Consider the following 111475-nt stretch of genomic DNA (forward strand, 5'->3'; position numbering starts at 1 on the left):
GGACCGGCTTCGCGCCCTCGGCGCCCGGAGCGGCCTTGAACGTCATCAGCGGCCGGACATAGTTGCGGACCAGGTTCCAGGACAGGCCGTAGTAGGTGTCACCGGGGTCTGTGGAGTCCCACAGCTCGGTGATCGCCATCCGCAGGGTGCCGCCCTTCTTGTCGCTCGGGCTGAACACCTTGTTGACAGCCGCGTTGGCCTCCGCGGTGGCGGCGCCTTCGCTGCTGGTCCCTCCTCCGGGCGTCGCCTTCGGTCCCCCGCAAGCCACCAGGCTCAAGGCGACGGCCGCACTGACGGCGGTTGCCGTCCTGATGCGATTCCATCTCATCTCTTGTTGCACCCCTTTTTTCGTGAGAGCTGTGACATCCGTGGGCTCCCTGGTTGGAGAGAAGTCCTATCGCGACCGCGGGTCCAGCGCGTCGCGCAATCCGTCGCCGAACAGGTTGAAGGCCAGCACCGTCAGGAAGATCGCCAGGCCGGGCGGGACCATGTACATCGGGTCGACCTGGTACCAGTTCGCGGCGATCGACAGCATGTCGCCCCAGCTGGCCGTCGGCGGGCGGATGCCGACACCCAGGTACGACAGGCCGGCCTCGAAGAGCACGTTGGTCGGGATCAGCAGCGTCGCGTACACCAGGATCGGGGCGATCAGGTTCGGCAGCAGCTCGGTGAACAGGATGTACGGACGCCGGGCACCGAGGCTCCGGGCGGCGTCGACGAACTCCCGCTCCCGCAGCGACAGTGTCTGCCCGCGGATGATCCGGCCGATGTAGGGCCAGCTGAAGAAGCCGATGATGAAGATGACCAGAGCCACCCGCAGCGCGTCGCCCTGGATGCCGAGCAGCTTGTCCGGGAGGGCACCGACCAGCGCGAGCGCGAACAGCAACAGCGGGAAGGCGAGGAAGATGTCCATCACCCGGCTGAGCAGCGAGTCGATCCAGCCGCCGAAGTACCCCGCGACGACGCCCACCACGACGCCGATCACGACCGACACCATCGTGGCCATGAACGCGATCAGCAATGAGATCCGGGCGCCGTAGACGATCCGGGCGAAGATGTCGCGGCCGTTCACCGGCTCGATCCCGAGCGGGTGGTCCGCGCTGATCCCGCCCCACTTGCCGATCGGAGTCTGCAGTGACGGGTCGACCAGGTCCTGGTGGAAGTCGTTCGGGGTGACGCCGACGAGCTTGCACAGCAGCGGGGCGAAGATCGCGACCAGGACCAGGAGGACCACGAAGGCGCCGCCGGCGAGCGCGACCTTGTCGCGCTTCAGCCGCATCCAGGAGATCTGCCACAGAGAGCGACCCTCGATCTTGCCGGCGCCCTTGAGGATGGCCTCAGGCTGCGCTGCCGATGCTCCCGGCTCGACCTCGAGTGGCGTGCTCACGCGATGGGTTCCCCTGCCTCGATGTTCGATGGAACCGGGACTGATCCGGTATGGCTGCCGCCTTAACCTGCCGCCATTACAGGCTGGAGTCAAACGCGGAAAGTGCTGCGTTGCCCGATCGTGACCGTCAGGAAATCGTCCCGTATCGTGGACATTCCGCAGTAAACCACGGCGCCGTACCCACGGTCGCCGGAGCCTCGCGAACCGTTACTGTCATGGCATCTTTGTGTCACGGGGCGGTGATTACTTGCGGAGACCGGACAGGTACAGGAACGACAGCGGATTGAGCGCCGCGGCCACGTTCTCGATGTCCTTGCCGGCCGCCACCGTGAACCGGCCCTGCCACGCCGGGACCGCCGGAACCTCCTGGGCCAGCACTCCCTGTAGCTGACCGATCAGGTCGTCGCGTTCCAGCCCGTTCTGTTCCGTCGTTTCCTGCTGCAGCAGCTTGGCCGCCGCCGAGGACCGGTAGCCGTTCTGGAACAGGCCACCGGCCCGGACGAACGGCGCGAGGTAGTCGTCGCCATCCGGGTACTCCGGGATCCAGCTCCCGTAGTAGACGTCGTACGCACCCGCGCGGGCCAGCGTCTGGTACTCCGGCCAGTCCGCGTTCCGCAACGTCACCCGGAACAGCCCGGACGCGTCGAGCTGGCGCTTCAGCTCGAGCACCTCCGCCTTCGCGCTCGTGCCGTACTGCACCGGTGTCCACCCCACTGTCAGCGGCACCGGTACGGCGATGCCGGCCTCCTTGAGGATCGCGGCCGCGGCGGTCTTGTTCGGCTGCTTGTACTCCGTCCTGAACGCATCCACCTGCCCGCCGAACCCGGGCGGCACCAGTGAGAACAGCGGCGCGACCTGGTCGCCGTACACCTTCTTCACCAGCGTCTGCCGGTCGAGCAGCTGCGCGAAGGCACGGCGTACGGCGAGCTTGCGCGACGTGAGCGACTTCATATGGAAGGCATAGAACTGGATCGCCGCGGAGTCGGACTCGACCAGCTGGACCCGGTCCGACGCCCGCAGCTTGTCCGTCAGGTTCGGCCCGAACCCATGGAAGGCCAGGTCCGTCTTGCCCGTCGTCACCGCCTGGTACAGCGCGGTCGAGTCCTTCACGAACGTGATCTCGGCGCCGTCGTTCTGCGGCCCGCGCGGTCCGCGGTACCCGTCGAAGCGGGCCAGCATGATCCGCTTCCCCGGCCGGTACGCCGTCAGCTGGTACGGCCCGCTGCCCATCGCCTTGGTGTCGAGCAACTTGTTCGCCGGGTAGTACTCCTCGTCCACGATCGACCCGGCCGTCGTGGTCAGCAGGTACGGCAGCCGCGCGTCCGGGCTCTTCAGATGGAACACCGCGGTGAGGTCGTCCGGCGTGCTGACCGAGCTCAGCGTGGAGAACAGCGGGGCCGGGCCGTTCGGGGTCTTCAGCTTCAGCATCCGCTCGAAGCTGAACTTCACGTCCGACGAGGTCAGTTCGTGCCCGTTCGGGAACTTCAGCCCTTCCTTCAGGCTGCAGGTGTACGTCGTCGGCGAGTCGAACTGGCAGTCGGCGGCGTCCGGAACCGGCGTCGGCTTGCCCGGCATGATCGTCAGCAGCGTCTGGTACAGGTTCGCCTGGACGGTCCGCGAGCCCACGCCGTACGGACCGGCCGGGTCCAGTGAGGTGACCTGGTCCGTGGTCGCGAGCCGGAGCACCATCGCCTTCGGTGTCGGCTCACCCGGATGCGGCGCGTTGTCGTCCGGCTCCCCACACGCCGCCAACGACACGCTCAGCACACCCACCGCGGCCGTCACCGCACCCCGGCGCCACCACTCGGTCAACATCTCACCCTTCCCCAGCCCGCTACCCGAACAACGCCCCCGAGGGCACCAAGTGACGGTAACCCGTCAACGGAGCAGGTCGCGCAGGGCCTCCGGTGTGAGCGGCTCGAGCGAACGCACCACCAGCCGTCGCGGCGCGTCCGGAATCGTCACCCACTGCGGTACGGCGACCACGTACGCGCCGGCCGCCGTACCGGACTCGGTCCCCGTGTTCGAGTCCTCGATCACCACGCACCGGGCCGGGTCGACGCCCAGCTTGCGGGCCGCGGTCAGGTACGGCTCGGGGTGCGGCTTGCCGTGCGTCACCTCGTCACCGGCCACGATCACGTCGAACGGGTCGGGCGGCAGATGGCCGAGCACCGCGTCGATCATCACCCGGTACGACGCCGACACCAGCCCGCACGGGATGTCCTCCTTGCGCAGTGCCTGGAGCAGCTCGACCGCGCCCGGCTGGAAGCTGACTTCCTTGCGGAGCTCGTCCACCACCCGGCCGAACATCTGCTCGGCCAGCTCGTCGGCGGTGATCACACCGGCCGGGACCCGCGCCATCCAGACCTTGACCGCGTCCCGCAGGTCGCTGCCGATGAGGGTCAGGCAGTCCTGCTCGGTCCAGGTCACCCCGAGCTCGGCGAGGAACCTGATCTGCACCTCGGCCCAGGTCTTCTCGGAGTCGACCAAGGTCCCGTCCATGTCCCAGAGCACCGCTTGGAGGGATTGTTCCGGGTGCAAGTGCAGCTCCTTCGTGAGGCCTGGCGCGATCGGTTCGCGGAACCATTTTCCTTGGTCCACCCGGACCGGCCGCCGCCGGGTCCGGCTCACGGACGGCGACACGTTCCGCTGGGCGTGAAACCCGGCACGCCCGTCGGCGCGACCACGTAGGCTGGCAGTCCGGATTCCGGCGACCCCGCCGGATGGCACACAGACGACAGGGGGCCTGCGAGTGGTTGACCTCGCGAACCTGAGGGACCCGGTCGTGATCGCCGCGTTCGAGGGCTGGAACGACGCGGCCGAGGCGGCCACCGGCGCGGTCGACCATCTGATCGACGAGTGGGACGCGGAGCTCGTCACCGCGATCGACCCCGAGGACTACTACGACTTCCAGGTGAACCGCCCGATGGTCGGCTTCGACGAGGACGGCGGGCGCCAGCTGACCTGGCCGACCACCCGGGTGTACGTCGCCCGGCCCGAGGACACCGACCGGGACGTGCTGCTGATCCGCGGCATCGAGCCGAACATGCGCTGGCGCGGCTTCTGCCAGGAGCTGCTCGAGGTCGTCGACGAGTCGAACGCCCAGCTCGTGGTGGTGCTCGGCGCACTGCTCGCGGACTCCCCGCACACCCGGCCGATCCCGGTCTCGGCGACGTCGTCCGACCCCGAGCTGTCCGCTTCGTGGAGCCTCGAGCCGTCGACGTACGAGGGCCCGACCGGGATCACCGGCGTCTTCGCCGACCTGTGCAGCACGCTCGGCGTGCCGTCGGTGTCGATCTGGTCCGCGATCCCCCACTACATCGCCAGTACGCCGTGCCCGAAGGCATCCCTGGCACTGCTGACCAAGATCGAGGCGCTGCTGGACCTGCAGATTCCGGAAGGCGATCTGCCCGAGCTGGCCCGCGCCTGGCAGCGCGGTGCCGACGAGCTCAGCGAGGAAGACCCGGAGGTCGCCGAGTACGTCCACTCGCTCGAGGAGCAGCGCGACACCGCGGACCTACCCGAGGCCACCGGTGACGCGATCGCCGCCGAGTTCGAGCGCTACCTACGACGACGGAACAAGAACCATCCGAGCGACTAGGCCGTGTCTGGTAATCCCGCGCCGTAGCGAGCAGGTGCTCGGTGCGGTGCATCGGCGTGCTGGAGCGAAGGTCTCGATGCGGAGCATCGTGGCCTTTGCGCCAGTGCGGCGAGGTGCCGTGCCGAGTGCCGCGCAGTAGGCGGGGGATTGCCAGACACGGCCTAGGTCGTCTACAGCTCCTGGGCGGCAGTCGTGATGACGTCGTCCAGGACTGCGCGGGACGTGGCCAGGTCGGCGATCATCCGGTCGATGCGGTCGCGTTCGGCGGTCAGGTCGGTGACGAGTTGCGGGGTGGCCCGTTCGTTCGGGCCGCCGTCCGGGTCGCGCATGCACGGGAGCAGCTGAGCGATCTTCTTGCTGTGCAGGCCGGCCGCGAACAGCTCCTGGATCAGGATCACCCGGTCGACGGCGCGCTCGGCGTACTCGCGCTGTCCGCCGGGACTCCGCTCCGACACCAGCAGGCCCTGCTGCTCGTAGTACCGCAGCGACCGCTCGCTCACCCCGGTCCGCCGGGCCAGCTCACCGATCCGCATCGCCGATCCTCCCGCGGGACTTGAACTTGACACTGATGTCAGATTTTACCCTGCCGGTATGACGCTCTTCGACTACAGCCCCATCACCGAACGCCCGCGGCTGACCTGGCCGGACGGCAAGCGGGTCGCCTTCTATGTCGGCCTCAACATCGAGCACTTCCTCCCCGGCGAATCGTCGACCAGCATCTGGCCGCTCGACCTGAAGCCCGACCCGCTGAACCACGGCTGGCGCGACTACGGCGCCCGGGTCGGCGTCTGGCGCACCATCGACATCCTCGACCGGCATGGCATCCGGGCCAGCGCGCTGGTGAACTCGATGGTTGCCGAGAGCAACCCGCAGATCATCAAGGCCGGTGTGGAACGCGACTGGGCCTGGCTCGCGCACGGCTCGACCAACTCGATCCTGCACACCGGCTACACACCGGACGAGGAGCGCAAGATCCTCGCCGACATCACCGGCACCATCGAGACCGCGACCGGCCGACGGCCGAAGGGCTGGATGGGCCCCGCCCTGACCGAGACCGACAACACCCCACAACTGCTGTCCGAGCTCGGCTACAGCTACGTACTCGACTGGACCAACGACGACCAGCCGTACCGGCTGAACGTCCCCGGCATGCTCAGCGTCCCGTACACCCTCGGGCTGAACGACCTCGGCCTGTACCTCCGCGGTACGTCCGGGCCCGAGTTCCTCCAGATGGTCAAGGACCAGTACGACGTACTCCAGGCCGAGTCCGCGGACAGCGGCCGGGTGATGGCGCTCGCGCTGCACCCGTTCGTGATCGGTCAGCCGTTCCTGGCGAAGTACCTCGACCTCGCGCTGGAGTACATTGCGGCGCAGAGCGACGTCTGGCTGACCACGAGTGACGAGATCGCGGCGCACTATGTGACAGCCTGACTGTGTCATCAAGACTGGCGTGATGGTCGGGATCGGCTTATCCTCGTCCGGGCCGAGGATCACGGGGAGCGGGTTATGGGCGAGGCGAAGGGCGGGAGCTCGGCTCCGGCCTTGGCTGTACTCGCCCTGCTCGGCATCGTCGCCGTGGTCGGGTTCACCAACGGCGACAAGCAGGAGACCGTCGATCTGACCACGCTCGCCGCGTCGACAACGGCAACCACGATCCCGACCGCACCACTCGATCCCCGGCCGTACGCCGGGACCGACGGACTGGTCGTGCACCCGCGGACCGAGACCGCGCTCTACAGTGCGCCGGACGCGGACGCGTTCGCCAAGATCGGGCCGACACAGTTCGGCCAGACCTGGCTACCGGTGGTCGAGCAGACCGACGGTTGGGTCCGGGTGCTGCTGCCGTCCAAGCCCAACCGTTCGACCGGCTGGTTGCCGGACGAGGACCTCGATCGCGCGTCCTCGTCGTACCTGATCAAGGTCCATACCGGCGCGCGCACGATCGAGCTGTTCCAGCGCGGCCGGCGGCTCGGTGTCTGGAAGGCCGGGGTCGGCGCGAAGAAGACGCCGACGCCGCCGGGCCGCACATTCCTGCTCGGCTCGATCATCGACGACAAGCGATCCGCGTCGCCGATCGTCCTGCCCCTGGGTGCGCACAGTCCCACTCTGGACACGTTCGGTGGCGGCCCTGGTACGGTCGCGATCCACGGCTGGCCGCGGCCGGACGTGTTCGGAGCCGCCATCAGCGCCGGTTGTGTCCGGGTGCCGAAGACCGCACTCGCCCACCTGCAGAAGGTGCCGCTCGGCACGCTCGTCCTGATCGACAGCAAATAGAAAGTTGAGGACACCGTGATGCGACCAGACCTCGCGCGGACCATCACCACGGTCGCGGCCGTCGGCGGCGTCGTGGCGTTCACCGTGGTCGCGAGCGCGCCCGAGGGCAACGCGACGGCCCGGCCGTCCTCGGCGTACGCGGTCAGCGCGGACGGACAGTTCCCGATCGCCAAGACGCCGTACGCCGAATCCCCCGACGGGAAGCGACGGACGACGTCCGCACTGGAGCTCCCGACGAACCCGCTGATCTCGGTCCGCGCCGGGAACGCGACGGCCGGGAACGACTCGGCCTCGGTCGAACTGTTCGACGTGGTCGTCGGCCCGGACATCCTCAGCCAGGTGAAGCTCCCGCCGGAGTTGAAGCAGAGCTGTGCCAACCTGCCTGCGCAGGGCGCCGACGACCTGCCGATCCCCGACCTCCCGTTGCCTGACCTCGGGCTGCCGCTGCCGAAGCTCAGCACGAAGGATCTTCCGGTCAAGAATCTGCCCGACCTGTGCAACCTGTTGCTCACGCCACCTAGTTCGCTGCTCGGCATCGACTCGGTCAGCGTCTGGTGCTCCGGCGACGAAGGCGGCGTCGACATCGGCGCCCTGACCCTGCTCGGTCAGCGCATCACGCTGCCGACCACCAAGCAGGGCGCGTCGATCCCGGCCGCGCCGCTGGCGACCATCACGGTGAACGAGCAGGCCAAGCGCACGGACGGCTCGTTCACGATCACCGGACTGACGATCGACCTCGGCGGCGGCACGCAGGTCATCCGGCTGGCCTCGGCGACCTGCTCCAAGCCGGCGCCACATCCCACGCCGAAGCCGACCCATCCGCCGACCACTGAGCCGCCGCAGCTCAACGAGCCGCCGGCAGCGACGCCCCCGACGCCGGTCAAGACCCACCAGCCGGTGACCGGCTGACCGCTACACCTACAGCTTGACGCCGAGCAAGGCGTCGATCGCCAGGGCCACCAGAGCGGGCGCCTCGGGATCGTCGCCGTTGGTCTCGGCCCAGGTGTCGATCGCGGACAGCGCGGCGACGCTGTCCAGGTCGTTCGTCAGCGCGGCCCGTACGGCGTCGACCGCGGCTGCACCGTCGGGACCCGAACCCCGGCTGACCGCACCGCGCCAGACGTCCAACCGCTCCTGTGCGTCGAGCAGCTCCGACTCGGTCCAGAACCATTCGGTTCGGTAGTGGTGGGCGAGCAGCGCCAGCCGGATAGCCATCGGGTCCGACCCGGCCCGCCGCTCGTTCGAGACCAGCACCAGGTTGCCCTTGGACTTCGACATCTTCTCGCCGTCCAGGCCGACCATCGCCTGGTGCACGTACGCGTGGGCGAACGGGTGCTCGCCGGTCGCGACCTGTGCGCCGCTGGCCGACATCTCGTGGTGCGGGAAGATCAGGTCGGTCCCGCCGCCCTGGACGTCGAACGACATCCCGAGGTACTCCAGCGCGATCGCCGAGCACTCGACGTGCCAGCCGGGCCGGCCGCGGCCGACCGGTGAGTCCCAGGCCGGCTCCCCCGGGCGCTCGTGACGCCACAGCAGACTGTCCAGCGGGTCCCGCTTGCCCTCACGCTCCGGGTCGCCGCCGCGCTCGGCGAACAGCTCCGTCATCGTCTGGCGGTCGTACCCGGATACGCCGCCGAAGGCCGCGTCCGCCTTCACCGCGAAGTACAGGTCGCCGTCGACCGAGTAGACCGCGCCGGCCCGGCGCAGCTCGTCGACCGCGTTCGCCACCAGGTCGACCGACTCGACCACGCCGATGTAGTGCTGCGGCGGGATCACCCGCAGCGAGGTCATGTCGTCGCGGAACAGCTGGATCTCGCGGTGCGCCAGGTCGGTCCAGTCGACCCCGGTCTCGGCGGCCCGCTCGAGCAGCGGGTCGTCGACGTCGGTGATGTTCTGCGTGTAGCGGACGTCGTACCCGGCGTCCCGCCACATCCGGTTGATCAGGTCGAACGTCACGTACGTCGCCGCATGGCCCATGTGCGTGGCGTCGTACGGCGTGATGCCGCACACATACATCCGGGCGGTGCCGCCGTCGGCCGGCGGTACCTCGACCAGTCCGCCCGAGGCGGTGTCGTGGAGCCGCAGCCGCCGGGCCGGACCCGGGACGACCGGGATGTCTGGAGTTGTCCACGCCTGCATGCCCTGGAGCTTATGCCAGCCCCGATTTCAGTGCCGCGACACGGTTCCACTCTCCGGTCGCCTCCCACCCGAAGATTCATCCGGGCCGGGTGACGTTGCACGGTCGTTCGGCGCACACGATGGGGTTTGCGACGACGCTCGCCGCGCGTTCCGGGCGCGCGTTCGGTTCGATCGACGGCAAATCGACGGCAAGGAGTGCACCATGACCGCCTTTACGGTGTGGAAGTTCGATGGTCCGGACGGCGCCGGGCACGCCGAATCCGTTCTCAAGGGCTGCGAGCGGGACGGACTGGTGAAGATCCTCGATCACGCGATCGTCTCGTGGCCGAAGGACGATGCGCATCCGACCACCAAGCAGGGGCACGAGGACACCTGGCGCGGGACCGGCTGGGGGGCTTTGTGGGGCGTCCTCCTCGGTGCCCTCTTCTTCGTGCCGCTGATCGGTGGCGTCGCCGGGGCCGCGATCGGCGCGATCAGCAAGTCGACCCAGGATGCCGGCATCACCAAGGAGCAGCTGCAGAAGATCCGCACCGAGGTCACGCCGGGAACCTCGGCCCTGTTCGTGGTCACCGAGCAGGGCGATCTCGACCGGGTGGGCGAACGGTTCCATGGCATGCACAGCAAGCTGATCGACACGAACCTCACCGATGCCGAGCGTCAGGTGCTGCTGGAGACCTTCGGCGGCCGCTGACGCCCGTACCTAGAACGCCGGCCAGGGGATGGCGGGCCAGTCCTCGCTGGGGTACGGGTAGATCCCGGTCTTCAGCAGCGACGCACACCGCTCGCGGGTCGCGGTCAGCTCGACCGCCGTGATCAGCTCGCACAGCTGCGTCCCGAGCCCGCCGGCGAGCCGGTCGGCCAGCCTCCGTACGTCGTCCAGCAGGTCGGCGGGGATCGGATCACCGGCCCAGCCCCACAACACGGTCCGCAGCTTGTCGTCGGCGTTGAAGGTGACCCCGTGGTCGACCCCGAACACGCGGCCGTCCCCCGGGTTCAGCACATGGCCGCCCTTGCGGTCGGCATTGTTGACCACGGCATCGAACACCGCCATCCGCTGCAGTGCCAGGTTGTCCGCGTGCACCAGCGTCACCGGGTTGTGCCGGCCGTCGAGCGCGTCGAAGACGCCGACCCACCCCTTCGGCACCCGGCCCTGCGGCACGATGTCGACCAGCTCGGTCTCCCCCGCCGGCAGCTCGACCTCGTCGATCCACAGCTGCACCATGCCCTCGCCGAGCGGCCCGTCCCGCAGCAGCGTCGGCGGCACGACCGACCAGCCCAGCGCCTCGGACACGACGTACGCCGCGTACTCGCGCTGGGCCAGCGTGCCGTCGGGGAAGTCCCACAGCGGCCGCTCGCCCTGGACCGGTTTGTAGACCACCGTCGCCGTACGGTCCTCGAGACTCACCGAGCCCTGGAACGTCCCGTTCGACGCGGCCACCAGGCGGCCGTGCAGGGACAGCTCCCCATGGGTGAGCAGGTCCTGGTCGATCATTCCGGCAGGTGCCTGCGGTAGCCGTTGGCGCGCGGGCAGATGTGCCCCTCCGGGTCGATCGGCCGGCCGCAGAACGGACAGCTCGGCCGCCCGGACGCGACCAGCGCGACGGCCCGCCGGGCGAACGCCCGGGCCTGTTCCTCGCTGATCCGGACGATGAACACCTCGGCGTCCTCGGAGTCCATCGCGGCCTGGACCGGGTCGGTCTCCTCCAGCTCGGCCTGCTCGCCGGGCACGACCGAGAAGACCTCGATCACCACGCGCTCGGCGTCGGCCTCCCAGGCCAGCGTCATGGTGCCGGCCCGGAACTCCTCCTCGATCGGCTGCTCCAGCGGGTCGGTGTCGTCGGATCCGGCCGGCGTGACCGGATCCCGGTCGAAGCGCCGGGCCACCTCGTCCAGCATCACGTCCAGCCGCTCCGCGAGCGCCATCACCTGCTCCTTCTCACAGGCCACCGACGTCAGCCGGGCACCGGCCCGGGCCTGCAGGAAGAAAGTCCTGGCACCGGGTTCCCCCACGGTGCCGGCGACGAACCGATCCGGATCGTCGTACGAATGAACAACGCGCGCCATATGCAGAAGCCTATTACCGTCCACCGACCACTGCGTCGGAAGACTGCTTCTTGGTGCGGCCCTTGGCCGGGGGTTTGGGGATCAGGGACTCCAGTTCGCTGCCTGAGTCGTTGAGTCGGACCAGGAAGGGACGGGTCGTGGTGTAGGTGATGATCGTCGTCGACGCCGTGTCGACCACGATCCGCTGGAACGTGTCCAGGTGCTGTCCCAGTGCGTCCGCCACGATCGCCTTGATCACATCTCCGTGCGACACCGCCACCCACAGAGCGCCGGGGCCATGGCTCTTCGCCAGCGCAGCGTCGTGCGCCCGGACCGCGTCGACCGCGCGCTGCTGCATCGCCCGCATCGACTCGCCACCCGGGAACGTCACCGCGGACGGGTGCTGCTGCACGACCGCCCACAGCGGGTCCTTCGCCAGCGTGGCGATCTTCTTCCCGGTCCAGTCGCCGTACCCGCACTCGGTCAGCCGCCGGTCCGTTGCCGGACGCAACCCTTCGTGGAGCTTCGCGATCGCGGCCGCGGTCTGCTTGCACCGCTCCAGCGGCGAGGTGACGATCGCGGCCAGCGGCAGCCCGGCCAGTCGCTGTGCCACCGCCTCGGCCTGGCGCACGCCGGTCTCGTCCAGCTTCACTCCGGGAGTGCGGCCGGCCAGCGTGCCGGAGGTGTTCGCGGCGCTGCGGCCGTGGCGGACCAGAATCACCGTGGGCATGACCTGCACGGTATCCGGTGTGCGCAAGTCGCGGTGCCATGATGGGGCTGTGATCGTGGACTGCGGGGTGTACGCCGACGGCGAACGGCAGGACCTGCCCAAGGACCCCGAGACCGTTGCCCAGGCCATCGACGACCACGGCGAGTGCTTCGGCTGGGTCGGCCTGCACGAGCCGTCGGACGCCGAGATGCGCCGCGTCCAGCGGCTGTTCGACCTGCACGAACTCGCCGTCGAGGACGCACTCAAGGCCCACCAGCGACCCAAGGTCGAGCGGTTCGGCGACGCCATCGTCGTCGTACTCCGCACCCTGTGGTACGTCGACGAGGGCGACGCCGTCGAGACCGGCCAGCTCAGCGTCTTCATCGGCCCGCGGTACGTCGTGACCGTCCGGCACGGCGAAGGCGGTGAGCTGGCAACGACCCGGCAGGATCTCGAGGAACGTGCCTCGATGCTCGGTCACGGCCCGGCCGCCGTGCTGTGGGCGATCTGCGACTCGGTCGTCGACGGGTACGAGACGGTCGCCGAGTCGGTCGAGGTCGACGTCGACGAGATCGAGTCGTCGGTCTTCTCCGCGGACCGGACCAGCGACGCGGAGCGGATCTACCGGCTCAAGCGCGAGGTGCTCGAGATGCGCCGCGCGGTCCTGCCGCTGCGCGAGCCGATGGAGCAGTTCGCGCACGGCGTCCCCGGCATCAACCCGAAGGCAGCGCCGTACTTCCGCGACGTCGCCGACCACGTCAGCCGAGTGGCCGACCAGACGGAGTCCATCGACACGCTGCTCAGTTCGGCGCTCGGCGCCCACCTGGCTCGCGTCTCGGTCCAGCAGAACGACGATATGCGCCGGATCTCGGCCTGGGTCGCGATCGCCGCGGTGCCGACCATGCTGGCCGGCATCTACGGGATGAACTTCGACAACATGCCCGAACTCACCTGGCACTACGGGTACTACGGCATCCTGCTCCTGATGGCCACCGTCTGCTTCACCATGTACCGCTTCTTCCGCAAGGTCGGCTGGCTCTAGGTCGTGTCTGCTGATCCCGCGCAGTAGGCGGGGGGCCAGCAGACACGACCTTAGGTTGCTGTGATCGTGCTGGTTGCGAGCAGGATTACGAGGACGATGCCGAGCAGGACGCGGTAGAACGCGAAGACCTCGATCGTGTGCTTGGCGACGAACCGCAGCAGCCACGCGACCGACGCGTACGCGACCACGAAGCTCACGACGGTCCCGACGATCAGCGGCACCGCACCGACGTCGCCGTTCAGGGCGTCCTTGAGTTCGTAGACGCCGGCGCCGACCAGCGCCGGGATGCCGAGCAGGAACGAGATCCGGGTGGCCGCGACGCGTTCGAGACCGCAGAACAACCCGGCCGAGATCGTCGCACCCGAACGGGAGATGCCAGGGATCAGCGCCAGGCACTGGACCAGACCCATCACGATCGCGTCGATCAGCGTGATCCGGGTCAGCGGCCGGGACTTGCTGCCCAGCCGCTCGGCCGCCACCATCACGACCGACCAGCCGATCAGGGCCGCGGCCACCCACCACAGGCTGCGGAGCGGGCCCGAGATGATGTCGCGGGCAAGGAATCCGACGATGACGATCGGCGTCGAGCCGACGATCACGTACCAGCCCATCCGGTGATCGAACTCGCCGCGGTGCTCGGGCTTGACCAGACCGCGCACCCAGGCGATCGCGATCCGCTGGATGTCCTTCCAGAAGAACAGCACGACCGCCGCGATCGCACCGATCTGGATCACCGCGGTGAAGCCCGTGATCGACGGGTCGTCGATCTGCAGGCCGAGCATCTTCGCCACGATGGTCAGATGGCCGGTGCTGGAGACCGGGAGGAATTCGGTCAGGCCCTCGACGATGCCGAGGATGATGGAGTCCCAGATCGTCATCAGTTGCCGACTCCGGCGAGTTCGAGCGCCTCGGCGACCGTGCGCAGATCGGCGATCCGCTGGTCCACGGTGGACGCGAACGGGGTGATCGCGACGGTCGTCGCCCCGGCCTCGGCGTACGCGGTCAGCTTCTCGGCCATCCGCTCCTTGCTGCCGAGCAGCGAGATCGAGTCGATGAACCCGTGCGGTACGGCGGCCATCGCCTCGCGGTGCTTCCTGTCCAGGTAGAGGTCCTGGATCTCCTTGGCCTCCTCGGCGTACCCCATCCGGATCGCCAGGGCGTTGTAGAAGTTCTTCTCCCGGCTGCCCATGCCGCCGATGTACAAGGCGGCGTACCCACGGATCGGGTCGGCCGCGGCGTGCAGGTCGTCGCCGGTCATCACCGGCACGGACGCGACGACGTCGAAGTCGTCGAGTCCTTGCTGACGGATCTCGCGACCCGACTTGATGTGCTTCAACTGCTCTCCCAGATAGGCGGGGTCGTTGAGGATACCGAGCCAGCCGTCGGCGATCTCGCCGGCCAGTTCGAGGTTCTTCGGGCCGACGGCGGCGAGGTAGACGGGTACATGGTCGCGGATCGGGTGCACGGTCAGCTTCAGCGCCTTGCCGGGGCCGTCGGGCAGCGGCAGCGTGAAGTACTTGCCTTCGAAGGCCACGGTCTCGCGGCGGAGGGCGGAGTTCACGATGGCAACGTACTCACGCGTCCTGAGTAGCGGCTGAGTGAACCGGACGCCGTGCCAGCCCTCGGACACCTGTGGGCCGGACACGCCGAGGCCGAGCCGGAACCGGCCGTTCGAGAGCCGGTCCAGGGTGGCGGCCGTCATCGCGGTCATCGCCGGCGTCCGGGCCGGGATCTGGAAGACCGCCGCGCCGACGTCGATGGTGGAGGTCTGGGCGGCGATCCAGCTCAGCAGCGTGGCCGCGTCCGAACCGTACGCCTCCGCGGCCCAGGTGACCGAGAAGCCGAGTCGCTCGGCCTCCTGCACCAGCCTCAGATGATCCAGATGATCGGTGCCACCGAAGACGAAGCCGATGTTGAGTCCGAGTCGCATGACAGGCGAGCCTAACGAGCCGTTGTCGGTGCTCCGCAATAGGCTCGGCACATGCAGCAGCGCTATCTCGGTCACAGTGGCCTGGCGGTGAGCCGGCTCGGCCTGGGCACCATGTCCTGGGGCCGCGACACCGATGAGCACGAGGCGCGCGAGCAGTTGGCCGCGTTCGTGGCCGCCGGCGGCACCCTGATCGACACTGCCGCGGCATACGGCGACGGCGACAGCGAGCGACTGATCGGATCGCTGCTGGGAGACGTGGTGGAGCGGGACGACCTGGTCATCGCGACCAAGGCCGGGTTCAGCGTCCGCCGCGGTGAGCGGATCACCGACACGTCCCGGGGCGCCCTGCTGCGCGACCTGGAGGGCTCGCTGCGGCGGCTGAACGTCGACCACATCGACCTGTGGCAGCTGCACACCTGGTCCGACGACGTACCGCTGGAGGAGACGCTGTCGGCGCTCGACCACGCGGTGAACTCGGGCAAGGTGCGGTATGTCGGCGTCTCGAACTACGCCGGCTGGAAGTCGGCCAGGGCGGTGACCTGGCAGCAGGCGTGGCCCGGGCGCGCGGTCCCGGTGTCGAACCAGGTGGAGTACTCGCTGCTCGCCCGGGATGCCGAGGCGGACGCGATCCGGGCGGCCGGCGGGCTGGGGATCGGCGTACTGGCGTGGTCGCCACTTGGGCGCGGTGTGTTGACTGGAAAGTACCGCACGGGCATCCCGGCGGACTCCCGGGCGGCGTCTCAGCATCTGTCCAGATTCGTCGACCCCTACCTCGACGGCCGCGGTTCGGGCATCGTGGAAGCGGTCGCGCGAGCCGCCGACGGGCTCGGCTGGACCCCGCTCGAGGTGGCACTCACCTGGGTGCGGGACCGGCCGGGGGTGTCGGCGGCGATCGTCGGGGCCCGGACGGCGATGCAACTGAAGTCCGTGCTCGGTGTGGAGGAACTCACTCTTCCGCCGGCCATCGTGGCGGCGCTGGAGGATGTGTCGTGAGGTAGATGTCGTTGGGCAGGTGGAGGTGCGGATGGCCGAATACGAACTGCAGCAGTTCGAGTTGTCCAGGACGGAGTCGCGCGGCGCGGTGCGCCGGTTGTTGACCGAGCACGCCGAGTACGGCGGCTGGGAACTGGCCCGGCTTCGTCGCTATCCGGACGGCACTCGCCGAGTCTGGCTCCGCCGCCGCATCATCCGCGTGATGCGGACCCTCTGAGTAGCGCGGTCACCAGCTCGCGGCGACTGCCGACACCGACCTTGTCGTACGCCGCCCGCACGTGTTCCTGCACTGTGTGTGGTGAGAGGCACAACCGCTCGACGATCTGCCGCGTGGAATACCCCCGCAACAACAGCTCCGTCACCCGCTGCTGGGCGGGCGTCAGTCCGTGCAGATCGAACAGCAGCGACCCGAGCTGCGCCCCAGTCACCGGCTCGATCACGACGACCATCTGCCCGGCATCGCCGAGCCTCGACGCATGCAGTGCGAGCCATCGACCAGCTCGTGTCCTGACCTTCAGCTGAGGCGCCGGCCCTTGTGTCAGCCTGGCCGCGACCGCTCTGACGGCGACCGGTAGCTCCGTCCGCCGATCCGGCTGCAACTCGGCCACCCAGTGCTCGCCTTCCGCGTTCGCCGCCAGTTGGTGCAGGCCGGCGTCGAGCACGATCACGCCTGGACCGACCTCACCGTCGTCGCCGGACCGGCTGAGTAGACCACGACGTAGTCCCTCGGCCACGTGCGGTCCAAGACGCCGTACCAGCTGGAGCTCCTGCTCCGAGAACCCGGTCGCCGCGTCCTCCCGGTGCAGGCAGATGACGCCCCAGCAGCGACCGTTCGACATCAGCGCGGCCCGGAGTTCGTCACCGAAGCCGATCGGCCGCATCACCTCGACGTACCGGCTGCTGCTCTGCCAGTCGCCCTTCGTCGCGTGGGTGAGCGAGCTGACCGGATCACGCGCGGCGGCGAGCGTGACGAACTTGTTGACGTCCGCCTGCCCGAACTCGTTCGCGAGGAACTGCTCGGTCACCTCGCCGAGCGGCGCGTCCGCGCTCGCCGAGGTGAACAGCAGGGTGGCCGGGTCGACGGTCGCGAAGAACGCGGCGTCGATCGTCATCAGCGTCCGCAGCCGGGTCAGCAGCTCGGACCGCAGCTCATCGGCGTCCAGCCCCACGTAACAGCGCTGGATCAGCACCTCCAGGCGATCCGCCGCCCCCATGATCGCGATGCTACGCCGGTACGACGCCGAGCTGCCGCAGGAAGCCGAGCTCGTCCAGACGGCCCCAGCGCTCGACGATCCGGCCGTCGCGCAGCCGGAAGATGTTGATCCCGGGCAGGTTGACCGTCTTCCCGGTCGGGCCGACGCCCATCACCTCGCCCTCGTGCGTCCCGGCGGCCGTGAAGCGCTCGACCACGATCTCGCCCTCGGCAACGAGCGCGTGCAACTCGCTGTGCCAGTCGGGGAACGCGGAGCGCATCAGGTCTCCGGCCGCCCGCATCCCCTCGCGGTCCGGCGTGACCCCGAACGGCGGGTCGTGGTTGATGAAGTCCTCGGCGAGATACACGTCGACCGCGCCCGGGTCCCCCTTGGTGAACAGCCCGTCGATGAAGTCCCTGACGACGGCTTTGTTGCTCTCTGTCGTACTCATGTCTTCGATGCTGCGGCGGTTCGCCGGGGCGTCGTACCCCGATTAGTTGGGGTTCGTCTCCGTGTCGCGGAAATATCTCTGCGACAGAGGTATCGTGGACGCGTGAACACCACCGACGCCCTCGCGGAGGAGTTGCTGGCCGCGATCGGGCTGGTCCGCCGGCACCTGCGCCGATCGGCCGGGAGACCCTCGCCGCTGTCGGCACTGACCAGCTCGCAGGCCGAGCTGGTGCGGACGGTGCGCCGCAACCCCGGCATCTCGGTCGCCGAGGCCGCCGCCGAACTGGGGCTGGTAGCGAACACGGTGTCGACCCTGGTCGGACAGCTCACCGAGCGTGGGCTGCTGCGGCGGGCACCGGACGAGACCGACCGCCGCGTCGCCCGGCTCACGTTGACCGAGCCTGCCCGCGAGCAGGTCGAGGCCTGGCGCGATCGCCGTACCGCGCTCGTCACTCAAGCCCTCGACGGCCTTGAGCAGGACGAACGTGCGGCACTGCGAGCCGCACTACCGGTCCTCGGCGTACTGGCGGAGCGACTGCATCCCGAGATCGAGCAGAGCAAGGAGCGCGTATGAGTGCGGAAGAGGCGATCGAGCCGGTGCCGGCCGTGCGGATCGACGGGTTGAGTCACCGGTTCGGCGACCATCTCGCCGTCGAGGACCTGGACCTGACCGTCTCGCCGGGCGAGTGCTTCGGTCTGCTCGGTCCGAACGGTGCCGGCAAGACCACCACACTCCGAGTGCTGAACACCCTCTACCCACCGCAGTCCGGCACGGTCCGGGTCTTCGGGCTGGACGTGCGTTCCGAGGCGATGGCCGTACGGCGGATGCTCGGCTACGTCCCGCAACAGCTGTCGATCGAGGGTGCGTTGACAGGGCGGGAGAACGTGGCCTGGTTCGCCCGCTTGTTCGACGTACCGCGTCGGGAACGGGCCGGTCGGGTCGCCGAGGTGCTGGAGATCGTTGACCTGACCGACGCCGCTGACCGGCTGGCGTCGACGTACTCCGGCGGAATGGTGCGCCGCCTGGAGCTGGCGCAGGCGCTGGTCAACCGACCCGCGCTGCTGGTGCTGGACGAGCCGACGGTCGGTCTCGACCCGGTCGCGCGGGATTCCGTCTGGGCGCGCGTTCAGGACATGCAGGAGAAGTACGGGATGACCGTGCTGCTGACCACGCACTACATGGAGGAGGCCGACATCCTGTGTGACCGGGTCGCCCTGATGCACCTCGGCCGACTGCGCGCTGTCGGGAGTCCGGCCGATCTCAAGACCGAGCTGGGACCCGACGCCAGCCTCGAGGACGTCTTCCGTCACCACACCGGCGAGAGCCTCGCCGCCGGCGAGAAGGGAGGTCTGCGCGATGTCCGTGGCACCCGCCGCACCGCCCAGCGCATGGGCTGAGACCCGGCTCCGGGCCACGACCCGGTTGTTCTCCCGGATCGCCACGTTCTGCCTGGTCGAACTGCAGAAGCTGAAGCACGACCGGACCGAGCTGATCACCCGGGCGATCCAGCCGATCCTGTGGCTGGTCATCTTCGGCCAGACCTTCAGCCGGATCCGCGCGATCCCGACCGGGGACGTGCCGTACCTGGACTATCTCGCGCCAGGCATCATCGCGCAGTCCGCCTTGTTCGTCGCGATCTTCTACGGCATCCAGATCATCTGGGAGCGCGATGCGGGCATCCTCACCAAGCTCCTGGTCACGCCCAGCCCGCGGTCCGCACTGGTGGCGGGCAAGGCGTTCGCGGCCGGCGTACGAACGATCTCCCAGGCGATCGTCGTCATCATCGTCGCCGCGCTGCTCGGCGTCAGCCTGACCTGGAATCCGCTGAAGCTGCTGGCGGTTCTCGTGGTGGTCGTTCTCGGTGCGGCGTTCTTCTCGTGCCTGTCGATGACCATCGCGGGTCTGGTACTGCGGCGCGATCGGCTGATGGGTATCGGGCAGGCGATCACGATGCCGCTGTTCTTCGCGTCCAGCGCGCTGTACCCGATCTCGATCATGCCCGGCTGGCTGAAGGTCCTCAGCCATGCCAATCCGCTCACGTACGAGGTCAGCGCTTTGCGCGGGTTGCTGATCGGCCAACCCACCAACTACTGGCTGGACTTCGGCGTACTCATCGTGGCCGCGTTGGCCGGCATCTGCGCGGCCTCCTCACTGCTCCACCGGCTTGCTCGCTGAGGCTTAGAGGTCGTGGCGGATCCACACGTTGGGCTCGACGTACACCGCGTGATCGTGCTCGACGTCGACGTGCACCGGCACGAGCGCCTTCGGCACGATCACGTCCCCGGTCTCGTCGAACGGCAGGCCGGTCCACTCGCGCCACTCGGCCAGGCTGCCTGCGATGACCATCGACCGTGGAGCGACCTGCACGATCGCCCCGCCGGCCTTCACATGCACGCGCAGCCATGGATCCGTGGGGAGACCGTCCTCCCTCACCTGCTTGATGTACTCCGTCATCGGTAGCCGGGCGTCCGTCTTCCCGTTCGGACGGACCGGTGCGAACAGGGCGGTGTGGCCCTTGGCCTTCACCGCAGCGCGCATGGCCTGGAGCATCTCGTGCGACAGGCCGCGGCCCAGGTGCGTGGGCCGGATGAGGATCTCCAAGGCGCTCGAGACGTTCGGCTCGCGTCCGTTGCGCAGGTCCGTGAAGCCCCAGTGCAGGACCCGGTCCCAGCCGCCGGTCGGCAGTTCGGTGCGGTGCTCGTCCGGGAACACGAACGGGATGCTCCGGCCGTGCGCGATCAGTTCACCGTCCTCGGTGGCGACCACGCACTGGTCCGGGAAGTGGCGCGGTACCTGACCCATGAAGGCGTTGCCGATCGGGTCGTTGTGCATGAACGCCGGCCAGGCATCGGCGAACTCGTACATCCGCTCGAGGTATTCAGGCCGCGCGGCGAGGGTGGTGATCACGATCTCCGGCATGCTCGGCAGTCTGACAGCGCACCAGGACGGCTGTCGCGACAATTGCCGTCAGCAGCCCGGCACCGACGAGCGTGCTCTCGGCTCCGGCGACCGCGATGATCGGCCCGCCGATTAGCATCCCGGCAGAACTCCCCGCGTTCACCACGACCGTCTGGCCGGACAACAGCGTTCTGCGCTCGGCGCCCGTCGACGACCGGGTGATGAGGATCGAGATCGCCGCGATGCCCAGTACGACGGCGACACCCGCGAGCGCCCCCAGCACCGCGATCACCGGTGGGGTGCTCCACAGGCCCATGCCGATCCAGCACAGGCCCAACCAGATCCATGCGAAGGCCGCGAGCCGTACCGGCGGGACACGACGTACGACGGCGAGCGAGATGGCGGTGCCGATGACGGAGCCGACGCCGTACCCGGTCATCCCGGCGGCCAGGTAGATGCCCGGCCGGTCCCTCTCGGCACCGATGACCGACAGGCCGAGGGTGAACGCGAACCACGTCACGCAGCCGGTTCCTCGGGTGATCCATCCGTAGAGCACGTCGCGGCGACCTTTAAGGCTGGCGCGGATCGAGGGCGGCTCGCTGGTGGTTGGCGTGCGCTCGGCCTTCACCGTGCAGGCCAGGAGGCCCGACCCGAGCACCGCCATCGCTTCGGTCCACAGGAGGCCGTTGGTCACGCCGGCGGACACCGCGAACGCTGCGATCACCGGGCCGATCGTCATCCCGATCCTGCGGAGGCCGTCCTGCCAGGTGAGGAGTACGACGGCTCTGTCCTTGGCCCAGCGGTCTCCGGTGTCGGCCAGGAGCGCCGAGCGGCCCGGGCCGGCGAGCGCCTCACCACAACCGAGCAGCAGGCCGCTGACGATCAGGATCCCTGGGGTGAGCAGGTCGAGAGCCGCGACCGCGGGCACCATTGCCAAGGCGAGGGCCTGAACGACCGCGATGACCGCCAGCCGGGTGCCGGAGTCGACCCATTGGCGCGCTCTGCGGGCCCACCACGGCGAGAGCAGCACTGGCAGGCCGGCGGCACCACCGACCAGACCGGTCGCGGCGACCGAGCCGGTCTCGTGCAGGATGACCAGCGGCAACGCGACCTGCGTGAACCGGAGCGCGAGGTCCGCCATTCCCCCGCCGGCCAGCAACGCCAGCGCCTCGGTCCGCGCTCTCATACCCTTGATTCTTTGACGTATCAGCTGCCCTCGGTAGGTATCCGATGCTTGGTGCTTGCCATAGGCTGACGCTATGGCCTCATTGCCATCGGTCGAAGACCTCCGGCTGGTGCAGGCGATCGTGCGAACCGGCGCGGTCGGCACCGCCGCGCGCGAACTGCGCGTCTCGCAACCGTCCGCGTCCCAGCGACTGGCCCGCCTCGAACGCATGTGCGGCACCAAGCTGTTCGAGCGCGACACCCGCGGCGCCCGGCCGACCTCAGCCGGCGCCGAGCTCAGCCGCCGGGCCGATCACATCCTCAGCCACCTCGAGGAGGTGTACGACGCCACCCGGGCGGCCGCGACCGGTCAGCGGCTGGTGGTCGGAACGTTCGCCAGCATCGCGGCCGTCCTGTTCCCGATCCTGGACGCCGACCTGCCGGACCTGGACATCGAGCAGCAGGTCGACCACGGCCATTTCCTGGTCGAACGTGTTGCCGAGGGCACCATGGACGCCGCCTTCATCGCGATCGCCGACCAGATGACACTCCCCCGCGGCGCCGTCGCCCGCCGCGTCGGCCGAGACGAACTCGTCCTGTTCGTCCCACCCGGCGCCCGCCCGCCGGGCCGGGGAAAGCATCCGCTGAAGGACCGCCACATCCCGTTCTCCACCTACGACCGGGGCGCCGAGGACATCCACACCCGTCTGGTCGCGCTCGGCGCGCTCCCCCGCCGCGGCGTCACCCTCAACACCACCGTCGCGATGGCTCGCCGCCGTTCCCAACTCGCCCTCGTCCCCCGCAGCGCCTTGGCCACCGAGCTCCGCCCCGGCGAACACCTCACCGCCGCGCCCTTCCGCTACCGCCTCACGCTCTCGCTGATCACGACCCCGACCCCGCCCAGGCCGCTCATCCGCCACCTCCCCCATCTCCGGGCCACGTTGAACTTGTCGTGAACTCCGGCCGCGAAAGGCTTGGAGTGCGGAAGACTCGGGGGCATGAACCTGGGGCGGTTGGCGCGCGGGCGACGGCTGTTGACGGCGTTCTGGGGTACGACGGTCGTGCAGGTGGCGGCCGTTGCCTTCGACGTCAAGATCCTCAAGCAGGCGAGCAAGGCGTCACTGATGCCGCTGCTGTGGTCGTGGTCCCGGAGTCAGGACGCTCCCCCGCTGCTGCAGGCGGCGCTACTGGCGTCCGCGGCCGGGGATCTGCTGCTCGAGACCGACCTCCAGTTGGCCGGCATGGCCGCGTTCGCCGCGGCGCACGCCTGCTATCTGGCTGTCTTCCTCGCCAATCCCGGACAACGGTCCGTGCGCGTTGTCGCGGCGTACGCAGCACTCTGGGCCGCCCTCGTCGCGGTGCTCGCGCCGAGCCTGGGCAACCAGCGCGTCCCGGTCGCGGCGTACGCCTTGTTGCTCACAGCAACCGCCATCGCGTCCCGCTGGCACAACCCACGCAGCGGCCTGGGCGGCACGTTCTTCCTCATCTCGGACGCCCTGATCGCTCTCCGGCTGGCCGGACGCGACTTCCCCGGCCGCGGCGCGCTGTGCATGTCGACGTACGCCGTCGGCCAGTACCTGCTGACCTCAGGCCTCGTCGAGAAAGCGGTCCAGCACCCTGGAGCCGAACTCTAGAGACGAGGTCGGAACCCGCTCGTCGATGCCGTGGAACATGCCCATGAAGTCCAGCTCCGGCGGCAGCTGCAGCGGCACGAACCCGAAGCAGCGCACACCCAGGCGGCTCCACGACTTCGCATCGGTACCGCCCGACATCAGCAGCGGTGCGAACCGGCTCTGCGGGTCCTCGGCCGTGACGCACGCCTTCATCGCCTCGACCAGCCCGCCGCTGAACTCCGTCTCCAGGGCAATGTCCGTCACCACGGTCTCGCGCTGCACCTTGTCGCCGATCAGCTCGTCGAGCGTCGCGTAGAACTCGTCCTCGTAGCCCGGCAGGAAGCGCCCGTCGATGTGTGCCTCGGCGTCACCCGGGATCACGTTCACCTTGTAGCCGGCGCTCAGCATCGTCGGGTTCGTGGTGTTGCGGATGGTCGCGCCGAACATCCGGCTGAACGTGCCGAGCTTCGCCAGCGTCGAGGTCATGTCGTCGGGGTCAAGCTCGATCCCGAGCACGTCCTCGAGCGTCTTCAGGAACTCCCGCACGGTCGGCGTCACCCGCAGCGGCCACTCGTGGTTGCCGATCCGGGTGACGGCCTCGACCAGGTTGGTGACCGCGTTGTCGGTGTTCACCATCGACCCGTGACCCGCCGTACCGCGGGCCTTGAGCCGCATCCAGTTCATGCCCTTCTCGGCGGTCTCGATCAGGTACAGCCGCAGGTCGTCCTTCACCGTGACCGAGAAGCCACCGACCTCGCCGATGGCCTCGGTGCAGTCCGCGATCGTGTCCGGGTGGTTGTTGATCAGCCACTGCGCGCCGTACACGCCGCCGGCCTCCTCGTCGGCGGTGAAGACCAGCCGGACCGGACGCCGCGGCTTCACCCCGGCCCGCTGCCGGGCCCGGACCACGGACAGCACCATCGCGTCGAAGTCCTTCATGTCGACCGCGCCGCGGCCCCAGACGCAGCCGTCGAAGATCTCACCGGCGAACGGGTCGACCTTCCAGTCCTTCGGATCGGCCGGTACGACGTCCAGGTGGCCGTGCACGAGCAGCGGGTCGGCCGACTGGTCCTCGCCCTCCCAGTGCGCCACCAGCGTCGCCCGGCCCGGCTCCGCCTCGTAGATCGTGGACTCGATCCCGACCTCGTCCAGCTTGGCCGCGACGTACTCGGCCGCGACCCGCTCGCCGTTGCTCTTGCCGTTGCCGTAGTTCGTGGTGTCGATGCGGATCAGCTCACTGCAGAGCTCCACCACCTCGGCGTCAGGGGTGTACGACGGACGGTCGCTGGGGGTCGGAGAAGTCATGGGACCATCCTCTCCCACGCCTCCGGTCAGAGCACTTTGAGGCCGTACATCTCCCCCAGCGGGTCCGCGATCAGCTCGATCCGCGCGCCGTCGGGGTCTCGGAAGTAGATCGACGTACCGCTCTCCTCCAGGTACTCCACCCCCGCCGCGTCCAGGTTGTGCCTGAGCCGCTCCCACTTGCCCGGCTCGACCGAGATCGCCAGGTGGTGCAGCCCGCCGAGGACTTCCGCGTACGGGCCGAGGTCGAGGCCGGGGAAGTCGAAGAACGCGAGCAGGTTCCCGTGCCCGATGTCGAAGAAGAAGTGGTTCGAGCCCTCGTAGTCCCGGTTCCCGACGATCTCCGTGAGCGGGAACTCCAGCACCCCCTGGTAGAACCGGATGGTGCGCTCGACGTCGGCGCACAGGAGCGCGACGTGGTGCAGCCCCCGGGCCGAACTCGTTCCGCCCTCCTTCAGGTACGCCGTCCTGATCCGGTCGCGCTCGGCCTCGATCGCGGGCAGGTCGATATCGGTCATACGGGTCCCCCTCAGATCCGGAAGAACAGGTTCAGATAGCGGTCGGCGACGGCACGATCGCCCCGGATCGTACCGGCGTTGCTCCGGCCGAACGCGGTGAGCACGAAGCTGCCTGGGTCGAACTCGATCACGGTGGCCAGGCCGTCGACGTTCCCGGGCTCGTAGTCCATGCCGTCCGGGCCGACCTTCACGCGGGTGTCGCCGGCGTTCGGCCCGCTGGTGATCCGGATGCCGAGCTCGCACGGATCCTTGGCGCCGGTGGTGTACTTCCACAGCACGAACATGAACGGCACCAGCAGGTCGGCAGCATCACCCGAGAGCCCGTGGGCCCGGCCTGTCCCCTGCCGGATGTCCCAGGAGTGGACGCCGTAGTCCATCAACTGGAACGCGGGGAAGAAGAACGACGGCAGCGGCCCCATGTAGAAGTGCGGCACGTTGAACCCTCCCCACTCCTCCGGCCCGAGCGCGTCGAAGATCTCCATCATCTTGTCGAAGTCCCCACGCAGCCGCTCGACCAACTCGGCCCGCGGCACGGACCGCAGCGCCAGCGCCTGCTTGTCCACCCGCTCAGCCATCCCCGGCAGCCCGTACGCCGCCGGCACCTCCTCGTGCGCCCGGGCAGCATCGAACGCGACGAAGTACGCCTCGGTGGTGTCCGCGATATGCGCCACCACGTCCCGCACCTGCCAATGCCCGGCCCCGGTCGGCGCCTCCCAGACGTCGTCGCTGTCCACCATCTCGAAGAACCGCCCGGCCTCCGCCCGCACCACCCCGAGCAGCGTCTCCTTGCCCTCGAACACCATCCCGTTCCAGCCGCTCACGCCCGTACACCTCCCACCCACGACCCACTCCTTGAATTTCAAACTACGCCTCCCCCGACCCCCTCCAACACCCCCACCAGCCTCGATGTGAATTCCACCCGTGGTCTTTGCTACTGTTCTCCGGTCAGCACCGACCCCGGTGCGACCACTCGTCCGGGTGGCGGAATAGGCAGACGCGCTAGCTTGAGGTGCTAGTGCCCTTCACAGGGCGTGGGGGTTCAAGTCCCCCCTCGGACACGCAACTCTATGAGCCAGGCAGGCGGGCCAGCGCCTTCGCAGCAGAGCCATCGCCCGCCGGGGCTGGGGTGTGAAGGTAGCTGGGCGACTATTCGGGGTTCGGGGAATCGCCTGGCGGCGTGGAAAGACTCAGGTGTGTCCTGATCTGGTATCGATCACCGCGGTAGGCGGCGCGGGTGAACTCGAACCTGCGTCCGTGCTGGTCGCGGGTGGTCCGCTCCAAGATCAGAATCGGAGCCTCTAATGCGAGGCCGAGCAGGGCGGACTCGGTGGCGTCGGCCGCTGCTGCTCCCTGAGTCTGTTCGGCGTCGGTCGGGATCACGCCGTAGTCTTGCTCGAGCAACGCATAGAACGAGTTCTGCTCGATCGCGCGCACGTCGAACTCGGGGACGATCTCTTGCAGGACGTGGATGGTCTCCAGACAGATCGGATCGCCGTTGACGAAGCGTTGCCTGGCGATCCGGAGTACGGCTGTGTTCGGTGTGACCTGGAGTCTGCTCCCGATCAACGTGCCGGCTTGGATCGTGGCGTGGCTGAGAACCCTGCTGGTCCAGGTTCCGGGTGCTGTCGGGTAGGTCGCTCCATGGGTGCCGCTGATCTGTTGAGCGACCTTGGGGCTACCGACGAACATGCCGCGGCCGTGCTCGCGAACCAGCCAGCCATCGCGGACCAAGTCGTCGACCACTGCTCGGAGGGTGGGTCGGGAGATCTCGAGTTCGGCAGACAGTTGGCGCTCGGAGGGTATCGCCTGACCGACCGCTCGCGACTCGACCAGCCCGAGCAGGTACTCGCGCGCCCGATCTCGTTTTCGCAGGCTGCCTACCACGAGGACCCATCCTTAGTGATGCCGGAAGGTCCGTATGTTACGCCGCTCGCCACGTCGGATCGCTGACCGGACGCGGTTCCGCCTGGTGTGTGGCGCAGGAGTCAGGCCCGGGCCTGACTCCTGCGCCGCAGCTCGTGGCAGAGCTCAGTGTTCCGGCGGCTGGTAGTTCTCGCAGCTCCCGGTGTTGCTCAAGGAATCCTGGTAGGTGGTGTCGTGCTTGCGGTATTTCTCCACGCGGGCATCGGCCTGTGCTGGCGAGACGGTCTCGTTCTTGGCGTAGTAGGCCCAATCGACCTGCTCGCGGTACTCACTTGTTGCCGTGCCCTGGTGCCCGTCGAGATCGATGAACCACAAGTTCCAGTTCATGCTCATGTCCTGACGCGGCAGGATGGTGTTACCGTCCTGGTCGACGGTGTGGTCCGCCGTGAGCTTGCCGTCTATGTAGTACCTGACGTGGCCGTTGCCGACCTGCGTGACATAGGTATGCCAGCCGTTCAGCGACCTGTCCTGGCGGCTCTCCGCGGTTCGCGCGTCCCACGGGTCCTCTCGGAAGGTGTGCCAGCTCGTCTGAAAGTTGACTGGGCCCGTCTCTCCCCAGCCTCCGTTCGGCAGGTACTCGGTGAAGTCGAGCTCGCTGTAGATCGGGTCATAGTCGAACTTCGTCGGGCCGATGGCGAACGCGGTCTCGTTGATGTGGTCGCCGTCCGGTCCGGTGGCCGGGCTGTCGGCGTACCGGACGCGGGTCGCGTAGGTGCCGTTCCGCAGATTCATGGTGGTCCGGCGGAGCTCGGAGTTGGTCGTCCCGGCGACCGTGCCGTCCGTCGTTGCTCGGAGCTGAGCGACCTTCTGGCCGCCGGTGGTGACGAAGGAGACGTTGCTCGCCGGCCAGGCAGTGCCCGGGACGCCTGGGCCACCCATTTCACTCCGCGCGTTCCAGCCGTGGTCGCCGAGAGCAGGGTCGGTGGCCGACGCGTACTGGAAGTCGTCGAACAGTACGCCGCACTTGCCTGACACGCGGTCGGCCTGACCGGTCGAACCGACGGCAGCAGAGGCGCCGCTCACCATCGAGGCGATCGTCGCGGCGGTGGCGAGGAAGATGGTCGTTCTCTGACGTGACATGGCTCTTCGGATCTCCTTCGCGGCAGGAATGGGCGGAAGCCCGCGTCGTGGTCGAGCATGAATGCCACCAGAGTGAACTGCAAGAGTTCCGACAAACTTTTCGAATGGACGCAGCATAAGCACTATTCGGTGGAGATCGTGACCTGTTCACTGGTAAATACCAACAACTGGTGGCGGCGATTTATACCGAGGTAGTGAACGTGAGTCCGTGCATGGTGGCGTGCCGGCGCCATCGGCGGAAGTTCCGCCTCCCGGCTTCGCAGTCATTCGCGGCGCCCACAGCGATCATCAACCTGCCCCGGTGCCGGGCAGGACGCCCAGATGGTATTTACCACTCGCGCACAGACCGAAGCCCCAGTCTCCGCACCCGGGTGGCTGCCACCGGGACGACAGTTGGTTGGGGCTGGGCGTAACCGGGCCGGAGATCCGGTCCCCCCGCTCCTGGCCCTCGCCGAGCCGACGTCGGTCGGTCTCGCTGCTCACCGCACCGTGGGTCGGTCGCCCACATTTGGATCGAGCCCGGGGATCCACTTCGGACCGTCACATTGGTGCTAAAGGTCTCCGGACCGAGGTTTACGGAATTCGATCGGGAACCTCGGGGTCGAGTTCGAGGCGTGTGGTTAAGGTGCATGTTCCTGTCGATGACCTGTTCGCTGTGGCGGCACGTCAGCGAGAGCCGAAGCGACGAGTAGAGCTCACTGAGCTCCTCCAGTCTGGCGGTGCCAAAGGCCCTCGCAACATCGCCCAGCTCGTCGCCGCACATCTCAGGTTCTTCTCGATTCAGATCCCTCTGCCTCGGCGCAGCTGTGAGCGCCGTCTCGCCCGCTCACGTCTGCCGTAACGGCCGCGTTGTACGGCTCCCGCAACTCGGTCGGATCCCAGCCGGCATCCATCTTCTTCATCACGGTCTCAGCCGCCGCCACGCCCGACTCGCAACCGATCGATGTGCTCGACCAGATCGTCTGCGAGTCATCAGCTTCGACAGGCGCAGTGATCGTCATGGTCCGATGCATCGGACCCACCGGTTGAGCTGCGTGACGATATCCCCACGAAGATAGATCCGCGGCGGCTGCGCCAACGCAGTCGCAGAGCCAGGCACCAGTCTGCGTTGGACCAGTAGTAGATCGTCGCCCCGTGCCGCGCCGCGCCCTCCATCTTCCGAGCGCAGATCTTGCACCTGATCCCCCGCGGAACTTGTGGACGCGCTCGTTCGACGTCGTCCGCCGCTCGACTGACGACCGTCCAGACCGTCCACCCGACCTCCGCTTGCGCTTCTCGAGCTGAGCCGCGGTGAACGTCTCGACCGAGACGACCGCAGGGCGCGCCGCTTGCCTCGATCGAACGATCTTCGCCTGCGGCGACCGCCGGACCTTCACGAAGTCCGACCACGAGGTCGACCAGACCAGGTCCGCCGAACGCCGGCGAGTTAATGGGTTCGCCTGGCGGGCCGCCGGGGCTGAGGATGAGTGCGATGACTACTACTTCTCCCCGAGCGGTTCGCTTCGTCGAGATGACCAGTACCGCGCTGAGGGCGTTGCTGGCCGACGACCGTCCCGCAGCACAGACAGAGCTCGGCTTCCCACTCGGCGACGAGTTCCTCACTGACCGGGCCAAGTGGCTCTGGCAGTACCGCCTCGATCAGCTGACCCGGGATCCAACCACCTTCGGGTGGCTCGTCAAGCTCGTCGTGGCCGACGAGACCGTGGTCGGCTACGCCGGCTTCCACGGTCCACCCGACGAGGCCGGCATGGTCGAGATCGGCTACACAGTCGACCCGCCGTACCGGCGACAGGGTTTCGCCAAGGCGATCGTGACCGCGCTCCTTGAACGAGCGGCGGCCGAACCCGCAGTACGGACCGTGCGCGCCACGATCAGCCCCACCAACCAGGCATCGCTGGCCACCATCGCAGGCTTCGGCTTCGTCGAGAACGGCGAACAGTGGGATGAGGAGGACGGCCTGGAACTCATCTTCGAACGCCCCAGCCGCTGACACGAACGTGGCTCGGCCGCGTGTCACGTCGGGTGCCAGGGTCGGCGTAGCAATTCAAGCCGCGGCCCAATCTTCGCCCCAGAGCACACCGGCTCAGTGAAGGTATCCCCTACCAGCGTGAAGACCGCATCGATGCCATCATCAGGCTAACCGCTCGCGCCGACGCACAGGTCAGAGCTCCGGACCAGCGACGTCCTCGGCCGGCCGGGCTCTGTGATGTCGTGGTACGGCGCGTCTCCGCAGGCATGACGCTGACCAGTTGGTCGGGAGGTGCGCCCAGCGAGTCGCAGCCGCCTTGCTGCGCGGATCTCCGATTCATAAGGGCGCTGATACACGCAGAGCACTCGCCAGTCCGACGAGGTGCGTGCACCTGCCGAACCATCGGTTCCGCGCGCCATGATGCCGCGTCGCAGTCACTCGCCGTTCTTCTTGGATCGAAGGATGATGGTGGTGTCAGCCGGTGCGCGGGTACCGCCGGCGGGCTGCTGAGTGACGACGACCCAATTGCGATCGTTGATCAGCAAGCGTCCTTTCCCCGTCGATCACCTCGATCAGATCGTCCGATGCCGGGGTCCACGCTCCATCGATGTACAACCCGTGACTGTCCACAGCGTCCCTTCGGTCGTCGCCACGCCGGACACTAAGTGGACGAATTTGCACGTCAACGGATCAAAATCATCCGTGTACTGCCGCAAACCGGAGGAAATCGATCGCAGCCGGACCGCACCGAACAGATCAACCCACCGTCCCCACACCACCGGCCATCCAATTGCTGAGGAGCTTGCGGACCGTCGGTTGTTGAGTCCGGGGGAACCCTTCGAGCACTGTTCATGCGCATCGCACACGTGTGGTCAGTACACGCGATCGGTCACTCAGCGCAACCTGCGGTCGCCAATTATCGACCTCGGCGATTTGCCATACCTCGGTTGTCGCGCTCGAATCCATTCTCTGGAGACCGACTGGACCAGGCGGGAACGACTGCTCCGCGCGGACGGACCAGCCCGCACGGCACGGCTGGGGTCGGTACTGCGCGACCGGGCCGGGTCGGCAACGGCTCGGCGCAGGAGTTGTACTGCGCCGGTGGTCGGGCCGAGAGGTCCTGTACTGGCGAACGCCGCTGGGCGACTCGCTCGCCGCATCCGATCGCCGACGAGTGACCGCAGCTGGTCAGCGTGGTGGGCGGAGTACCGCGAACGGGTCCGTGACGGTCAGCTCGCGGGCCATGAACGTGTAGACGGTCGCTGGACGGCCGCCGCTCTGGCCGGGGCTGGCTCGCCGCTCGGTCGGGTCGATCACGTGCCGCCGTGTCAGGACGCGGGTGAGATTGGTGGCGCCGAGCTCATACCCCAGTGCGGCGCGGAACAGATCACGCAGCTCGGCAATGGTGAACTCCATGGGAGCCAGCGCGAACCCGATGCTCGTGGACGACAGTTTCGCCCGCAGCCGCCCGACCGCGGCATCGATGAAGTAGTGATGGTCGAACGCGGTCCGCGGCAGGTCGTCAACCGGATGCCAGAGCGTGTCGGACGGAAGCTCCGGCCGTACGTCGGCTGGCCGGGCCGCCGGCGAGAGGTGTGATACCGCAGGTCTCGCCGGCTTGACCGGGTCCAGCCCTTCTTTGTGGTCCCGTACGGAGGTCGAAACGGTTAGGCTCCACCTGAGGGCGCCGGGCGCAACTACCTTTCGAGGAAAGTACCGACCCCGGCTTTGCTGGACATCAAAGGGGGGATCGTATGACGGAGCCGTCCAATGCCTGGCAGCTCGACGCCATCACGTACTCCGGGGGCACGCAGGACGGACTCAGCGCCAATGTGAAGCTGTCCCACGCTGGGGAACAGGTTCACGCCGAGGGTTCTGGCACCGGGCTCATCGACGCGGTGTGCCATTCGATCTCGCATGCGACGGGCGTGGAGGCGCGGGTAGTCGCGTTCCGGGCCTACTCAGTCGGCCCGGGCAGCGAGGCTGTCGGAGAAGTCGAGCTCGAAGTGGAGCTGCCGCGCCGTAGGGTTACGGTCCGGGCGTCGTCCACCGATGTCGTCGAGGCCGCCGGGCTTGCCCTCGTCGCGGCCATCAACCAGTACAACGCAAAGCTGCCGGCACGAGGCTGAGTCCAGCAAGGTGGCCACAGCCAACGAAGTACAAGCCGTGGTCTTCGACCTGGACGGCGTCCTGGTCGATTCCGAGCCGCTCTGGGACGAGATACGGCGAGCTGTCGTCGCAGACGCCGGTCGAGCCTGGCCCACGGACGCGACCCGGGCTCTGCAGGGCATGAGTACGCCGGAATGGTCCGCATACCTGATCGATGTCATCGGCGTACCCGGCCGGCCAGAGGACGTGGCCGCGATGGTCATCGACGCCATGGTCGCCCGCTACCGCAAGAACCTGCCGCTCTTACCCGGAGCCATCGAGGCCGTGGAGCGGCTCGCGAACCGCTGGCCGTTGGGCCTGGCGTCATCGTCACCCCGGCAGCTGATCGCGACCGTGCTCGACTCCGCCGACCTGGCCAGCCGCTTCCAGGTCACGGTCTCCACCGAGGAAGTCACGGCAGGCAAACCCTCACCAGCGGTCTACAACGACGTCGTACGACGGCTGGCAGCCGACGCGTCCCGAGTCGTCGCGATCGAAGACTCCAGCAACGGCCTCCGCTCCGCATCCGCCGCAGGAGTCCGCGTCATCGCCGTCCCCAATCCGACCTACCCACCCCAGCCAGACGCCCTCGCCCTGGCAAGCACTGTCGTCGCATCCCTTGACGACCTCACCCAGGCACTCGTCGCATCACTGGTCCCTCAGACCTGAGGATCCATCACGGTGGCAGTCTCCGGTATCTAGGCGACGCTGAGGACGCTTGCCCACCACCTCAACCAAATCCATTGCCAGCAAGAGCTAACGGGCAGCCGCTCTAGCCCGCTGTCAAGTCGAGGCCGATGCCGGACGGGGCCAGAAGGGTCAGCTGGTCGTAGTCGATGGTGTAGGTGACCGCAGGCCCGAGGGTGGCCAGGATTGCGGTCTGCATGGCGGCGGTTTCGGCTGTGCAGGCGCGGTCCGTGATGGCGACCTCGCTGAAGGTCAGTTCGGTGTTGTTGCGGGTGACGGTGCCGGAGAGTTCGTTGCATCCGCTCCAGCCGATCAGGCGCCCGCCGTCGAACCTGATCCACGCCGGCTCGGCGCGATGGTGGTACTGGCGCAGATCGGCGTTGGTGATGGTGGTGACGACCTCCCACCTGCTCGCCTCCGCCGCAGTCCCAGGTGGGCGATCGACATCGAGGTCCAGGCGTGTGGATACGGTGCGTGTTGCTCCTCGGACACGGTTGCTAACCCATGCAGGCGGGAGTGATCGATACTTCCGCCACCTGCCCTCGGTGGTCATAAGCGAAGACACTCGACGCACTCGCGCCGGATGACCCTTACCGCGAACGTGTCGACGCGCTGCGAGAGCGCTGACCCGGTTGGGCGAGCAGAGCGACGGCCCGGGCGTGGCAGTCGAGGCGATGACCGCAGGTCGGCCGCGCACCCGTTACACCGCCGGCGTCACGGCTGGCGTCGTACCCAAGGTGCGACGGCTCCTGCCGGATCGGGTGTTCGATCGCATAGCTCAACACCTCGCTGCTCCGTCGAGTGAGGCTCAACGAACTGGTGCTGTCCTCGGAGGTTGCCGGATGGAGCTGGGATTCAAGTTGATTGCCGGGGCCCATGGTCCGGTCGATATCGTCGAAGGCGCTGCGGGCGGAGGAGGCCGGGTTCGACTTCGTCGAGGTGAGTGATCATTTCCACCTGGGTGAGCGAGCAGGAACATTCCGGCTTCGCGTTCTCGATCGGGAAACGATTCTGGTAAAGCCCGGAACATGACGAATAAATTCATCAAATGAATGGTCCATCCGAGGCGTCGACAGTTGATGCTTGAATTACAGCCCGACCGCGAACGCGGCATATCAAACACTTGCTTCCTTGACGGCGCATTGGAGCGGGAGGATTGTTGAAGGTTGACGCTGCATCGGGTGACGAGGCGTCTGGGGGTTGCGGTCGGTCGGCGTCGACGATGGGGGCGGGTGCGCAGTCCGTGCGTCCCGGGGCCGCTGCTGGTGGCAGGACTCCTTGCACTGTCACGGCGTGTGGATTGATCACCTCGGCATCACGGGAGGATCAATGCAGCCGAAGACGGTGGAAATCAAAATCACTCTGGCGGCCGAGGAGTCCGGCTCACAGATCGACGACGCGGTCACCCAGCTGGAGCTCACGGACGCCAAAGAGTGGACGGTGGTGTTCTGCGAGGACGTCACCCCAGCGGCGGCGACGACGGCGCTGCTCGACATCGGAGTCGTGCTGCGAGTGCGCGGAAAGTCCGAGACCACGGGTGACTCGACGATCAAACTCCGTCCCAGCCGGTGGTCCCAGCTGCATCCGGACTACTTCGAGGACCGGGAACGCGAGCCCGAGCGTGAGGAACTGAAGATCGAGGCGGACTGGTCAGGTCCCAAGCGATCGCTCGCAACGTCGATGACCGTGAAGTGGTCCGACGCCCGACTGTCGGCTGCCCAAGCCGGTCAGCTTCCGGCCACCCGGCTGTTCAGCGACGAGCAACTGAAGTTCCTCGGCGCGTGCAGCCCGGGCAGGGTCAACCTCGCAGCGGTCAGCCTGCTTCCACCGGTCGCCGCCACCCGCTGGGACGAGTTCAAGGTCACGGGGGTGAGCAGTGAGGTGCGCGCCGAACGCTGGCGCGTCGACGGCGAGCTCGACTTCCTCGAACTGTCGATCGTTGCACCGCCGGCCGAGGCGGTCACCGAACAGGAAGCGCTGAACGCATTCGTGACCGACCTCGCGCTGCCCGTGGACAAAAGCCCGTTGAACAAGACTCAAAGGGTTCTGGATTATCTGATCGCCAAGTCGCTTCGCGGGCAGTGAGAGACCGACCATGACCGGACCTGTCGTCGACATTCACTGCCACAATTTCAACGCTGACGATCTGCCGGTGCGAGGCTTCGTCCAACATGTGGCATTGCACGACTCGCTGTTGAGTCCGGCCGTCGCCGGTCTGCTCGATCTGATCGTCCAGAAAGGTGCGCCCGGGTACGACGAGGAGAAGGCTCGGCTCGACGCGCTGCTGGGGATGAGCACCTTCGGCGACCGCCTCGAAGGTGTCTTGCCGGCGCCACGCATGGTCGATCCGCTCGCGCAACTCGAACTCGAGGTCGACACGGAGCTACGAGAGCTCGAGGCCAGCGGCCTCGACCTGGGCCACTACATCTCGGCGGACCCGCTGGGCCGGAGCAGGATCGGCGAGGAAGCCATCGCTGCGGGTGAGCCGGTCTACGTCCCGTTGGACCCCGTCGATCAGATCGTCGCCTAGTACCAGTCGAGAGCAGGTGCGGTTGACCATGCGGACCTTCGCCCGAGAGTCCCGGGTATCCCAACAGAACCCACCGACGTCGGAGTCAGCACGAGAATCGGCAGACCATTGGCAATCCCCCGCAAGCTCGATCCTCGATTTGCAGCGCAAGATCGGCAATCAGAGCGTGGGGCGCCTACTGCAAGCAGACGTCGGAGTTCCCGGGACGGCTGGTCTCGCGGTGGGCCGCGTGGACGATCCGAGCGAAGTGGATGCGGATCGCCGGACGGAGCAGATCCTCGGCACCGAGCCGCTCGGCGACGGCAAGCAGTCGGCGACTCTGACGGGTCCGACGCCGTCCGGTGGATCGACCGCTGCGACAGGTGCGCCGCTACCGGCCTCGACACGCGCGTTCTTCGAGCCGAGGCTGGGCGCAGGGCTCGGGCAAGTCCGCATCCACAGTGGTCCGCGGAGCGCCGAGTCGGCGGCACGGCTCGGTGCGCGCGCGTACACCGTCGGCAACAACATCGTCTTCGGGCGTGGGGAGTACGCGCCTGGTGCCGCCGGTCAGCGGCTGCTCGCGCATGAGCTTGTGCACGTGGCGCAGCAACAAAGGCAGCCCGGCGCGCCCATCCGCCGACAAGTCACACCCGCCGGCGCACCGGTGCAGACCTTCGCCGACACGCTCGACTACGACCGCATCGCGAAAGACGTGCGGAAGGGCGTCGAGGGCTGGGGCACGGACGAAGAAGGCGTGTATCGCGCCCTGCAACGCGTCGGTCGTGATCCGGAAGCGGTCAAACGCCTTCAGGAGAAGTACCGGCAGAGGTACAAGGCCGAGCTCGTCGCCGACATCCGCGACGACTTCAGCGGCAGCGAGCTCGAGTACGCGCTCCAGCTGATCAACCTCGGCGACCCCACCAGCGACCAGGCGATCCTGGCCGGGCCGCCGACGACCGATGCAGAGCTGCTCAGCGCCGCCCAACGCCTCCGCAAAGCGGTGGAACCTGACGGCACCGACGAGGAGGCCGTGTACGCCGTACTCCTCCCGTTCGGCCGCCAGCTCCAGCTGCTCAACAAGCTCAAGCGCCAGTACGCCAAGGTCTACAACGAGGGACTGGCGGACCGGATTCGCTCGGAGATGAGCGGGTCGGAACAGGACTACGCCCTCTGGTTGCTCGGCGAGCAACCGATCGAGCGCAACGACAAGGGCGCCGAGGCCAAGGCCCGGGACGTGCTGGCGTACATCAAAGCCGAGGCCGCCGCCCGCGCCAAGACCCCGGGCAGCATCGACACGTCATCGAAGTTCTACCAGCGACTGTCGACGAAGTACCTCGTGGACTACTTCGCCTCCCCCACCGCGGCCCGCGGCAAGGAAGCCGCCGAGGAGCGGATCGGCGCCGCGCTCGAGGGAGCGACCGCGGTCGTCGGCGGCCGCCAGAGGCTGGTGGTGCGGGTCAAGGGCGGCGCGTGGCGTCTGCCTACGAGCGAATGGGAGGTCAAGGCGATCACCTGGCTGAACGGACAGCAACTGCCGTCCCAGCTCGGCCGGCTCAAGGCGCTGCCGATGTTCGCCAATATCCTTGCCCTGCCGACGAAGCTCGGTGCCGCGACCGACATCCTCGGCAAGGAGAACACCGACAAGCTCGGCTACCTCGACATACCGTTCCTGATCGGCGCCGCCAACACCGAGATCGCCGACTTCGACGCCGACGTCCTCGGTGGCGGCAAGAACATCTCCCAGCTGATGCACTGGGCCACCGGGGTCAAGTATGCCGCTCAGAACCAGCTCGGACTGCGCGAGCTCTTCCTGGCCTACGAGCTGTGGCACCTCGAAGGTTTCGAGGTGTTCGGGCAGGACGCGATCAACGACATGATCGCCGAGAACCAGGGCCGAATGCTCGGTGCGGAGCTGCTCAAGGGCAGCGCCGGCGCACTCAAGCAGGCATCCGACCTCGAGCCGTTCCTCAACACCTCGTTCCGCGAGTCCCGCGCCTGGGTCGGGGCCCTGTTGCGGTACCGGCGCGACCAGCTCGACCGGTGGATCACCGCCAAGCAGCAGCAGCCCGCCAACTTCCACTACATGAACAAGGTCGACATCTGGCACTCCCTCACCGTCTACCAGCAGCTGGCCGACGGCGCGAGCATCGAGGACCTGAAGGCCTCCTCGATCGTGAACGCCGCGATCGAGATCTACACGTTGCTGTACGAGGCCGACGAATGGGAGAAGGCGAACGGCCCGATCGTCTTGACCCAGCTGGAGAAGGCGCTGATCCAGGGCAAGCTCGACACGATCCTCGCGATCATGGCGAAGGCGGAGGAGGGGAAGGCGTCGACCGGGGATCTGCTGAAGGCGAAGTCGCACATCGACGACCTCAAGTAGGAGGGCGGTAGGCGGCCAGCGAGCGGAGGGTACGGACAAGGAGGCCGAGGGTCAGCTGTTCGGTGGCGTGATCGAGTCCGAGGCGGTTGGCATGGAGGTGGACGAGGCTGGGAGCCAAGTCCTCGGGTGACTGCAGTCCGATGCCGTCGGTCCAGTAGGACCGCAGGGCTTCGACGAGGGGTTCCAGCGCGGCCCGGCGGCGGGCCAGCACCACCTCGATGGTGTCGCCGGCCTCGTCCCAGCCGGCCTTGTCCCAGGCGCCTTGTAGTAGAGCCCTCATCTGGTCCTTGCGTTCGCGGAACCTTGGGCCGGCCGAGGTCTCCCGACCGGCAAGTGCGCCGGCCCATCGTGCTCGCTCGGCGTCGTCCTGGCCGGCCAGCGATGCCAGCAAGTCGGCGATGCTGACAAGCCCGACCTCGTCGCGACTCAGCTGTCTGGTCGCTCGCAACAGGTCGCGGACGGCCGAGCTGTCACAACAGGCGATCGCCTCGCAGACGGCGGTTGTCTCCGGGCCGCCGTAGCGTGCGATCTCGCGTTCGTAGGTGCTGAGCTCGAGACGGGTCCGGGCTCCGGATCCGATGGCATACGCCGCCCATCGGGTCACCTCGGGCAGGACGCGTTCGACGAGTACGGCGGGGTCTCCGTGGAGACGCAGGCGCAGTTGGCGGTCGGGGTCGGAGTACCGGACGAAGAACCAGCCGTCGGCGTCGCCGCGCTCGACAACCCCGTCGGCCAGGTCTCCGAGGGAACCGATCAGGAGCTCGTCCTCTGTCCGTTGGGGGCCGTCGAGCGCGAGGTAGAGCCAGTCGGACCCCGGCGGGCGCAGGCGGTGCGAGTCCTGCTGTCTCGGCAAGGTTCGAGCCTTCGTACGCGTGACAGGACGCGAGCGCACAAGGGGTACGACGAACTCCGTCATCAGCAGGCCGCGCGGACCGGGGAGCCAGCCGTCGTCGGGTCCGGGCAGCGCTTCTTGAACGGTCAGCGAATGCGGACCCATCGCCGCGCGCAGCTGGACCTGGTGCGAGCAGTCGTCCAGGTCCAGCAGCAGACGGTTGTCGCCGCTGGCCAGATAGACCAGTCGCGGGACCCGCCACTCCGCCCGCCACGCCTCGAACCGCTCGGCATCACGATGGCTCAGCCGCCACTGCGCCGGCGACAGCACCACCCGGCCGTGGCGGACGCGCGGCAGGAACGGCATCCCACTCATCGCGCCCCAGTCGAAGTCCGAGAGGTACGTCGTACCGTCCGTCGTCAGCTCCAGCAACGCCCGACACACCGGCGGCGCTGCAGCTGGATTGAGCATGTGTCCCGCGGTGAGGACGAGGGGACGATCCACGGCGTCCCACCACACTCGGAACCGGCCGTCCACCAGTCCCACGGACAACTCGTCCACCTGCACGACCCGATCGGGCGGAAGCGTCGGCGCGACGCCGACCGGTAGCTCGTACTCCCTCACCATCGGACGTACGGCGACGTTCGCCGTCCGAGCCCGCAAGGGCCGATACACCATCTCAGCCACCACCTCGTCGCCACTGCGTACCGCGGCCTCCTGGGCAGCCACCTCGTCCAGCAACTCGCGCGCCTCCGCTCCGAGCAGGTCTGCGAACCGACCGAGCCCCCGCCCGGCCTCCTGCGCACCAAGATTCGGACCCACCACCAACAGGTAGTCACCCTGGTCAATCGCCGCGCGGTTGCTGGCAGCAACAAAAACACTCAGCTCGACCGACACCGGTAGGCGTTCGGCATCCACAACCCCACCCGACAGCCGCTCGATCAACTCCTCATCAAGCACCACCTCACGGCTGCCATCACGAATCGCCGCAGCTGCCAGCTCTCGCAGCACTTCCACCCGCCCACCCGATCCCCCAGACTCTCCGTCCCCACGGTGAGCCGACGGCAGCCCGAGCCCGAACCGCGGATCAAGCAGCTCCAGCAGCCGCACCCGGCCGTCAGCCCCGTACCGCCGACGAAACGCTGCCCGGTAACCGGCCAGCGGCGTCCACCCAGGGTTCGGATGCAGGCGGAACAGCAGGTCGGCCGCGCGGCAGACGTCGTCGGCGACCGCCATGCCCACCCCGGTCCGGGACAGCGGTAGGCCCGTATCCACTTGTAGGTCAGCCCCACGATCCTGGATCGCCGCCAGGACCGCCCTGGCGTCACCAAGTGCTGCCGTGGCGGTCGTGCCGTCGGCGAGGTCGACCCGACGACAGGCCGCGCCCACCTCGATCAATTGCTTCACCTCAGCCGCCTGGGTCGCATTGAGGTCGCTCACAACCCGCTCCAACGGGTCGCCGATCAGGGAGGGGCGCAACGCCGGGAGCAAGAACTGCTGCTCGGACACTTCACTCAGGAGGCGGTCTACCTTCGCGGGTGTCGCAGCTGGGCGTTCGGCGAGGAGGTGCCGACATAACTCATCGGTGGACAGGCCCTTGCCGCGAGCGAGTGCCAGTACCCGGCGGACCACCGGGGTCGCGCGCACTGACACGTCCGGTCCAGAGCGGACTCCGCCGGTGCCTGGGTCGGCCAGGTAGATCCTGCCCGCGTGCTCGAACGCGCACGTGTTGGCGTACACGCGCAGGCCCGGGCCTCGGCCCAACTCCTCAATCGCCTCCGACAACCACTGCATGTCCGGGCGAGTGCGCGTGGGCCGACGTACCGGATCGACCTCGAGGTCCGTGCGCTCGGCCCAGCTGGCCAGGCCCAGCGCAGCGAAGGCGCCGAACGGGGTGGGGCGGGTAGCGGCCCGGATCAGGTAACGCTGCAGAGCGGCCAGGGCGGTTGGCGGGGCCTTGGCGGGCGACGGGGCCGACGCCAGTGCGGCGGTCAGGTCTGGAGAGGCGACTGCTAGCGCGAACTCCACTTCGCTGTCGGCCAGCCAACGTTCGGCGTCGAAGTCAGTGCCGAGGTCGGCGAAGGTCGTGGCTGGTAGCAGCGGTGCACGGACGACGAGGCCGCTGAGCACCCGGTAGTTGCTCATGACAGGAGGAACATTCGGTCCCAGGCGTTCTCGCCCGGCAGGTCGAGCAACGCGAGCGCGATCCCGGGCGCGCCGTCCAGCAGTCCCGGATGATCCACGAGTACGCCGCCGGGCTCGATCCCGCGCACGCCGAGCAACGAGTCCGGGTCGTAGGTCGCAGCGATGTCGGCGGCCAACGTCTCGACGGTGCCGTCGAGCGCGGGATCGGAGAGGTCGACGGCGAAACGACGCAGTACCTGAAGCAGTCCAGCGCTTCCGTGGCAGAACGTTGGCGTCTCCAACCACCACTGCTCCGGACGCCGCCGCGCGATCCCACGGATCGTGTCGGCCGCAAGCTCACGCCAATCGCTCCGCCCCAGCGCAGTCCCCGCCAGCCAAAGACTCCGCGAGACCCCAACCGCCCCGTAACACCACGCCGCCCGACCAGGCTGCTCGCCACCCACCTCCAGCTCCGCGGGGTCCAGGGCGACGGCGTCAGGCCAGTCGGGTGTGCCGACTGACGAGGTTTGATGGGCGACCAGCCAGTCAGCGGTCAGTTCGATGGCTTGGCTGGTTTGGGGGATCTCTACGCCGGCCAGGAATGCGAGTGACAGGAGCGCCAGTGGGCCCGGAGCGCCGTGGGCCAGGCCGCAGTTGTGGTGGCCGTTCGGGAATGTCGTCCGTAGTGTCCCGGCCGTCAGCTCGAAGGGGGTGTGCCAGCGCCGAGGGTGGTTGTCATCTGCCAGCAGCCGAGCCAGGCCGGACAGGGCCTGGATCAAGGGCTGATCGTCGCCTCCCTGTGCGTGCCGGGCAAGCAGGTAGACGCCCACGCCTGTCAGCCCGGAGACGAGATCGTGCTCGCCGGCTGCGCATCCGTCCGCAGCGGCCAACCGGTCGGCGGCTTCCTCGACGTACGGCGCCAGCGTGACGTCAACCGTCTTCAGCAAGCGCCCGTACCGCGGTCGACCCGCCGCGAGTTGGACCGCCGCGAACCCGAGCCCAGCCAGACCCGAGAACAGCGACAGGTCATAGGGATCGGCCGCCGCCGAAGCCACCGCGAGGTGCTGGTGTCCCCTTCGGTCCCAGCCCTGGTCAGGGAACCGGCGGTCGAACTCTGCGCAGAGCAACGCGGTCCCGGCCGACCCGTGCGCCAGGCTCGCCGGTCGCCATGGCAGCAGGGCGGCGTACTGCGACTGCCTCGCCGACGCCTCGATCGCGTCGGCCAGTACCGCCGGATCAGTGACCCTGATGGCGATGTTTTCGGCAACCTCTGCCGCGATCACGGCTCGTGGCAATTCGATCGGCACGTGAAGCAGTGCGTGTTCGCGAAGGTCTGGCAGACACCACACGTCTCCTGGCAGGTGGCACCACAGGTCTCGGGGCACGTCGCACGACAGGTGTCGGGGCACGTCGCACGACAGGTATTGGGGCAGGTTGCGTGACAGGTGTTGGGACACGTGGCCGGGCAGGTTGCGTGGCACGTGTTCGGGCACGTCGCGTTCTGGGTGTTGCAGGTCTCGTTGGGGATGTCGCGGCCGGTCGGCAGGTACAGAACAATGTCCTGCGGACCGCCGAGCTCGCCGAAGGCCAGGTCGAGATCGAACTCGTCGAACTCGGCGGCGAGCTCTTCACCCGCGGTCATCGTCGCCGTCCTGCATTGCCCCGTCCTCCAGGCCGGCCACCCGCGCGGACAGCGCCTCGGTCGCGGCCCGCAGCTCGTTGACCGCACCCACGAGTACGCCGGCCAGCCCGGAGTAGTCCACCGCCATCAGCCCGTCCGGTCCCATCGGTACGACGAGCTCCGGGAACGACGAGGCGACGTCCTGCGCGACGATCCCCGCGTGCCGAGTCTCGTCGCCGGTCCCGGCCCGGACGAAGTTCACCGCGCGGACGTCGGCCAGCCGGTCGAGTACGCCGACGTACTCCCGGACGTCCGACTTGACCCGCAGATCGGACGGGTTGCAGAACACGGTCGCGCAAATGGTGCCGGCGGCATCGATCGCGAACTGAGGATTGGGTTTGTTCACGCCCACCCGGCCCTGGACGAAGACATTGTGAGAGACCATGAGATCCGATCCGAGCTGGGCATCATCGCTCACCGAGAGCTTCGTCAGCTGGGCGTCACCACTCGCGCTGAGCGTGGTCACCTCGGCCGCACCGTTGACGGTCAGCGCGGTCACCGTCGCACTCAGACCCCGAAGCTCTCCAGCCGCGGTGAGGTGACCGTCCAGCGCCAGATTTCCAGCCACCGCAAGGTCGCCGCCCGCAGTCAGGTTCGCTCCCACGGACAGGTCGCTGTCGAGCTGGACCCCGGCGGCCACCGTCAGGCCCGCGGCGAGCGACGTCGACCCACTGACGCGAAGGCCCGCCGCGAGATCGACTTCGCCAGTGCCCAGGACCGAGAAAGCCCGCCGGCCGGGCCCGGTCGGCGCGAGGACGTTGAGGTCCGCCCCGCCATCGGTGCGGGCGGCGAGCTCAGCAGTAGGCACCTGGGTCACTGCCGATCCCGTCGCGTCGAGGCTGGGCAGGCGGAGCTCGACACGACTCGCGGGAACCGAGACGAACCGACGCGCCCCGGGCTGGAGACCATCGACGACTCCCCCGGCGCCCAAACTGACCGCTGCAAGCACGAGTTGCAGACCGTCGTCCACGAACGTTGCTGAGTCCACGAGCCGCAACCACGGCGCCTGGTGCAGCACCAAGAGTCCGGTGGTCGACTCCTCGACCTCCCGCCAGGTGATCGTGAACAGCAGGTCGCCGGCCAGATCGGTGGTCTCGAAGGTGACCCCGGTCGACGCGACCTGCACGGTCGGGATGTTCTGTACGCCGGTCGGGCCCACGAACGGATCGACGATCGCGAAGCCGCCCTCGGCCAGTACGACGATGTGCCCGTCCAGATCGACCGCGACGCCAGGGGCCAGCGTGATCCCGGTCGACCCCATGGTCGCGGACACCTGCAGCCCGCCGGCCACGCCGTACCCGTACAGGGCGGCGTTCCGCGCCGCGTCCGCGGCCAGCAGATATCCCTCGACATCGGTCCGCGACTCCGCGCGCGACGTCATCCCTGACCGCGGTGTCGGATTCGGGCCACTGACGTTCCAGTACTGCGTCCGCACCAGGCCGGTGATACCCATCGATCTCTCCTCTCGCGCCTACCGAACCCTCAGTACCCGCTCGTCCTGCTCGGTCTCTTCCGGTACGTCGGCCAGCTCCTGGAGCACCTGGATCGCCCCGCTGATCCGCAGCAACGTCTCCCGCAACGCCGACTCCTGCTGAAGCAGCTCCCGCAACTGCCCCTCACCCAGCGCATACTCCCGCCGCAGCTCTCCCAACCGCGCCTGCAACCGCTCATCACTCATCGCCATCACTCCGTCGACTCGTTGCCGGCAGCAACCGGCTGGCCAAACAGCTCCTGCTCGAGCTCCGCGCCGTACAGCTCCGGGTGCAGGAAGGGAGCGTCCTGGGTCCCCGGTTTCGGCGTCTCGGGGACGATCCGGTGGGCGTTGGCCCAGGGGTCCTGTCGTACGCCGGTGACCAGCCAGTGCACCGTGACTCGGCCAGGATCCGACCGGACCTGCCACCGGTGGCCCGAGACCTCCCCGACCACCGTGACGTGGGGCTTTTCCCTGCCCACCGGGGTCAGCGTGCAGGTGACGTCGCGGTTCAGGGCCTCGAAGTACGGCGGCAGTTCGATCCAACCGAAGCCGCCGAGGTCGGTGACGAGCTTGCCGGCGTAGATGTTCAGCATCTCCGGCGACTCGACGAAGGAGTGCGACAGGTACTTGCCGGCCGGATCGACCGGATGGTCGATGGTGAATCCGCCGCCGGACTTCGACAGCGTGCCGTTGACCCTGACATCGCCTTCGAACTGCCCGGCCCAGAGCTGGCCGGTCGAGCGGATGCCGATGTCACCGCTGGCCTCCACACCCACACCCCGGAACAAGACCGGCGTGGGGAAGGGCCCAGGGCCCCCACCCGGCCGGCTGATCCGGCCGGCGGCACGAATCGCGGTGAAACCGTCGACGTGCAGCCGGGCCGCCGTTGCGGCGGCGCCGATGCCGATACCGACGCCGGCACCGGCTGTGTCCATGACGATGCCCCAGCCCGCGCCGTTCGCACCGTAGAAGCCGACGTGCGTGTCGTCGAGCATGCCCACGAAGCCCCGGTCGGCGTCCTGGTGAAACCAGATCCCGGCGGAGAAGATCCCGTTCGACCGCACCCGCATTCGGCGGAACACATCCAGGCCGACGCCGTCGGAGCTTGCTGCCGCGACCGCCCCGGGCCGGACCTTGAGGACATCCTCGTGCGACCACAGGCGGGCTTCGCCGGCCTTGGCGTACCAGACCCAGCGCTGACCGCTCTCGGGGTTCTCGACGAACGAGCTCATCTCGCGGTCGGAGAACGAGTACCCGCCGCCGGGACCACCGCTGTGTACTTCGGTCCCCTCGATATGCACGTCCCGCGCCGATGCCGCGTCCCCGAGCCCAACGGCGAGCCTGCCGGTCCGAACCGGTCCGCCGACCGACAGGGTGCTGCCGACCGTCGCAGCGCCGCCGACCGTCAGCGACGGGGCCGTCAGCGCGCCGGAGAGCCGAGCGTCGCCAGAGCCGGCCGACACCCGTAACGCAGGTATTGCACCGCCGAGCAGCTCTAGTAGGACATCGCCGTTCGGCTCTGCGCCGAGTGTCGCGACCGGGGCTTGGCCGACCGATCCGGCTGTAGAGTGCGGTGCTCGGAGCTCGACACGTCCTGTCGGGGAAGCTGTGAGTCGTCGGAGTCCCGGGGCCAGGCTGGTGATCAGGCCGGCGGCGCTCAGTTCCAGGCCGGCCAGGACTACGTGCTCGCCGGTGTCTGGGAACGTGTTTGCCGGCAGGAGACGCAGCCACGGGGCGTGGAGCAGGGTCGGCGAGTTCCCGCTGTCCCGTTGCACCTCGCGCCACGTCAGCGTCAGCACACAGGACCCAGCCGATCCAGCAGTTGGAAGAACCACGCCGGCCGGGCCGACAGCGACTGTCTCGACGTCGAGGACTGCTGTCGGGTCCACCGCTGGGTCTGTCACCGCGACACCCGCCGCGGACAGCACGATCGTCCGGCCGGACGCGTCGAACGCCACCCCCGCCGACACCGTTACCTCGCCGGCACCAACCGTCGCGGACACCTCGAGCCCTTGCGCGACGCCCCACGTGTGCAAGGCCGAAGCACGTGCGTCCGTCATCGGCAGCAGGTACTCCTCGAGATCGATCAGGCTCTCGCCATGCCCGGTCGCCCCTGCCCGCACCGTGTGCGTCGGGAGGTTCCAGTACTGCGTCCGCCGTACCAGGCCCTCAACCACCGGACCGCTCCTCGCCGGTCGCTGCCATCTGCTGCCTCCTGAGTCGATGCGTGCGGTCAGAGAATCGAGGTGTTCAGGGTCCAGAGCGTGTGGGCGGGCTTCTGCTCCTCGACGATCGAGCTGATGTTGCCGACCGCCTGGTCGAGCACTCGTTTGCGCTCGGCGGGGTCGTCCGGCAGCCGGGACGTGGTGAAGTGGATCGACACGTCGAACTCGAACGGCCGGACCCGGCCCCAGAACGGTTCGAGCCCGGAGGTCTCCGGCTGCCCGGGGTCGCTGACCACCAGCCGGTCGCCGACCGCGGTCATCCCGGTGGGGTACACGAACTCGCCCGGTGCGGTGATCCGAGTCGAGGTCGCCGGATTCGCGGTCAGGTCCACCGTCAGGATCGCGGCGGGCTCGGCAACCGGGCAGATGAACGGATCGGTCGCCGACGGCGCGAAGGGTTTGAGCCCCACGTCCAGCACGTACAGGCGCCCGTCCCGGGTGCGCGCCAGTGCCGCCGGCGCGACCAACGGATTGTCCGGCGGCAGCAGGACCGTCTCCCGCCACGGCGTGTTCCTTCGATCCACTCGCAGCAGATTTCCTGGCATACCCGCCGCATCGGTCGGCTCCTGGTCCCCGCCGTCTCCGAGCAACAGCGTTCCGTCCGCCTCGATCACCATCGACAACGGCTCGACAGCCTTGGTCAGCCTGGTGCGAGTAACCGTCGGCGGGCTGGTCGGCCGCACGGTGACCACCGTCGGTCCGGGCGCCTGTGGCGGCCGTCCGCCCCGATCGAGCGCAAGCAGGTCGCCGGTCGCCGGATCCACGGCCAGCGCGACCATCCAGATCGCCGTACCGGCCACCGCCAGGTTCGCCACCTGTATCGCAGCAACCCCGCGGAAGGGCGCCGGTATGCCGAACAATCGGCCGGTGCGGGTCAACACATAAAGCGTCTCGGGTACTGCGCCCCGCGCCGGAGCCAGCGCGACCGAGACCACGTCCTTCAGGTTCGCGGTATCCGGGGCGAGCGGCGCCGGCCGCGGCGGCACACCCGACAGCTCGTAGCGGCCGGCGGGGTCCAGGTGCCATACCCGGCTTGGCAGTTTCACCAGCACCTGCGCCGTATCAGGCAGGCCGATGTCGCCGACGAAGAGACTCCCGTCAGTCCCCGCTGCGACGCACCATGGCCTGGTGAGTCCCTCAGAACGCACGACACCCGCGATCACCACGGGCCCCTGGGAGACGAGCGCGGTGACCGTGGACAACGCACCGGTCCGAGGTACGACGCTCAACAGCCGCGCACCGTCATCGACGCTCACCCGAGGTCGCGCTTGTCCGACCGCATAGAGCTCGAGGTACTGGTTCAAACCTGTCTTGCGTCCGCGCAGCCGGTAGATCTGCGCGATCTCCGCAGTCACCTTGCGGCGCTGGTACTCCTCCCACAACGGGACGCCCTGCAGGGTCGGGAACTCCAGCGCCACCCACGACGCCAGCCAGGGCAGGAACTCGGGCGGCGTCGTCCAAGGGTCGAAGAGCCGGTGCAGGTCGGCGATCTCGTCGCTCAGCGCGGGATGGACATGTGTCTTGGACGGGTCCTTCGGATCTACGTGCTCCAGCAGGATGTCGTCAGGCATCCCGGTCGCGATCTTCTCGAAGATCCGCAAGGCCGAGCCGAGGCGGAGGCCGTGCTCCGACTCGTCGACCAGCGGGTCGTCCCGCCACAGCACCGGCGGCAGGTACGCAAGGTAGCTCGACTCTGACATGTCAGACCTGAACCGGAGTGGTCTTGACCAGCTGTGCAGAGTCGGCGGCCGCACAGACCAGCTCGTAGTCGGCCAGCCGTACCGATGCCCCGAACGGCGACAACGCGAACGGCCGCTCGACGTCACCCTTGTACGTCCCGCCCGGACCGAGCGGCGGGAAGTGGTAGGCGGGCGTGTCGGGTTTCACCTGCAGCACGCTGATGTACCCGAGGTCCTCGGTCGGCATCAGCGCGCGGAAGACGTCGGACGTGAAGACCGGACCCCCGACGGTCCAGCCCTTGCCGTCGGGCCCGCCGCGGGTGGGGTGGAGGAACCTCTGGATCTTGGCCCGGGTCTCTGCCTCGATCGTGGCTCGGTCGGCGCCCGCGTTCAGCGCCTCCTGCCACACCATGATCTCCACGTTCACGATCACGGGCAGGTACCGCGGCGCCACCACTTCGAGCCGTGCGGTCAGGTCCCGGCGAGCGTCGAGGTACCCCTGGACGAGCCGGATCTGGTCCTGCGTCGGCTCCGGCCGCGGTACGTCGATGTCCCGGTCGGGAGCGATGATCAGGTTGACCGTGCCAGGCGCCCGGACCAGTCCACCGAACGTCCACGGGTCGCCGGCACTCCACGGGGGCGGCTGTCCGGGCGCGTCATCGGTGTGGGTCCGCGGCGGCAAGCACTTGCTGACCCGCAGATCGATGCTGGCCTCCCGCGCGAGGAACTCGTAGTCGTCGACGGTCACGGCGCGGTACCGGATCCGCAACTCCTCCGGCGCGCGCCGCATCGTCTCCTCGATCGGTTCCTCGTCGCTCCCGTCGCGGGCCGGACCGAGGTTGGTGACCGATCCGATGCCGCTCACCGGGACCCCAGTGGGTGCGGTACCGAAGACGGTGACCTGACTCGGTCCGACGTTCCCGCCGGCCCCGGAGGCGACGTACCGGTAGCGCAGGGCCCGGATCTTGCTGCCCCGAGGTGGAACCGAGCCACTGCCCTTGCCGGACCGCTCGTCGAAGTTGCCGAACCGCACCTCGCCGGCGACCGGGTCGATCCGGTAGACCTCGCCCGCCCCGGTCGGGAACTCGTCGACCAGCTTCCAGTCCTTCCAGTTCGCCGGGTCGGCCGCCGACGCGACTTGCACCACGAGGTCGGCGTACGGCGCGGTCAGGCCCGGCCGGCGGTACAGCGGACGGTTGCGTAAGGCAACGACCTGGAACATCTGGCCGGTGCTCTCCCCGAGGTCCTCCGCCGCGCGGACAGAGAGCGCGGTCCGGGCCGGGACGGCGTTGAACAGCAGCCGGTCGATCCCGATCGCCAGAGCCGGCGGCGGATCGCCGCCCGCCGACGGGGTTGCGGCCGGCACGTCGATCAGTACGCCGACCCAGAACAACGGATCGGTGACCTTGTCCGCGTCGGCTTCCGGCGTCACGGTCTCCCATGACTGGGCCGGATCATCGCCCGCGGCCCGCTGCGCCGTCCAGTCGGCCGGAACCGTGAGCCGCACCGCGCCGTCGTGCTGGAGGCCCTCGGTCCCGTCGCCGGCCGCCGTCACCGGCGGCCACAGCAACGGTTCGACCTCGCCCTTGGAGTAGGTGAACCGCAGTGTCGCCGCCCCGGCGGTTCGCGCCGCTTGGTACAGCCGCAGCCCGAGTGCCAGCTCAGCCGTCACCGCCCGATCGAACCCGAGGTAGAAGGCGACCGTCTGTCCGGCCGGGACCTCGACCAGGTGGCTCGCGGTGGGCGGGCCGATCAGGTCGGCCGAGACCTGGTGGTACGTCGCTCGGTTCGCGCCCGCCGCCAACGGCCCGACCCGCAGCGCCGCCTTGAGCGTGGTCGGCAGTACGACGAGCTCCTCATCGGTCTCGAACACCACCGGCCGCCCACCCGCCGGGTCGGACGTCTGCGCCTGCGTCCCGATCGGCACCGTCACGGGAGTCTCGACCGACGAGCCGAACGTCAGGTACGTCCACGCGGGAGTCGGCGGGTCACGCGTGATCCCCAGCAGGTTGAGGAACGCGAGATAGTTCTTCTCCGGCGTCTGGTTCAGCCGGTAGATGATGCTCTCGCCGAGCCAGGCGAACAGCTCGATCAACGTGACGCCGAGGTCGGACGGGTTCTGGTCGGTCCACTGCGGCGCGTACTTCGGGATCAGCGCGCGCATCTCGTCGACGAGCTCCTGCCAGGTCCGGTCGTCCAGGTTGGGCGGCACGATCCGGCCGCCGCGCGATTCGGGAGACATCAGCCACGCTCCAGCAGGAAGGGAAGGACGAGCACGTGCTCCTGGGCGGTGGCGCGCAGCCGGTACCGGATCTCGATCACGAGCTGCGCCCCGTCGACGTCGTTGAACACCTGGACGTCCAGGACGTCGATCCGCGGCTCCCACCGCGCCAGCGCGTCGGTCACGTAGTACCCGGCCAGACTGGCGGTGGTCGCGTTGTTGGGCGCGAAGACCAGGCTCTTCAGGTTGGCACCGAACCCGGGACGCATCACGCGTTCGCCGTACTGCGTGCCCAGGATGATCCGGATCGACTGCTCGACCCGGGCCACACCCGCCGACTCCGCGAGCCCGGTGCCGCTGATCTGCAACGGGAACGACAGTCCCCGTCCCAGTACCTCGTCGCTCACGGCTTCACCGCCGCACGCAACCGAGCCTGCTTCGGGACCACGACCAGGTTCGGGGGTGGCGGTGCACCGTCCGTCAGACCGACCAGCACATCCAGCAGCACGGAGACCTTTCCGACCGTGAGTCTGGACTTCTCGCCGGCCGAGACCGTGCTGACCTTCGTGCAGTGCTTGATGCCGGTGTTCGGGTTGTCCGGGATCGAGCAGGTGAAGGTCTTGCCGGCGAGCCCGGCCAGCAGGACTTCCTTGCCGCCGACCTTGAGCCTGCCGGAGTTGCCGGCCGAGATGCCGAACCCGTGCGAGCACAGGATGCTGCTCGCCGTGGTGAGCACGAACGGATCGGTCATCGCGTCCCCTCCTCGGTCATTTCACGTCCACCCCGTCCGAAACCATCGTGATCGCCGTCTTGCCTCCCACTGCCTCGAGCTTGATCTCGCCGCTGGCCTTGATCGCGAGGTCGCCGGCCGCGCTGATCGTGAGCGCCGCGGCCCCAGCGGTGTCGTCGAAGGTGATGGTGTGCCCGGCCTTGGACTTGAGTACCTTCTTGGCGTTCTTGTCGTCGGCGTTGTCGGCCGGTGGCTTCTGCTGCGCGTTCCAGAGCGCGCCCAGCACGTACGGCTTCGACAGGTCGCCGTACTCGAAGGCGACCAGGACCTGATCCTTCTTGTCGGGCAAGGCGTAGAACCCGGTGCCACTGCCCGCCATCGGCCGGACGCACGGCGCCCAGCCGCTCTTGAAGTTGTCGCCCAGCCCGGGGAAGCTCACCTTGACCCGCCCGATCGCCGGCATGGGCTCCCCGGAGAGCACCTCGTTGTTCTCCTCGACCACGCCGAGGACGACGCCGAAGAACTTCTCGCCCTGGTTCGGCGACGGGGTCTCGACCAGCTTCTTGCGCAGCAGCCCGAGCAGGCTCGAGTGCCCGCGCTGGGTGATGGAGAAGTCGGTCCGGAACCCGTTGCCGTCGATCCGGTGCGTCACCTTGCGCACCCGGTAGGTGCCGCTGAACCGCTTCCCCACTCCGGCGATCGTCACGTACCGCCCGGCCGACAGGTCCGGGATGCCGATGCAGGACCCGTTGCCCTCGTAGAGGCCCTCCAGCAGGTTCGACAAGATGGCCTTGGCCACGGTGGCGGCCTGGATCGGGTTGCTGATCCCCTCCCGGCGGATCCCCTTGCGTACCAGCGACATCAGGAGCTGCGAAACCGAGGTACCAAGACGTTCGACCAGGTTGTCCGGGTCGAGGTCCGCGGCCAGCATCGTCACGGTCAGCGCTTGCGCGAGCTCCTGGTTGTAGACCCGGACCTGCTGCACCCCGGCCAGGCCGGTGGCCGAGATCCGTGGGCTGAAGCTGGTCAGGTTCTTCCCCCACTCCAGGACGTGCGCGGACAACTGCGGCCGGGGGAAGTGGAAGTGCAGCCGGTCCCACTCGACGTACACGTCGAAGAAGTACTGGTTCGCGCACGCCTTCAGGAACGCCATGTCGGTCTCGACCTGGACCCGCTCGGCGTGGAACGGCACCGGGTCGACGATCGGGACGAGTCCGTGCTCGGCGGCGATCTCGGCCGCGATCAGGCTGTCGTTGACGTCGGTGCGGGCGCGCGGCGGTGGCGGCGTGTGCCGCAGCCGGTACGACTTGTCGTACCCCGACACCGTGATCGTCGGCGGCCCGTCGGCCGGGAACGAGGGCTCGATCGCCGCGACCTCGCCGAGGAACGCCGGGACCAGGTCGTGCGCGTACCCGAGGTGGATCTCGACCGTCTTGCCGATGTCGAGCAGCGCCGAGTCGAGCAGCTGATTGTCGTGGTTGCGCAAGGTCAGACTGAACGAGCCGGCCAGGTCCAGGTCGGTCTCGACGGTCAGGCTCAGCACTTGATCGGCCAGCTCGGCCGCCAGCGTCACGCCCGACAGCCGGACGTCGAAGCGAGGCGCGTAGGACGGGGCGCTCACGGCGTCCGCCCCGATCCGTCCGGGATCACCAGCGACGTTCCGGGCTTGACCGCGAGCGGGTCGATGATCCCGTTCGCCTGGGCGATCTCGCGCCAGCGCGCCGGATCGCCGAGGTAAGCGCCGGCGATGCCGCTGAGCGTCTCGCCGGCGAGCACCGTGTGCATCGCCGACGCCGCGGACGGGCTGATGGCTTCGACGATCGGGGTCAGCGCGACGTTCACCAGCGCGGAGGCGGTCGGCGATCCGAGGAACAGGCCCTGACTGATCTCGAGCGACACGTCGACGTACTCCTGCAGGCGAACCGACATCGTCGAGCGGACCGGTGTCCCGTCGGGCGCGAACATCGTGAAGCGCTGGCCGGCATCGGTGAGCACGCAGCGGAACTGCACTCGGCCGAGCGAGAACAGCAGGACCGGCGGGGCGAGCGTCTGCGGCTGCTTGTCGAGCAGCCGGACGATCGGCGCGGTGTGGAGCCGCACGTCCTCCTTCGACTCGTAGGTGTCGAAGAAGAGCTCCATCGTCAGGACGCGGTTCTTGCCGCGAACGTACTGCAGCGGGGAGGCGTTCAGCCCGGGGATACCGACCTCGGCGAACTGGTTGCCCTGCTCAACCTTCAGCTCCTCGGGGTTGTACATCACCACGTGTGCGGTGTTCGTCGTGGTGTCGATCAGGACGGCCTTGGCCAGCTCGTTGCTGGCCGGGAGCGGCGCCAGCCGTAGCGGAGTCCGCAGGAGGTCGTGGGCCGGCGGTCGGGAGGGTGGGCCGATCGGCCCTTGGACTGGTGCGGCCATCTCAGCCTCCCCGCTCGGAGTCGGTCCGCAACCGGTGCATCAGGTCCTCGATGATCCGCAGCCGCAGACCCTCGGAGTCGAAGCCCCCAGCCGTCGGCGACGCCTCCGGCCGGTCGGCATCCGCCCGCATCGGCGTCACTGCCATCGGCGTGGTCGAGGCTCCCTGCGCACTGTTGAAGTGACCAGTAGCCGGTAGATCGTTGTACGGAGGCGGGTCGCTGTGCCTGCGTGGGCGCTCGACACCGGCGGCTTCGGGAAGCCGCCGGGCCACAAGCTCGGCCCGCCCCGCAGCAGCCTCTTCCGCCGCCACTCCGCCCGGAGTGTTCGGGGGCGCCGCCGTGCCACGTGCGAGCAAGGCAGTCACGTGAGTCGCCTCGTGCGCCAGTAGCCCGAGGCCCTCCGGGGTGTCCGGCCGGAACCGCCCGGACCTCATCCTGACCGTCGTACCCGAGGTGATTGCGTCCGCGCGGTGCGACCGGGCAGCGGCGTCCGCCTCGGCGTCGACCTGCACCCGCATGCCGTCCGCGCCGGCACCAGCTATCTCGCGGAGCCGGGCGCGGACGTCCACCGGAACGACGTCGGCCGGCCATGCGGCCGTCTGCGGTCCGACGACCGCAGCAACCGCGTCCGCTCGAGCAGCTGCGGTGGTTCCGGCGGCTGTCGCGGTTCCGCCGGCCGTCGCCCTCTCGCCGCCCTCTCGCGCCGTCGGCGGCTCGGTAGAGAACCGTCCGCCGGGCTCGGTCCACTCCCCCGCGCCGTCCCATCGCTCGAACCGCTGCGCCCACGACTGGTCGAGCGCATCCAACCTCTGCAGCACCTGAGCGAACCCGGGTTCCCACGAGAAGGTGGCGATGTGGCGAACGCGCAACTGCTCGGCGAGCAGCGCCAGCCGTTCCCCGAGCGTCTGCGGACGCCCTGCCGGATCGGTCATCCGTCCCCCTCCTAACACCCGTCGCTCAGCTCAGCTCGAGTTGAGCGGACACCTCGCGGACCCACTGCCGGCGCTGGGCATGGTCCAGGGTCAACACCTCCGTCAGGGTCCAGTGCGTGTGCCGACCGAGAAAGGCTGCCTCCTGGTGGACCCGGTCCAAGGGGTAGCCCGTTATCCCCCCAGCAGTGGCACCTCCACCTCGTGGCCGCCACCGCAGTGCGGACAGACGACGGCGACCACGTGCGGCGTCAGGCCGTTGATCCGGTTATACAGGTCCTGCAGATGCGCCAGGTCCTCGGAGAACAGGCCTTCGACCACACCCGGGTTCACGTCCGGCAGGCTGCCGAGCTTGGTGACCACCCTGGCCAGCAGCACCACGATCAGGTACGCCGGCCAACCCTGCACGCGCGGATCACGCAGCGGGTAGATCTCGTCCGCGGCGGTCGCCAGCCGCATCCTCCCGGACCGGTGCAACGTCCCCTCGGCGTCGACGTACCCCTTGGGCAGCTCGAAGGACACCTCGGTGACCAGTTGGCCGGTCATACCCGGGCCAGACCCTCGTGCGCGAGGACCAAGGTCTCGACGAGAATCTCGCTGCCCTTCGCGTTGAACGCCGAACCCTCCCACTTGGTCGGCCAGGCGCGGTCGAAGTTCCACCGCACGACCTCGGTGCGGTTGGCCAGGTCGAAGACGACGATCGAGCCGTTCTTGCGGACGACCAGCCCCTGCACGATCTGCAGCCGCCACTCCCACAGCTCGATCGAGGTGGTCGCGCCCCACTTCAGCGTGATGTCGGTGTACGTCGTCTTGCCGGGCAACTTGCGCACGGTCGTGTTGTCGCCGCCTTCGCGGTTCTCGATCACCTCCGTGGTGGAGCCGAGCCCACTGCACTCCGTGAAGCTGGCCTGCGCGATCCCGTCCAGCTCCACCAGGAAGTTGAAGCTGCGGTACGGGTCGACGCGTTGTCCTGTCTGGGGCATCCCCTTGCCTCCCAACCCCGAGTTGCCACTCCACCAGGCCGTTGGCCCGGTGCCCTTGTGGGATCAGCCCTCGCTGACCTTGGCGCCGCCGTCCCACAGGCCGATGCGCAGGACGATGTGCTCGGCGGGCCGCGTCACGGCCAGGCCGATCTCGACGATGACCTCGCCGCGCTCCCGCACCGGCGCGGGGTTCAGGGACTCGTCGATCGTCACGTAGAACGCTTCCTTGGCGGTCCGGCCGAACAGCCCGCCCGCCTCCCAGACCCGGGTGAGGAACTCGGTGATCGAACGCTCCAGCCCCTTCCAGAGCGCCGTGGTGTTCGGCTCGAACACCGCCCAGCGCAACTCGGTCACGAGCGAGTCCTCGACGTACGACACCAGCCGCCGGACATTGACGAACTGCCACGGTACGTCGGCGGACAGCGTGCGCGCGCCCCACACCAGCGGCGGCCCACCCGGGAAGGTGCGCAACGCGTTGATGTTCTGCTTGTTCAGCTGGCCTTGCTCGGTGTCGTTCAGCGTGAAGTCCAGGCTCACGGCGCCACGGATCTGCTCGTTCGCAGGAGCCTTGTGTACGCCGACCGTGCTGTCGCAGCGCGCCATGATGCCGGCGATGTGCCCGGACGGCGGCACCGGGATCGTCTGCCCGGTCGTGCTGCCCGGGTCACGGATCACGATCCACGGCCAGTAGAGCGCGCCGAACCCGTTGACCGACAACAATCCGGCCCGTTGGGTGAGCAGCGGGTTCCCGGGTTTGAGCGGGTCCTTGTCCTGGACGCCGTCCAGGATCGCGAACCGGTCGCCCAGGTCCTCACAGTGCTTGATCACCTTGTCCTTCTGCAGTTCCGGGTCCACCAGCCCCGGCACACACACCAGACCGACATCGGGCAGGCGGCTGAGCTGTGCCAACGCGCCGTCCAGACCGTCCATGTTCTTGATCGGCACCACATAGGCGAACGTGCCGCCGTTGTCGAAGAACCCGCGGACCGCGTACGGGAGGTTCAGCCCGCTCTTGTACTCACCGAGCTTGTCCTTGTACGCGTTCCAGCTGGAGACCGGCACCGGCTTCCCCAGGTCGTCGCCGGTCGGGAGCGTCGCCGTGACGCCGATCAGCGCCGCAACGCTCGTCCCCGCGCCGGCGATAGGGCCCGCGGGGGTGATTTCCTCTAGATGAATCCCGGGAGCTACTGTCGCGTAGTCGACCATCGCTGCTCTTCCGCCTTTCCCGTTCTGCTCGCCGGTCGGTCGCGTCGTCCGGGGCCTACGGCCCGGAGAGGACCACCGTCTGCGTCTGATGGTCGGCCGCATAGGTCACGGCGACTTGTTCGTCGGGCCGCCCGGCCGCCCGCACCTTCAACGTGTACGTCCCGAACTCGAGCCCGGGTACGGCGAACTCCCCGTCCGGACCGGAGGTCGCCTGGGCGCCGGTCTCGGTGACGGAGACTGTGGCCGCCGGGACCGGTACGAGCGACTGGTCGGTCACCACACCGCGGAACAACGGGTGCTCGACCGACGTGCTGCGCACGTCGATCTTCTGGACCGGCGGGAACTCCTCGACCTCGTCGTACGGCTCGACCGTGATCGTCACCGTGATCGGGAACGCCGGCCGCGGCGCGATCCCGAGCGCGGTCCAGAACTCACCGCTCGACCGGTTCTCCTGCACCTGCGCGACCATGGTCGGCAATGGATAGGGCTGCGGTGGGGTCGCCAGGGCGCCTCTGAGGAAGCGTTCGTCGACGACCGGGAAGCGGCTGAGCCACAGCAGAGTGAGTCCCAGCAGCCTGTGTTCCTCCGCCGCCTTGAGCCCGCCGGCTTGAGCGGACCACGCGGTGGCCAGGTAGCTGCAGTCGACGCGCAACGGCGGCAGCCGAGAGGCGTAGCCGTCGTTCGTCCTGGTGATGACCCGCGCGTCGTCTCGGAGGCTGCGGTTCTCCGAGACGTCGTGCAGGAACAGGTTCACCGTCGCCTCGGCCGGTTTGTAGTTCTTGTCCGGCGTATCGAAGCTGACGTCGGCCGCACGCAGGTCGGCCGGCGCCGAGGCGTCGTCCAGGATCGCCTTCAGTGTCTCGTCGAGGTCTTGGAACACGGCAGCTCACCACACCTGCTCCGCGGTGGCACCGGGTGGTACCCGGCCCATCTTCTGGAACTCACGCCAGATCGCCTGCCGGACGTCCGCGGTACCGATCGACTCGCTCCGGGCCGCAGCCAGGAACGCCGCGTGCAGCGCGGCATTCCTGATGTTGGCACCCGAGAGCCGGAAGTCGTGGGCCAGGCCAACGACGTCCAGCGTCTCCGCCAGTGGTGCGCCGGGCGGGAAGGCGATCCGCCAGATCCCCTCGCGCAGCTCGTCGTCGGGGAAGGGGAACTCGACGATGAACTGCAGCCGACGAGTGAACGCCTCGTCCAGGTTCTGCCGCAGGTTGGTGGCCAGGACGGCGATGCCGTCGTACTGCTCCATCCGCTGCAGCAGGTACGACGTCTCGATGTTGGCGTACCGGTCGTGGGCGTCGTGTACCTCGGACCGCTTACCGAACAGCGCATCGGCCTCGTCGAACAACAAGATGGCGTCCGCGTCGGCGGCCGCCGAAAAGATCGTCTCGAGGTTCTTCTCGGTCTCGCCGATGTACTTGCTGACCACCGCGGACAGGTCGATCGCGAACAGGTCCAAGCCGAGCTCACCGGCCACGACCTCCGCGGCGGTCGTCTTGCCGGTCCCCGGCGGTCCCGTGAACAGGGCGGTGGTTCCTCGGCCACGCGCCAGCTTCTGCTCGAAGCCCCACTCGGTCATAACCGTCGAGCGCAAGCCGACCCGGGCGCAGAGCTCCTTCAGCTGCGCGGTGGTATCGGGAGGCAGCACGATGTCGGCCCAGCTGCAGGTCGGCTCGATCCGGCGAGCCAAGGTCGCCAGCCGTTGACTCGTCTGCCGCCGGGCTCCCGCGAACACCTCTTTCGCGGTCGGTCCCCGGTCCGCGCCGGCAGCGGTCGCCGCGCTCGCGACCGCCTCGGCAATCTGCGCCGGCCCGAAGGAGAACCGACCGGCGAGCGTATCCACCAGGTCGGGCGACGCGGTCGTCCCGGCCTCGTCGAGCTCGCGCGCCCACGCCGCGCGCCGAGTGGCCAGATCCGGTCGCCCTACAGCGATATCGAGAACACCGAGCGGCGGCCCACCTTCCGCAGTCCAGGGCTGCGTGCCGGCCAGCACAGTGATGCCACCATGCTGAGCCAGGCCGTCGACCAAGGCCGACCGCGCGCGCGAACCGACCGGCAGGAAACTCTCGCCGTCGACAAACAGCACAGCCCCTTTGAGCAGTGCCTCGCGGAACGAGCGGGCCACGACGAGCGCCGCCTTCTCGTCTCCGGCCTGCAGATCGGCTGCTCGGAGCGTGAGGATGGGGGCGCGCAACTCCCCCGCCAAAGCCACCGCCGCAGCCGCGCGGTCGGACCCGACTGGCCCGTGCAGGTGGATGCGCAACGGGTAGCGGCCCTGCGCGGCCCGCGCGGCATCCAGAACCGTTCGCCGGGCAGCCGGCGAGAGCGCCGTCTCAGCCCAGCGCGCCGGAGGCGGGTAGGCGAGCTGGCAGTACCCGGCCAGCTGTGAGTCGAGGCCGTCGACGGCCAGCAGGACGTCTGTGATCTGCTCGTCGAGGACGACCACCTGCGCCAGGAGTGGAGGATGCGCTCGCTCCTCGCTGACAAGTTGGAGGATGTTGTTTCGCAGCAGTGGGGCGTCAGCGGCGAACAAGGTCCGCCGTACCAGCTTCTCGTCGGGTGACGTGCTGATCAGGTCGAGGATCAGGTTCACCGTCGCGCGACACCGGTTGACGTCGTCCTGGAGGTAGCCGTACAGCCGTTCGTAACGCAGGTCCACCTCTGGGGCCAGTGCGATCAGCACCACGTCGAGTTCGTCGTCGGTCAGGGCGTAGGTGCGCTGCAGCCAGGCCCACCCGCCGTCCGACGACGCCAGCTCGGCCCAGCCCGGCGCGAGCGTACTCTCTCTGCGCGTGCGCAGCGGTTCGCCCAGCGGACCGTTCAGAGCGGCGGCGGCGAGCTCATCGGTGATGTAAAGCCCCCGGAACGAGTCGCGCCCCGCTTCGGCACCGAACCGTACTCGAGCCTCGACCACAGCCGCGGCCAGTAGCCTGTCCAGGCGCTGGAATGGGCGCCGCCAGTTCGCGGCGCAGCCGGCTGAATCGGCCGGGGCGAGCAAGGAGGACGCCGCGTCAGACATGCATCCCCCTTCAGGCGCGAAGTGTCGATCACCGAACGAGGTGAACAGGCCTGATAAAACCCCCAGCTAACGACGCTACGGAGGGTCATAGGTGATGTCAAGGCATCGCGGATCTCCAACGCGACCGAGTGTGGCCGATCACGATTGATTGCCTACAGCAACAACCTCACAAGCGACTGAATGCGTTGGCGATGAGGTTCAAGATCGTCTCGGTCTTGCCGGTGCCGGGTGGACCCTCGATCACGGAGATGGAGTGGCTGCTCGTCGCGGGCACGGGTGGATGGTCTGATTTTGAGACGGTCCTGCGCGCGGATCAACATTACTGTCGTTGGCGTCGAGCGATGGGCCGTGTAGATGGTGGACCGGACCTGTCTCCAGGCCAGTGGAGGATCGAGGAGGATCCGGAGATGAAGGCTCTTGTCTATCACGGCCCCGGGAAGAAGGCGTGGGAAGACGTTCCCGACGCGGCCGTCCAGGACCCCACCGACGTAGTGGTGCGGGTGGACACAACGACGATCTGCGGCACGGACCTGCACATCCTGCAGGGCGATGTGGCGGCGGTGACCGACGGCCGTATCCTCGGCCACGAGGCGGTCGGGACGATCACCGCGGTCGGCAGCGCCGTGACGGGATTCCACGTCGGTGACCGCGTTCTGGTGCCGGCGATCACGAAGTGTGGCCGCTGCGTCTACTGCCAGCGCAACATGCCGTCGCACTGCCAGACCGTCGGTGGCATCGGCTGGATCTTCGGCCACCTGATCGACGGCACCCAGGCCGAGTTGGTCCGCGTGCCCTATGCCGACACGTCGCTGTACGCGGTCCCCGACGGTGTGACCGACCAGCAGGCGATCTTCCTGGCCGACTCCCTGCCCACCGGGTACGAGGTCGGGGTCCTGGCCGGCAACGTCCGCCCGGGTGACACGGTGGCCGTGGTGGGCGCCGGTGCGGTCGGTCTGTCCGCGATCCTGACGACCGGGCTATGGGGAGCTTCGAAGGTCATCGCCGTCGACACGAACAAGTTCCGGCTGACCAAGGCGCTGGAATTCGGCGCTACCGATGCGGTTGAGGCCGGTCCGAACATCGTCGCCGAGGTTGCCGCGCTCACCGACGGACTCGGCGTCGACGTGTCCATCGAGGCAGTGGGCTACCCGGAGACCCTGCTCACCGCCGCACAGCTGGTGCGTCCTGGCGGCCACATCGCCAACATCGGTGTGCATGGCACGCCGGTCGAACTGCCCATGCAGGACATGTGGATCCAGAACGTCACGCTGACCATGGGTCTAGTGGACACCGTATCCATCCCGACCCTGCTGAAGATGGTAGCCAGCGGCCGGATCCCATCGGAGAAGATGGGGACCCACACATTCACGTTCGACGAAATCGCGGAAGCCTACGACGTGTTCAAGAACGCGGCCGCGAACGAGGCCCTCAAAGTCATCATCAAGCCGAACTAGAAGGCGGGGTACCCCCAGCAGGACGTCCGCGGTGGCAACATCCCGGTGGTCACAGTAGAGCTCGAACCCGGCGTGCCTCCGCACGACAGAAAGAGCTCCGGTTCAATGCTCTGGGAAGCAGGCAGCGACGGCTAGGCCATCCACGAAGTCGTTCATCTCGTGGCCGGAATGTCCCTTGATCCACTGGAAGGCGACATCCCCGCGCTTGATCACCAACGCCACCAGAGGCTCCCATAGATCCCTGTTGGCGACCGGCTTCTTTGCCGAGGTGAGCCAGCCTCGCTCGAGCCAACCTGTGTGCCATCCGTCGCGGAAGCAGTTGACGACGTACGTCGAATCCGAGACGACCAGCAGGGGACCGTCGTTCGCCTGCACGGCCTCGAGGGCGGCACGGATCTCCATCCGCTGGTTCGTGGAGGCAGCCTCATGACCAGCGGCGTACTCGGCCGTCGACAGCGCCCACGCCCAGCCTCCAGGTCCAGGGTTACCCGAGCAGGCACCGTCGGTGAACACCCTGCGCGCGCCGACCGGGACTGGCATGTCGGCCGGACGAGGACGGCGAGCGCGGGTTGGAGGCATCGGAGCGAGACACTACCCCGCCGGCGCATCCTCACACGCACCGCCCCGAAGGCGGCGTACCTGCAGGTGGCCCTGGCGGGCCGCACGCCGACCCGGTCGACCCGATGCCGGTTGTCGACCCGGCCATGCTGCTCACCGAGTTCACCGACGTGACTGCGAAGCGCCTGCTCGATGTGGCCGGCTACGACTCCGGGTCACCACAGTTGATGGTCGAGGTTCGCCAGCTGGGTGGCGCCTACGCCCGGGAAACCGAGCACCCGAACGCCTTCTCGCACCGCGCCGCCGGGTTCAGCGTGCTCGCCGTCGGCATCGCGGAAGACCCCCGCGTCCTACCGCACTGGGACCGCCTGTACGCGGCGTTGTCCGAATGGGACACCGGCGGTGTCTGGCCGAACTTCGGACCCCGCACGACGTCCGGACGGCCCGTCGCGCGTACGACGAGGAGACACTTCGGCGCATCCCCGAGGTGAGCCGGAAGTACGACCCGGAAGGTGTCCTGCAGATCGGTGAGTACGCCCGCTCGATCGCCGGCTGACATCTGCACAGCACGAAGCCCGCGCGGCGGCCCCCAACCACCGCGCGGGCCGAGTGGCCCGCCTCCTGGCGCCGAGCGAGGTTCTTCGCGAGGTGCTGCTGGTTCGTTGGTCAAGCGTGGGTCGGCGGATGTGCCACGAGGCGCAGGCGCCACGTGGCATGCTGCGTCGGTGGTCCTGTATCTGCACCGTGCCGAGCGCACAGACGTGCTCGCCGACGGGCTGGGTGACTTGCTCGCCGCTCCCCTGGCCGATCCATTCGCCGAGGAGCTGGTGGTGGTGCCCGCCAAGGGTGTTGAGCGGTGGCTCTCCCAGCGACTCGCACACCGTTTGGGCGCTGCCGCGGGGCGAGGCGACGGAGTGTGCGCCGGGGTCCGATTTGCGACACCGCGCTCGCTGGTGTCCGCGGTGCTGGGCCTCGCAGACGACGACCCCTGGGCCGCGGAGGCGATGACTTGGCCGCTGCTGGCCGTGCTCGACGATTCTCTCGACGAGGTCTGGTGCGAGCCTGTCGCGCGGCACCTCGGCCATTTCGACGCCGGAGCCGAAGCCGAGTTGCGCCAGGGGCGCAGGTACGCCGTCGCAGCGCGGTTGGCTCGGCTCTTCGCGACGTACGCCGTCCAACGGCCGACCCTTCTCGCTGACTGGAGCGAAGGTCGCGACACCGACGGTCGCGGAGTGCCGATCGACGATGACCTGAACTGGCAACCCGAGCTCTGGCGGCGGCTGGTCGGCCGCATCGATGCACAGCCACCGAACACTCGCCACGCCGACACGCTCGGCCGGCTCCGGGATCAGCCGGAGTCTTTCGATCTACCGGAACGCCTCTCACTGTTCGGACACACTCGACTGCCGCTCACGGAGATCGAGCTGCTCTCCGCCCTGGCCGAACCCCGCGAGGTACACCTCTGGCTCCCCCACCCCAGCGGCGCGCTCTGGGAACGGCTGAGGACAGCGGGTTCTACCGCGGGCGACCGAGCCGCCGACACAAGCCATGAAGAGGCCGACAACCCGCTGCTCACCACCCTGGGGCGGGACAGCCGCGAGCTGCAATTGGGCCTCGCCGCAGCGCCGGCCGTTGACCGCCACCTTGCGTCTCCAGCGACGCCCCACACACTTCTCGGCTGGCTGCAGCATGACCTGCGCGGCAACACCGTCGCCGCCAAGGGTCGCCACCTCGCCGCCGACGATCGCAGCGTGCAGGTACACGCCTGCCACGGCACCGCCCGGCAGGTCGACGTACTGCGCGAGGTGCTGCTCGGGAAGCTCCAGGCAGACCCGACGCTCGAGCCGCGCGACATTCTCGTCATGTGCCCCGACATCGAGACCTACGCACCGTTGATCAGCGCCCGCTTCGGCCTCGGAGAGGTCGACAACGACGGCCATCCGGCGCATCGGCTTCGAGTCCAACTGGCTGACCGGTCGCTGACCCAGACGAATCCGCTGCTCGGTGTCGCCGCTCAGCTGCTCGACCTCGCCGGCAGCAGAGCAACGGCGAGCCAGGTGCTGGATCTCGCCGAGACCGAGCCGGTACGGCGCCGCTTCCGGTTCACCGATGACGACATCGACATCGCCACCGCCTGGGTACGCGAATCAGGCGTGCGGTGGGCGTTCGACCAGGACCACCGCGACCCGTTCGGCTTGGCCGGCTACCCGCAGAACACCTGGCGCTTCGGCCTTGATCGAGTACTCGCGGGCGTCACGATGTCGGCCGACGCGCACGCGTGGATCGACACGACATTGCCGCTCGACGACGTGGGCAGCACTCGCATCGAGCTGGCCGGCCGGTTCTCCGAGTACGTCGACCGGTTGCTGGCGGCAACTGATCGGCTCAGCGGCACCCGGCCGCTCGCGGACTGGCTGGACGCGCTCGGCCAGGGGATCGACCAGCTGACCCGGGTCGGTCGCGACGACGGCTGGCAGGTCGGCCAGGTGCATCGCGAGTTCGCCGAGGTCGCGGCCGAGGCCGGTCCCCTGGCCGCGACCTCGCTGACGTTGCCGGACGTCCGGGCCCTGTTGTCGACCCATCTGGCCGGGCGGCCGACCCGCGCGAACTTCCGGACCGGCACGCTGACCGTCTGCACGATGGTGCCGATGCGCTCGGTGCCGCACCGGGTGGTCTGCCTGCTGGGCCTCGACGACGGTGTGTTCCCACGCTTCGGCCTCGCTGACGGTGACGACGTACTGGCCAGGTCACCGGTCACCGGGGAGCGCGACGTCCGCAGCGAAGACCGCCAACTGATGCTCGACGCGATCCTCGCCGCCACCGAGTCGCTGGTGATCACCTACACCGGCGCCAACGAGTACTCCGGTCAGCCACGGCCGCCCGCCGTGCCGCTGGGTGAGCTGCTCGATGTCCTCGACCGCACCACCGAGTCGGAGGTTCGGCAAGCTGTCGTGGTGAAGCACCCGCTCCAGCCCTTCGATCGGAAGAACCTGGAGGCTGGTCGTCTTGGTACGACGGGGCCCTTCACGTTCGACCCGACCGCTTTGGTCGCGGCGCGGGCGGCGGCGGGTTCCCGGCCGCCACGCCCGGAGTTCATCACAGGGCAGTTGACACTGCCGGCAGATGACGATGTCGCGTTGTCAGATCTCCTGGCGTTCTTCCGCGATCCGGTGAAGGGGTACTTCCGGGCACTCGACCTGACCCTGCCGTGGGAGGTCGACGGCGTCTCCGACGTGATGCCGGTGGAGATCGACAACCTGCAGAAGTGGTCGGTCGGCGACCGGATGCTCCGCGACATGCTTGCAGGCATCCACCCCGACGCGGCCCTCCAAGCAGAGTGGCGGCGGGGCGTTCTCCCACCGGGACGGCTGGGCTGGCGGACCGCGACCGAGATCCGTGACATCGCTCGAGGTCTCGCGATCAGTGCGTACCCGCATCGGCAGACGAGTCCACAGGCGTTCGATGTAGACGTCGACCTCGGCGGCGGCAGGCGCCTCACCGGGACAGTTCCAGGCGTGTATGCCTACCGGCTCGTCTCGGTGAGCTACTCACGGCTCGACGCCAAGCAACTGTTGACCTCCTGGATTCAACTGCTCGCGCTGTCCGCCGATGACGAAGACCACAACTGGACGGGTCTGGCCATCGGCCGCCCGCGCAGCGGTCGCAACCCCGCGACTCGATTGTTCGGGCCGGTCGGGCCGCTCGGCCGCGACCTGCTCGCCGACCTGGTCGCGGTCTACGACGCCGGTCGCCGCGAACCGTTGCCGCTACCGCTCAAGACCTCGTTCGCCTGGTGCCAGGCGCGCCGAACGGACGAGGACCCGATCGTCGCTGCCGGGCGTCGGTGGCGCCCCGCGAACTATGACGGCGAGAACTCTGATCCCGCACACGTCCGCGTCTGGGGACCCAACACACAGCTCAAGGTTCTTCTCGAGCCGGCTCGGCCCGGTGAGGAACGGCCGGGCGAGCCGACCCGGCTCGGCGCCTATGCGAAACGGGTCTGGGAACCGATGCTGCGCTTCGAGCAAGGGGCGCCGTGATGGAACCCTTCGACCTCCTGGGTCCACTGCCGACGGGCACCACGGTGCTGGAGGCGAGCGCCGGCACCGGCAAGACCTACGCCCTCGCCGGTCTGGTCACCCGCTACGTCGCAGAGGGCGCCGCCCGCCTGGACGAGATGCTGCTGATCACCTTCGGCCGCGCCGCCAGCCAGGAGCTTCGTGAACGCGTCCGCTCCCAGTTGCTCGAAGCCGAACGTGCCCTTGCGGATCCGGACCGCTGGCGCGACGACCCCGGTCTGCTCGGTCACCTCGTCGACGGCAACGCTGCCGACGTCGCCGTACGACACAGCCGTCTTCGGGACGCGCTGGCCAACTTCGACGCCGCCACCATCGCGACGACCCACCAGTTCTGCCAGCTCGTACTGCGTTCGCTCGGCGTTGCCGGTGACACCGACGCCGGCGTCACCTTGGTCGACGACCTCGGAGAGCTTGTCGCCGAGGTCGTCGACGACCTTTACCTCAATCGCTTCGGAGGTTCCGCGGAGCAACCGCCGATCACCCGCTCCACGGCCCTGGAGCTCGCCCTCAAGGTCGTCGGCAACCCGCACACCCGGCTGGTGCCCGAGCAGTACGACGAATCCTCGCCGGAGGGCATCCGCGTCGAGTTCGCGAAGGCCGTCGTGGCCGAGCTGGAGCGCCGCAAACGCCGCCTCGGCATCCTCGGGTACGACGACCTGCTGACCCGGTTGGCCACCGCGCTGGAGGATCCCCACGCCCCCGCCCGCCGGCGGATGCAGCGCCACTGGTCGGTGGTGATGGTCGACGAGTTCCAGGACACCGATCCGGTGCAGTGGAGGGTGATCGACGCCGCCTTCAACGGTCACAGCACGTTGGTGCTGATCGGCGACCCCAAGCAGGCGATCTATGCGTTCCGCGGTGGCGACATCGCGACGTACCTCGCGGCGGCGCAAACCGCGGGTCAGCGGCGCACTCTCGGTATCAACTGGCGCAGCGACCAGCCGCTGGTCGATTGCCTGCAAGTGGTGCTCGGCGGCGCCCGGCTCGGCCACTCGGACATCGTCGTCCACCAGGTCAGGGCCCATCACCGGGGAAGCCGGCTGACCGGCGCACCGTCCGGCGCGCCAGTCCGGCTGAGGGTCGTGCGACGGGAGCAGTTCGGATCGGCGACACGCAAGAGCATCCCCATGGACGACCTGCGCGACCACATCGCTCGCGATCTCGCCTCCGACATCGGTCAACTACTCGCGGCCGACGCGACGTACGACGAACGGCCGCTCCGGGCCGGTGACATCGCGGTGATCGTCGAGGCACACAAGGACGCGCGGGCCTGCCGGGAGGCACTCGCACAGGCCGGCATTCCCGCGGTCTACTCCGGCGATCTCGACATCTTCTCGTCGCAGGCCGCCCAGGACTGGCTGTGCCTGCTCGAGGCCTTCGAGCAACCGCACCGATCCGGCTTGGTCCGGGCTGCTGCGACGACGATGTTCTTCGGGGAGACCGCGGCCACCCTGCAGGCCGGTGGGGACGACCTCACCGACCGGATCGGGCAAACCCTGCGCGGGTGGGCCGACCACCTCCGCACCCGTGGTGTGGCCGCCGTGTTCGAAGCCGCCCAGGTGAAGGGAATGGCGCAACGAGTGCTTGCCTGGCGCGGCGGCGAACGCGATGTGACCGACCTCGCACACCTCGCCGAACTGCTGCACGAGACCGCGCACCGCGAGGGGTTCGGACTGCCCGCGCTGCTCGACTGGCTGCGCGAGGAGTGCTCCGGCAAGGGGCGTACGACGGAGCGAACTCGCCGGCTCGACAGCGACGCGGCGGCGGTGCAGATCATGACGGTGTGGGTGAGCAAGGGCTTGCAGTACCCCGTCGTCTACCTGCCGTTCGGGTTCAACCGGCACATCTTCGACGATGACGAACTACTCCTCTTCCACGAGAACGGCGTCCGCAGTCTCGACATCGGCGGCAAGAACCGCACCGGCTACCGCGCCAACGAGAAACTCTGGCGGACCGAGGTCGCCGGTGACGACATCCGGCTCACGTACGTCGCGCTGACCCGCGCCCAGTCACAGGTAGTGGCCTGGTGGGCGCCGTCCTGGGACGAGGTCAACGGCGGAGTCTCCCGCCTCCTGCGCGGTCGCAAGCAGGGCGAACCGGTCGTACCCGACAGCCTGGACAGGGCAGCGTCCGACGACGAGGTGCTGATCTGGCTGCGCCGTTGGCAGCAGGCCGGCGGCCCGGTCGTCGAGGAGTCGGTGATCGCCGAGCATGCCGAGCCCCCGGGCGAGGACTTGCCCAGCGGGCTCGCAGTGGGGACCTTCTCCCGCGAGGTCGACCTAGCCTGGCGCCGTACGTCGTACTCCGGGCTGATCCGGGCGGCCGACCAGCAGGTGGGCGGTGTAGTCAGCGAACAGGAGGAGAGCCAACTCGAGGACGAGTCGGTGGATCCAGTACCGACACCGGAGAACCCGCCGGCCGATGCGCTGCCGTCTCCGATGGACGGACTGCCGGTCGGGGCGACGTTTGGGTCGCTGGTGCATGCAGTGCTCGAGGAGGCCGACCCGCACGCACCCGATCTGCAGGCTGAACTGGCTGCACAGGTCCGCGACCAGTTGCGGCTCTGGCGCGTCGATGTGACACCCGATGCCCTGGCCACGGCGATGCTGCCGCTGCACACCACGCCGCTCGGTCCGCTCGTTCCTGGGCTGACCCTCGGCGACCTCGGCCGCGCCGACCGGCTCCGCGAACTCGACTTCGAGATCCCGTTGGCCGGAGGCGATCACGCGGTGGCCGCCGAAGTACGGCTGGCCGGGTTGGCGCCACTGCTACGCACTCATCTGCCGGCCGACGACCCGCTCCTTGCGTACGCCGACCGACTCGAACAACCGCTGCTCGGCCGGCAGAGTTTGCGTGGCTATCTCACCGGATCGATCGACGTCGTCCTGCGTGTCCCCCACGGTGACAGCCACCGATTCGTCGTGGTCGACTACAAGACCAACCGGCTCGGCGACCCCGAGCAGCCTGCTACGTCGGCGGAATACGGACCAGCTCAGCTGAGCGCCGCGATGCTGCACTCCGACTATCCCTTGCAGGCGATGCTCTATTCGGTCGTGCTGCACCGATACCTCCGCTGGCGGCTGCCGGCGTACAACCCTGAGGTGCATCTCGGTGGGGTCATCTATCTCTACCTGCGCGGCATGTGCGGCCCGGAGACGCCTCTCGTAGACGGGCACCCGTCCGGGGTCTTCAGCTGGCCGCTACCGACGACGCTCGTACTCGCCCTGTCCGACCTGCTCGATGGGAGGACGGCATGACCGCGACCGTCGACGAGTTCGACTCGGCCTTTGCGCTCGCCGCTACCGGGATCTTGCGCGATTTCAACCAGGCCGGCGTGATCCTGGCCGCCGACGTCCATGTCGCGTCCCGTCTGACGACCATGCTGAACGAAACCAACGAGTCGGTGGCACTCGCGTGTGCGCTGGTAGCGCGAGCCGTCCGGGCCGGATCCATCTGCCTCGACCTCGCCGCGGTCCGCAACGAAGTCGGCGATGACGGCGACGAGCTGGCCTGGCCCGTCCTGGACGAATGGCTGGCGGCACTCGCGGCCAGCCCTCTGCTCGCCGCTCCACATCCACTGCGCCTCGAGGACGCGCGTCTGTACTTCGATCGCTACTGGCGCGAAGAGGAGCAGGTCGAGCAGGACCTTCGCCGCCGCGCCGCTCAGCCGGCGCCACAGATCGCCAATGAAGCTGCACTGGTCGCAGGGCTCGACCGGCTCTTCGCAGGTAGTTCGTACGACGAGCAGCGCACCGCTGCCCAGACCGCAGCCCGGCAATGGACGACAGTTCTCACCGGTGGCCCTGGCACCGGCAAGACCACCACCGTCGCCGGCCTGCTGGCTCTGCTCGCGGAGCAGGCCGAGATCGCCGGGCACCGCCGCCCGTGGATCGCGCTGACCGCACCAACCGGCAAAGCCGCAGCCCGGCTCGAAGAAGCGGTACGGCGCGAGATGTCCGACCGCCTTTCCGAACAGGACACCGAGAGGCTGGGCGACTTCCATGCCCGTACCCTGCACATGCTGCTCGGCCGGCGCCCCGACTCGTCCACCCGATTCCGCCATGACCGAGAGAACCGGCTGCCGCACGACATCATCGTCGTCGACGAGACCTCGATGGTCTCGCTGACGATGATGGGGCGCTTGCTGGAGGCGGTGCGACCGGAGGCCCGGCTCGTACTGGTTGGCGACCCCGACCAGCTCGCATCCATCGAAGCCGGCGCGGTACTCGCGGACCTCGTCGACGGGCTGGTCGCCGGCGGGCACATCGAAGGAGCCGAGCTACGCACCTCGCACCGCTTCGGCAGCGAGATCGGTGAGCTGGCTCTGGCCGTGCGCGAAGACCGGCCCGAGGATGTCCTTGCTGTACTCCGCAGCGGCGGCGAACGGGTCCACTTCGTCGAGGACGACGACCCACGTGAGAGCCTGCGCTCCGCGCTGCTTCCCGACGTACTCGCGATCCGGACTGCCGCCGAAGCCGGCGACCCCGACGCCGCACTGGCCGCACTCGACCGGCACCGCCTCCTCTGCGCGCACCGAGAAGGTCCGTGGGGCGTCGACCACTGGAACCGAACCATCGAGCGATGGATCACCGAAGAAACCGAGGACCCACTCTGGGACACCTGGTACGTCGGCCGACCGGTGCTGGTGACCGCCAACGACTACGCCCTGGGCATCTACAACGGCGATGTCGGAGTGACACTGCGACGCCCCGACGGCTCCCTACGCGTCTGCATCGACAGCTCCCGCGGCCGCCTCGACCTCTCACCCAACAGACTCGGCAACATCGAAACGCTCCACGCGATGACCATCCACAAAGCCCAAGGCAGCCAGGCCGCCGAAGTCACCGTCCTGATGCCAGGCGAAGAGTCCCGGCTACTCACTCGCGAACTCTTCTACACAGCCATAACCCGTGCCCAAGACCGACTACGCGTCATCGGGAACGAAACCTCCGTACGCCTGGCCATGGGCCACCGAGCACTACGCGCAACCGGCCTCCGCCAACGCCTGATCGGCGGACGTCGACCAGCATGACCCCGCGTACCTCATGCCCCATGCCAGCGTGGGGTTGAGGTGCGTGTTCCTCCTCGCAGAGGGAATCAGTTGCCGTCAGCAATCGCACGATCCGGACTCGGGGCTCAGCGCGAGAGGATCAGTGCAAAGCGACCGAGAGCAGTAGGACGGACGATTCCAGGGCTTCGACATCATGGCGCTGCGGCGGCACCGCGACCAGATCACCTGGACCGAGCTCGACCTCCGCGTCACCCGCACGGACCCGGACACGGCCACGTAGGCAGAGCAGCGAGGCATCCCCGGGACTCTTGTGCTCGCCCATCACCCGACCTGCGGCAAGCGCCGTGAGCGTCTGCCGGAGACGGGCACCAGGCCTGCTGTAGACCGTGACCGAGCTGCGCCCACTCTCGGCCGACGCTGCCTTGGCAAGCCGCTCGGCAGCCAAATCGTCGATCGACGAGACATCCATCCGTTGATGATCGCACGGCGAGAGCCTCAACGCCGGTGCACAAGGTCACGGCCGCCGAGCACAGGTCAGCAGACACCTCCGAGGTGCCCATCAGTTGCAAGACGATCAACAGAGCGTGGCGACCGTACACAGTTGGGGGCAACTCGGCAGACGGCGGCAAGATCGAGGTCGCGGTCGTCGCATCTTGGCTCGGACAGAGCTCGTCGGGCGGCGCCTCCACCCGCGACGCGCCCGGCACCTACGAGGCCAAGTACTCTCCGGTCGCGGTCGACGACGACGCCGTGGTGGCCACCGGCACGTCGCGGTATCGCGAAGTGCCGGACGGACCCATCGTCCGCACCTACGAGAACTGCTTCATCATGCGCTTCGACGGCGAAGGACGCTGCCGTGAGTTCACCGAGTACTACGTCCGCCGCCCCTGAACGACTACGGGCAACCACGCTCGGCAACTCGGTGAATGAGATGGCGACGGCCAGCGACTACGACATCGGGCATCAGGTGGCTCAGCTCTCCAGGCCGATGCATGTGGTCAAGGTGCGTGTTCCTCCTCGGACACGCGACTTATCCACACGATCGGCCAACGGGTCGATCTCCACGTCGACTATCTGTTCGGCGTGGCTGTACCCGAAGCACCCGCAACCGTTCCGACTGCCGATCCGCTGAGTCATCTGCCGCAAGGAGTGCGTTCTCCGGCCAGACGACACACTGAACCGAGCGAGGTCCGGATCCCGGCCGATCTGGCCGGGCCGATCGAAGTAGCCCTGGCGCGATCGGTCGATCAAATCCCCAGTCCGAATGCCCTGCCAGGCGGATCGCGCTACGAGGTGAAGTGGGACGGCACGGCTGGCTGATTGCCACCAAGCGTCCGGCGCGCGCACTTCGAGCTTCATTGGGGGCCTCTCGGGGCGCAAATTATGACCGCGACGCCCGATGGACGGGGCAAGCATGAACTCTTGCTGGCCTGCACGCCAATGCTGGAGCCCTCGTCGACCGGCTGACTTCCAACTCGGACGGCGAGAGTTGGAGCCAGCTTTGTAGCTAGCCGGGCAGGGGTGGGCGGTGGGACTTCCTCGATACCCGCAACGCCTCTCGGCGTGATGGTGGGAGCGGCTGAGTGACCCGCAGCACCGCCGGAGCTGCGGGTTCGGGCGGCTCGTAGGTGGCTACCAATAGGACTGGGCAACGTTGGAGCGGTATTCGTAGCGAACCGGCGTGGGGGCGATCGATGCTCGAAAGGTACGAGACCATCGATCGCACTGGAGACAGACATGGCTAGGCAGCACGCCGACAGGCCGCCTTTCGGCATCCGACTCATGCATGCCCTCGGCAAGGAACCCGACTGGGCGACGATCACGCGGGAGGAGCTCGCGGTACTGAGCGCCGCCGAGGATCGAAAGCGGAAGTCCAAGACTGCACGGCTCATCACCGGATTTCCGGACCGAGGGGTTGGGATCGAGTGGCGCACGGTGCCGCTGGGAGATCGGGAGCTGCCGGTGCGGGTCTACCGGTCGGCCGACGACCGTACGCTGCCGCTGGTGCTCCACGTGCACGGCGGAGGGTTCGTCGGTACGGCTGCGCAGAGTGACTGGGTGAACAGCCGGATCGCGGCGCAGGTGCCCGCGGTCGTCGTCTCGGTCGAGCACCGGCTGCTGGACTTCGACACTCCGATCACGGCCGCGGTCGACGACGGGTGGGACGTGCTCGCCCAGGTGCTCGAGGACGCCGCCGCGTGGGGCGTCGACCCGGGGCGAGTTGCCGTGTTCGGTGAGAGCACCGGCGGCCTGGTCGCCGCGCTCGCGGCACTTCGCGCGCGGGAGGTGACGGTGGAGCTGCGCGCCCAGGTCTTGGTCAACGCGTGCCTCGACCTCACACCCGCCCTCTACGCCCTGCCCTCGATGACTGAGCACGGCGACAGCCCCACCCTCACCACCGCGCAAATGGACCTGTTCTGCCGGCTCGCCGTACCCAATGACACTGACCCCCGGCCGGTCTCGCCGTTGCAGGCGAACGACCTGAGCAAGCTGGCACCGGCCCTGCTGATCGTGCCGACCTTCGATCCGGTGTCGGACCAGGCCCGCGCCTACGCGCGTCGCCTGGAGGACGCGGGTACGCCGTCGAAGCTGACGGAGTACCGGGGCGCGACCCACGCGTTCCTGAGCATGCCGGGGGTCGTACCGCAGGCGAAACCCGCCCGCGCCGAGGTCGTCGCCTTCCTCGCCGACCACCTCAACTGAGTGGGCGGGGCCCGGCCGGGCCCCGCCCACTACTAGTGGTCGTTCAGGTACGTGTACTGCTTCAACCCGTAGTACGGATCGCCGCTGTTGCCGGTCAGCCACACCTCGACGTAGATCGTCGTGCCCTCGGGCAGGTTGTGGATCGCCGACCAGGTCTCCGAGCACTGACCGTTGCCGCCGGCATGCAGCTGGTACAGCGGCTGGTACGGGAGCACCGAGATGGCCGCGCTGACGCCGTACCCATCCGCTTCGTTGTCGCACACCCGGATGTCGTCGTCATACTCCTTGACGAACACCTTGCCACCAGCCGTCCCGGAGTCTCCGGTCGAGTAGATGTGATCCCAGAACAACGGCGTCGTGTGGGCGGACGCCGGAGCCGCGGTCGCCCCGGCGACCACAGTCCCCACCGCCAGCGCCACTGCGCCGACCGACTTACGAGACGTCATGACTCTCCTTATAGTTGCCGTATTCCCTTACGCCACAACGATCTGTTGGATGCAACCCAGTCCGCTACGAACCTCTGTACGACGTTCCCGCCGCACTTTCGTGGCTCGCTACGAAAATGCCTCAGCAACAAAGTCCCGAACCGGCCGGAACCTGATCGCGGCATAGATCTTGTTCGGGGTGGGCTGGCGAGATCAGTGAACAAGCACACGTCATCTCCCGCCGCCCGCAGGTACTGCATCACCGCGGCCGTCAACGCACTGCCGTACCCGTGACCACGAAACTCCGGGGGCGTGTACACCGGACCGATCCGCACTGCTCCGAACACCGGGCTCTGATGTCCGGCCAGCCCGACGACTCGACCTCGGTCGACCCAAACCGGTCACGGCGGATCCGGTCCTCGAGCCACCGCCGATCCTCAGCCGGGCTGCCCACCCGGGCAACCTCGGCGCGATAGGCGCCCAACAGCGGGACGAGCGTCGCAACGTCAGCCGCGACCGCACGCCTTGCAGCACCATCAGCCGCATGAGCAACGAACACGTCCAGCTTGTGGAGCCGGGTCCGCTCGACCTCGTGAAAGGGCTGCGAGGTCGTTTCGGCGTACCGGAGCGCCGCGTCGGGCAGACCGGTGACTGTCTGCGGCCTGCCGTCGATCAAGGCCTCGACGACGGCTGGGACGAGCTCAGCGGGCAGACCTCCGAGGTCGATCCCGTCGCCAGGTGTGAAGAGAGCTGTCCCCCACGACCTCATCTGCATCGTGAACCGACACGAAAACGACCGAGTCGGTGCGATTTTTCACTCTGGAGAGAATCGTGATGTTGAGCACCGTATCTCGTTGCAGGAAAGGAAAGGCGAGCTCGCCGAAAACGGTCGGATCATGGGTCAACCTGGCGAGCATGTCAGTTGAGCTCTACTGACATGGAGTTGTAGACGCGAGCGCTCTTCGTGGTGAGTTGGCGAACGGCGCAGCTCATGACAGTCGGGAGGGCGGAGACCAGGCGTGCGCCGTGGGAGAGGCCCGCGACGCCCAGTCTCGAGGTTGGGACCAGGGTCTTGGCCGCGCTCAGGGCTACCTCTCGGCTGCCCTGGATGTTCTGGGCCATCGCCCGTTCGTACGCCGGGAACGCACGCTCGTGATCGCCGTTGACGCGGGCCAGTTCGCCCGCGAGGACCTACGCCCCGATGACCGCCAGGCTGGTGCTCCCGCCGACCGCCGGTCCGGGGCGGTAGCCCGCGTCGCCGACCAGCGTGACCCGGCCGCGCGACCAACTGTCCATTCGGAGCTGTATGACCGAGTCGAAGTAGAACACCGGCGTCCGGTCGAGCTCCGCCTGCCAGCGGTCGACCTCGGGGTGCATGCCGACGAACGCCTCGCGGACCACAGACTTCTGCCGCGGTACGTCACGGTAGTGATACTTCAACTCTCCTGCACGGAACAGGAACAGTGCCCGTGCCTCCCCCAGATGCCGTGCCCCGTACGGGCTGACCGGCTCAGTGAACTGATCCTCCGCACCGAAGACGAGCCTCCGAACGTTGGAGTGCAACCCGTCCGCGCCGATGACCTGGTCGAAACGACGCGGCGCACCACGCTCGAAGCACACCTCACCATCAGCCCGAGATCGACGTGATCGAGTCCCCGTAGACGTACTCGACGTCGTCACCCGTGGCGTCGCAGTAGACCTGGCTGAGATCGTCGCGCATGATCTCGACGTGCCGGTCCGACATGGCCCCGAACACCTTCGCCAGATCGACCTTGACCGGACGCTCGACCCCCTCGCGGTACAGCGTCATCCGCTCGGTGTCGACCGCGAGCTCCTCGATGCGCTTCAGGACTCCCATCTGCTAGGAGATCTCGACCGCCGGCCGGAACAGATCCACCGAGTGCCCGCCGGTCTTCCGCGGCGACACCGCCCGCTCAACCACCGTGACCCGGAATCCGTGCCGAGCCAACCAGTAGGCAAGCACCGGCCCGGCGACGCTGGCTCCCGAAACGGGAACGTCCATCACAGCACCCCGCCAACGACAAGCTCGACACCAGTGACAAAGCCCGCGCCGTCCCCAGCCAGAAACAACGCAGCTTGCGCCACATCGACCGGGGTGGCCAGGCGGTCTGCCAAGACAGTGTTCACCCGGATCTGCCGCGGCGCGTACTCGGCCGCGGTCACCCGGGTCAGATGGTTCAGCGCCGCCATCGACGCGGCACTCGCCACGTCTCGCGCCGAGCCGGCCGTCGATACGTTGACGACCGATCCGCCCGCCTCGGGCATCAGTGGTACGGCATGCTTCATCGCGAGGAAGGCAGTCGTGACGTTCACCGCCATCGCGTGGTCCCACTGCTTCTCGGACGCGTCGGCGACCTCCGGCGCGCGCAGAGCGTTGCTGAGTAGATCGACCCGGCCCAGCTCGCCCGCAACCTGGCCGAAGACCTCCGCAAGCTGTTCCTCCGACGTACGGTCCGCATGAACGCGTACGACGTACGCCCCCTCCCCCGCGAAGGTCTCCGCCAGCTGCCGGCCGGTCCCCGACTCCGCTCCGACGACCACTGCGATTCTTCCGTCCAGCCGCTTCATACCGCATCCTCCCCGGACGGCCAGCACAACGTCATACCGCCGTCGACCACCAACTCGACACCGCTGACGTGACACGACTCCGGGCCGGCGAGGAAGAGCACCGCGTTCGCGACATCCCACGCATCTCCCATCCGGCCCATCGGCACCTGACGCGCCCGCCGCCGCCACATCTCATCCACATCCCCCGACGCGTACGCGTCCACCACGCCGGCCTGCGCCGCGATCATCGGCGTCTTCATCAACCCCGGTACCACGGCATTGACCCTGATCCTGTCCCTGGCGTACCGCGCCGCACTCACTCTCGTCAGCTCGTTCAACGCGGCCTTCGACGCGGCGTACGAGATGTACGGGATTCCGCTGTGGCGCAACGACGTGACCGACGAGATGTTGACGACCGACCCGCCACCGGCACCACGCAGCAGCGGAAGCGCTGCCTGCATTGCCAGATACGCGCTCTTCACATTCACCGCAAGGACCCGGTCCCAGTCCGCGCGCGACGTCTCGACCACCCCGCCGAGCGTGCCGATGCCGACATTGTTGTCCAGTACATCGAGCCGCCCGTACTCCGAGGCGACCACAGCGAACACCGCCGCCACATCGTCGCTACTCGTCACATCGGCCCGCATTGCGATCGCCCGGCCGCCCTCACCAGTGACGATCGCGGCCGTCTCCTCAGCAGCCTCGAGATTCACATCCACGCAAACAACAGCCGCGCCCGCGCGCGCGAACGTCACCGCGGTCGCCTTCCCGTTGCCCCAGCCGGCCGCAATCGAGCCGGCCCCCATCACCACGGCGACCTTGTCCTCCAACAGCCTCATCACATCTCCTCTCAGATGGTTCGGTCGCGATCGGCCCAGAACCCGGCCCGAACGTCCTTCTTCAAGACCTTGCCGTTCACGCTCCTCGGCAGCTGGTCGACGAAGACGACATCTTTCGGCGCCCGGACCGGTCCGAGCGCCTCGCGGCAGCGCAGCAGCAACTCGTCAGCGGCTACCGACATCCCCGGCTTCAGCTCGACAACAGCCGTCACCCGCTCGCCCCAGTCGTCGTCGGGCGCGCCAACGACCGCGCAGTCCTCAACCGCCGGGTGGCTCCAGATGACCTGCTCGACCTCCCCCGGGTAGACGTTGAACCCGCCCGTGATGATCAGGTCCTTCAACCGCCCAGTCAGATAGAGGTAGCCGGCTTCGTCCAGGTGGCCAAGGTCTCCGGTGTGCAGCCAACCACCGCGGAGCACCTCATCGGTGCGCTCCGGATCCCGGTAGTACCCCTTCATGACCAGCTCGCCGCGGACGCAGATCTCCCCCGTCTCCCCCACACCCAGTTCCGCGCCCGTTGTCGGGTCCTTCACTCTGACCGACACCAGCGGGTACGGCCGTCCGCAGGACGCGAGCCGCTCCGGATGTTCCTGCGGTCGTAGGAAGCTGATTGCCGCCGGTGCCTCCATCTGCCCGTACCCCTCGAGGAAGATCGGACCGAGCCGCTCGATGCCGCGGCGCAGCCGGTCGACGGACATCGGCGCAGCTCCGTAGATGAGATAGTGCAGTGACGACGTGTCCGCTTCCACCCCTTCGAGTACGTCGAGCAGCCGGTAGATCACCGTCGGCGGAAGGAACACTTCGGTCACGCCGTACATCTCGATCGCCACCAGGATGTCTACCGGCGTCGCTCGCGGCAGGATCGCGACTGTCCCGCCACGGGCGCTCGTCTGCAGCGTCAGCAGCCCCCCGGTGTGTGTCATCGGAGCCGCGGCGAGATTGACGATCTCCGCACCTTCTGGGTAACTCACCGCCAGCAGCTGGTGCGCGACCATCGCCGACAGTGTGCGGTGAGTGTTCATGACCCCCTTCGGCAGCCCGGTCGTACCGCCGGTCGGGGCGATCGCCACCACGTCGTCCATCGCGTACAAGATGTCCGGCCCAGTGTCGGGGAACTGCGCGACCCACGAGCCGAAGTCGAAGTCCTCGGTACCGGCGCCGAGCGCGATGAAGACCACGTGCCCGAGCTGGCCCCGCAGCTCGTCCACCTGCTCTGCAAGTGTCGTGTCGTAGAAGACCAGCTCGACATCGAAGCGATGCAGCAGCGCCGCCGTCTGCTTCACCGGATGCCCCGGGTTGAGCGGTACCCAGGCACCGCCTGCCCGCCAGATTCCCAGCACACAGATCCATGCCAACGGCGTGTTCGGCGCAAGCACCGCGACCTTGGTTTCACGCACCAGTCCGGCCGCGAGCAGCCCGTTGGCGATCCGGCACGAGATCTGGTGCGCCTGGTCGTAGGTCCACAGCTCCGTCGCCAAGCGGTACGCCACGCCAGTCGGGTTGATTCGCCACCCCCGGTCGAAGAAGTCGACAATTGCCATGGCTCAGCGCCTCCCCAAGATGATGACGGAGGCAACGGCCTCCTCGCCGAGATGGAATCCGCCGCCGTTCTCGGCGAGCGCGATCCGCGCCCCCAGCACCTGCCGGCTACCGCAGGCACCGCGTAGCTGCTCGGTCAGCTCGAACACCTGCCCGAGCCCGGTCGCCGCGAGCGGATGTCCCTTCGACTCCAGACCACCGGACGGGTTCACCGGGATCCGCCCGCCCAGCGTCGTCTCACCCCGCCAGGCCGCCGGCCCACCCTCGCCGGCCGGAACCAGCCCGAGCAGTTCGGTTTGCAGTACTTCCCCGAACGCCGTCGCGTCGTGAACCTCGGCGACGTCCACATCCTCTGGCCCGACTCCGGCACGGTCATAGGCGCGGGCCGCGACCTGTCTGGTGACGTCCGGCCCGGTGCCGACAACCGCCGCGAGGACCTCAACAGCTCGTTCGCTACCCAGCCGTCGCAGACCTTCCTCGTTGCAAACCACTACCGCGGCCGCGCCATCCGTGACCGGTGCACACATCGGCACAGTTAGCGGATAGGCCAGCTGGCGAGCTGCCAGGACGACCGGAACGGTCAGCGAACCGCGGTAGTGGGCACGGGCGTTGTCTGCTGCATGAGCGTGGTTCTTCGAGGCCACCGCGGCTAGCTGAGCCTGCGTTGTGCCGTACTGCCGCATGTGGTTACGGGCCAGCGCGGCGTAGATGTCCATGAAGATCGACCGCCGGCCCAGCTCGGTCTCATCAACCTCGCCACCTAGCTCCTTCAGCGTGCGGAGCAGCGCGCCGGGATCCGAGACGTCGTACGCCGTGTCGAACAGCGCCATCGTGCGCTCGGGATCACCGACGTGCATCTTCTCGGCACCCACCGCGAGCGCAACCGCCGCATCACCCGACCGGACCTGTGCAACCGCGAGGCTCAGCGCCGACGCACCGGTCGCGCAGGCGTTCTCGACGTTGTGCACCGGGATGGCCTCGAAGCCCGCCGACCGCAACGCGATCTGGCCGGACACCATCACCTGCCGCTCGAGAAACCCGTGGGTAGCGGTCCCGTAGAACACCACGTCCACGACTCCAGGGTCGGCGCCGGCGTCGGACAAAGCGTCCCGGATCGCCCAGCGCGCGAGTTCGTGGTTGGTCAGCTCGCAGTGGACCCCGAAGGTGGTCATACCGACGCCGACGACCCAGACCCGACTGCTCGCGGCTGATGCGCTCATTGCGACCCTCCCGGCACACTGTGCTGAATTGGTGAGGTGAACTGCGTCGAGCATCCGTCGCACCTCGTCCGGGTCGCTACGCATCGGGCTCCAATGTCAGCGCCACGGCTTCGTAGCGGGCTACGAAGCGACGGCTGCAGCCCGGAGCGGGGCCAGCGCGTTGCTCCAGGCAACGACGTCGTCGAGCATGCCGGCCAGCCCGGCGACGGCGCGGTCGCCCGGTTTGAGGGTCCTGAAGCTCTCGAAATCCGCGTGCAGCGACAGGAAGACCTGCCGGGGTACGTCGGCCATTCCAAGCAGGCCGGCGAACGAGCGCAGCTGGGCGGCCGCGCCGGTCCCGCCGGCGCTGCCGTACGAGACCACGCCGAGCGCCTTGGTGCGCCACTCGGTGAAGGTGAAGTCGAGGGCGTTCTTCAGCACTGCGGGCAGCGAGTTGTTGTACTCGGGAGTGATGATGACGTAACCGTCGAACGACTCGATCAACCGGCCCCAGGCCTTGGTGTGCTCGTTCTGGTACTGACCGAACATCGGCGGCACCGGCTCGTCCAGGTACGGCAGCGGGTGGTCACGCAGGTCGACCAGCTCGAACTCGGCGTCGCCGCGTTCGGCGGCCACGCCGCACACCCACTCGGCGACCTGTGCGCCGACCCGGTTCGGGCGGGTGCTGCCCAGGATGACTGCGATTCTCATCTGATGATCTCTCTACTTGGTCCGTTCCTTCGTGAGGGATGACGAGCGGTGCGCGAGAGATGTCAGGCATTGCGAGCGACGTCACAAGCCACGCGCTACCACCGTCGTACGCCGAGGTGGGGCAAGATGACGTCATGGTCGACGGGGTCCCTGATCGGATGGTCCGGCTCGTCGCGGCCCTGGAGGACGACGACGGGGTCGTGGAGCCGATCCTCGAACGCGTCCGGGCCGAGCTGCCCAGCTACGACGCCGTCGAGCGGGACCAGATTGTGGCCAGCATCCGGCGAATCCGCGCCCGCGTCTGCCGCACGCTCGCGATCGGTGAGGTACCGGCGGCCGACGAGCTGTGGGAGGCCGAGCGTGCGACCGTGGAGCGGCTGAACGCCGGCGTACCGATCGAAGACATCCTGTCGGGGTTCCGGATCACGATCTGGACGCTGCAGCACCGGTTGGTCGAGCTCGCGACCGAGCACCAGGTCAGCGGATCGGATGTCGTCAAACTGACGGCGCTCGTCTGGAAGCTGAGCGACCTGTTCTCGGCCCGCGCCGCGGCCGACTACCATCAGCTCGGTCTGGCCCACGCCGTCGCCGACCAACGCCGCCGCGACGAGTGGATCGGGGGCGTACTCGCGGGTGAGCTCAGCCTGGCGGAACTGGAGCGCGGCTACACCATTTACCGCTTGCGCCGGGATACGCCGTACCGCGCGTTCTGTACGGCACCGGCCGCCGAGCCGACCATCTGGCGCACTCAGCGGCTCCTGACCGAGCGGTATGGCGACAACGTTCTGATGGCACCGGCTCACGACTGCCTGCTGGGGCTGATCGCGGTCCAGCCGTCCCCGGTGCCCGACGTGCTGGTCGCGGTCGGGCCGCCGCTGCCGGTCGACCGGCTCGTTGCGTCGCACCGGACCGCACAACAAGTGCTTGTCGCCGCGGCTCTGCATCACCACGACGGGGTGCACACCGTGGAGAGCCTCGGCTGGCGGCTCGCCGTACCGACGCTGGGCGAGTTGGACGAGCTGCTGCGCGCGCGGTACCTTCGGCCCCTGCAGGAGATCGGTCCGTTCGGTGACCAGGTCGTCGAGGCACTGCGCAGCTACCTGAGGCACGAGCGGAGCATCCCGCTCACGGCCGCCGCGTTGCACGTCCACGTCAACACGCTCCGGTACCGGCTGTCGCGCTTCGAGGAGCTGACCGGCCGCTCGCTGCAGGACACCGACACCGTCGTGGAGCTCGCGCTCGCCCTGGGCTTGGCGACGGCCGACTAGCCGCGGAGGCCGACAGTGGAAGAGTGGGACGAGCGGGCCCTGGTTGGCGGAGCCGTTGCTCACCGGGGAGGATGCGGCGGCGAAGGTGCTCCTGGACGAGTCTCTGAGCACCGCGATGCTGGTTGTGATGGAGACGCTGACGCCCGCTGAGCGCGTCGCGCTCATGATGCACGACGTCTTCGAGCTTCCGTTCGACCGGATCGCCGAGGTGCTTGGGACGACGAGCGCGGCCGGCCGGAAGCTCGCGTCCCGCGCGCGGACGCGACTGCGAAGCTCAAGGATCGGCCGCCGGCGTCGCGGGCGGAGACCGAGCGGCTGCTGCTGGCGTACCGGGCTGCGACCGAGACAGGCGACCTGGCAGGTCTCGTCGCGCTGCTGGATCCCGACCTGGTGTACGTCGCCGACGGCGGCGGCAAGGCCCGGACCGCACAGAAGCCGGTGTCAGGCGCCGACCGGGTCGCCGCGCTGGCGATTCGGATCCTCGGACTCGCCCGGGCCGACGCTTCCCGGATCGTCGAGGTGAACGGCATCCCGGCGCTGGCAACGTACCGGCGCGGACGGCTGATCTGGCTGGACACCGTCGAGATCCACGACGGCCGGATCACCGAGCTGAGGCGCCTCGCGAACCCGGACAAGCTCGGTCACATCTGACGGGGCTGTCTTGTTTCCCTGCAAATCGACAGGGAAAGAGGACAGAGCACGTGGGACACATAGTCGTCGTCGGAGCCGGTTTCGCGGGTGTGTGGAGCGCGGCGGGAGCGGCACTCGCACGCGGTCACGCGGATCTGCGCATCACCGTGATCGCCCCCAACGAGCAACTGGTGCTGAGGCCGAGGCTGTACGAACCGGACCTGGACCTCGCCACCGTCGAGCTCGACAGGATCCTCACGCCGATCGGCGCCGAGAAGATCCTCGCGGCCGCCGGCCGGGTCTACATCGATCTCCCGTTCTTCCCCCGCTGGCGCTGAGCGAGCCGAGTGGCCAGTCGGGCTCGCCGGTCTGGCCACTCCTCGCTCAGGATCGAGTAGATCGCGGTGTCCCGCAGCAGCCCCTCCTCACCTCGAACCCGCGACTCCGACCACCGGCGCAGCACTCCTTCGAAGGTTGCGCCGACACCCTCGATCGCTGCTCGCGAACGGTGGTTGCGCGCATCGGTCGTGAGATCGATGCGGATCACCCCGAGCACAGCGAAGGCGTGCTCGAAGAGCAGCAACTTGCACTCGGTGTTGATCCCCCGCCCTTGTGCCGAAGCCCCCAGCCAGGTCGACCCGATCTCAACGGCACAGAGCCGGTCCCCGTCGGGTGATCGCCGCACATCCCAGTATGCCGTCACGCCGACCGCCCGACCGGAGCACCGGTCCACCACCGCGTATGGCACCAGCCTGCGTGCCGCAGCTCCGGCCAACCGGTCATCGATGTACCGCTCGATGCCGTCGGCAACTGGCACCCAGGTGAACCCGTACGAGGAGCGGTCCTCCTCGCACGCCATCGCCAGATCCGCGGCGTGCCCGTGCCCGAGGGGCTCGAGCCGCACCAGACAGCCCTCCAGCACCGGCCAGACATATCCGGCCGGGAACGATGCGGCGGACATTCCGTTCCTTCCTGTGTTCGAAGCTCGCTACGACAGCAGCGTGATCCGGTCCCGAGCCGATGGTGTGATGACGGGGTGGGCGCGGAGATAGTCGATGAACTCCTCGTGATCCCGTCCGTTGCGATACGGGACGGCGAAGCCGCTGAGTGCCTTGTAACCGTCCGCCCCGATCAGGGTGTACGCCAGCGCCGCCACCCGGTAGGTCTTGGTCAGATCCAGCGGTACGTCGTCGATGCGGAAGCCGGCCGGGTCGACCCTGTCACCGACGTCACGGCGGGCATCGAAGGTCGCTAGCACGTTCGCGGAGAAGTTCAGGGGACTGTAACGGACGGTCCCGTCAGCAGCCGTCTGCCACTGCTGCTCCAGTGCGTCATGAATCTGCTGCCCGGTCAGGGAGACGGTCAGAACCGGGTTCTCGTAGCCAAGCTGCGAGTACGCCTCGCCGTACAGGATGACGCCGTCGGCGTCGTCCATGTTGCCGGCCTTGGCGTACAGCAGGGAGCCGGCCACCGCGTTCGAGCCGGTGATCGGCTTGGCCGCGACGAGAGCGAAGTCGACAGGTGACTTGCGCCTCGCGGACCACAGGCACAGGTCCGCGCCGAGCTCAGCCATCGTGCTCTCACCTGAGGCCGAGAGAGCCGGTGTGAAGTCTCCGTCGAGGTGACCGGCCACGATTCCGTACCGCCGCTCGCCGAACGCGGTCCAGTAGTCGACGATCCGAGCGATCCGCGGATCGGGGGCCACGTCGAGCGTGACCGGATGATTCGTCGACACCGTCAGATCGCGGACCACCTCGCCCGTCCGCGGATCCAGCTTGAGCCTGATCTCGTTGATGATCTGCCCGGCGTGGCCCGCCTCGACAATCGGACGAGGAACACCGTTCGCATCGGGAAGCATCGCGTTGAACCACCAGTGCCAGTGACCGGTGACGATCGCGCAGATGTCCGGAGTGAGATCGGCAGCGAGCTTGATCGCCGGCCCGGTAGCAAGGTTCGCGCCGTTGATCGGGCGTGCCAGTTTGTCGGCCTGCTGGGCGCCGTCGTGCACCACGACTACCAACGCACGCACGCCACGGCGTTTCAGGAAAGCAGCGGTCTGGTTGCCGGCAACCGTCGTCTCGATGCTGTCCAGCTTCGGGTTGTACGAGGTCGAACCGGTCGGGGTGTCGGCCACAGTCAGATGGATGAATCCGATGGGGTACCGGCGGGCGCCATGGGTCACCCACTCCACGTTGTACGGCGCGAACACCGGCTGAGCGGACTTCCGCCACAGGATACTGGCCGAGTAATAGCCGAACTTGATGCCCTGGTACGGATGGCCGGTGGAGTCGCGGAAGCTGGAGTCACGCCCCGGCACCCCGATCGGCTTCGCCTTCATCATGTGATCGATCAGGTAGTCGACACCGGTGTCGAACTCATGGTTGCCGAGGGCAGAGAACTGCAGGCCGAGCGCGTTCAGCACCTCCATCGTCGACTCGTCCGACAGCATCTTGTTGTCCAGCGGCTGCCCGCCGAAGTTGTCCCCGGCGCTGAAGAAGATCGAGTTCTTGCGCGCCCTGAGCCCGTCCAGGTGGGTCGCCAGGTACGCCGCGCCACCGACGTGCAGAGTGTCCTGGCCATGAGGCCCCGGCAGGTACCCGTCGATCTGGGCCGTCGGTGTCCGGTTGTTGCCGTGAAAGTCGGTGATGTTCAGCAACTGGACATCAACGAGCTCGCCTGACGGCGGTCGCCGCGCGGCCTCGTTCGCGTACGCCGAAACTCCCAGCTCCACCGAAGCAACCACTCCGCCGGCGCCCGCCAGCACAGCCCGCCGGCCAACACGTCTCTCCATCGCGACATCCCTTCGATCCGTCAACGTCTCGATCTCCGACTGTTCTGTTCGTCAGCCGACGACTGCGTCAGCAACGGGTGCTTCTGTCGTTCCCTCGACCGCGCCGTCGATGGTCGTCGCGAGCGGCTTCTCCGTGATGAACGCCAGCAGCGCAGCTGCGACGCCCGCAAGAGGCGTCAGATACCGGAACACCGGGGTCAATGCATCGCTGTACGCGTTCACGACCAGGTGATGCGCGGCCGCCGGAAGATGCCGAACCGCGTCGGGCGTCAATGCGTTCACATCGGCGGCTTCGGCGCTGTGTCCGGCGAGAAGGTCCGTCAGCCGAGAGGCGAAGACGGTCCCGACGACGGCCGAGCCGAGCGAGGCGCCGATCTGGCGGAAGTAGCTGTTCGCTGCCGTGGCGGTGCCGACGTCCCGAGCCGGGAAGGTGTTCTGCACGATCAGCACCAGGATCTGGCTGCTGAGGCCCAGCCCCACACCCAGGATGCCGAGGTAGACGCAGACGATCGCCACAGCTGTGCCAGCCGTCATGGTCGAGATCGCACCTAGAGCCAGACCGACAACGACCGAGCCGGCGATCGGGAGCCGCTTGTAGCGGCCGGTTCTGCTCACCGCGCGCCCCGAGAGCACTGACGTCACGAGCAGCCCGGCCCACATCGGAAGCATCAACAGGCCTGCCGTGGTTGCGCCGCAACCAGTGACCATCTGCAGATACGTCGGCATGTAGGCGAAAGCCCCGAATATCGCGATCCCGATCAGCAGCCCGGCGCCGGTGGCAAGAACGAAGTTGCGCTCGCGGAACAGCTTCAGCGGCATGACCGGCTCAGCCGCCCGCCGCTCGGCCAGCACGAACCCGACAGCGGCGAACACGGTCAGCGCGATCAGAGCCACGATGACGGCCGAGCCCCACGCGTACCTCGTCCCGCCCCAGACCGACGCGAGGACCAGACACGCGGAAGCGAGGCCGAGCAGGATCGTCCCGGACACGTCGACTCGTGACCGGCCGCGATCGCGCCTGGGACGGCGCAGGAAGAGCATGGCGGCGGCGACCGAGAGAGCGCCGAGCGGAAGGTTGATCCAGAACGCCCAGCGCCATCCGACCGCTTCGGTGAAGAATCCTCCGAGCAGCGGACCGGCTACGGACGACAGAGCGAAGACGCCGCCCATGATTCCCATGTACCGGCCCCGCTGCCGCGCCGGTATGACGTCCGCGACGATCGCCTGCGCAAGGATGATCAGGCCACCGCCACCCACTCCCTGAACCGCACGTCCGATGACGAGCACGGTCATGCCGCCGGCCAGCCCGCCGAGAACGGAGCCGGCCATGAACACCGCCGTCGCCGCGACGAAGATGATCTTTCGGCCGATCAGGTCACCCGCCTTGCCGTAGATCGGCATCATCACGGTCGAGGCCAGCGTGTAAGCGGTAGTGACCCACAGCATCTGGTTCACACCGTGCAGGTCCCCGACGATCGTCGGCAGCGCAGTACTGAAGATCATCTGGTCCAGCGATGCCAGCAGCATCGCGACCATCAGCCCGGCAAACACCAGCCCAACGGTCCGGGCGATTCACGTTTCATGGCTCTGGCTACCGGCTCGCGCTACTTCGCTGCTTCCGGCGACGGCTCGCCGGCCACCGCAGGCAAGGCCACGAGTGGCGAGCCCGGAAGTGGGGTGGTGTCGAAGTACCTGACCTCGAAGATGCGCTCGGTGAACTTCCAGCCGTCCGCGGTGCGGCGGTAGCGGTCGTTGAAGAACGCGTAGTTGTAGATCGAGGTGCCGTTGCGGAGCCGGCCGAGCTCGCACACGTACGCGCGGCCGGACGCGGTGTCGCCGTCGAGCTCGATCGAGCCCGTGTGCGTGGTTTGGACGAAGAACTCCCACTCGTCCGCCAACCGCTCGGTCCCGGCCCGGATCTCCTCCCGCCCGGTCTGCACGACGTGCGCGTCCGGGATCTTGTACACCCCGTCCTCGGTGAACAGCTCCGCGAACCGGTCGTAGTCCCCCATCATCGCCGCGTCGCTGAACTCACCCCGCAGGGCCTCGATCTCCACCCGGTCGGCTACAGCCTGAAAGTCAGTCATCGCTCTCTTCCTCATCATCACGAACCCGGTGCGGACACACCGGTTGCATCTCGCTCTAGGACGAAGCAGCCGGCCGGAATGTCAGGCGGGCCGAGCACGCGTCAGCCGCCGCCTGACATTCGCGCGAGATCGATCGTCAAGAAACCGACCACGAGCAGATCAGGAGCAGCAGTGAAGATGCCCAACCCTCCGGGATACCGGCCCGGCGTCTGGAAGGTCGACGCCGAGAGCTCCAGAATCGAGTTCTCGATCCATCAGCTGGCGACCCAGGCCCGCGGACAGTTCACCAACTACGACGTGGCGGGTGTCGCCACCGAAGACATCGCCGGATCCTCGGTGACCGCGATGATCGACCTCACATCGATCGATACCGGAAACCCGACCCGCGACAAGCATCTGCGTGGCCGCGGCTTCCTCAACGTCCGCGGGTACCCGGCGATGCGCTACCGGTCGACCGGTGTCCGGCACACGGCCGACGGGCTGGTCGTCGACGGTGAGCTCGAGCTGCACGGCACGACCCGGGCCGTGCAGCTACGCGTCGAGCTCGACCGCTTCACAACCGACACGGCGGGCAACTGGCGGGCGTCTCTCTCGGCCGGCGGGCAGATCAGCCGCCGGGAGTTCGGCCTCGGCATCCCCATGGCGGCGGGTTCGCGATCGCGGACAAGATCTCGGTCAGGCTCCGAATGGAGGCCGTCCAGCAGAGCTGAGGGGCTCGGCTACGGGGACGGGGACGGCGACGGCTGGCGAGAGTCGACTGCGCGGTTCAGTTCCTCCCAATAGCGCGCGATGACGGACAGCTCAGCTTCGGTGAAGCCGAGCGTGGTCTCGGTCATCGCGTCGGCGTACAGGTCGAAGCGCGCGCTGATCGGGGCGACGCGGTCGCTCCGGACGTGGACCGCGAACCGACGACCATCGTCGGGCGTCCGTACGCGCTCGACGAACCCGGCCTCCTCGAGAGTGTCCAGTACGCGGGTGACGGTGCTGCGGGGCAGACCCGTCTGCGCACTCAGCTCCGCGGGATACATTGCGCCGTCATGCAACGTCAGCACATGCAGCGCCTGCAGAGCTACCTCCGGGATCCCGGCACTCTTCGCCACGTCGGCGTACAGCAGGAGCAGCCGCGGCAGCATCCGCTGGAACCGATCCCGGACGATCTCCCGGTTGGACGAGGCAGTCATGTCGATCACACTACTTGTTCCATTTCGGAACCACCTGTTAGCTTGGAAAGATCATTCCACAATGGAACTACTTTCGGAGGCGCCAGGTGGACAGGCTCAGCACGGTCGTCGGCGACCGGCGGCGGCTGATGAATATCGCCTACCGGCTGCTCGGCTCGGTCACGGATGCCGAGGACGCCGTGCAGGAGACTTTCACCCGCTGGTGCGCGCTGGCACCGGAGCAACAGGAGTCGATCGAGTCCCCCAACGCGTGGCTGAGCACGGTGGTGAGCCGCGTCTGCCTCGACCAGCTCGGATCTGCCCGGGCGAAGCGAGAGCGGTACGTCGGCCCCTGGTTACCTGAGCCTGTGCCTGACCTGACCGAGTGGTCCTGCGGCCCGGACACCCGAACCACGGACCCAGCCGAGCGCATCACACTCGACGAATCCGTCGACATGGCCTTTCTGATCGTCCTGGAGGCGATGACGCCTCCGGAGCGAGTGACGTTCCTGCTTCATGACGTCTTCCGGTTCCCGTTCGCCGAGATCGCCGAGATGGTAGGGCGTACACCTGCCGCCTGCCGACAGCTCGCGTACTCGGCGCGTCGCCGGATCCCCGAGCGTCCCGCCGAGGTGATGACAGCCCGGCGGGCGGACCTGATCCGGGGCTTTCGGGAGGCCTGGGAGGCCAAGGACGTGAGCGCCCTTGTCCGCCTGCTCGATCCGGCAGCGGTCACGGTGGCCGACGGCGGTGGCGTCGTCAGCGCCGCGTGGTACCCGATCGAAGGCCGCGACGAGGTCGCGCGGTACTTTATCGAGCTCGCCAGCCTCGCCGGTGAGCTGACGCTGCTCGAGCGCACCGTCAACGGGCAGCCCGGCCTGGCCGCGATCCATGACAGAACGATCGCGGCGGTTTACGCCTTCGAGATCGCCGACGACCGGATCCGGCGGATCTGGGCCATCCGCAACCCGGAGAAGCTGCGCCTGTGGACGAGCTGTGAGTCACCATGACGGGCGGACTGAACGAACGGGATCGTGCGATCGTGCATGTCGACGGACGGTCTGCGTTGAGCGGATGCGGACGTCCTGGAGGTATCAGACCAGACAGTCGGGAACCTGACGTCGGGCGGCACCGAGATCGTTTGCGTGGTCCAGGCACGCTACGCCCAGCAGCGGAACGACTTACTGCTCGGACAGTTGCCCAGAGCACCAGCACGGTCACCCAGATCGGCAACCCGTGCATCCGTGACGCGCGGTAATCACGGTCTCAGCGCCAGATTCACAATATGTCCACAGCCCAGGCCGGCAGTTCGTCCAGGATGTTGCCGGCGTGCCGGGCATCGGCCAGGCGGGCCGAGGAACACCACGCCCTCATTGCCGGCGATCGCCGAGGTGGGCGACAGCATTGCGCTTGAGAACGTTGGTGGCCGAAGTTTTCCGACGTGGAGATCGCTGCCTTCTCGTCTGTGATCGTGCCAGCTCCGGACGACCTGGAGGAGGTGCGCGAGCGGGCGCGCGCGGCGGTCGATGCTCTGAGCACCTAGGCCTACCGGCCGGAGACTCGCCGAGTCGCCGAACCCGGTCGGGCGTTCTTCGGCAAGGATGCGATGGACCGGCTGCGTGCGTGCGCACGACACACGGCCCGGACCACACACGCATGCCATGAGGGTGGTCGTCATTTCGAGCGCCGCGAGGTGACCGATGAGGGCCGCGGTCCACCGCTGATGGTTGGCGAACAGCGGCATCACGTTATGGCCGGCCGGGACAACGGATCTCCCCGCGCGAGGACCCTGGCCAGACAAGTGACCGGAACGATTGAAGTGGAGATCTGGCGAGTCATCGCACGCCACGAGAGCGGTCTAACTGACGGATGGTGGATGCAACGGGGAGAGAGCGCCCGGAGTGTGGAACTCAGCAGACTCCCTCCCCGGTCCACCTTGGCGGTGGCTGCCTGGCCCAGCCCGTCCGCGACCTGGGGTTGGATCCATCCGTCGCCAGAGAAGCCCACGCGCCCCCGAGCACGTGGTTGGTGTGGGGTGACAGCGCAGGGCGAATCATCGAAGCGAACATCGAGGGGCCCAGACCGAGGGCGAGACTTACGACGAGCGGGCGCGAGCTCACCCGGCAGCGGCACGACCTGGTCGCGCAGCTGGTCAAGATCGCCCGGGACCAAGCCTCGGTCGGCCGGCGTGTGACCGTGCAGACCGCAGAGCGGCTAACCGAGACGCTCGACGCCGCCCAGCTGCTCCGGACCGGGCAGCTAACCAGCGCGTTGTGTCACGTCGGCTTCGGGGTCGTAGACGAGAACGGAGACCCGGTCCCGCTCGCCCACGTGCGACCTCGCGTCGTACGACGCTCTCAGCTCCTCGCCCAGCCCGCGTCCCGAAGACCTCGAGGCGCAAACCCCCGCCTGCCGCGAACCGGCCACGGGCTGATCGGATCCTTGAGCAACGTCGACCGCGCAGCAGCGGATCGGTCAGGCCGAGGCCGACTACGCCGAAGCCGAGGCAGACCGCGACCAGAAGGAGCAACTGCTCGACGCGCTTCAGCACCGGATCACAGATCTCAAAGCCGACCTGGTCAGGCTCAACGAACAGCTTGAGCAAACCCGCGAGACCCTACGGCAAGCTGAGAAGAAGATCCGCGATCTTCTTCGCGGCGGCGTCAGACGGGAACTTGAACTTGCCGTTTCCATCCGCGTCCAGCAGATGCTCCGGAACGTCCTTCAGGTCGAAGACGGAGAACATCGCCACCAGATCGGCGAGCGCTTCGTGGAACGCCAGTTGATCAGGGAGACTCGGCTCGATGTACCGCGGCCGGAGTCCGTCCAGGACCGCATGACTGACCTCATGCGCGACGATGTCGAACGAGAGCGCCGTATGCATCGACGGTTGCCCGTCGGTCGCCGGCAGCCAGCCGAACAGCACCCCATTGCGCTGTCGCGAGTAGAAGGCGTTCGCCTCCACTCTGGCGGCCGGAGTCAGGAACAGCTGGGGATAACCGGAACTCCACGGAATCGGCCGGCCGAGATGCTGCTCGAACAACGCCAACGGATGCGCCGCGACGGCGAACACGTTCTGCGCCCGGAACTCGCGATCCTCGGCCAGCTTGTCAGGTTCGAGGTGCGTGCTGTCCGACCACCGGTCGGTGTAATTCCAGGGATTGCCCTCATCATGGAGAACCACCGGCGGGAACGTCTCGTTGGTACCGACCTGCACCTCGACCACATGGAACCGGTGGCTTCGCGGCCCATGCTGCAAACGGTCGGCCGGAACAGAGATCGCGGTCAGCACCGGTCCGTTCGGATTGATGACGATCGGATCCCTGGGTGAAGACCGTCATCGCGACGGTCTCCTGCCGGAGCAGATTCCGTGAGGGTGGCGGTTGCTTGGGTTGACGTCGCACCCCGGCCCCGTCGGCGACTTCATCAACCATTTCGTCAATCATTTGCGCCAGCACGACGGGGCCCTCGATCTCGTCGAACATGGCAATACGACCCCTTGCGTAGATCTGCCAACACCCCCCCGGCGTCCCTCGTCGACTGGTCACCACTCATCTCCCCCCGGCCAATAGTGCAGTGTCGCCCGAGACTCAAGCAGCCGCCCGCGTGCAGCCCCGAGCCGCGCGCGGCCGCAGCCCGTCACCTCGGTCCGGGTCGCGCCCGCGATCTGGCCGCTCGTCGTCGAGCTGGCTGCGGGGCGAGCTGACCCGGATCGAGATCCTGGACTCGACTGATGGCGTGGTCCATAGCAGCAGCTCAGGCGAACCCGCGCCCGGCGAGAGAATGATCGAGGGAACCCAGGGAGGTGACACGCAATGACGACGACACCTGAGCCGGTCTGGTTCGTGACTGACCACCACCACCCGCCGCGGCGACTGCATCTGAAGGGGTGCGAGCACTTGACGGGCGACCGTCCGGACTACACCGAGGACTGGCACGAGCCGGTCGGCGATGAGCGGCACTTGCCGCACTGCCAACACTGTGACCAGCGCGCGAAGAAGATGTCATGAGCACCAACGTTCGCAGGCTCCTCGCTACGGTCGCCGTGCCCGCGTCGCTCGCACTAGCGAGCTGCTGCAGCGGCGGTGACGGCAAGGACGCCCGGCGCCGGCCGGCGGCGCGCCGACCACCGGCTGCACGGTCGAGCAGACCGAGGAGATCTACGTCCAGGAGCTGTACGACTGCCCGGACCGGGGAACGAAGGTCTACGTCCAACACTTCGACCGCCCGGGACAGCTAAGGCCTGGCCCCGCTGGCGGTGGCCGTGAGCCTGGCTGCGCGGGGCGTGAAGCAGGCCCTGTGGCAACGGCCGTCGGACTCACAATCCCTGGATCGTTGGCTCGAGTCCAACCACCGCGACCAAAGAAGCGCGGCCACAGAGCCTCGGCGCTTGATGAGTCGCAACCGCCGGCGTTCTCGGCGAAATCTGACCGAGCAGGCCATTTCATCGCTTCGCACACTCGATTGACGCGGTCAGGCGTTGCCGCAATGTAAGCGATTGCTGGGTGAAGCGACGAGAAACCCGAGCCGAAACGGTCAAGGCTTCCTCGTTCGACTGTCGTGCGACGGTAGGCCACGACGCATACCACCGGTGGCGTCGTCGCTCACACTTCGACGGGGTGGAAGGAGTAGCGTGCAACCTTCGGCAACCATGCCTCGATGACTGCGGGATCCAAGGTTGCGGTGGGGAGGACCTCGCAGGCGGCGACGATCTGACGCCAGTCCCCGGATCGGCCCTGATAAGGAGCCTCCGGGTCGGCGACGTTCTGTTCGGCTCCGGCTCGCTGGAGGAAGTCCGCGAAGGTCGCGTCGTTCATGGAAAGTAGCTCGTTGATCATCTGGTCGGTGATTCGCGCCGTTCCGGTCATCAACGCCAGCAGGATCAGCACCGGCTGGTACTCCGCGCGGCCTAGGAACGCATCGACGTCGTCGACAGAGACGCGGAGGAGCTGGTAGGTGTTCATGAACCTCTTGACCGCGCGCGGCGTCCCGACGAGCGGCAGGAAGTCCAGCATGAAGTCGCGCTCTTCCTGCGTGAGCCGCAAGGCCTGAGGATTGAGGTCGTCCTCGGGGTTGTCCTCGGCCGTCTTCTCCTTGCCCGGCTCAAGGGCAGGGCCAACGAAGGCTGTCGCCGACGCATCGTCCTCGCGGACATGGCCCTCGCCGGCATCCTCAACCTGGAACGCAGTGACGGCCTGTCCCGGACCCGCCCGGAGCGGCTCGGACTCGGAACCGTATCGGTGCCCGGTGTCAGGTCCGGTGCGGTCCGGTGCGCCGCCCACCTCGCCGGCAAGGCTCGTCACGAGCCGTTCGAACCCCTTCGGTTGCATCGGGCGTAGCCAGAAGGGGATTTGGATGATCTTCTCGAGGTAGTTCTGTGGCGTCGGCGCGGGGCCTTCCTCGGCATCGAACGCCTCGCTGAACGTTCTCGTGAGAGACCGCAGCAGCCACCGTGAGTCGACAGCGACGACCACCACGAAGAGTTCGAAGCCGAACAGCAGGTTCACCGCCTCGAGTACTCTGACGACCTCGGAGGCCGGACATCGGTCCAGGTCGTCGATGAAGATGATGATGCGCTCGATACCGGGGAGACCGTCGACCTTCTGCGACATGTCGGCGAGCCGCCTAAGGTCGTCGCGGATCATCGGTGCCATGCCGAGGTGCCGGCGGTACTCCTCAGCCGTGCTGCGGTCGCTGACGAAGCCATACAGGCCCGCGAGCCCCGACGCCTTGGCCGCTGCTAGCTGTTGGGTCGCCTCGGCGAGGTCGTCCTGTGCCTGCTGCAGCTCCTGCTTGTCCGCGTCGTCCGCACGAAGCAGCTTGACGGCTTGTTTGAGCCCTTGGTTGACCGGTCTGAGCACCTGCGTTGCCGCCGTCACGATCGAGCCGACCGTCGCGAGCAGCGCACCTACCGGTTGGAGGACTGACGGAACGAAGGTCATCAGACCGAGCAGGACGAGACCTACGATCACCGCGCTGACGACCACGACCTTCCTGGCCTTAGACGCGGTGGACCAGCCCTTGCGCAGCCGCGCGGTGGTTGTTGCCAGCGCATCGACTTCGTTCCGGAGATCGCTCACCTGACACGTGACGGCGTCGAGATCGAGGGTCTCAGTCAGCGTCGTCGTCGCCTCATCGGGTATGTCGTCGTGCCGGTCAGCCACTTCCTGGATTGGGCGATCGCCAGCAGCGTCTTGCCTCTGCTCGACCTTGGCGCGTGCAGTCTCGAGCGTCAGTTGCGCCTGCTCGACGCCAGCATTCTTGGCAGCAATATCACGCAGCACCCGCTGGTAGCGCTCGTCCCCTCCCAGCTTCTCCTGGATCCCTTCGAACACCCGGTTGATGAGACTCGCCCACAGCGCACTGCCGCGCGCGTATTGCCACGCGTTGAACTCGACAGAGACGATCTCGCTCAGGTAGCCGGTGGATTCGTCGGGCGAGTCCCGGGACCGGTCGGCGAGGTTTGCGATGCGCAGCTGCACCTGGCGCATGAGGAAGCTCTTGCCCGACCCCCACGGTCCAAACAGGCCGATCGAGAGCGGTGGGTGTGCATCCTTCGAGGCAATCAGCTTCGCGAGCATGTCCACGTCCGCCCGGATGCCGAGATCGTCGCCACGCTCGTCGAGCAGCCCGGCGGCCGCGGCGGAGTCGGCGGCATAGTTGGCGCGCAGATTGACCCCTTCTATCGCTGAGATATCGGCGTGCGTCGGGACACCGTTGTCCGGCACGGTCAGGAGCGTGCTTAGAGGTTCCTCGAGCTCGGCGATGAGACGCTGCCTGAAGCCGTCGCGATCGAGCGCGGTGCGCAGCGCCGGGTCGAGCTGGCTCAATCCGATGATCACGTGGCGACCGTGCAAACTCGGCGAGCGCGCCGGGTCAAATAACAGGCGGACGTCGGCCAGCCACTCACGCACTGCTTTTCGGGTCGCGTCTTCCGGAGTCGTGATCCGGACCGAGCTGGCCGTATTGTCACCGTATTCGCTGTGATGCTTCAGAATCTCCTGGACCAGGGAGCCTGCCGGCACGGCACCCAGTACCTGGAGCGCCGCGGCTGCTTGTCGCACAGTCAGTGAGAGGCCGGGCGGCGGTTCGAGGGTACGTGTTGGACCGAGTTCGTCCATCAGGGCCTCATCGATCACGTAGACCGTCGCCAATGCGTTCGGGGGAGCTGTGCTCTGGAATCCCGCAGTGATGGCTGCCAGCGCGACGCTAGCGGACAGTCCGCCGGCTCCCGTACCCAGCAGTGGAAATGCCGTGCTGCGGGCCGCATCGGCCACCAACTCTCCGACTTGCCGCGCTGCCGACTCGACGACGTTGGCGTTGGTCGTATTACCTGCGGGCACCACTGCCGCGAACAGGACGGTCTGTTCGGGTCTTTCGCCGTCTATCACTCCGGCGACAACCTCGCCGAGTTTGAGCCTGCGCTTTGTGGCCAGGGTCACGCCCAACTCCTCGACCCGCCGTCGGACGCCTGTCGTCATCGAGCCAGATGTGCTGCAGGGAACGACAAGGACATCGGCCCTGCTATCGAACAGATCTCCGCGCGCGACCTGTATCCGTGAGGTTCCCGGTGTCGTCATGAACAACCCATCTCAAATCTTGAACTCGACCCAGAGCGGGTAATGGTCTGAGATGCGCCAGCCCATCTGTTGTCTGCTGATTCCATTGAGCACGTGCGGGACGAAGTCGAAGTTGCCGCCGCGATGCGAGTAGGTGAGTCCATTTAGTAGTGAGGGTGCGCCAGGTTCGGTCGGATCGCTGAACCAGGCGATCTGGTCGTAGAAATGGCGATCGCGGTCATCGTCGAAGATGGTCCGGCGGATGACGTCCAGTTCCGAGGGGGGCCACAGACCATTCCAGACAAATGCGGAGAAGCGCGGATCGTCAAGTCGGTCGAGGTTGAAGTCACCGAGGACCAACAGGTTGCGGTTCCGGTCTGTCAGGCGATCGGCCCAACCGCGCATCCACTGCGCGAAGGCCGACAGCTCGTCGATCCGGTCGGCCCGCTTCTGACCCCATCGGACATGCAACGTGGTCAGGATGAATTCGACGTTCCCGCGCACGAAGCTGGCGGCGTACGGTGTGCGGGCGAACTGCTCGACTGGGTTCATGGCCTCAGTTGGAATAACGATCTCGCCGTCCAGACCGGAAGGCCTGATCCGTTCGCTGTCGTAGACATAGGCAAGCCGTTCACCGTTGCCTGAGCTGTCCTCGGCGACATCCGATACGATGACATGGTATTGAGGCCCGAGGCGGCCCAGCAACGCGGATAGTGCTGTGGTGTCGCGGCGGGTCTCCTGCACTGCTGTCACGTCGAACCTGTCCATCACGGCTGCGAGACACATGACGGCATGCCAATCTCGTTTTGGACTGTCTTGTGGGGTCGCGTCCCATTTGTCTGTTAGATTTCCGAAGGCGCGGATATTCCAGGTCCCAATCAGCAAATTGTCGTTTGTCTTGCGCGGAATCGCCGAATCCAACGCTGTACTGATGCGTTCGAGGTCGCTGGTTACCTCCGCGGGTACGGCACCAGTGGGTGGCATTGTCGTGGTCATAACACACCGCCGGAGTAGGGATAGGGGGCGAGTATGCCAAGGCGATGATCGAGCGTGATCGGCCGGGTGAGACGCGTATCGGTATTACGACACCTTGACGTCGAAGCTGCCCCGGTCGAAGGACCGGCCGACGTCGTGCCAGTTGCCTTCCCAGAGGACAGAGTTTCCGTTGTACGTGCCCGGGGTCACGCCGATCGGCGTCGTATAGTCGACCTGGAAGCTGGTCGATGCTCCGGCCGCCAGGAACATTCGATCGGACGACAGAGCCGGCCAACGGTTATCTCGGCCGGACCAGGCTTCGTCAGTCTCGCTGAAATTGCCAAGACCAAAGAAGATCGTGACGTAGAATGGAAAGTAGCCGACTGGGTCAGGATTGGACACGTAGACGGCGTAATAGGCTGAGCTGCCCTGGGACGTGCCACTGACCCACGCCTGCGCATAGATGAACGGCGAGTTCGTCGTCTCGCCGCGAATCTTCCGCTCCAACTGCTCGCGGTCAAGGCTCGAGAACGCCAGCCCACGCTCTCGTGCAAGCTCACGGATGTACCGAATCTCCTCGAGGAGGCGGCTCACTTCGTAGTCGACCTGCTCTGCCTTCGGCTGGTCGCTGCTGCTTGATGTCACGTGATCTCCCCCTCCGCTGATCCGGCCTGCATGCGACAGGCGGGCTGTAATAGGACGGAGCGCCGACCGGGCTCGGTGATACAAGTTTCGGGAATCCATGATCGGGCTTGCTCAAAACGTTCGAATGCAGCGATCTCGCTGAAAGCGCGGTCGCCCCGGACCTTGGCTCTATCGGAGTCTTAGTGTGCGCATCGGCTCGCTGTCCATACGCGTCAAGGGTCGGCTTGCCGATCCCGCAGGACGCGAAACGCTCTTGACGCGTGTCGTGGTGGCCGGACCATCGACCGGCAAGGGGACGGTGCCAACCGGCGTCAAAGGCGAACTCGGACCAACGCCGGGTGGATCTTCGAACACAAGGTCCAACGGTCCGTCTCCGCGTGGCGTGGGCGAGGTTCGTCCGGCAGGCCGCATGAGCTCGCCACCCGCGCAGAAGGCGCGCACTTGAACCGAGAAGAGACGGACTCGGCATCGCCGTCGCGTGCCCGTGCGCGTTGGCGGGCGCACGTTCGGAGATGGTGGATCGCCATCGTTCTGGTACGTCGGCGCACCCATTGCTTTCAGCCGCTGGCGAGCTGAACGCACAGCAGTGAACGCATCGTCCGCCCGGTCGAGGTGCTGTTCGACCGGATCTGCCGCGAGAACGGCACCGAGCACATCCTGACCGCGCCGCGCTCGCCGACCACGACCGGGACGATCTGTGAACATCGCTTCGAGGACGGCTTCAACCCGCCCTGAGGCTTCAGTGCAGCTTCTGGCATCGACGTGGCGGCACGATCGGACTTCACCTACCGGGTCAACCACACAGGTGCGGCGCGACTCGTGCGAGATGCTTCGGGGACTCCCACCTGGCCCCTCCGCGGCCAGATGGCAGGTCGGCCGCTACCGTCGAGGCGTAGGCGCTTTGCTTCGACCGGAAGCGTGACGGCGCCATTGGCCAAGACTGTTCCATTGAAGTGACCGTCCACCCAAGCACGCCTTCTCGGGACGCGCCTCCTTACGCACCTCAATCAACGCGAAAGGATGGTAAGCAATGGGAACCGACGAGCAAGAGACCATCCACGAATCTCTTACCAGCAAGCGATCTCGCCAGTCATCGGCGAACTGCGGTCAGTCTCGGCTGGAAATCGGCGGTTACGGGGTTCGACCGGCGGCATCAGGGTCGAGGCCGAGGCGTGTGGCTAAGGTGCGTGTTCCTCCTCGGACACCATCTTCCGTGAAGAGCCCGCGCTCGCTCCCGCGGCCGCTACCTTCGTCGCTCCGCTCCTCAACGCGACCGCTACGCGTGCTCCCACCCCCGAGCTGCAGCAGCGCATCTCGTCGGCTACCGCCGACCCCTGCGGCTTGCGCCGCCCCGACCGACCCTCGGCGGGCGTGACTGGGATGAGTCAGGGGGCTCGTGCGGTCAAGGTGCGTGCACCCCTAGAACACCCTTCTCGTCCACGCACCCGAGCTCGCTCTGCACGCAGAGCTTCGACTGGCGGCCTAACGCTTGTCCGCTCCAGCGCACTAGAGGAGGTTAGTCCGGGCGGATTGACCATCGCCCCGCACAGCCCGGGACAGCCGGCTCGTCACTGTTCTGACCGCGGCACGGAGGACGGGGCGACCTGCGCGTCGCTCAGGCAGTCCACCACAATGCGCCGGCCAGCACGCAACCGACCAAGCGCCCGCCCGCATCATCGCATCGGTGTCCGGGGAGCTGGCATCTCGTAGTTCTTGCCCGTCGGCTCAGTTGCGGCATCGCGCAGCCTTGGCGAGTCCGGAACGGCGCGGACAGTACATACACACTGCCCAGGGCAGGTCGGTTTACTGGCGAGGTTTCAGTCGCTTGGTAGGGACGGCAGTGAGTGGATCTTCCGGCCACGGATGGCGGGGGTAGCGCGCTCGCAGGTCGGCTCGGACCTGGGGGTAGCCCTGCTTCCAGAAAGAGGCGAGGTCGCTCGTGATCGCGACCGGGCGCCGTGCGGGCGACAGTAGGTGCAGAACGACTGGGACACGAGCGTCCGCGACGGCCGGAGTGGCAGTCCAGCCGAATACCTCCTGCAGCTTCACGGCGAGGACCGGCGGCTCGACACCGTTGTACGCGAGTCGCACCTCGGAGCCCGATGGGACCCGGAGCCGTTCCGGTGCGAGTTCGCCGAACCGGGTTGCTGCGGGCCATGGCAGCAGTCGCCGGAGCGCCGAAGCAACGTCGATGTGGGCAAGATCGCGCGAGCCGCGCACCGAGGCGAGCTCGTTACCCAGCCATTCGTCGAGATCGGCCAGGAGTGCTTCGTCATCGACCGCAGGCCATGGGGCTCCGAGGTGGGCGTGGCAGAACGCAAGCCGCTCCCGCAAGGCGAGAGCAGCCTCCGACCAGCGCAGTACAGACAGACCGCTGCGCCGGATACCGTCGCGGACGGCCGCTTGGACGAGCAGCCGGTCGGGCTTTGCCAGCGGGACGTCGTTGAGCACGATCGCGCCCAGTGCCTCGACGCGCCGCGTCACGATCCGGCCGTCGTCCCAGCGGATCTGGTCGGTGGTCGAGACGAGGTCGCCGGCAATGTCGCGCGCGGTCTGCTCATCGATCGGCGCCGCTGAGCGGATCCTGGCGTCGGCGCGACCGGGGGCCCGGTCGGCGACCGCGATCGCCAGCCAGGGCGTGGTCCGCAACGGCGACTCCGGATCCAGCGCGGCACCAGTGCCACCAGACATCTGGTACGTCGCGGAATCGGCCGACCGGATCCGCGCAATCCGATCCGGATACGCCAACCCCACCACGACCCCCGCCGCAAGGTCATCCGGTACTACGCGCGTCCCGCGACCAGTCGACCCACCAACCGCCGGTCGCATTCCATCCCCGCCAGACGGGTCGACGGTCGTCGTACCCCTGCCGAGGCGCTTTGTCTCTTCTCGCCAGCGGGCCGTGGCTCCGCGATCATCGCCGCGGCGGAGGGCTCGCCAGCGGGCCGGTAGGTCATCGCCGAAGTCGCGGCCGGAGTCGTCCGAGAGCATCGCGACGACCTCGCGTGCCCGGTCGGCGCCGACCCGCGGCGTCCCGTCCAGCAACGCACGAGCCAACCGAGGGTGCGCCCCGATCGCCGCCATCCGCCGTCCCCGCTCGGTGATCCGGCCTCCGTCGTCAAGGGCATCGAGGCGGCGCAGCAATTCGGTGGCCGCGGTCATCGCCACCGCCGGCGGCGCCTCGAGCAAGGTCAGACCGTCACCAGCGGGCGCACCCCACGCCGCAAGGTCGAGGGCGAAGGCGGCCAGATCGGCGATCGCGATCTCCGGGGCAGGATGATCGTCGAGATGCGAGTGGTCGGTGGCAGACCAGCACCGATAGACCCGGCCTGGCGCTTCCCGCCCGGCACGACCCGCTCGCTGGTCGGCCGACGACTTCGAAACCCGGCAGGTGACCAACGCGCCGAGGCCACGGGATTGATCGGTCCGCGGCTCCCGGGCAAGACCCGAGTCGACCACCACTCTGACCCCGGGCACAGTCAGCGAACTCTCCGCGACCGACGTCGTGACCACGATCCGGCGAGTGGCGGCTGGCGCCAGTGCACGGTCCTGTTCAGCCCTGGATTGGCGACCGAACAACGGCAGGACATTCTGATCGGCCAACCGGCGCGTCACACCGTTGATCTCGGCCTCCCCCGGGACGAACACGAGGATGTCGCCGTCGTTATCGCTCAGTGCACGCCGTACGACCGCCGCGACGTGATCCAGCAGGCGCGGGTCCACCCGCCCACCGGGAAGCAGCGGCACGGGGACCGGCGGCGGGGCCCACTCGATCGCCACGTCGAACAGCGCAGCAGACGCGGTGATCACGGGTGCCGGAACGTCGGTGCCCAAGGCGTGACTCAGCCTGGTCGTGTCCGCCGTGGCCGAGGTCGCGACGATCGCCAGGTCGTCCCGGAGATTCGCGCGGATGTCGACGCAGAACGCGAGCAGCAGATCGGCATCGAGGTGCCGCTCGTGGCACTCGTCGATCACAATCGCGGCGACCCCCGGCAGCTCCGGGTTCTGCTGCAGACGCCGTACGAGGAGCCCTGTCGTCACCACCTCGACACGGAGCCCTTTGCCGCCGCTGCGTTCACCGCGCATCGCGTAGCCGATCCGCTGCCCGAGCGGTTCGCCGACCAGCATCGCCAGCCGGGTCGCGGCCGCGCGGGTTGCCATCCTTCGCGGCTCGGCGACGATGATCGTGCCCCCGAGCGCGTCGCCCAGCGCAAGCGGCAGCAGCGAGGTCTTGCCCGATCCAGGCGGCGCAACCAACACCGCCGTACCGTGCGAACGCACCGCATCGACCGTGGCAGGCAGAACGGCCCGGACAGGCAGATCCGCCCCCGGCACCGGCAATTCAGGCAGCAACACGCCCCGACGCTAGCCGACCACCACCACAGAACCCCTCGACAACCCGGCGCACAGCCCCATCAACAGTGTTTCTCCTGGCCCCTGCACATGCCCCAGGCGGAGAACACGATCGCGATCGAAGCGGAGCGAACCACCTCGCGGCTCACTAGGGCCTTCCGACCGTCCAGCACCGGCAGGGTCGCCCGACCGGCCCGACCGACCCGAGCCATCAACCGCGGCTGCCCGAGATCCATACCTGGCTAGGCGGGGCGTTCGGGGAGGTTCATCGCAGCAAGCCGGTGTGGGTCGCGTAGTGAGGTGATCTCCACGATCCGCCCGTCGACGACCGTGCACGCCAGCACGCCCAGGGGTTTGCCGTTCGCGGACCAGGCGACGATTCCCGGCTCGCCGTTGACGAGGACGGGTTGCACGGCTGCCTTGACGTACCCCCCGCGCCGGGCCTTCGTCGCCACCTCGGTCGCTCCGAGCTTGACGACCACACCGTGCGCGGTATGAGTGCTCCACTTCACCTGCGGGTCGAGTACCCGCAGCAGCCCTTCGAAGTCTCCGTCGCGCGCCGCGGCGAGAAACGCATTCAGCACCTCCCGCCGCTGCTGTCGTTCGCCGTCCGGGCGAGGTGTGCCCTGGACCTTCCGGCGAGCGCGGCTGGCAAGCATCTTGGTGGCGTCGGTGGACTTGCCGATGATCTGACCGATCTCCTCGAACGGCACCGCGAACATGTCGTGCAGCACGAGGGCGAGCCGCTCGGCAGGACCGAGGCTGTCAAGTACCACGACCAGTGCCAGCCCGACCGAGTCAGCGAGCAGCGCGTCGTCCTCAGGCGCCGAGACGATGTCCTCGGTCACGAAGAACTCGGGCAGCCCGTCGTCGTGTGACGCCACCGGCCGGGTCTTGCGTGAGCGCAGCACGTCGACGCACACCCGCCCGACCACGGTGGTCAGCCAGCCTGACAGGTTGTCGATCGAGGCCGCGTCCTGGCGCGCGAGCCGCAGCCAGGCCTCCTGTACGGCGTCCTCGGCGTCCGCCCGCGAGCCGAGCATCCGGTAGGCCATCGCCACCAGCCGCTCGCGCTCCTCCATGAACGCTTCCGCGACCGCGTTCTCCCGGTCCGATCCGGTCATCTGTTACCTCCCACCGACAAGTTCCGTCATGGGTGATGACGGGCCCGGAAGGGCCGAGGTAACCGACAAGGAGAAACTCATGAACCTCGCGCTGTGGATCGTCGCCGGCCTGCTGGCCGCCGTCTTCGTCTTCGCGGGCGCAAACAAGCTGTTCATCCCGTACGAGAAGCTGGCCAAGGCTCCCGGTGGCGGCTGGGTCAACCAGTTCAGTCCAGGGTTCGTCAAGGGACTCGGAATTGTCGAGATCCTGGGGGCCATCGGCCTGATCGTACCGGCCGCTCTCGACATCGTTCCGGTCCTCGCACCGCTGGCCGCCGTCGGACTGGCGACGATCATGGTGGGCGCGGCGATCGTGACCTCCCGCCGTCACGAGAGCGCGCACGCGGTGCTGAACGTCGCCTACCTCGCCCTTGCGATCTTCGTGGCAATCGGCCGCTTCGGCCCCGAATCCTTCAGCTGATCGCCCCCTAGGCTGCCGTAGGCAGCGCAGCGAGGCATCCCCGGGATGCGCTTCGACATTCCTCCGTTCGCAGCGATCCCCCACTGCCCGCGCCAGACCGACCGCCGACCGGGGCAACCGCGGCCCCGAGGACACTCGTGCCGCGTCGACGAGTAGCACGACTCGGCCGCCCAACCCTAACGCCCGAGGGCTCTGAGGTAGGTCGGTGAGATCTGAGGCAACCAACCAGTGGATCTGAGGTATCGCGATCGATGAGTCGGCTCTACCTGTGCTCCGACGGTGAAAGGAGAGCGGCGATCGGCGCCGCTGCTCCTCCCGGAGGGGATCATGGACCGCTTCTACCCGGCCGTGGCGGCCTTCGTTCTGGCAGTCAACGCCGGCTCGTTCACCATAGGCGCGGCCTTCGGGTCATTATCGGATACCTACCTGTCCGGGAGCGTCGCTCCGCACGACCCGCCGGTCCCGGAGTACCGCCTGCCGCCCAGTGATCGGCGCCACGAGGCCACAAGCAACAAGGCCCAGCCGTCGGCTGCAGCAGGCGGACACGGCACCAGGCCCCAGCAGAGCGAACCTGCCGCCCTGGGCGCTGCAGGATTGGCTCTGAGGGTGCGGTCGCCGCACGGGGGACCGCACCGACAAGCTCAGGTACAGTCCGGTTCCCTCGCGGCCAACCGCTGCGCCAGGACAGCCGCTTCTGTGCGACTCGACGTACCTGTCTTGCGCAAAATGTTGGACACATGCACGCTGACCGTCTTGACGCTGACGACCAGTTCCTTGGCGATCTCTCCATTCGAGCGGCCAGCCACGAGATGTGCGAGTACCTCTCGTTCCCGGGGAGTTAGTCCTGCCAACGCATCCGACCTCGACGGCACTTCCGGCAATTCGACTGGCCGCCGGAGATCGACGCGAGCCACTCGAGCCAATGACTCGATCTCATCCTTCAGCGGGACAGCCCCTAGCTCGACAGCAATCAGATGCGCCCGCCGTAACTCATCCTTGACAGTGAACCCCGGCGACCCGTCCGCGATCATCGCCTCTGCGCAACGCAAGCGTGCGATCGCCTCCTGCCAGGGCGCGCCGACGGCCTCACACCGCTCCGCAGCAATGCGCCACAACTCCGCCTGGCCGTCGTCGTCGTGCGCTCTCGCAACCTCAGCCTCGAACAACGCCGTCACCCTTGCCTTGCCGGCCGGGCTTAGGCGTGACGTTGTGAACGGGGCAGCCGGCAGCTTTCGGACAAGGTCGTCCAACACGGCGACCGCCCGAGCTGCAGCCGCCTCATCGCCCGCATCCCGCGCAGCACGGGCGGCGGCCGCGGCGGCACGAGCAACGGCGACAAGCTCACCCTGGTCGTCGGTGCCCAGAATCTCGGCATCCCGACCGACCAGCCAGTCGAGCGCGCCTTGCGCATCGCCCTCAGCCAGCATGATCTCCGCGGGCACACTGCTGAGGTCATCTCGAAGTCCCGCGTAGTTCTCGGAGACCATCTCCAGCGCGCGATCGAGGTGGAGCCTCGCGTCGGCCAGCCGTCCGGTCCGAACGGCGAGCGTCGCCGACGCCAATCTCACCGACGCACCCACGATGCCGTCACAACGGGCCGCCAACGCGCGCCGGAGGACTTCGCGGCATTCGCGCCAGCGACCGACCATCAGGAAGACATCAGCTGCCTGCTGGGCGACGAAATGTTCCCACGCGGACCCGAGGGCATGGAGCTCTTCCATCGCCTGCTCGGCCAACTGTGCGGCCTCAGCACGTCGGCCAACGGTGCCCAAGGCATTCAGATGCCACGTCACCGCAACTCCGACGCGGGTCGGGTCACCGCACCGTCGCCCGATACGTTCGGCTTCCATCGCGTCCGGGATCGGATCACCCGCGCCAGTCGTCAAGTAGGTGAACGCGCGGGTGGAGTGTGCCGCGGCCAAGGCAACATCATTCCCGCACAGACGCGCCGTTCGAAGTGCCTCCTCGACATGCGCCAACGCACTTCGGCCCGCCGCCGCGTCGCTCAACGAGTCAAAGGATTCGGCAAAGGCGAGGGCCTCCAGCGCAAAAGAACGCTCAGCAGAATCTGGATAGTCATCAGTCAGCCGGAGCGCCTCGATCAGATCCTCGTTCACCGCCTTCATGCCCGACTGCGGGTGCGTGAAGTCCTGTGAGGCGAGCAGCATCTCGCTTGCCAGGAGAGGTTCTGAAGCTCGGTCGACAAGCTCCATCGCTCGACTCGCGAAACCGAGACCGGCGGTGTACCGACCGGCCGTGCCGCAACTCTCTGACGTTCGACGAAGCAGATCGATGTGGTCGAGTCGCGAGCCACGGACTTCTGGCGACAACTGATCCCATAGTGAGCAGGCCCGCTCGAGGTGGAGCGACTCGACGGTTGTCGCGCGGAGCTCGGATGCACGGGCAGCAGCGACGAGCGACCACCGGTACGCCTCATCTACCCGTCCCGATCGGTGGTTGTGGACTGCAAGATCGGACGCGGCCTGATCCGGGGACGTGTCGGCCTGGGACTCGAGCACCCGCACGAACGAGGCGTGGATGCGGGCGGCCTCGCCCGGGGGCAAGGCGTTGTAGAGGACTTCCGCGAGCAGCGGATGACGGAACCACAGGCGACCCTGGTTGTCGCGGCGCACAACGCCGTGCTCCTCCGCCTCGACCAGGTACTCGGGCACCCGGTCCGGATCGATGTCGCGATCGACTCCGACCGCTGCCAGAGTGGCAAGTCCGAGAGGCCTGCCACCGACCGCTAGTACACGTGTGATCTGCCGTGAGCCGGTTGACAGCCCGTGCCAGGTCGCAAGCAGGGCGTCGCGGAGGGCGGTCGGAGCATTAGCCGGCAGCCTTAGCTCGGAGTCGGCGCGATGACGGACCAGCAACTCGGTGAGGTACGGGTTGCCGCCGGAACGCTCGTACACATCTGTCGCGTATCCAATGTCCACCGGGCCCCCGAGGAGTTCCTTCAGTTGCTCCTCTGTGTCGTCGACACTCAGCCGGTCCAGGCGGACCTCCGCGAACCGCGGCATCCGGCGCATGTCGGCGAGCCAGCCGTGCAGGGGATGACCTTCGCCACGATGCTCATCACGACACGTCATCAACAACGCCAGGCGCTGATCCTGGAAGCCGGTGATCAGGTACGCAAGAACGTCGAGCGACGTACAGTCTGCCCACTGAAGATCGTCGACCACCAGAACGACCGGCGCGAGTTGCGCGAGCCGATTGACCGCCTGATCGATCCGGGCGAGCAATCTCCCTGGGTCGGTCGGTTCAGCACCCCCGAGTGCCGATACCAACTGGGTGAACTCGTCCGCCGTCGATCGCGCCTCTGCACGGACCGGGTCGGCGCGGGTCAACCAGGTCCGCAGGGCACCGATGATGGGCGCGAATGGAACCGAGGCCGCTCCGAAGTTCACACATGTCCCCCACAGCACCTGGAAGTCGTGCTCCCCCTGACTGCATGCGTCGCGGACCAGACTTGTCTTGCCAATGCCGGCCTCACCTTCGACCACCAATGCGCACGGTTTCCCGCTCGCCGCCCCCTCCAAAGCGCTCGCGAGAAGCTCCTGCTCATCCGCTCGGCCGGCGAACCCAGAGTCGTGCCCTACTGCGGCCCCCACGGCGCCAGTATCAGCCGGGTTGCCTGGACTGCGATCCCGGCTGCGGGAAAGCGTCCGTTAACCGGATACGGGCCGGCCATCGGCACCGAGGTACGACCGCTGACAGCCCACAGGCGGCCCCATTCGCGGACCCCACGACGTACCCCACGCGCACTGCGTGGTGATGGTCGCCGCCTTTGGTTGTCTGGGTGTTGTTGACGCTTGGAGGCGTTCGTGGACTTGGCGGTTCTGCGAGTTCACCGACGGCGGGTTGCTGTCGCCCCCACGCCCGCGACAGCCACTCAGCCCAATTCCTGTTCGGTGGCAGGTGGCGAAGAGACTGTCACAGGGGCTGGCTGGGCGGTCGACGGTGGCCGACACTGAGAGTGAGGAGGCGCTCCGCGCAGGGGGAGGGCGGCTGGATGGCTGGGCGGCGCAAGGCGCTGATTGTCGCGAACGACGTCTATGAGCACGAGGGGCTCGGGCGGCTTCGCGCGCCGGCGGCGGATGCGCAGGCTCTGGGCGGTGTTTTGGGTGACCCCGCGATCGGTGGTTTCGACGTGGAGGTCGTCCGCAACGAGTCGGCACACGTGATCCAGGGGCGGGTCGAGGACTTGTTCGCGGACAGTCGGCCCGAAGACGTGTTGCTGCTGCACTTCTCGTGCCACGGCCTCAAGAGCGAGTCCGGGGAGTTGTTCTTCGCGGCGAGCAACACCCTGCCGAACCGGCTGGGCTCCACCGCTGTGTCCGCCGACTTCGTGCAGCGATGTCTGCGGATGAGCAGGTCGCGCAGCATCGTGTTGCTGCTGGACTGTTGTTATGGCGGCGCTTTCGGCCGCGGCGTGACTGTGCGGGCCGCGGGCGATGCCAACGTGCTGGACAGCTTCTCCGGTGGGAGGCTGGGCGGTGGCCGCGGCCGCGCGGTGATCACAGCTTCGAGCGCGACGGAGTACGCGTTCGAAGGTGACCGGCTCGCCGATGACCGCAGCAGTCCGTCGGTGTTCACCGCTGCCTTGGTGGAAGGTCTGGCCAGCGGGGACGCGGACCTCGACCAGGATGGCTGGGTGTCGCTCAACGAGCTCTACGACTACGTCTTCGACCGGGTCCGCGAACGGAATCCTCACCAAACCCCCAGCCGCGACGTGGAGATGCAGGGTGAGCTGTACATTGCCCGCCGCAGTCGTCCGGTCACCGTACCGGCACCGCTGCCGGCCGAGCTTCGCGAGCTGATCGACCATCCGCTGGCCGCGGTCCGGGGCGGCGCGGTGCAGGAGCTCGTCGGACTGCTGCAGGGCAGGAATGCCGGGTTGGCGCTGGCGGCCAGGGTGGCCCTCGAGCGTCTGGCGGACGACGACAGCCGCTCGGTGGCCGCCGCGGCGACGGCAGCGCTGAGTGCCGCCGCCCCAGAGCCGCGCCCGCAGCCGCAACCACAGCCGAAGCCGGCCCGCCAGGACCGGTACGTACGGTCGTGGCGCCGGCGGCTGATTTACCTGTCCGGCGCAGGAGTGATCCTCGCAGCCGGGATCGTGGTCGCCCTGCAGCTGGTGAACGACAACGACCCGCCTGGAGGGGGTGGAGCGGCGGCTGGCGAGTTCAACGAGGCCTCCCCGTGGCGGCTCGGGGTACGCGGCGCCGACGGCTGCACCGTCACGGTGAGGAACGTCGACAGCGGCCAACAGAAGGTGTTCGACGATCTCTGGGGGCCTGTGACCTTTCAGATCGCGGACACCGGCAAGTTCAGTGCGAACGCCAGCGATCCCCGCTGCATCGTGACGCATTCCGCAGGTACCGGTCAGATCGCCCTTCCCTTCGCACAGAAGGCCGCGACCGGTGACAGTGACGCGTTCACGGTGCCGTCCGGCGACAAAGCCATCGTCCGCGTCGTCGCCTTCAACAGTTACGGTCGTTGCGACTTCGAGCTGCACGACGCCACGGACGGACGCCCCCTTGACTACGGTGGGACACAGCCGGGAGGCCCCCCGGTCCAACTCGACCCCCACGGCAGCTCCAAGGTCTATCTCGCCCGCTTCTTCGGCTGCGACGTTCAGGTGTCCAGCGGCTGAGGAGCGGAGGTCATGGGCTGCCGGTGATCGTCGTGAATGCGCGAGCCACAGGCACAACCACACGGAGCGCAGCCAGCACCACCCACTACCGAGCAATAAATGGTTGGTTGGTGCAGTGGACCGGTTGGTACTGTGCCGTGGTCCGTGACATCACGCCTGGAGGTGAGACCCCATGAACGCTGTAAACGCAGTGGGTGCTCCCCGTCTCGTGGTCACGGGCGGACGATTGACGTAGGTGTCGCCGGGAGCGCCTCGAGAAGTTCGGCACTCCCGAAAGGAAACACCTATGAACCTTTTGCCTTTCAGTCCCGGCCTCGGTGCCCACGCCGTGACGATCTCGCGCGTCGCGGACAATCAATGGCACGCGATCGAGAACGACCTGGTCGTCGGTCGTGGTCACGCCTCGCGGCGGCTCGATGGCCGGACCTTCCTCAGTATCGACACCTGGCGCGACACTGTCTTCGACCAACTCGCCACCGCGATGATGGCCGATCAGCCGGCACCGCGGTACACGGTCGTCGACGAGACCGACCACGACCTCATTGCCAGTTGGGAACGTGCGGGGTTCGTGACGTGGCGCCGCGAGTCGGAGTTCGTCGTACCCACGAGTCTTCCCACGGCTGCTGCGCCTGCTGGGGTAGTGATCGCGACCGCCGACGACGTGGCCGAGGCTCCGTTGCGTGAGTTGGACCGGGCGATTCGCGCCGAGGTCGAGTCCGGTGCCGGTTGGCAGACGATGCCGGCGGAAGTGTTGCCCTGGCAAGGCGGGACGAGGCCGATCGACCCGTCGAAGTACACCGTCGCGGTCCGGGACGGTCGGTATGTCGGGCTGGTCCGGGTGGCGACGATGACCCGGTGCCCGCGGATCGGGCTGGTCGCGGTACTGGCCGCCGAACAACGGCACGGCATCGCCCGGGCGTTGCTGAGCCGGGTACTGGGCGAGCTGCACCGCTCCGGTTTCGAAGCAGCCACGGCGGAGATCGACGAGACCAACGAGGCTGCGATGGCGCTGTTCGACGGGCTTGGCGGCCGCCGTACGGGAGGCAGTCTGGAACTGGTCAACCGGCCGGGAAAGGCCTGACGATGGCCAGAACAGCAGGCGGCATCGAGGTCGAGGGCACCGTCGTCGAGTGCCTCCGCAACGCCAACTTCCGCGTCGAACTGACCAACGGCCACCAGGTCCTGGCCCACATCAGCGGGAAGATCCGGAAGAACTACATCAAGATCCTCCCCGAAGACCGCGTCCTGGTGGAGCTCAGCCCGTACGACCTGACCCGAGGCCGGATCATCTTCCGCTACCGAACCTGACCTCACCCCTACCGCGCTCGGCGGTCCCCCGCCGAGCGCGGGTTGAGCCAGCCCATGGCCGCAGTCGACATGCTGTCCGGTCACCCGTCAGGCTCGGGGCGGTCGATCGTGTCGGGCTTGGCCGGGTCGATGTCGCGCGGCCGGATGACCGGCTCGCCGTGACGATCGAGGTAGATTGTTGCCTTGCGCCCCAAACTCGGGTCCTCGCTGACGTACACGACACGCACCGCTGCGGCGACGTCCATGAAGAAGCCGATTGCCGGTGAGTGCAGGACTCCCGCCTCGGCAGATTCAGGCCGTGCGCCCGGAAGGTCTGGGGGCTCGAAGCCCTGCCGTACCAGGGTGCCAAGGATCTGTGCCTCTTTCACCACAGCAGCGGACAGGTCCGGCCAATGCAACTCGACGTTGCCGATGTCTCCTTTGGCTGTCAGTCCGACGGTGGCGTATGACGACCAGACCACAACGCCGTCCACGGTCCGCCTCGCCCGAGCCGCCTTCCGGATCACCAACGGTTCGTGAAGATGGAACTCTTCGTCCGAAACCCGCTCCGCGACCTGGCCGTACTCCGAAAGCACCTCAACGGTCTCGATCTCGCGAGGTGGGATCTTCGCCGCGCGGAGCACGCGACGGCAAGCAGCCACCGCCGTTCGGTCTGCGCCGGTCCACGCACCGAGCCTGCGCAGATGACCGTATCGGACATCCACGGCGAACAGGGTCCGGCTGTCCTGTCGCTGACTGAACATCAGATTCTTTGAGCGGATCCCGGAGATGTTCGCAGCCGACCCGAACTCTGCACGAGTGATCGTGAAGCCGGCGATCGAGGCGGCAGCATCGACCAGGTCCGTCCTGACGATGCGAGACAAGCGTCGCTGCTGCGCGGTCATGTCAGGCATGGAAACT

General features: G+C 67.8%; 106 protein-coding genes, 1 tRNA gene and 1 pseudogene (1 of these 108 running past the window's edge). 39 read left to right on the top strand and 69 right to left on the bottom strand.

The features are described from left to right. The 4 genes from ACGFH6_RS29045 to ACGFH6_RS29060 all read right to left on the bottom strand — a co-directional run. A protein-coding gene (locus ACGFH6_RS29045; protein ID WP_393390277.1) for an ABC transporter substrate-binding protein crosses the window boundary here: on the bottom strand, window positions 1-328 show its 5' end (the start). It extends 1445 nt beyond the left edge of the window; 328 of the gene's 1773 nt are visible here — the first part of the coding sequence; the start codon lies at window positions 326-328; its stop codon lies off the left edge, out of view. Window positions 329-394: 66 nt separating this feature from the next. Further along, window positions 395-1387: an ABC transporter permease gene (locus tag ACGFH6_RS29050; protein ID WP_393390280.1), complete on the bottom strand. Its 993-nt coding sequence runs from the start codon at window positions 1385-1387 to the stop codon at window positions 395-397. Window positions 1388-1630: 243 nt separating this feature from the next. Further along, window positions 1631-3202 (bottom strand): ABC transporter substrate-binding protein, encoded by a 1572-nt coding sequence (locus ACGFH6_RS29055; RefSeq protein WP_393390283.1) that lies wholly within the window; start codon window positions 3200-3202, stop codon window positions 1631-1633. 63 nt (window positions 3203-3265) lie between these two features. Next, window positions 3266-4018, bottom strand: coding sequence for an HAD family hydrolase (locus ACGFH6_RS29060; protein WP_393390286.1), 753 nt, complete (start codon window positions 4016-4018; stop codon window positions 3266-3268). A 121-nt stretch (window positions 4019-4139) separates the two neighbouring features. On the opposite strand from ACGFH6_RS29060, the gene ACGFH6_RS29065 reads away from it, so the two are divergent. Continuing rightward, window positions 4140-4988 (top strand): PAC2 family protein, encoded by an 849-nt coding sequence (locus ACGFH6_RS29065; protein ID WP_393390289.1) that lies wholly within the window; start codon window positions 4140-4142, stop codon window positions 4986-4988. Between the two features lie 170 nt (window positions 4989-5158). Here the strand turns inward: ACGFH6_RS29065 and ACGFH6_RS29070 are convergent, their stop codons facing one another. Continuing rightward, complete coding sequence (locus tag ACGFH6_RS29070; RefSeq protein WP_393390292.1) at window positions 5159-5521, bottom strand: MerR family transcriptional regulator; 363 nt, start codon at window positions 5519-5521, stop codon at window positions 5159-5161. Between the two features lie 58 nt (window positions 5522-5579). Between ACGFH6_RS29070 and ACGFH6_RS29075 the strand changes: the two genes are divergently transcribed. The 3 genes from ACGFH6_RS29075 (at window position 5580) to ACGFH6_RS29085 (ending at window position 8171) form a co-directional block, all read left to right on the top strand. Then, a complete protein-coding gene (locus tag ACGFH6_RS29075; RefSeq protein ID WP_393390295.1) occupies window positions 5580-6419 on the top strand; it encodes a polysaccharide deacetylase family protein in 840 nt (279 codons plus the stop codon). Between the two features lie 75 nt (window positions 6420-6494). Then, window positions 6495-7262, top strand: coding sequence for a L,D-transpeptidase (locus tag ACGFH6_RS29080; RefSeq protein ID WP_393390298.1), 768 nt, complete (start codon window positions 6495-6497; stop codon window positions 7260-7262). 18 nt (window positions 7263-7280) lie between these two features. Continuing rightward, on the top strand, window positions 7281-8171 hold the full coding sequence (locus tag ACGFH6_RS29085; RefSeq protein WP_393390301.1) for a hypothetical protein: 891 nt from the start codon (window positions 7281-7283) through the stop codon (window positions 8169-8171). A 9-nt stretch (window positions 8172-8180) separates the two neighbouring features. On the opposite strand, the gene mshC is transcribed toward ACGFH6_RS29085, so the two are convergent. Continuing rightward, on the bottom strand, window positions 8181-9401 hold the full coding sequence (gene mshC / locus ACGFH6_RS29090) for a cysteine--1-D-myo-inosityl 2-amino-2-deoxy-alpha-D-glucopyranoside ligase (protein ID WP_393390303.1): 1221 nt from the start codon (window positions 9399-9401) through the stop codon (window positions 8181-8183). Window positions 9402-9603: 202 nt separating this feature from the next. Here mshC and ACGFH6_RS29095 point away from each other — a divergent pair, with 202 nt between their 5' ends. Continuing rightward, a complete protein-coding gene (locus ACGFH6_RS29095; RefSeq protein WP_393390306.1) occupies window positions 9604-10092 on the top strand; it encodes a DUF1269 domain-containing protein in 489 nt (162 codons plus the stop codon). Window positions 10093-10101: 9 nt separating this feature from the next. On the opposite strand, the gene ACGFH6_RS29100 is transcribed toward ACGFH6_RS29095, so the two are convergent. From ACGFH6_RS29100 to ACGFH6_RS29110, 3 genes are read right to left on the bottom strand one after another with little or no spacing between them, the layout of a single operon-like run. Continuing rightward, window positions 10102-10893, bottom strand: coding sequence for an SCO1664 family protein (locus ACGFH6_RS29100; protein ID WP_393390309.1), 792 nt, complete (start codon window positions 10891-10893; stop codon window positions 10102-10104). Next, window positions 10890-11465, bottom strand: coding sequence for a DUF3090 domain-containing protein (locus ACGFH6_RS29105; RefSeq protein WP_393390312.1), 576 nt, complete (start codon window positions 11463-11465; stop codon window positions 10890-10892). The genes ACGFH6_RS29100 and ACGFH6_RS29105 overlap by 4 nt, the downstream gene beginning before the upstream one ends. Window positions 11466-11478: 13 nt before the next feature. After that, window positions 11479-12174: a histidine phosphatase family protein gene (locus ACGFH6_RS29110; protein WP_393390315.1), complete on the bottom strand. Its 696-nt coding sequence runs from the start codon at window positions 12172-12174 to the stop codon at window positions 11479-11481. A 49-nt stretch (window positions 12175-12223) separates the two neighbouring features. Between ACGFH6_RS29110 and ACGFH6_RS29115 the strand changes: the two genes are divergently transcribed. Beyond that, complete coding sequence (locus tag ACGFH6_RS29115) at window positions 12224-13195, top strand: magnesium and cobalt transport protein CorA (RefSeq protein WP_393390318.1); 972 nt, start codon at window positions 12224-12226, stop codon at window positions 13193-13195. A gap of 50 nt (window positions 13196-13245) precedes the next feature. Here the strand turns inward: ACGFH6_RS29115 and ACGFH6_RS29120 are convergent, their stop codons facing one another. Together ACGFH6_RS29120 and ACGFH6_RS29125 are read right to left on the bottom strand one after the other, a co-directional pair. Next, window positions 13246-14073 (bottom strand): undecaprenyl-diphosphate phosphatase, encoded by an 828-nt coding sequence (locus tag ACGFH6_RS29120; protein ID WP_393390321.1) that lies wholly within the window; start codon window positions 14071-14073, stop codon window positions 13246-13248. Then, window positions 14073-15125, bottom strand: a complete 1053-nt coding sequence (locus ACGFH6_RS29125) for an LLM class F420-dependent oxidoreductase (protein WP_393390325.1) — start codon at window positions 15123-15125, stop codon at window positions 14073-14075. The genes ACGFH6_RS29120 and ACGFH6_RS29125 overlap by 1 nt, the downstream gene beginning before the upstream one ends. Before the next feature lie 51 nt (window positions 15126-15176). Here ACGFH6_RS29125 and ACGFH6_RS29130 point away from each other — a divergent pair, with 51 nt between their 5' ends. Both ACGFH6_RS29130 and ACGFH6_RS29135 read left to right on the top strand, forming a co-directional pair. After that, window positions 15177-16118, top strand: a complete 942-nt coding sequence (locus ACGFH6_RS29130) for an aldo/keto reductase (RefSeq protein WP_360446827.1) — start codon at window positions 15177-15179, stop codon at window positions 16116-16118. Between the two features lie 31 nt (window positions 16119-16149). Further along, window positions 16150-16335, top strand: coding sequence for a DUF5703 family protein (locus tag ACGFH6_RS29135; protein WP_131356698.1), 186 nt, complete (start codon window positions 16150-16152; stop codon window positions 16333-16335). Here the strand turns inward: ACGFH6_RS29135 and ACGFH6_RS29140 are convergent. Then, complete coding sequence (locus tag ACGFH6_RS29140; RefSeq protein ID WP_393390328.1) at window positions 16310-17332, bottom strand: LuxR C-terminal-related transcriptional regulator; 1023 nt, start codon at window positions 17330-17332, stop codon at window positions 16310-16312. The two genes, ACGFH6_RS29135 and ACGFH6_RS29140, sit on opposite strands and share 26 nt — an antisense overlap. A 10-nt stretch (window positions 17333-17342) precedes the next feature. Beyond that, a complete protein-coding gene (locus tag ACGFH6_RS29145; protein WP_393390330.1) occupies window positions 17343-17762 on the bottom strand; it encodes an ester cyclase in 420 nt (139 codons plus the stop codon). Window positions 17763-17864: 102 nt separating this feature from the next. Here ACGFH6_RS29145 and ACGFH6_RS29150 point away from each other — a divergent pair, with 102 nt between their 5' ends. The 3 genes from ACGFH6_RS29150 to ACGFH6_RS29160 are packed head-to-tail and all read left to right on the top strand — an operon-like array spanning window position 17865 to window position 19937. Beyond that, the gene (locus ACGFH6_RS29150; RefSeq protein ID WP_393390333.1) at window positions 17865-18335 is read left to right on the top strand and encodes a MarR family winged helix-turn-helix transcriptional regulator; all 471 of its coding nucleotides are present in this window, start codon (window positions 17865-17867) and stop codon (window positions 18333-18335) included. Then, entirely contained in the window at window positions 18332-19159 is an 828-nt protein-coding gene (locus tag ACGFH6_RS29155) for an ABC transporter ATP-binding protein (protein WP_393390336.1), read from the top strand. The genes ACGFH6_RS29150 and ACGFH6_RS29155 overlap by 4 nt, the downstream gene beginning before the upstream one ends. Continuing rightward, window positions 19119-19937 (top strand): ABC transporter permease, encoded by an 819-nt coding sequence (locus ACGFH6_RS29160; protein ID WP_393390339.1) that lies wholly within the window; start codon window positions 19119-19121, stop codon window positions 19935-19937. The genes ACGFH6_RS29155 and ACGFH6_RS29160 overlap by 41 nt, the downstream gene beginning before the upstream one ends. A 3-nt stretch (window positions 19938-19940) precedes the next feature. Here the strand turns inward: ACGFH6_RS29160 and ACGFH6_RS29165 are convergent, their stop codons facing one another. Both ACGFH6_RS29165 and ACGFH6_RS29170 read right to left on the bottom strand, forming a co-directional pair. Continuing rightward, a complete protein-coding gene (locus tag ACGFH6_RS29165) occupies window positions 19941-20681 on the bottom strand; it encodes an N-acetyltransferase (protein WP_393390342.1) in 741 nt (246 codons plus the stop codon). Then, window positions 20641-21846, bottom strand: a complete 1206-nt coding sequence (locus tag ACGFH6_RS29170) for an MFS transporter (RefSeq protein ID WP_393390345.1) — start codon at window positions 21844-21846, stop codon at window positions 20641-20643. Before ACGFH6_RS29170 ends, ACGFH6_RS29165 begins: the two co-directional genes overlap by 41 nt. Window positions 21847-21919: 73 nt before the next feature. Between ACGFH6_RS29170 and ACGFH6_RS29175 the strand changes: the two genes are divergently transcribed. Both ACGFH6_RS29175 and ACGFH6_RS29180 read left to right on the top strand, forming a co-directional pair. After that, a complete protein-coding gene (locus tag ACGFH6_RS29175) occupies window positions 21920-22780 on the top strand; it encodes a LysR family transcriptional regulator (RefSeq protein ID WP_393390348.1) in 861 nt (286 codons plus the stop codon). A gap of 42 nt (window positions 22781-22822) precedes the next feature. After that, window positions 22823-23458 (top strand): lysoplasmalogenase family protein, encoded by a 636-nt coding sequence (locus tag ACGFH6_RS29180; protein ID WP_393390351.1) that lies wholly within the window; start codon window positions 22823-22825, stop codon window positions 23456-23458. Here the strand turns inward: ACGFH6_RS29180 and ACGFH6_RS29185 are convergent. The 3 genes from ACGFH6_RS29185 to ACGFH6_RS29195 are packed head-to-tail and all read right to left on the bottom strand — an operon-like array spanning window position 23411 to window position 26078. Further along, entirely contained in the window at window positions 23411-24742 is a 1332-nt protein-coding gene (locus tag ACGFH6_RS29185; RefSeq protein ID WP_393390353.1) for a M20/M25/M40 family metallo-hydrolase, read from the bottom strand. The genes ACGFH6_RS29180 and ACGFH6_RS29185 overlap by 48 nt on opposite strands. 26 nt (window positions 24743-24768) lie before the next feature. Continuing rightward, window positions 24769-25257, bottom strand: coding sequence for a VOC family protein (locus ACGFH6_RS29190; protein WP_393390356.1), 489 nt, complete (start codon window positions 25255-25257; stop codon window positions 24769-24771). A gap of 11 nt (window positions 25258-25268) precedes the next feature. Continuing rightward, window positions 25269-26078: a maleylpyruvate isomerase family mycothiol-dependent enzyme gene (locus ACGFH6_RS29195; protein WP_393390358.1), complete on the bottom strand. Its 810-nt coding sequence runs from the start codon at window positions 26076-26078 to the stop codon at window positions 25269-25271. Between the two features lie 151 nt (window positions 26079-26229). Between ACGFH6_RS29195 and ACGFH6_RS29200 the strand changes: the two genes are divergently transcribed. Continuing rightward, window positions 26230-26315 (top strand) — tRNA-Leu (locus tag ACGFH6_RS29200). An 88-nt stretch (window positions 26316-26403) separates the two neighbouring features. On the opposite strand, the gene ACGFH6_RS29205 is transcribed toward ACGFH6_RS29200, so the two are convergent. The 3 genes from ACGFH6_RS29205 to ACGFH6_RS29215 all read right to left on the bottom strand — a co-directional run bounded on the left by ACGFH6_RS29205 (window position 26404) and on the right by ACGFH6_RS29215 (window position 29261). Further along, window positions 26404-27141: a GntR family transcriptional regulator gene (locus ACGFH6_RS29205; protein WP_393390361.1), complete on the bottom strand. Its 738-nt coding sequence runs from the start codon at window positions 27139-27141 to the stop codon at window positions 26404-26406. Between the two features lie 144 nt (window positions 27142-27285). Then, complete coding sequence (locus tag ACGFH6_RS29210) at window positions 27286-28260, bottom strand: glycoside hydrolase family 16 protein (RefSeq protein WP_393390364.1); 975 nt, start codon at window positions 28258-28260, stop codon at window positions 27286-27288. A gap of 764 nt (window positions 28261-29024) precedes the next feature. Continuing rightward, on the bottom strand, window positions 29025-29261 hold the full coding sequence (locus ACGFH6_RS29215) for a hypothetical protein (RefSeq protein ID WP_393390367.1): 237 nt from the start codon (window positions 29259-29261) through the stop codon (window positions 29025-29027). Between the two features lie 470 nt (window positions 29262-29731). Here ACGFH6_RS29215 and ACGFH6_RS29220 point away from each other — a divergent pair, with 470 nt between their 5' ends. Beyond that, on the top strand, window positions 29732-30250 hold the full coding sequence (locus ACGFH6_RS29220) for a GNAT family N-acetyltransferase (protein WP_393390369.1): 519 nt from the start codon (window positions 29732-29734) through the stop codon (window positions 30248-30250). A 1167-nt stretch (window positions 30251-31417) separates the two neighbouring features. Here the strand turns inward: ACGFH6_RS29220 and ACGFH6_RS29225 are convergent. Continuing rightward, window positions 31418-31861, bottom strand: a complete 444-nt coding sequence (locus ACGFH6_RS29225) for a hypothetical protein (protein ID WP_393390568.1) — start codon at window positions 31859-31861, stop codon at window positions 31418-31420. A 122-nt stretch (window positions 31862-31983) separates the two neighbouring features. Here ACGFH6_RS29225 and ACGFH6_RS29230 point away from each other — a divergent pair, with 122 nt between their 5' ends. Both ACGFH6_RS29230 and ACGFH6_RS29235 read left to right on the top strand, forming a co-directional pair. Next, window positions 31984-32358, top strand: coding sequence for an alpha-isopropylmalate synthase regulatory domain-containing protein (locus ACGFH6_RS29230; RefSeq protein ID WP_393390372.1), 375 nt, complete (start codon window positions 31984-31986; stop codon window positions 32356-32358). A 10-nt stretch (window positions 32359-32368) separates the two neighbouring features. Beyond that, complete coding sequence (locus ACGFH6_RS29235) at window positions 32369-33046, top strand: HAD family hydrolase (protein WP_393390375.1); 678 nt, start codon at window positions 32369-32371, stop codon at window positions 33044-33046. Window positions 33047-33149: 103 nt separating this feature from the next. Here the strand turns inward: ACGFH6_RS29235 and ACGFH6_RS29240 are convergent, their stop codons facing one another. Continuing rightward, window positions 33150-33617: an META domain-containing protein gene (locus ACGFH6_RS29240; protein WP_393390377.1), complete on the bottom strand. Its 468-nt coding sequence runs from the start codon at window positions 33615-33617 to the stop codon at window positions 33150-33152. A 776-nt stretch (window positions 33618-34393) separates the two neighbouring features. On the opposite strand from ACGFH6_RS29240, the gene ACGFH6_RS29245 reads away from it, so the two are divergent. The 3 genes from ACGFH6_RS29245 to ACGFH6_RS29255 all read left to right on the top strand — a co-directional run bounded on the left by ACGFH6_RS29245 (window position 34394) and on the right by ACGFH6_RS29255 (window position 37956). Continuing rightward, window positions 34394-35149 (top strand): hypothetical protein, encoded by a 756-nt coding sequence (locus ACGFH6_RS29245; RefSeq protein WP_393390380.1) that lies wholly within the window; start codon window positions 34394-34396, stop codon window positions 35147-35149. A 10-nt stretch (window positions 35150-35159) separates the two neighbouring features. Beyond that, window positions 35160-35594 carry a hypothetical protein gene (locus ACGFH6_RS29250; RefSeq protein ID WP_393390382.1) on the top strand — a complete coding sequence of 145 codons (435 nt, stop codon included), beginning with the start codon at window positions 35160-35162 and terminating at the stop codon, window positions 35592-35594. A 229-nt stretch (window positions 35595-35823) separates the two neighbouring features. Further along, window positions 35824-37956, top strand: a complete 2133-nt coding sequence (locus ACGFH6_RS29255; protein ID WP_393390385.1) for a DUF4157 domain-containing protein — start codon at window positions 35824-35826, stop codon at window positions 37954-37956. Here the strand turns inward: ACGFH6_RS29255 and ACGFH6_RS29260 are convergent. From ACGFH6_RS29260 to ACGFH6_RS29355, 20 genes are all read right to left on the bottom strand, one after another. Further along, on the bottom strand, window positions 37949-40933 hold the full coding sequence (locus ACGFH6_RS29260; protein ID WP_393390388.1) for a lantibiotic dehydratase: 2985 nt from the start codon (window positions 40931-40933) through the stop codon (window positions 37949-37951). The two genes, ACGFH6_RS29255 and ACGFH6_RS29260, sit on opposite strands and share 8 nt — an antisense overlap. Further along, window positions 40930-42219, bottom strand: coding sequence for a lanthionine synthetase C family protein (locus tag ACGFH6_RS29265; protein WP_393390391.1), 1290 nt, complete (start codon window positions 42217-42219; stop codon window positions 40930-40932). The genes ACGFH6_RS29260 and ACGFH6_RS29265 overlap by 4 nt, the downstream gene beginning before the upstream one ends. After that, a complete protein-coding gene (locus ACGFH6_RS29270; protein WP_393390394.1) occupies window positions 42192-42554 on the bottom strand; it encodes a hypothetical protein in 363 nt (120 codons plus the stop codon). The genes ACGFH6_RS29265 and ACGFH6_RS29270 overlap by 28 nt, the downstream gene beginning before the upstream one ends. Beyond that, the gene (locus ACGFH6_RS29275; protein WP_393390397.1) at window positions 42541-44046 is read right to left on the bottom strand and encodes a tail fiber domain-containing protein; all 1506 of its coding nucleotides are present in this window, start codon (window positions 44044-44046) and stop codon (window positions 42541-42543) included. The genes ACGFH6_RS29270 and ACGFH6_RS29275 overlap by 14 nt, the downstream gene beginning before the upstream one ends. 18 nt (window positions 44047-44064) lie before the next feature. Beyond that, a complete protein-coding gene (locus tag ACGFH6_RS29280) occupies window positions 44065-44271 on the bottom strand; it encodes a hypothetical protein (RefSeq protein WP_360454306.1) in 207 nt (68 codons plus the stop codon). Window positions 44272-44276: 5 nt separating this feature from the next. Further along, window positions 44277-46244, bottom strand: coding sequence for a hypothetical protein (locus ACGFH6_RS29285; protein ID WP_393390400.1), 1968 nt, complete (start codon window positions 46242-46244; stop codon window positions 44277-44279). 56 nt (window positions 46245-46300) lie between these two features. After that, window positions 46301-47992, bottom strand: a complete 1692-nt coding sequence (locus tag ACGFH6_RS29290) for a phage tail protein (protein WP_393390403.1) — start codon at window positions 47990-47992, stop codon at window positions 46301-46303. A gap of 1 nt (window position 47993) precedes the next feature. Further along, window positions 47994-50213 carry a putative baseplate assembly protein gene (locus tag ACGFH6_RS29295; protein ID WP_393390406.1) on the bottom strand — a complete coding sequence of 740 codons (2220 nt, stop codon included), beginning with the start codon at window positions 50211-50213 and terminating at the stop codon, window positions 47994-47996. Continuing rightward, complete coding sequence (locus tag ACGFH6_RS29300; protein ID WP_393390409.1) at window positions 50213-50599, bottom strand: GPW/gp25 family protein; 387 nt, start codon at window positions 50597-50599, stop codon at window positions 50213-50215. Before ACGFH6_RS29300 ends, ACGFH6_RS29295 begins: the two co-directional genes overlap by 1 nt. After that, window positions 50596-50943 (bottom strand): hypothetical protein, encoded by a 348-nt coding sequence (locus tag ACGFH6_RS29305; protein WP_393390412.1) that lies wholly within the window; start codon window positions 50941-50943, stop codon window positions 50596-50598. The genes ACGFH6_RS29300 and ACGFH6_RS29305 overlap by 4 nt, the downstream gene beginning before the upstream one ends. Window positions 50944-50959: 16 nt before the next feature. Further along, on the bottom strand, window positions 50960-52543 hold the full coding sequence (locus ACGFH6_RS29310) for a phage baseplate assembly protein V (RefSeq protein WP_393390415.1): 1584 nt from the start codon (window positions 52541-52543) through the stop codon (window positions 50960-50962). Continuing rightward, window positions 52540-53334 carry a LysM peptidoglycan-binding domain-containing protein gene (locus tag ACGFH6_RS29315; RefSeq protein ID WP_393390417.1) on the bottom strand — a complete coding sequence of 265 codons (795 nt, stop codon included), beginning with the start codon at window positions 53332-53334 and terminating at the stop codon, window positions 52540-52542. Before ACGFH6_RS29315 ends, ACGFH6_RS29310 begins: the two co-directional genes overlap by 4 nt. 1 nt (window position 53335) lies before the next feature. After that, complete coding sequence (locus tag ACGFH6_RS29320; RefSeq protein ID WP_393390420.1) at window positions 53336-54265, bottom strand: DUF4157 domain-containing protein; 930 nt, start codon at window positions 54263-54265, stop codon at window positions 53336-53338. Between the two features lie 25 nt (window positions 54266-54290). Then, the gene (locus tag ACGFH6_RS29325; RefSeq protein WP_393390423.1) at window positions 54291-54425 is read right to left on the bottom strand and encodes a DUF6760 family protein; all 135 of its coding nucleotides are present in this window, start codon (window positions 54423-54425) and stop codon (window positions 54291-54293) included. Between the two features lie 11 nt (window positions 54426-54436). After that, window positions 54437-54808 (bottom strand): hypothetical protein, encoded by a 372-nt coding sequence (locus ACGFH6_RS29330; protein ID WP_393390426.1) that lies wholly within the window; start codon window positions 54806-54808, stop codon window positions 54437-54439. Then, on the bottom strand, window positions 54805-55245 hold the full coding sequence (locus ACGFH6_RS29335; RefSeq protein ID WP_393390429.1) for a phage tail protein: 441 nt from the start codon (window positions 55243-55245) through the stop codon (window positions 54805-54807). Before ACGFH6_RS29335 ends, ACGFH6_RS29330 begins: the two co-directional genes overlap by 4 nt. A 63-nt stretch (window positions 55246-55308) precedes the next feature. Beyond that, complete coding sequence (locus tag ACGFH6_RS29340) at window positions 55309-56451, bottom strand: phage tail sheath subtilisin-like domain-containing protein (protein ID WP_393390432.1); 1143 nt, start codon at window positions 56449-56451, stop codon at window positions 55309-55311. A 55-nt stretch (window positions 56452-56506) separates the two neighbouring features. Further along, window positions 56507-57331 carry a Pvc16 family protein gene (locus ACGFH6_RS29345; protein WP_393390435.1) on the bottom strand — a complete coding sequence of 275 codons (825 nt, stop codon included), beginning with the start codon at window positions 57329-57331 and terminating at the stop codon, window positions 56507-56509. A 6-nt stretch (window positions 57332-57337) separates the two neighbouring features. Next, window positions 57338-59473 carry an ATP-binding protein gene (locus tag ACGFH6_RS29350; RefSeq protein WP_393390437.1) on the bottom strand — a complete coding sequence of 712 codons (2136 nt, stop codon included), beginning with the start codon at window positions 59471-59473 and terminating at the stop codon, window positions 57338-57340. 166 nt (window positions 59474-59639) lie between these two features. Beyond that, window positions 59640-59747, bottom strand: coding sequence for an AAA domain-containing protein (locus tag ACGFH6_RS29355; RefSeq protein WP_393390440.1), 108 nt, complete (start codon window positions 59745-59747; stop codon window positions 59640-59642). Window positions 59748-59880: 133 nt separating this feature from the next. Here ACGFH6_RS29355 and ACGFH6_RS29360 point away from each other — a divergent pair, with 133 nt between their 5' ends. After that, window positions 59881-60927 carry an alcohol dehydrogenase catalytic domain-containing protein gene (locus tag ACGFH6_RS29360; RefSeq protein ID WP_393390443.1) on the top strand — a complete coding sequence of 349 codons (1047 nt, stop codon included), beginning with the start codon at window positions 59881-59883 and terminating at the stop codon, window positions 60925-60927. Between the two features lie 102 nt (window positions 60928-61029). Here ACGFH6_RS29360 and ACGFH6_RS29365 read toward each other — a convergent pair whose 3' ends face one another. After that, the gene (locus ACGFH6_RS29365; protein ID WP_393390446.1) at window positions 61030-61467 is read right to left on the bottom strand and encodes a ribonuclease H; all 438 of its coding nucleotides are present in this window, start codon (window positions 61465-61467) and stop codon (window positions 61030-61032) included. A 143-nt stretch (window positions 61468-61610) separates the two neighbouring features. On the opposite strand from ACGFH6_RS29365, the gene ACGFH6_RS29370 reads away from it, so the two are divergent. The 4 genes from ACGFH6_RS29370 (at window position 61611) to recD (ending at window position 70596) form a co-directional block, all read left to right on the top strand. Continuing rightward, window positions 61611-61976, top strand: coding sequence for a hypothetical protein (locus tag ACGFH6_RS29370; protein ID WP_393390449.1), 366 nt, complete (start codon window positions 61611-61613; stop codon window positions 61974-61976). Window positions 61977-62210: 234 nt separating this feature from the next. Continuing rightward, window positions 62211-65525, top strand: coding sequence for an exodeoxyribonuclease V subunit gamma (gene recC / locus ACGFH6_RS29375; RefSeq protein WP_393390451.1), 3315 nt, complete (start codon window positions 62211-62213; stop codon window positions 65523-65525). Continuing rightward, a complete protein-coding gene (locus ACGFH6_RS29380; RefSeq protein WP_393390454.1) occupies window positions 65525-68821 on the top strand; it encodes a UvrD-helicase domain-containing protein in 3297 nt (1098 codons plus the stop codon). Before recC ends, ACGFH6_RS29380 begins: the two co-directional genes overlap by 1 nt. Beyond that, complete coding sequence (recD, locus tag ACGFH6_RS29385) at window positions 68818-70596, top strand: exodeoxyribonuclease V subunit alpha (RefSeq protein ID WP_393390456.1); 1779 nt, start codon at window positions 68818-68820, stop codon at window positions 70594-70596. The genes ACGFH6_RS29380 and recD overlap by 4 nt, the downstream gene beginning before the upstream one ends. 118 nt (window positions 70597-70714) lie before the next feature. Here the strand turns inward: recD and ACGFH6_RS29390 are convergent, their stop codons facing one another. Further along, complete coding sequence (locus ACGFH6_RS29390; protein WP_393390459.1) at window positions 70715-71044, bottom strand: cupin domain-containing protein; 330 nt, start codon at window positions 71042-71044, stop codon at window positions 70715-70717. A gap of 35 nt (window positions 71045-71079) precedes the next feature. Here ACGFH6_RS29390 and ACGFH6_RS29395 point away from each other — a divergent pair, with 35 nt between their 5' ends. Further along, window positions 71080-71466 (top strand): hypothetical protein, encoded by a 387-nt coding sequence (locus ACGFH6_RS29395; RefSeq protein WP_393390461.1) that lies wholly within the window; start codon window positions 71080-71082, stop codon window positions 71464-71466. A gap of 846 nt (window positions 71467-72312) precedes the next feature. Further along, on the top strand, window positions 72313-73278 hold the full coding sequence (locus ACGFH6_RS29400) for an alpha/beta hydrolase (protein WP_393390464.1): 966 nt from the start codon (window positions 72313-72315) through the stop codon (window positions 73276-73278). 32 nt (window positions 73279-73310) lie between these two features. On the opposite strand, the gene ACGFH6_RS29405 is transcribed toward ACGFH6_RS29400, so the two are convergent. The 11 genes from ACGFH6_RS29405 to ACGFH6_RS29455 all read right to left on the bottom strand — a co-directional run bounded on the left by ACGFH6_RS29405 (window position 73311) and on the right by ACGFH6_RS29455 (window position 80559). Next, the gene (locus tag ACGFH6_RS29405) at window positions 73311-73724 is read right to left on the bottom strand and encodes a hypothetical protein (RefSeq protein ID WP_393390467.1); all 414 of its coding nucleotides are present in this window, start codon (window positions 73722-73724) and stop codon (window positions 73311-73313) included. An 8-nt stretch (window positions 73725-73732) separates the two neighbouring features. Next, on the bottom strand, window positions 73733-74050 hold the full coding sequence (locus ACGFH6_RS29410; protein WP_393390469.1) for a GNAT family N-acetyltransferase: 318 nt from the start codon (window positions 74048-74050) through the stop codon (window positions 73733-73735). Next, window positions 73975-74472 (bottom strand): hypothetical protein, encoded by a 498-nt coding sequence (locus ACGFH6_RS29415; RefSeq protein WP_393390570.1) that lies wholly within the window; start codon window positions 74470-74472, stop codon window positions 73975-73977. Before ACGFH6_RS29415 ends, ACGFH6_RS29410 begins: the two co-directional genes overlap by 76 nt. 422 nt (window positions 74473-74894) lie before the next feature. Then, window positions 74895-75323 carry a hypothetical protein gene (locus ACGFH6_RS29420; RefSeq protein WP_393390471.1) on the bottom strand — a complete coding sequence of 143 codons (429 nt, stop codon included), beginning with the start codon at window positions 75321-75323 and terminating at the stop codon, window positions 74895-74897. 7 nt (window positions 75324-75330) lie between these two features. Beyond that, complete coding sequence (locus ACGFH6_RS29425; protein WP_393390474.1) at window positions 75331-75561, bottom strand: hypothetical protein; 231 nt, start codon at window positions 75559-75561, stop codon at window positions 75331-75333. Between the two features lie 3 nt (window positions 75562-75564). Beyond that, complete coding sequence (locus tag ACGFH6_RS29430) at window positions 75565-75726, bottom strand: hypothetical protein (RefSeq protein ID WP_393390477.1); 162 nt, start codon at window positions 75724-75726, stop codon at window positions 75565-75567. Further along, entirely contained in the window at window positions 75726-76292 is a 567-nt protein-coding gene (locus ACGFH6_RS29435; protein ID WP_393390480.1) for an SDR family NAD(P)-dependent oxidoreductase, read from the bottom strand. The genes ACGFH6_RS29430 and ACGFH6_RS29435 overlap by 1 nt, the downstream gene beginning before the upstream one ends. Next, window positions 76289-77110, bottom strand: coding sequence for an SDR family NAD(P)-dependent oxidoreductase (locus tag ACGFH6_RS29440; protein ID WP_393390482.1), 822 nt, complete (start codon window positions 77108-77110; stop codon window positions 76289-76291). Before ACGFH6_RS29440 ends, ACGFH6_RS29435 begins: the two co-directional genes overlap by 4 nt. An 11-nt stretch (window positions 77111-77121) precedes the next feature. Then, window positions 77122-78651 (bottom strand): class I adenylate-forming enzyme family protein, encoded by a 1530-nt coding sequence (locus ACGFH6_RS29445; RefSeq protein WP_393390485.1) that lies wholly within the window; start codon window positions 78649-78651, stop codon window positions 77122-77124. 3 nt (window positions 78652-78654) lie between these two features. Continuing rightward, on the bottom strand, window positions 78655-79869 hold the full coding sequence (locus tag ACGFH6_RS29450; RefSeq protein WP_393390487.1) for a thiolase family protein: 1215 nt from the start codon (window positions 79867-79869) through the stop codon (window positions 78655-78657). Window positions 79870-79989: 120 nt separating this feature from the next. Continuing rightward, on the bottom strand, window positions 79990-80559 hold the full coding sequence (locus ACGFH6_RS29455) for an NADPH-dependent FMN reductase (protein WP_393390489.1): 570 nt from the start codon (window positions 80557-80559) through the stop codon (window positions 79990-79992). A 134-nt stretch (window positions 80560-80693) separates the two neighbouring features. On the opposite strand from ACGFH6_RS29455, the gene ACGFH6_RS29460 reads away from it, so the two are divergent. The 4 genes and pseudogenes from ACGFH6_RS29460 (at window position 80694) to ACGFH6_RS29475 (ending at window position 82795) form a co-directional block, all read left to right on the top strand. Beyond that, window positions 80694-81827, top strand: a complete 1134-nt coding sequence (locus ACGFH6_RS29460; protein WP_393390492.1) for a PucR family transcriptional regulator — start codon at window positions 80694-80696, stop codon at window positions 81825-81827. Window positions 81828-81954: 127 nt separating this feature from the next. Next, window positions 81955-82083, top strand: a pseudogene (locus ACGFH6_RS29465) (sigma factor-like helix-turn-helix DNA-binding protein); the annotation flags it as partial. A gap of 134 nt (window positions 82084-82217) precedes the next feature. Next, on the top strand, window positions 82218-82478 hold the full coding sequence (locus ACGFH6_RS29470; protein ID WP_393390571.1) for a hypothetical protein: 261 nt from the start codon (window positions 82218-82220) through the stop codon (window positions 82476-82478). A 50-nt stretch (window positions 82479-82528) separates the two neighbouring features. Further along, window positions 82529-82795, top strand: a complete 267-nt coding sequence (locus ACGFH6_RS29475; RefSeq protein WP_393390495.1) for a hypothetical protein — start codon at window positions 82529-82531, stop codon at window positions 82793-82795. On the opposite strand, the gene ACGFH6_RS29480 is transcribed toward ACGFH6_RS29475, so the two are convergent. The 4 genes from ACGFH6_RS29480 to ACGFH6_RS29495 are packed head-to-tail and all read right to left on the bottom strand — an operon-like array spanning window position 82759 to window position 87335. Further along, complete coding sequence (locus tag ACGFH6_RS29480; protein ID WP_393390497.1) at window positions 82759-83418, bottom strand: GNAT family N-acetyltransferase; 660 nt, start codon at window positions 83416-83418, stop codon at window positions 82759-82761. The genes ACGFH6_RS29475 and ACGFH6_RS29480 overlap by 37 nt on opposite strands. A gap of 27 nt (window positions 83419-83445) precedes the next feature. Next, window positions 83446-85248, bottom strand: a complete 1803-nt coding sequence (locus ACGFH6_RS29485; protein WP_393390500.1) for a bifunctional metallophosphatase/5'-nucleotidase — start codon at window positions 85246-85248, stop codon at window positions 83446-83448. A gap of 51 nt (window positions 85249-85299) precedes the next feature. Beyond that, window positions 85300-86799, bottom strand: coding sequence for an MDR family MFS transporter (locus ACGFH6_RS29490; protein WP_393390503.1), 1500 nt, complete (start codon window positions 86797-86799; stop codon window positions 85300-85302). Between the two features lie 53 nt (window positions 86800-86852). Next, a complete protein-coding gene (locus ACGFH6_RS29495; RefSeq protein WP_393390505.1) occupies window positions 86853-87335 on the bottom strand; it encodes a nuclear transport factor 2 family protein in 483 nt (160 codons plus the stop codon). 177 nt (window positions 87336-87512) lie between these two features. Between ACGFH6_RS29495 and ACGFH6_RS29500 the strand changes: the two genes are divergently transcribed. Continuing rightward, window positions 87513-88118: a YceI family protein gene (locus ACGFH6_RS29500; RefSeq protein ID WP_393390508.1), complete on the top strand. Its 606-nt coding sequence runs from the start codon at window positions 87513-87515 to the stop codon at window positions 88116-88118. Here the strand turns inward: ACGFH6_RS29500 and ACGFH6_RS29505 are convergent. Then, window positions 88055-88516, bottom strand: a complete 462-nt coding sequence (locus ACGFH6_RS29505; RefSeq protein WP_393390511.1) for a MarR family winged helix-turn-helix transcriptional regulator — start codon at window positions 88514-88516, stop codon at window positions 88055-88057. The two genes, ACGFH6_RS29500 and ACGFH6_RS29505, sit on opposite strands and share 64 nt — an antisense overlap. An 86-nt stretch (window positions 88517-88602) precedes the next feature. Here ACGFH6_RS29505 and sigJ point away from each other — a divergent pair, with 86 nt between their 5' ends. After that, on the top strand, window positions 88603-89505 hold the full coding sequence (sigJ, locus tag ACGFH6_RS29510) for an RNA polymerase sigma factor SigJ (protein WP_393390514.1): 903 nt from the start codon (window positions 88603-88605) through the stop codon (window positions 89503-89505). A 1607-nt stretch (window positions 89506-91112) separates the two neighbouring features. Here the strand turns inward: sigJ and ACGFH6_RS29515 are convergent. Then, on the bottom strand, window positions 91113-91679 hold the full coding sequence (locus tag ACGFH6_RS29515; RefSeq protein WP_393390517.1) for a hypothetical protein: 567 nt from the start codon (window positions 91677-91679) through the stop codon (window positions 91113-91115). Window positions 91680-92310: 631 nt separating this feature from the next. Here ACGFH6_RS29515 and ACGFH6_RS29520 point away from each other — a divergent pair. Further along, entirely contained in the window at window positions 92311-92505 is a 195-nt protein-coding gene (locus ACGFH6_RS29520; RefSeq protein ID WP_393390519.1) for a hypothetical protein, read from the top strand. A 594-nt stretch (window positions 92506-93099) separates the two neighbouring features. Here the strand turns inward: ACGFH6_RS29520 and ACGFH6_RS29525 are convergent. The 3 genes from ACGFH6_RS29525 to ACGFH6_RS29535 form a co-directional block, all read right to left on the bottom strand. Continuing rightward, window positions 93100-95937: a P-loop NTPase fold protein gene (locus ACGFH6_RS29525; RefSeq protein WP_393390522.1), complete on the bottom strand. Its 2838-nt coding sequence runs from the start codon at window positions 95935-95937 to the stop codon at window positions 93100-93102. Window positions 95938-96087: 150 nt separating this feature from the next. Then, a complete protein-coding gene (locus tag ACGFH6_RS29530; protein ID WP_393390524.1) occupies window positions 96088-97050 on the bottom strand; it encodes an endonuclease/exonuclease/phosphatase family protein in 963 nt (320 codons plus the stop codon). An 84-nt stretch (window positions 97051-97134) separates the two neighbouring features. Beyond that, window positions 97135-97674: a hypothetical protein gene (locus tag ACGFH6_RS29535; RefSeq protein ID WP_393390527.1), complete on the bottom strand. Its 540-nt coding sequence runs from the start codon at window positions 97672-97674 to the stop codon at window positions 97135-97137. Window positions 97675-98286: 612 nt separating this feature from the next. Between ACGFH6_RS29535 and ACGFH6_RS29540 the strand changes: the two genes are divergently transcribed. Beyond that, entirely contained in the window at window positions 98287-98409 is a 123-nt protein-coding gene (locus ACGFH6_RS29540) for a hypothetical protein (protein ID WP_393390529.1), read from the top strand. Between the two features lie 1068 nt (window positions 98410-99477). On the opposite strand, the gene hrpB is transcribed toward ACGFH6_RS29540, so the two are convergent. Then, window positions 99478-102030 carry an ATP-dependent helicase HrpB gene (gene hrpB / locus ACGFH6_RS29545; RefSeq protein ID WP_393390530.1) on the bottom strand — a complete coding sequence of 851 codons (2553 nt, stop codon included), beginning with the start codon at window positions 102028-102030 and terminating at the stop codon, window positions 99478-99480. A 239-nt stretch (window positions 102031-102269) separates the two neighbouring features. Further along, on the bottom strand, window positions 102270-103151 hold the full coding sequence (locus ACGFH6_RS29550) for a sigma-70 family RNA polymerase sigma factor (RefSeq protein WP_393390533.1): 882 nt from the start codon (window positions 103149-103151) through the stop codon (window positions 102270-102272). A 79-nt stretch (window positions 103152-103230) separates the two neighbouring features. On the opposite strand from ACGFH6_RS29550, the gene ACGFH6_RS29555 reads away from it, so the two are divergent. Next, window positions 103231-103611, top strand: coding sequence for a DoxX family protein (locus tag ACGFH6_RS29555; protein WP_393390534.1), 381 nt, complete (start codon window positions 103231-103233; stop codon window positions 103609-103611). Window positions 103612-104252: 641 nt separating this feature from the next. Here ACGFH6_RS29555 and ACGFH6_RS29560 read toward each other — a convergent pair. Continuing rightward, entirely contained in the window at window positions 104253-107225 is a 2973-nt protein-coding gene (locus tag ACGFH6_RS29560; RefSeq protein ID WP_393390537.1) for an AAA family ATPase, read from the bottom strand. Between the two features lie 401 nt (window positions 107226-107626). Between ACGFH6_RS29560 and ACGFH6_RS29565 the strand changes: the two genes are divergently transcribed. The 3 genes from ACGFH6_RS29565 (at window position 107627) to infA (ending at window position 110575) form a co-directional block, all read left to right on the top strand. Continuing rightward, entirely contained in the window at window positions 107627-109267 is a 1641-nt protein-coding gene (locus tag ACGFH6_RS29565) for a caspase domain-containing protein (protein WP_393390539.1), read from the top strand. A gap of 286 nt (window positions 109268-109553) precedes the next feature. Beyond that, complete coding sequence (locus ACGFH6_RS29570) at window positions 109554-110348, top strand: GNAT family N-acetyltransferase (RefSeq protein WP_393390542.1); 795 nt, start codon at window positions 109554-109556, stop codon at window positions 110346-110348. A gap of 2 nt (window positions 110349-110350) precedes the next feature. Continuing rightward, complete coding sequence (infA, locus tag ACGFH6_RS29575; protein WP_393390543.1) at window positions 110351-110575, top strand: translation initiation factor IF-1; 225 nt, start codon at window positions 110351-110353, stop codon at window positions 110573-110575. Between the two features lie 80 nt (window positions 110576-110655). Here the strand turns inward: infA and ACGFH6_RS29580 are convergent. After that, on the bottom strand, window positions 110656-111475 hold an 820-nt coding region (locus ACGFH6_RS29580), incomplete at its 5' end, for a hypothetical protein (protein ID WP_393390546.1).

Source organism: Kribbella sp. NPDC049227, from assembly GCF_043197265.1.
Classification (GTDB): Bacteria; Actinomycetota; Actinomycetes; order Propionibacteriales; family Kribbellaceae; genus Kribbella.

Bases quoted from the DNA above. Each gene is read 5' to 3' on its own strand.
- ACGFH6_RS29055 (WP_393390283.1), bottom strand. From the start codon at position 3,202: ATGTTGACCGAGTGGTGGCGCCGGGGTGCGGTGACGGCCGCGGTGGGT.
- ACGFH6_RS29070 (WP_393390292.1), bottom strand. From the start codon at position 5,521: ATGCGGATCGGTGAGCTGGCCCGGCGGACCGGGGTGAGCGAGCGGTCG.
- ACGFH6_RS29075 (WP_393390295.1), top strand. From the start codon at position 5,580: ATGACGCTCTTCGACTACAGCCCCATCACCGAACGCCCGCGGCTGACC.
- ACGFH6_RS29080 (WP_393390298.1), top strand. From the start codon at position 6,495: ATGGGCGAGGCGAAGGGCGGGAGCTCGGCTCCGGCCTTGGCTGTACTC.
- ACGFH6_RS29085 (WP_393390301.1), top strand. From the start codon at position 7,281: ATGCGACCAGACCTCGCGCGGACCATCACCACGGTCGCGGCCGTCGGC.
- mshC (WP_393390303.1), bottom strand. From the start codon at position 9,401: ATGCAGGCGTGGACAACTCCAGACATCCCGGTCGTCCCGGGTCCGGCC.
- ACGFH6_RS29095 (WP_393390306.1), top strand. From the start codon at position 9,604: ATGACCGCCTTTACGGTGTGGAAGTTCGATGGTCCGGACGGCGCCGGG.
- ACGFH6_RS29100 (WP_393390309.1), bottom strand. From the start codon at position 10,893: ATGATCGACCAGGACCTGCTCACCCATGGGGAGCTGTCCCTGCACGGC.
- ACGFH6_RS29105 (WP_393390312.1), bottom strand. From the start codon at position 11,465: ATGGCGCGCGTTGTTCATTCGTACGACGATCCGGATCGGTTCGTCGCC.
- ACGFH6_RS29110 (WP_393390315.1), bottom strand. From the start codon at position 12,174: ATGCCCACGGTGATTCTGGTCCGCCACGGCCGCAGCGCCGCGAACACC.
- ACGFH6_RS29120 (WP_393390321.1), bottom strand. From the start codon at position 14,073: ATGACGATCTGGGACTCCATCATCCTCGGCATCGTCGAGGGCCTGACC.
- ACGFH6_RS29125 (WP_393390325.1), bottom strand. From the start codon at position 15,125: ATGCGACTCGGACTCAACATCGGCTTCGTCTTCGGTGGCACCGATCAT.
- ACGFH6_RS29130 (WP_360446827.1), top strand. From the start codon at position 15,177: ATGCAGCAGCGCTATCTCGGTCACAGTGGCCTGGCGGTGAGCCGGCTC.
- ACGFH6_RS29135 (WP_131356698.1), top strand. From the start codon at position 16,150: ATGGCCGAATACGAACTGCAGCAGTTCGAGTTGTCCAGGACGGAGTCG.
- ACGFH6_RS29140 (WP_393390328.1), bottom strand. From the start codon at position 17,332: ATGGGGGCGGCGGATCGCCTGGAGGTGCTGATCCAGCGCTGTTACGTG.
- ACGFH6_RS29145 (WP_393390330.1), bottom strand. From the start codon at position 17,762: ATGAGTACGACAGAGAGCAACAAAGCCGTCGTCAGGGACTTCATCGAC.
- ACGFH6_RS29155 (WP_393390336.1), top strand. From the start codon at position 18,332: ATGAGTGCGGAAGAGGCGATCGAGCCGGTGCCGGCCGTGCGGATCGAC.
- ACGFH6_RS29160 (WP_393390339.1), top strand. From the start codon at position 19,119: ATGTCCGTGGCACCCGCCGCACCGCCCAGCGCATGGGCTGAGACCCGG.
- ACGFH6_RS29165 (WP_393390342.1), bottom strand. From the start codon at position 20,681: ATGCCGGAGATCGTGATCACCACCCTCGCCGCGCGGCCTGAATACCTC.
- ACGFH6_RS29170 (WP_393390345.1), bottom strand. From the start codon at position 21,846: ATGAGAGCGCGGACCGAGGCGCTGGCGTTGCTGGCCGGCGGGGGAATG.
- ACGFH6_RS29175 (WP_393390348.1), top strand. From the start codon at position 21,920: ATGGCCTCATTGCCATCGGTCGAAGACCTCCGGCTGGTGCAGGCGATC.
- ACGFH6_RS29180 (WP_393390351.1), top strand. From the start codon at position 22,823: ATGAACCTGGGGCGGTTGGCGCGCGGGCGACGGCTGTTGACGGCGTTC.
- ACGFH6_RS29185 (WP_393390353.1), bottom strand. From the start codon at position 24,742: ATGACTTCTCCGACCCCCAGCGACCGTCCGTCGTACACCCCTGACGCC.
- ACGFH6_RS29190 (WP_393390356.1), bottom strand. From the start codon at position 25,257: ATGACCGATATCGACCTGCCCGCGATCGAGGCCGAGCGCGACCGGATC.
- ACGFH6_RS29210 (WP_393390364.1), bottom strand. From the start codon at position 28,260: ATGTCACGTCAGAGAACGACCATCTTCCTCGCCACCGCCGCGACGATC.
- ACGFH6_RS29215 (WP_393390367.1), bottom strand. From the start codon at position 29,261: ATGACGATCACTGCGCCTGTCGAAGCTGATGACTCGCAGACGATCTGG.
- ACGFH6_RS29220 (WP_393390369.1), top strand. From the start codon at position 29,732: ATGACTACTACTTCTCCCCGAGCGGTTCGCTTCGTCGAGATGACCAGT.
- ACGFH6_RS29230 (WP_393390372.1), top strand. From the start codon at position 31,984: ATGACGGAGCCGTCCAATGCCTGGCAGCTCGACGCCATCACGTACTCC.
- ACGFH6_RS29240 (WP_393390377.1), bottom strand. From the start codon at position 33,617: ATGACCACCGAGGGCAGGTGGCGGAAGTATCGATCACTCCCGCCTGCA.
- ACGFH6_RS29245 (WP_393390380.1), top strand. From the start codon at position 34,394: ATGCAGCCGAAGACGGTGGAAATCAAAATCACTCTGGCGGCCGAGGAG.
- ACGFH6_RS29250 (WP_393390382.1), top strand. From the start codon at position 35,160: ATGACCGGACCTGTCGTCGACATTCACTGCCACAATTTCAACGCTGAC.
- ACGFH6_RS29260 (WP_393390388.1), bottom strand. From the start codon at position 40,933: ATGAGCAACTACCGGGTGCTCAGCGGCCTCGTCGTCCGTGCACCGCTG.
- ACGFH6_RS29270 (WP_393390394.1), bottom strand. From the start codon at position 42,554: ATGACCGCGGGTGAAGAGCTCGCCGCCGAGTTCGACGAGTTCGATCTC.
- ACGFH6_RS29275 (WP_393390397.1), bottom strand. From the start codon at position 44,046: ATGGGTATCACCGGCCTGGTGCGGACGCAGTACTGGAACGTCAGTGGC.
- ACGFH6_RS29280 (WP_360454306.1), bottom strand. From the start codon at position 44,271: ATGAGTGATGAGCGGTTGCAGGCGCGGTTGGGAGAGCTGCGGCGGGAG.
- ACGFH6_RS29290 (WP_393390403.1), bottom strand. From the start codon at position 47,992: ATGTCAGAGTCGAGCTACCTTGCGTACCTGCCGCCGGTGCTGTGGCGG.
- ACGFH6_RS29295 (WP_393390406.1), bottom strand. From the start codon at position 50,213: ATGTCTCCCGAATCGCGCGGCGGCCGGATCGTGCCGCCCAACCTGGAC.
- ACGFH6_RS29305 (WP_393390412.1), bottom strand. From the start codon at position 50,943: ATGACCGATCCGTTCGTGCTCACCACGGCGAGCAGCATCCTGTGCTCG.
- ACGFH6_RS29315 (WP_393390417.1), bottom strand. From the start codon at position 53,334: ATGGCCGCACCAGTCCAAGGGCCGATCGGCCCACCCTCCCGACCGCCG.
- ACGFH6_RS29320 (WP_393390420.1), bottom strand. From the start codon at position 54,265: ATGACCGATCCGGCAGGGCGTCCGCAGACGCTCGGGGAACGGCTGGCG.
- ACGFH6_RS29330 (WP_393390426.1), bottom strand. From the start codon at position 54,808: ATGACCGGCCAACTGGTCACCGAGGTGTCCTTCGAGCTGCCCAAGGGG.
- ACGFH6_RS29335 (WP_393390429.1), bottom strand. From the start codon at position 55,245: ATGCCCCAGACAGGACAACGCGTCGACCCGTACCGCAGCTTCAACTTC.
- ACGFH6_RS29340 (WP_393390432.1), bottom strand. From the start codon at position 56,451: ATGGTCGACTACGCGACAGTAGCTCCCGGGATTCATCTAGAGGAAATC.
- ACGFH6_RS29350 (WP_393390437.1), bottom strand. From the start codon at position 59,473: ATGTCTGACGCGGCGTCCTCCTTGCTCGCCCCGGCCGATTCAGCCGGC.
- ACGFH6_RS29360 (WP_393390443.1), top strand. From the start codon at position 59,881: ATGAAGGCTCTTGTCTATCACGGCCCCGGGAAGAAGGCGTGGGAAGAC.
- ACGFH6_RS29365 (WP_393390446.1), bottom strand. From the start codon at position 61,467: ATGCCAGTCCCGGTCGGCGCGCGCAGGGTGTTCACCGACGGTGCCTGC.
- ACGFH6_RS29370 (WP_393390449.1), top strand. From the start codon at position 61,611: ATGCCGGTTGTCGACCCGGCCATGCTGCTCACCGAGTTCACCGACGTG.
- ACGFH6_RS29380 (WP_393390454.1), top strand. From the start codon at position 65,525: ATGGAACCCTTCGACCTCCTGGGTCCACTGCCGACGGGCACCACGGTG.
- recD (WP_393390456.1), top strand. From the start codon at position 68,818: ATGACCGCGACCGTCGACGAGTTCGACTCGGCCTTTGCGCTCGCCGCT.
- ACGFH6_RS29390 (WP_393390459.1), bottom strand. From the start codon at position 71,044: ATGGATGTCTCGTCGATCGACGATTTGGCTGCCGAGCGGCTTGCCAAG.
- ACGFH6_RS29400 (WP_393390464.1), top strand. From the start codon at position 72,313: ATGGCTAGGCAGCACGCCGACAGGCCGCCTTTCGGCATCCGACTCATG.
- ACGFH6_RS29405 (WP_393390467.1), bottom strand. From the start codon at position 73,724: ATGACGTCTCGTAAGTCGGTCGGCGCAGTGGCGCTGGCGGTGGGGACT.
- ACGFH6_RS29415 (WP_393390570.1), bottom strand. From the start codon at position 74,472: ATGAGGTCGTGGGGGACAGCTCTCTTCACACCTGGCGACGGGATCGAC.
- ACGFH6_RS29425 (WP_393390474.1), bottom strand. From the start codon at position 75,561: ATGGGAGTCCTGAAGCGCATCGAGGAGCTCGCGGTCGACACCGAGCGG.
- ACGFH6_RS29430 (WP_393390477.1), bottom strand. From the start codon at position 75,726: ATGGACGTTCCCGTTTCGGGAGCCAGCGTCGCCGGGCCGGTGCTTGCC.
- ACGFH6_RS29435 (WP_393390480.1), bottom strand. From the start codon at position 76,292: ATGAAGCGGCTGGACGGAAGAATCGCAGTGGTCGTCGGAGCGGAGTCG.
- ACGFH6_RS29440 (WP_393390482.1), bottom strand. From the start codon at position 77,110: ATGAGGCTGTTGGAGGACAAGGTCGCCGTGGTGATGGGGGCCGGCTCG.
- ACGFH6_RS29445 (WP_393390485.1), bottom strand. From the start codon at position 78,651: ATGGCAATTGTCGACTTCTTCGACCGGGGGTGGCGAATCAACCCGACT.
- ACGFH6_RS29450 (WP_393390487.1), bottom strand. From the start codon at position 79,869: ATGAGCGCATCAGCCGCGAGCAGTCGGGTCTGGGTCGTCGGCGTCGGT.
- ACGFH6_RS29455 (WP_393390489.1), bottom strand. From the start codon at position 80,559: ATGAGAATCGCAGTCATCCTGGGCAGCACCCGCCCGAACCGGGTCGGC.
- ACGFH6_RS29460 (WP_393390492.1), top strand. From the start codon at position 80,694: ATGGTCGACGGGGTCCCTGATCGGATGGTCCGGCTCGTCGCGGCCCTG.
- ACGFH6_RS29480 (WP_393390497.1), bottom strand. From the start codon at position 83,418: ATGTCCGCCGCATCGTTCCCGGCCGGATATGTCTGGCCGGTGCTGGAG.
- ACGFH6_RS29485 (WP_393390500.1), bottom strand. From the start codon at position 85,248: ATGGAGAGACGTGTTGGCCGGCGGGCTGTGCTGGCGGGCGCCGGCGGA.
- ACGFH6_RS29495 (WP_393390505.1), bottom strand. From the start codon at position 87,335: ATGACTGACTTTCAGGCTGTAGCCGACCGGGTGGAGATCGAGGCCCTG.
- ACGFH6_RS29500 (WP_393390508.1), top strand. From the start codon at position 87,513: ATGCCCAACCCTCCGGGATACCGGCCCGGCGTCTGGAAGGTCGACGCC.
- ACGFH6_RS29505 (WP_393390511.1), bottom strand. From the start codon at position 88,516: ATGACTGCCTCGTCCAACCGGGAGATCGTCCGGGATCGGTTCCAGCGG.
- ACGFH6_RS29520 (WP_393390519.1), top strand. From the start codon at position 92,311: ATGACGACGACACCTGAGCCGGTCTGGTTCGTGACTGACCACCACCAC.
- ACGFH6_RS29530 (WP_393390524.1), bottom strand. From the start codon at position 97,050: ATGACCACGACAATGCCACCCACTGGTGCCGTACCCGCGGAGGTAACC.
- ACGFH6_RS29550 (WP_393390533.1), bottom strand. From the start codon at position 103,151: ATGACCGGATCGGACCGGGAGAACGCGGTCGCGGAAGCGTTCATGGAG.
- ACGFH6_RS29555 (WP_393390534.1), top strand. From the start codon at position 103,231: ATGAACCTCGCGCTGTGGATCGTCGCCGGCCTGCTGGCCGCCGTCTTC.
- ACGFH6_RS29565 (WP_393390539.1), top strand. From the start codon at position 107,627: ATGGCTGGGCGGCGCAAGGCGCTGATTGTCGCGAACGACGTCTATGAG.
- ACGFH6_RS29570 (WP_393390542.1), top strand. From the start codon at position 109,554: ATGAACCTTTTGCCTTTCAGTCCCGGCCTCGGTGCCCACGCCGTGACG.
- infA (WP_393390543.1), top strand. From the start codon at position 110,351: ATGGCCAGAACAGCAGGCGGCATCGAGGTCGAGGGCACCGTCGTCGAG.